This is a genomic window from Pseudomonas sp. P97.38 (genome assembly GCF_001269745.1).
GTDB lineage: Bacteria > Pseudomonadota > Gammaproteobacteria > Pseudomonadales > Pseudomonadaceae > Aquipseudomonas > Aquipseudomonas chlororaphis_E.
In genome coordinates this window covers 168,970-268,547 of sequence record NZ_LHVJ01000025.1, presented here as the reverse complement: position 1 = coordinate 268,547, position 99,578 = coordinate 168,970, and the positions used below count along the sequence as shown (strand labels likewise).

The 99,578-nt window shown below is 61.8% G+C and carries 85 protein-coding genes; 40 read left to right on the top strand and 45 right to left on the bottom strand.

From position 1 onward, the window contains the following. The 5 genes from AD664_RS27250 to AD664_RS21395 all read right to left on the bottom strand — a co-directional run. On the bottom strand, positions 1–256 hold a 256-nt coding region (locus AD664_RS27250; protein ID WP_157061589.1), incomplete at its 3' end, for a transposase. Between the two features lie 232 nt (positions 257–488). Then, positions 489–986, bottom strand: a complete 498-nt coding sequence (locus tag AD664_RS21410; RefSeq protein WP_042731627.1) for a GNAT family N-acetyltransferase — start codon at positions 984–986, stop codon at positions 489–491. Continuing rightward, complete coding sequence (locus tag AD664_RS21405) at positions 983–1,621, bottom strand: LysE family translocator (RefSeq protein WP_042731626.1); 639 nt, start codon at positions 1,619–1,621, stop codon at positions 983–985. The genes AD664_RS21410 and AD664_RS21405 overlap by 4 nt, the downstream gene beginning before the upstream one ends. Before the next feature lie 17 nt (positions 1,622–1,638). Continuing rightward, positions 1,639–2,055, bottom strand: a complete 417-nt coding sequence (locus tag AD664_RS21400; protein ID WP_053149464.1) for an NUDIX domain-containing protein — start codon at positions 2,053–2,055, stop codon at positions 1,639–1,641. A gap of 185 nt (positions 2,056–2,240) precedes the next feature. Beyond that, complete coding sequence (locus AD664_RS21395) at positions 2,241–3,599, bottom strand: HD domain-containing phosphohydrolase (protein WP_053149461.1); 1,359 nt, start codon at positions 3,597–3,599, stop codon at positions 2,241–2,243. Positions 3,600–3,825: 226 nt separating this feature from the next. Between AD664_RS21395 and AD664_RS21390 the strand changes: the two genes are divergently transcribed. From AD664_RS21390 to AD664_RS21365, 6 genes are all read left to right on the top strand, one after another. Next, positions 3,826–6,117, top strand: coding sequence for an EAL domain-containing protein (locus AD664_RS21390; RefSeq protein WP_053149459.1), 2,292 nt, complete (start codon positions 3,826–3,828; stop codon positions 6,115–6,117). Then, positions 6,114–7,988, top strand: coding sequence for a GGDEF and EAL domain-containing protein (locus AD664_RS21385; protein ID WP_053149456.1), 1,875 nt, complete (start codon positions 6,114–6,116; stop codon positions 7,986–7,988). Before AD664_RS21390 ends, AD664_RS21385 begins: the two co-directional genes overlap by 4 nt. A gap of 42 nt (positions 7,989–8,030) precedes the next feature. Next, the gene (locus AD664_RS21380; protein ID WP_053149453.1) at positions 8,031–8,990 is read left to right on the top strand and encodes a cytochrome-c peroxidase; all 960 of its coding nucleotides are present in this window, start codon (positions 8,031–8,033) and stop codon (positions 8,988–8,990) included. Next, positions 8,987–10,789, top strand: a complete 1,803-nt coding sequence (locus tag AD664_RS21375; protein ID WP_053149450.1) for a DAHL domain-containing protein — start codon at positions 8,987–8,989, stop codon at positions 10,787–10,789. Before AD664_RS21380 ends, AD664_RS21375 begins: the two co-directional genes overlap by 4 nt. Next, positions 10,786–12,192, top strand: a complete 1,407-nt coding sequence (locus tag AD664_RS21370) for an ATP-binding protein (RefSeq protein ID WP_053149447.1) — start codon at positions 10,786–10,788, stop codon at positions 12,190–12,192. Before AD664_RS21375 ends, AD664_RS21370 begins: the two co-directional genes overlap by 4 nt. A 258-nt stretch (positions 12,193–12,450) precedes the next feature. After that, on the top strand, positions 12,451–14,070 hold the full coding sequence (locus AD664_RS21365; RefSeq protein ID WP_053149444.1) for an FMN-binding glutamate synthase family protein: 1,620 nt from the start codon (positions 12,451–12,453) through the stop codon (positions 14,068–14,070). On the opposite strand, the gene AD664_RS21360 is transcribed toward AD664_RS21365, so the two are convergent. The 3 genes from AD664_RS21360 to AD664_RS21350 form a co-directional block, all read right to left on the bottom strand. Continuing rightward, on the bottom strand, positions 14,067–15,581 hold the full coding sequence (locus tag AD664_RS21360) for a glucosyltransferase domain-containing protein (protein WP_053149441.1): 1,515 nt from the start codon (positions 15,579–15,581) through the stop codon (positions 14,067–14,069). The genes AD664_RS21365 and AD664_RS21360 overlap by 4 nt on opposite strands. Before the next feature lie 299 nt (positions 15,582–15,880). Next, positions 15,881–17,302, bottom strand: a complete 1,422-nt coding sequence (locus tag AD664_RS21355; protein WP_053149438.1) for an amino acid permease — start codon at positions 17,300–17,302, stop codon at positions 15,881–15,883. Between the two features lie 506 nt (positions 17,303–17,808). Continuing rightward, entirely contained in the window at positions 17,809–18,270 is a 462-nt protein-coding gene (locus tag AD664_RS21350; RefSeq protein ID WP_053149435.1) for a transposase, read from the bottom strand. A gap of 361 nt (positions 18,271–18,631) precedes the next feature. On the opposite strand from AD664_RS21350, the gene AD664_RS21345 reads away from it, so the two are divergent. Continuing rightward, positions 18,632–21,739, top strand: a complete 3,108-nt coding sequence (locus tag AD664_RS21345; RefSeq protein ID WP_053149432.1) for a transglycosylase domain-containing protein — start codon at positions 18,632–18,634, stop codon at positions 21,737–21,739. Positions 21,740–21,751: 12 nt separating this feature from the next. Here AD664_RS21345 and AD664_RS21340 read toward each other — a convergent pair whose 3' ends face one another. The 8 genes from AD664_RS21340 to AD664_RS21305 all read right to left on the bottom strand — a co-directional run bounded on the left by AD664_RS21340 (position 21,752) and on the right by AD664_RS21305 (position 30,185). Continuing rightward, positions 21,752–22,246, bottom strand: coding sequence for a CS1 type fimbrial major subunit (locus AD664_RS21340; RefSeq protein ID WP_053149429.1), 495 nt, complete (start codon positions 22,244–22,246; stop codon positions 21,752–21,754). Positions 22,247–22,282: 36 nt separating this feature from the next. Beyond that, complete coding sequence (locus AD664_RS21335; RefSeq protein ID WP_053149426.1) at positions 22,283–22,777, bottom strand: CS1 type fimbrial major subunit; 495 nt, start codon at positions 22,775–22,777, stop codon at positions 22,283–22,285. Positions 22,778–23,079: 302 nt separating this feature from the next. Continuing rightward, positions 23,080–23,562: a CS1 type fimbrial major subunit gene (locus tag AD664_RS21330; RefSeq protein WP_053149421.1), complete on the bottom strand. Its 483-nt coding sequence runs from the start codon at positions 23,560–23,562 to the stop codon at positions 23,080–23,082. Positions 23,563–23,604: 42 nt separating this feature from the next. Further along, on the bottom strand, positions 23,605–24,348 hold the full coding sequence (locus tag AD664_RS21325; RefSeq protein WP_053149479.1) for a pilus assembly protein: 744 nt from the start codon (positions 24,346–24,348) through the stop codon (positions 23,605–23,607). A 58-nt stretch (positions 24,349–24,406) separates the two neighbouring features. Beyond that, positions 24,407–25,651 (bottom strand): hypothetical protein, encoded by a 1,245-nt coding sequence (locus tag AD664_RS21320; protein ID WP_053149417.1) that lies wholly within the window; start codon positions 25,649–25,651, stop codon positions 24,407–24,409. A gap of 42 nt (positions 25,652–25,693) precedes the next feature. Further along, positions 25,694–26,950 carry a hypothetical protein gene (locus tag AD664_RS21315; protein ID WP_053149414.1) on the bottom strand — a complete coding sequence of 419 codons (1,257 nt, stop codon included), beginning with the start codon at positions 26,948–26,950 and terminating at the stop codon, positions 25,694–25,696. A gap of 93 nt (positions 26,951–27,043) precedes the next feature. After that, complete coding sequence (locus AD664_RS21310; RefSeq protein ID WP_053149412.1) at positions 27,044–29,578, bottom strand: CS1-pili formation C-terminal domain-containing protein; 2,535 nt, start codon at positions 29,576–29,578, stop codon at positions 27,044–27,046. 121 nt (positions 29,579–29,699) lie between these two features. Further along, complete coding sequence (locus AD664_RS21305) at positions 29,700–30,185, bottom strand: CS1 type fimbrial major subunit (protein ID WP_042731173.1); 486 nt, start codon at positions 30,183–30,185, stop codon at positions 29,700–29,702. A gap of 420 nt (positions 30,186–30,605) precedes the next feature. Between AD664_RS21305 and AD664_RS21300 the strand changes: the two genes are divergently transcribed. The 4 genes from AD664_RS21300 (at position 30,606) to purT (ending at position 33,962) form a co-directional block, all read left to right on the top strand. Then, the gene (locus tag AD664_RS21300) at positions 30,606–31,187 is read left to right on the top strand and encodes a PadR family transcriptional regulator (RefSeq protein ID WP_053149410.1); all 582 of its coding nucleotides are present in this window, start codon (positions 30,606–30,608) and stop codon (positions 31,185–31,187) included. Then, entirely contained in the window at positions 31,180–31,965 is a 786-nt protein-coding gene (locus tag AD664_RS21295) for a siderophore-interacting protein (RefSeq protein WP_053149408.1), read from the top strand. The genes AD664_RS21300 and AD664_RS21295 overlap by 8 nt, the downstream gene beginning before the upstream one ends. Positions 31,966–32,211: 246 nt before the next feature. Then, the gene (locus tag AD664_RS21290) at positions 32,212–32,679 is read left to right on the top strand and encodes a VUT family protein (protein WP_042730941.1); all 468 of its coding nucleotides are present in this window, start codon (positions 32,212–32,214) and stop codon (positions 32,677–32,679) included. A gap of 101 nt (positions 32,680–32,780) precedes the next feature. Beyond that, positions 32,781–33,962, top strand: coding sequence for a formate-dependent phosphoribosylglycinamide formyltransferase (gene purT, locus AD664_RS21285; RefSeq protein WP_053149405.1), 1,182 nt, complete (start codon positions 32,781–32,783; stop codon positions 33,960–33,962). A gap of 253 nt (positions 33,963–34,215) precedes the next feature. Here the strand turns inward: purT and AD664_RS21280 are convergent, their stop codons facing one another. Further along, on the bottom strand, positions 34,216–36,630 hold the full coding sequence (locus tag AD664_RS21280; RefSeq protein WP_053149403.1) for a glucose/quinate/shikimate family membrane-bound PQQ-dependent dehydrogenase: 2,415 nt from the start codon (positions 36,628–36,630) through the stop codon (positions 34,216–34,218). Positions 36,631–37,127: 497 nt separating this feature from the next. Here AD664_RS21280 and AD664_RS21270 point away from each other — a divergent pair, with 497 nt between their 5' ends. Further along, positions 37,128–37,358, top strand: coding sequence for a VF530 family DNA-binding protein (locus AD664_RS21270; RefSeq protein WP_042730938.1), 231 nt, complete (start codon positions 37,128–37,130; stop codon positions 37,356–37,358). A gap of 3 nt (positions 37,359–37,361) precedes the next feature. Then, positions 37,362–38,021, top strand: a complete 660-nt coding sequence (locus AD664_RS21265) for a Pr6Pr family membrane protein (protein WP_053149397.1) — start codon at positions 37,362–37,364, stop codon at positions 38,019–38,021. A 174-nt stretch (positions 38,022–38,195) separates the two neighbouring features. Here the strand turns inward: AD664_RS21265 and AD664_RS21260 are convergent, their stop codons facing one another. Genes AD664_RS21260 through AD664_RS21250 form a run of 3 tightly spaced genes read right to left on the bottom strand, consistent with a single transcriptional unit; the run spans position 38,196 to position 39,542 of the window. Further along, a complete protein-coding gene (locus tag AD664_RS21260; RefSeq protein WP_053149394.1) occupies positions 38,196–38,405 on the bottom strand; it encodes a DUF1289 domain-containing protein in 210 nt (69 codons plus the stop codon). Continuing rightward, a complete protein-coding gene (locus AD664_RS21255; RefSeq protein ID WP_053149391.1) occupies positions 38,402–38,926 on the bottom strand; it encodes a gamma carbonic anhydrase family protein in 525 nt (174 codons plus the stop codon). The genes AD664_RS21260 and AD664_RS21255 overlap by 4 nt, the downstream gene beginning before the upstream one ends. A 16-nt stretch (positions 38,927–38,942) precedes the next feature. Further along, positions 38,943–39,542, bottom strand: coding sequence for a CoA pyrophosphatase (locus tag AD664_RS21250; protein WP_047737096.1), 600 nt, complete (start codon positions 39,540–39,542; stop codon positions 38,943–38,945). A 146-nt stretch (positions 39,543–39,688) separates the two neighbouring features. On the opposite strand from AD664_RS21250, the gene AD664_RS21245 reads away from it, so the two are divergent. The 3 genes from AD664_RS21245 (at position 39,689) to AD664_RS21235 (ending at position 42,366) form a co-directional block, all read left to right on the top strand. After that, on the top strand, positions 39,689–40,240 hold the full coding sequence (locus AD664_RS21245) for an NUDIX hydrolase (RefSeq protein WP_042730933.1): 552 nt from the start codon (positions 39,689–39,691) through the stop codon (positions 40,238–40,240). 23 nt (positions 40,241–40,263) lie between these two features. After that, a complete protein-coding gene (locus AD664_RS21240) occupies positions 40,264–40,770 on the top strand; it encodes a murein L,D-transpeptidase family protein (RefSeq protein ID WP_042730932.1) in 507 nt (168 codons plus the stop codon). Between the two features lie 513 nt (positions 40,771–41,283). Further along, complete coding sequence (locus AD664_RS21235) at positions 41,284–42,366, top strand: hypothetical protein (RefSeq protein ID WP_157061587.1); 1,083 nt, start codon at positions 41,284–41,286, stop codon at positions 42,364–42,366. A 115-nt stretch (positions 42,367–42,481) separates the two neighbouring features. Here the strand turns inward: AD664_RS21235 and AD664_RS28260 are convergent, their stop codons facing one another. The 3 genes from AD664_RS28260 to purL all read right to left on the bottom strand — a co-directional run bounded on the left by AD664_RS28260 (position 42,482) and on the right by purL (position 47,147). Beyond that, complete coding sequence (locus tag AD664_RS28260) at positions 42,482–42,565, bottom strand: hypothetical protein (protein WP_371260979.1); 84 nt, start codon at positions 42,563–42,565, stop codon at positions 42,482–42,484. 369 nt (positions 42,566–42,934) lie between these two features. Beyond that, a complete protein-coding gene (locus tag AD664_RS21230; protein ID WP_053149384.1) occupies positions 42,935–43,246 on the bottom strand; it encodes a YqfO family protein in 312 nt (103 codons plus the stop codon). 4 nt (positions 43,247–43,250) lie between these two features. Then, positions 43,251–47,147: a phosphoribosylformylglycinamidine synthase gene (purL, locus tag AD664_RS21225; protein ID WP_047737109.1), complete on the bottom strand. Its 3,897-nt coding sequence runs from the start codon at positions 47,145–47,147 to the stop codon at positions 43,251–43,253. 288 nt (positions 47,148–47,435) lie between these two features. Between purL and mltF the strand changes: the two genes are divergently transcribed. Further along, entirely contained in the window at positions 47,436–48,896 is a 1,461-nt protein-coding gene (mltF, locus tag AD664_RS21220; RefSeq protein WP_080922146.1) for a membrane-bound lytic murein transglycosylase MltF, read from the top strand. 177 nt (positions 48,897–49,073) lie between these two features. On the opposite strand, the gene pdxJ is transcribed toward mltF, so the two are convergent. The 8 genes from pdxJ to lptF form a co-directional block, all read right to left on the bottom strand. After that, positions 49,074–49,859: a pyridoxine 5'-phosphate synthase gene (gene pdxJ, locus AD664_RS21215; RefSeq protein WP_371260975.1), complete on the bottom strand. Its 786-nt coding sequence runs from the start codon at positions 49,857–49,859 to the stop codon at positions 49,074–49,076. Between the two features lie 9 nt (positions 49,860–49,868). Next, positions 49,869–50,558: a DNA repair protein RecO gene (gene recO / locus AD664_RS21210; RefSeq protein WP_053149381.1), complete on the bottom strand. Its 690-nt coding sequence runs from the start codon at positions 50,556–50,558 to the stop codon at positions 49,869–49,871. 202 nt (positions 50,559–50,760) lie between these two features. Then, positions 50,761–51,663, bottom strand: a complete 903-nt coding sequence (gene era, locus AD664_RS21205; RefSeq protein WP_047737114.1) for a GTPase Era — start codon at positions 51,661–51,663, stop codon at positions 50,761–50,763. Then, a complete protein-coding gene (gene rnc, locus AD664_RS21200) occupies positions 51,656–52,345 on the bottom strand; it encodes a ribonuclease III (protein WP_042732747.1) in 690 nt (229 codons plus the stop codon). Before rnc ends, era begins: the two co-directional genes overlap by 8 nt. Before the next feature lie 184 nt (positions 52,346–52,529). After that, a complete protein-coding gene (lepB, locus tag AD664_RS21195) occupies positions 52,530–53,384 on the bottom strand; it encodes a signal peptidase I (protein ID WP_042732746.1) in 855 nt (284 codons plus the stop codon). Between the two features lie 9 nt (positions 53,385–53,393). Further along, positions 53,394–55,190 (bottom strand): translation elongation factor 4, encoded by a 1,797-nt coding sequence (lepA, locus tag AD664_RS21190; protein WP_053149378.1) that lies wholly within the window; start codon positions 55,188–55,190, stop codon positions 53,394–53,396. 158 nt (positions 55,191–55,348) lie between these two features. Then, the gene (gene lptG, locus AD664_RS21185; protein WP_042731878.1) at positions 55,349–56,410 is read right to left on the bottom strand and encodes an LPS export ABC transporter permease LptG; all 1,062 of its coding nucleotides are present in this window, start codon (positions 56,408–56,410) and stop codon (positions 55,349–55,351) included. Then, positions 56,403–57,524, bottom strand: coding sequence for an LPS export ABC transporter permease LptF (lptF, locus tag AD664_RS21180; RefSeq protein WP_053149375.1), 1,122 nt, complete (start codon positions 57,522–57,524; stop codon positions 56,403–56,405). The genes lptG and lptF overlap by 8 nt, the downstream gene beginning before the upstream one ends. A gap of 366 nt (positions 57,525–57,890) precedes the next feature. Here lptF and AD664_RS21175 point away from each other — a divergent pair, with 366 nt between their 5' ends. The 5 genes from AD664_RS21175 (at position 57,891) to rlmF (ending at position 64,517) form a co-directional block, all read left to right on the top strand. Further along, entirely contained in the window at positions 57,891–59,381 is a 1,491-nt protein-coding gene (locus tag AD664_RS21175; RefSeq protein ID WP_053149372.1) for a leucyl aminopeptidase, read from the top strand. A gap of 60 nt (positions 59,382–59,441) precedes the next feature. Then, positions 59,442–59,870, top strand: a complete 429-nt coding sequence (locus tag AD664_RS21170) for a DNA polymerase III subunit chi (protein WP_042731875.1) — start codon at positions 59,442–59,444, stop codon at positions 59,868–59,870. A gap of 7 nt (positions 59,871–59,877) precedes the next feature. Continuing rightward, positions 59,878–60,255, top strand: a complete 378-nt coding sequence (locus tag AD664_RS21165; protein ID WP_042731874.1) for a hypothetical protein — start codon at positions 59,878–59,880, stop codon at positions 60,253–60,255. A 128-nt stretch (positions 60,256–60,383) separates the two neighbouring features. Beyond that, positions 60,384–63,236 (top strand): valine--tRNA ligase, encoded by a 2,853-nt coding sequence (locus tag AD664_RS21160; protein ID WP_042731873.1) that lies wholly within the window; start codon positions 60,384–60,386, stop codon positions 63,234–63,236. Between the two features lie 255 nt (positions 63,237–63,491). Further along, positions 63,492–64,517, top strand: coding sequence for a 23S rRNA (adenine(1618)-N(6))-methyltransferase RlmF (gene rlmF, locus AD664_RS21155; RefSeq protein WP_053149476.1), 1,026 nt, complete (start codon positions 63,492–63,494; stop codon positions 64,515–64,517). A gap of 272 nt (positions 64,518–64,789) precedes the next feature. Here the strand turns inward: rlmF and AD664_RS21150 are convergent, their stop codons facing one another. After that, complete coding sequence (locus AD664_RS21150) at positions 64,790–65,071, bottom strand: HU family DNA-binding protein (RefSeq protein WP_053149369.1); 282 nt, start codon at positions 65,069–65,071, stop codon at positions 64,790–64,792. Between the two features lie 396 nt (positions 65,072–65,467). On the opposite strand from AD664_RS21150, the gene yejK reads away from it, so the two are divergent. Together yejK and AD664_RS21140 are read left to right on the top strand one after the other, a co-directional pair. After that, entirely contained in the window at positions 65,468–66,472 is a 1,005-nt protein-coding gene (gene yejK, locus AD664_RS21145; RefSeq protein WP_042730182.1) for a nucleoid-associated protein YejK, read from the top strand. Between the two features lie 175 nt (positions 66,473–66,647). Next, positions 66,648–66,926 carry a hypothetical protein gene (locus tag AD664_RS21140; protein WP_042730181.1) on the top strand — a complete coding sequence of 93 codons (279 nt, stop codon included), beginning with the start codon at positions 66,648–66,650 and terminating at the stop codon, positions 66,924–66,926. Positions 66,927–66,955: 29 nt separating this feature from the next. Here AD664_RS21140 and AD664_RS21135 read toward each other — a convergent pair whose 3' ends face one another. The 4 genes from AD664_RS21135 to AD664_RS21120 all read right to left on the bottom strand — a co-directional run bounded on the left by AD664_RS21135 (position 66,956) and on the right by AD664_RS21120 (position 70,184). Next, positions 66,956–67,891, bottom strand: coding sequence for a glutathione S-transferase family protein (locus AD664_RS21135; RefSeq protein ID WP_042730180.1), 936 nt, complete (start codon positions 67,889–67,891; stop codon positions 66,956–66,958). Between the two features lie 57 nt (positions 67,892–67,948). Next, on the bottom strand, positions 67,949–68,281 hold the full coding sequence (locus tag AD664_RS21130) for a GIY-YIG nuclease family protein (RefSeq protein ID WP_042730179.1): 333 nt from the start codon (positions 68,279–68,281) through the stop codon (positions 67,949–67,951). Between the two features lie 40 nt (positions 68,282–68,321). Further along, positions 68,322–68,792, bottom strand: coding sequence for a nuclear transport factor 2 family protein (locus tag AD664_RS21125; protein WP_042730178.1), 471 nt, complete (start codon positions 68,790–68,792; stop codon positions 68,322–68,324). Positions 68,793–68,879: 87 nt separating this feature from the next. Beyond that, positions 68,880–70,184, bottom strand: a complete 1,305-nt coding sequence (locus tag AD664_RS21120) for a CynX/NimT family MFS transporter (RefSeq protein ID WP_256207119.1) — start codon at positions 70,182–70,184, stop codon at positions 68,880–68,882. Positions 70,185–70,507: 323 nt separating this feature from the next. Here AD664_RS21120 and AD664_RS21115 point away from each other — a divergent pair, with 323 nt between their 5' ends. Continuing rightward, the gene (locus tag AD664_RS21115) at positions 70,508–70,819 is read left to right on the top strand and encodes a type II toxin-antitoxin system MqsR family toxin (RefSeq protein ID WP_053149364.1); all 312 of its coding nucleotides are present in this window, start codon (positions 70,508–70,510) and stop codon (positions 70,817–70,819) included. Continuing rightward, the gene (locus AD664_RS21110) at positions 70,816–71,298 is read left to right on the top strand and encodes a type II TA system antitoxin MqsA family protein (RefSeq protein WP_053149361.1); all 483 of its coding nucleotides are present in this window, start codon (positions 70,816–70,818) and stop codon (positions 71,296–71,298) included. The genes AD664_RS21115 and AD664_RS21110 overlap by 4 nt, the downstream gene beginning before the upstream one ends. Positions 71,299–71,362: 64 nt before the next feature. Here AD664_RS21110 and AD664_RS21105 read toward each other — a convergent pair whose 3' ends face one another. The 4 genes from AD664_RS21105 to AD664_RS21090 all read right to left on the bottom strand — a co-directional run bounded on the left by AD664_RS21105 (position 71,363) and on the right by AD664_RS21090 (position 75,524). Beyond that, positions 71,363–72,127: an amino acid ABC transporter ATP-binding protein gene (locus tag AD664_RS21105; RefSeq protein WP_042730176.1), complete on the bottom strand. Its 765-nt coding sequence runs from the start codon at positions 72,125–72,127 to the stop codon at positions 71,363–71,365. Between the two features lie 10 nt (positions 72,128–72,137). Continuing rightward, positions 72,138–73,235, bottom strand: coding sequence for an amino acid ABC transporter permease (locus AD664_RS21100; protein WP_053149358.1), 1,098 nt, complete (start codon positions 73,233–73,235; stop codon positions 72,138–72,140). Positions 73,236–73,245: 10 nt separating this feature from the next. After that, a complete protein-coding gene (locus AD664_RS21095) occupies positions 73,246–74,427 on the bottom strand; it encodes an amino acid ABC transporter permease (protein WP_042730174.1) in 1,182 nt (393 codons plus the stop codon). Positions 74,428–74,492: 65 nt separating this feature from the next. Continuing rightward, positions 74,493–75,524: an amino acid ABC transporter substrate-binding protein gene (locus AD664_RS21090; RefSeq protein ID WP_053149355.1), complete on the bottom strand. Its 1,032-nt coding sequence runs from the start codon at positions 75,522–75,524 to the stop codon at positions 74,493–74,495. Positions 75,525–75,996: 472 nt separating this feature from the next. On the opposite strand from AD664_RS21090, the gene AD664_RS21085 reads away from it, so the two are divergent. Further along, entirely contained in the window at positions 75,997–76,653 is a 657-nt protein-coding gene (locus AD664_RS21085) for an alpha/beta hydrolase (RefSeq protein ID WP_053149352.1), read from the top strand. Between the two features lie 98 nt (positions 76,654–76,751). After that, complete coding sequence (rhlB, locus tag AD664_RS21080) at positions 76,752–78,224, top strand: ATP-dependent RNA helicase RhlB (RefSeq protein ID WP_053149349.1); 1,473 nt, start codon at positions 76,752–76,754, stop codon at positions 78,222–78,224. A 138-nt stretch (positions 78,225–78,362) separates the two neighbouring features. Here the strand turns inward: rhlB and moaE are convergent, their stop codons facing one another. From moaE to AD664_RS21055, 5 genes are all read right to left on the bottom strand, one after another. Next, positions 78,363–78,815 carry a molybdopterin synthase catalytic subunit MoaE gene (moaE, locus tag AD664_RS21075; protein ID WP_053149346.1) on the bottom strand — a complete coding sequence of 151 codons (453 nt, stop codon included), beginning with the start codon at positions 78,813–78,815 and terminating at the stop codon, positions 78,363–78,365. 3 nt (positions 78,816–78,818) lie between these two features. Further along, positions 78,819–79,061, bottom strand: coding sequence for a molybdopterin converting factor subunit 1 (gene moaD, locus AD664_RS21070; RefSeq protein ID WP_042730169.1), 243 nt, complete (start codon positions 79,059–79,061; stop codon positions 78,819–78,821). Next, the gene (moaC, locus tag AD664_RS21065) at positions 79,058–79,531 is read right to left on the bottom strand and encodes a cyclic pyranopterin monophosphate synthase MoaC (protein ID WP_042730168.1); all 474 of its coding nucleotides are present in this window, start codon (positions 79,529–79,531) and stop codon (positions 79,058–79,060) included. Before moaC ends, moaD begins: the two co-directional genes overlap by 4 nt. A 259-nt stretch (positions 79,532–79,790) precedes the next feature. Beyond that, entirely contained in the window at positions 79,791–81,185 is a 1,395-nt protein-coding gene (locus AD664_RS21060; RefSeq protein ID WP_042730167.1) for a PhoH family protein, read from the bottom strand. Between the two features lie 339 nt (positions 81,186–81,524). Beyond that, entirely contained in the window at positions 81,525–82,649 is a 1,125-nt protein-coding gene (locus AD664_RS21055; protein WP_053149343.1) for a polysaccharide deacetylase family protein, read from the bottom strand. Positions 82,650–82,894: 245 nt separating this feature from the next. Here AD664_RS21055 and yaaA point away from each other — a divergent pair, with 245 nt between their 5' ends. The 12 genes from yaaA to AD664_RS20995 all read left to right on the top strand — a co-directional run bounded on the left by yaaA (position 82,895) and on the right by AD664_RS20995 (position 99,457). Continuing rightward, on the top strand, positions 82,895–83,674 hold the full coding sequence (yaaA, locus tag AD664_RS21050; RefSeq protein ID WP_053149340.1) for a peroxide stress protein YaaA: 780 nt from the start codon (positions 82,895–82,897) through the stop codon (positions 83,672–83,674). Positions 83,675–84,485: 811 nt separating this feature from the next. Continuing rightward, on the top strand, positions 84,486–85,802 hold the full coding sequence (locus AD664_RS21045) for a nucleotide sugar dehydrogenase (protein ID WP_042729895.1): 1,317 nt from the start codon (positions 84,486–84,488) through the stop codon (positions 85,800–85,802). 100 nt (positions 85,803–85,902) lie between these two features. After that, positions 85,903–87,384 carry a mannuronan synthase gene (gene alg8 / locus AD664_RS21040; RefSeq protein ID WP_371260974.1) on the top strand — a complete coding sequence of 494 codons (1,482 nt, stop codon included), beginning with the start codon at positions 85,903–85,905 and terminating at the stop codon, positions 87,382–87,384. Positions 87,385–87,419: 35 nt separating this feature from the next. After that, complete coding sequence (locus AD664_RS21035) at positions 87,420–88,589, top strand: alginate biosynthesis protein Alg44 (RefSeq protein ID WP_053149337.1); 1,170 nt, start codon at positions 87,420–87,422, stop codon at positions 88,587–88,589. Positions 88,590–88,598: 9 nt separating this feature from the next. Then, the gene (gene algK, locus AD664_RS21030) at positions 88,599–90,110 is read left to right on the top strand and encodes an alginate biosynthesis TPR repeat lipoprotein AlgK (protein ID WP_157061586.1); all 1,512 of its coding nucleotides are present in this window, start codon (positions 88,599–88,601) and stop codon (positions 90,108–90,110) included. 5 nt (positions 90,111–90,115) lie between these two features. Further along, positions 90,116–91,600 (top strand): alginate export family protein, encoded by a 1,485-nt coding sequence (locus AD664_RS21025; protein WP_042729907.1) that lies wholly within the window; start codon positions 90,116–90,118, stop codon positions 91,598–91,600. 26 nt (positions 91,601–91,626) lie between these two features. After that, the gene (algG, locus tag AD664_RS21020) at positions 91,627–93,216 is read left to right on the top strand and encodes a mannuronan 5-epimerase AlgG (RefSeq protein WP_042729908.1); all 1,590 of its coding nucleotides are present in this window, start codon (positions 91,627–91,629) and stop codon (positions 93,214–93,216) included. Positions 93,217–93,227: 11 nt separating this feature from the next. Next, the gene (locus AD664_RS21015; protein WP_042729899.1) at positions 93,228–94,676 is read left to right on the top strand and encodes an alginate O-acetyltransferase; all 1,449 of its coding nucleotides are present in this window, start codon (positions 93,228–93,230) and stop codon (positions 94,674–94,676) included. Between the two features lie 11 nt (positions 94,677–94,687). Next, entirely contained in the window at positions 94,688–95,821 is a 1,134-nt protein-coding gene (locus tag AD664_RS21010) for a mannuronate-specific alginate lyase (protein WP_053149334.1), read from the top strand. A gap of 203 nt (positions 95,822–96,024) precedes the next feature. Beyond that, the gene (locus AD664_RS21005; RefSeq protein ID WP_042729901.1) at positions 96,025–97,590 is read left to right on the top strand and encodes an MBOAT family protein; all 1,566 of its coding nucleotides are present in this window, start codon (positions 96,025–96,027) and stop codon (positions 97,588–97,590) included. A gap of 11 nt (positions 97,591–97,601) precedes the next feature. Beyond that, entirely contained in the window at positions 97,602–98,777 is a 1,176-nt protein-coding gene (locus AD664_RS21000; protein WP_053149332.1) for an alginate O-acetyltransferase, read from the top strand. Between the two features lie 14 nt (positions 98,778–98,791). Further along, the gene (locus AD664_RS20995) at positions 98,792–99,457 is read left to right on the top strand and encodes an alginate O-acetyltransferase AlgF (protein ID WP_042729903.1); all 666 of its coding nucleotides are present in this window, start codon (positions 98,792–98,794) and stop codon (positions 99,455–99,457) included. Positions 99,458–99,578 lie beyond the last annotated feature (121 nt).

Genomic DNA, 99,578 nt, shown 5'->3' with positions numbered 1-99,578 from the left:
CTACGGCGAAGGCTCTAGCCCGGCGAGGGTTGATCCTGAGCACATTGAAACCTGCCTCCTGCAGTGCTGCCATAACCTTTCGTTCATAGCCGCCCGTGGCTTCCAGTAACACCCGGCCAATCGTGTATTGGCTTAGCTGTTCGACCAGCTGTGCAAAACCCTCAGACGTATTGGGGACCTCATAGCCTTGGTTCTGTGGTCGAACCCAAACGACGAGATTTGATTTGGATATATCGATACCGACCCAGGAAATCATGGCAAAACCCTCTTACACTCAGAAATGAGAGTGCTCTGGCTTTGCCCACGCTTGTGATTCGAGTGCCGCTCGTACAACTGTTCGGGCTTATGGGCCAGAGTAGAAAGGTAGATGGCAGCTTTGCTCCCACTCGTGCTTCAAGCACCGCGGACTCACAGCTTGCCATCTACCCCTCTCACCCCAGAGTTTATTCCCTTACTCAGACACAAGCGGGCTTGCCCGCGAAGGGGCCCTACAGTTCAAGCCACATATGGATCTTGTCGAAGTATTCGTCATCTACCCGGATGGCCATCGGCTCCAGCCCATACAGCACAAAGCCGCAACGCTGGTAGAGCTTGACCGCCGGGTCGTTGCCGGCGGTGACGGTCAACTGCACCAGACGCAGGAAAGGGTGGCGGCGAGCTTCGTCGAGGGCCGCTTGCAGCAACTGCTGGCCCAGCCCCTGGCGGCCATGGGCGGCGCTGACGTACAGGCCGAACAGGGTCGCCTTGTGCCGGGCCTTGGCCCGAGGCTCCAGGGCCAGGCCGACCATCCCCACCAGTTGCCCCGCCTCGAACGCCCCCAGCACCACGTCCAGCCGGCTGGTCAGCCGCGACTCCCACCAATTGATCGGCAGCGCCGCCCGCTCACTGACGCTGGAAGTAAAGGCCTGCGGATGCTGCGCATAGGCCTGGAGCATCAGCTCGCGATACGCGCTGGCATCGCCGGCCCGCAGCCGCCGGATGTTCATGCCCCGCGCCGTTGCTCAAGCATCAGGCGCAGCGCCAACGTAGCGAGCACAAAGCCCATGAAATAACGCTGTACCGCCAGCCAGGTCGGGTTGTGGGCGAACCAGGACGCAATCCCGGCGGCAAACAGCGCAATCAGCAGGTTGACGCTGAAACTGATGCTGATCTGGGTGAGCCCGAGGATGAGGCTCTGGGTGAACAGCGAGCCGTGCTCCGGGCTGATGAACTGCGGGAACACCGACAGGTAGAACACCGCGATCTTGGGGTTCAGGGCACTGGTGAGAAAGCCCATGGTGATCAACTTGCGCGTAGAGTCCGCCGGCAACTGCTGCGCCTCGAACGGTGAGCGAGCACCGGGCTTCACGGCCTGCCAGGCCAGCCACAGCAGGTACAGCGCACCGGCCCACTTCAGGATTTCATAGGCCAGAGGCACCGCCAGGAACACCGCCGTCAGCCCCGCTGCCGCCGCGAACATGTGCACGAAAAAGCCCGCCACCACTCCCAGCAGGGAAGTGACGCCGGCCTTGCGGCCCTGGCAGATCGAACGGGAAATCAGGTAGATCATGTTCGGACCGGGCGTGAGCACCATCAGCAACGCGGCGGCGGCGAAAATCAGCAGGTCTGGCAGTGCAATCATGGGCGTTGTTCCTGGAATCAGCAGGCCACGGAAGGCGACGCTCGATAAAACGGCAGGATGACCTCGCCTGTCAACGGCGCCAGCAGCAGGTCGTGCTCGCCGGCCGGATCGATCCAGCGCACTTCCTCGATCTCGGCAGCCGGTGAAACAGCGGCGTCGATTTTCAGCAGGAACACCTGCGCCTGGACGGTAAAGCCTGGCTCGTTGGCGGCCGGCGCACTGAAGGCGCCCAGGTAGTGGGCCTGGGCAGGATCGATCGCCAGGCCCAGCTCTTCCTCCAGCTCCCGGGCCAAGGCCTGGACCGGTTGCTCATGGGGCTCGATCTTGCCCCCCGGCTGCATGAAGGCCAGGGTGCCGCGCTTGCGCACCAGCAGGGTCCGACCATCCGGCCCGATCAACAGGGCGGCGGCGATGCGGATGAGCGAATCGGTCATGGGAATTGGCCTCGGGCAAAAAATGCCCGGGAGATTACAGATCGCAGCGGTTGGAGCAAAGCCTCAAGATCAACACCGTCTCTTGTGGGAGCGGGCTTGCTCGCGAAGGCGGTGTGTCAGGGAATACATCCTTAACTGACACACCGCCTTCGCGAGCAAGCCCGCTCCCACAGGTTGAGCTGTGTTCACCCCAGGATCGGCCTGGGCGCCGAAGATTCTTCGGGAATCTTGACGAACACGCTGTAGCGGGCGCACTCCATCGCTTCGAAGGCAATGAGTTTTTCCACCAACGGACCGCTCAGGACCTTGCCGGCGTTGAGCAACAACATGCCGTTGTCGGCATTGAGGTTGCGCGCCAGGACCATCCCGGCCGCCAGCTCCCGGGTGTTCAAGACCTTCACCGTCGGGTCCGACAGGGTCACGTCGTCCAGGTATTCGCCGCAGGCCTTGATGAAATCCTCGACCATGTCCGGGTCGTACAGCTTGCCAGCGTATTTGCGGATGTAGACCAGGGCTTCGTCGCTGTTCATCTGCCGTTCGAGGATCAACCCGCGCTGCAATTCGATGAAGTCCACCGCCAGCTTCAACAGCCGCGAACCGAACGGGATCGCCTCGCCCCTGAGGTGTTCGGGGAAGCCGCTGCCGTCCCAGCGTTCCTGGTGATGGCGAATGATCCGGGCCGCGTCCTTCATCGGGTCCAGGGTCATCAGCAGTGATTCGCTTTGCTTCGGATAGGCGCGGTACAGGTCCAGCTCGGTGTGGTGCAGCAGGTCGGCCGGGGTGACCATCATGTTGTCGGTCCAGCTCAGCTTGCCGATGTTGTACAGCGCCGCCGCCATGGTCAGGTCGCGATCGGTGGACTCGTCGAGGAAATGCAGGCGGCTGTAGACCCGGATCAACTCGATGATCTGCCGGTTGGTCTGCTTGGCCTTGGGCAGGCGCAGGTTGGCGATCAGCGAGAACACTTCCGTGCTGGTGACATAGCTGCGCTTGAGTTCATCGTAGGCCAGGTCGAGCATGTCGGCGGTCTGCTGCAACTCGGAGGTGCGCGAGGCCACGCGTTTTTCCAGGGTGGCGTTGAGCGACTTGAGTTGCTGGTTCTGCTCGCGGGTCAGCGCTTCGAGGCGCTGGCGTTCGCTTTCGGAATGCTGGTGGGCCAGGGCCTGGCGCAGGGCCTGCACCACTTCCTCGTCGTTCCACGGTTTGCTGAGGTAGCGGTACAAGCCGCCCTCGTTGATGGCCTTGGTCATCATGTCGACGTCGGCGTAGCCGGTGAGCAGGATGCGCAAGGTCGATGGGTACAACTGGCGGATCTGTGCCAACAGCGTGGCGCCGTCCATGTTGGGCATGCGCGCATCGGTCATCACCAGGTCGACCGGCCGCTCCTTGAGGATTTCCAGGGCCTTGGCGCCACTGTCGGCCAGCAGGATTTCGTAGGGTTGGCTGCGCAGCAGCCGACGCAGGCTGTTGAGGATCGACTCTTCGTCATCGACCAACAGCACCGTCGGTTTTTTGACCGGAACGTCCGGCGATTGATCTTCCATTGCTACCCCCTCCTATTGATGACGACCGTTTACCGTCCCCCACAAGACAGGCTAGTAGATTGCCGGCATTTAGGCACGATTTGCCATCATCGGCCGAGCGCATCCCGATGAGCCGACTATGCTGTACCCCATGGAGGGCCATGTACGGGCCAGAACTCTCATGCCAGCGAAAGGGATATCAGATGTTCCCAGGGTTCTATTGTCAGCATCGGCACGGTGCACGGCCATGAGCCTGCCATCGGAAAGAGCCAACCGGCGGATCCTGATCGTCGACGACACGCCGACGATCCATGAGGATTTTCGCAAGATCCTCAGCCCCCACGCGCCGTCCGAAGACCACCTGAGCAGTGCCGAAGAAGCCCTGTTCGGGGCGCCGGTGGCCGTCGCCGCCCAGAGCTTCATCCTCGACTCGGCCTTCCAGGGCATGGAAGCCCTGAACAAGGTCGAGGCGGCGCTGGAGCAAGGGCAGCCCTACGCCATGGCCTTCATCGACATGCGCATGCCACCCGGCTGGGACGGCCTGGAAACCATCGAGCGGCTGTGGCGCGCCGACCCCAAGTTGCAAGTGGCGTTGTGCACCGCCTATTCGGACTATTCCTGGGAAGACCTCGCCGACCGCCTGGAACTGGGTGACCGCCTGCTTATCCTGAAGAAACCCTTCGACGCCATCGAGATCCGCCAGATGGCCAGCACGCTGACGGTCAAATGGCAGATGACCGAGGACGCCGCGCTGAAGATGGACATGCTCGAACGGGCGGTCGAAGCGCGCACCCGGGAACTGGCCGACGCCAACATCATCGTGCAGAACAGCCCGACCATCCTCTATCGCCTGCGGGGGGAGCCGCCGTTCCCGCTGATGTACATCTCCCACAACATCACCAAGTTCGGGCATGCCGCGGCGCATCTGGTGGGTGCGCCGGACTGGGCGCAGATGCTCATCCACCCCGATGACCAGTCCAAGATCGACGCCGCCATGGTCCGCGTCCTGGACCGGGACAATGCCGGAGCCTCCATCGAGTTTCGCCTGCGCACCGGCGACGACACCTACCGCTGGGTGGAGAACCGCTACATTCCGGTGCGCAACGAGCAAGGCCTGTTGCTGGAGGTCGAAGGCATCATCCTCGACATCACCGAACGCAAGCTGGCCGAAGAGAAGATCGCCCTGCTGGCCCGCACCGACGGCCTGACCGGGCTGGCCAACCGTGCCACCATGATCGAACGGCTGCACCAGGCCTTCGCCGCCGCGCGCCGGGGGGCACCGGCGTTCGCGATGTTCTACCTGGACCTGGACCACTTCAAGCGGATCAACGACACCCTGGGCCACCCCATCGGCGACCTGCTCTTGCAGGAAGTCGCCGCACGCCTCAAGGCCTGCACCCGGGAGAACGACGTGGTCGCGCGCCTGGGCGGCGACGAGTTCGCCATCCTGCAACTGGACGTTCACGAGGCCACCCATTGCGCCGCGCTGGCGGCGAAGATCCGCGACGCCCTGGTGGTGCCCTACGCCCTGGACGGCAACGACGTGCGGATCTCGGTGAGCATCGGCATCGCCCTGTACACGCCGCAGAGCCTGAGTGCCGACAGCCTGATGGCGCAGTCCGACATGGCCCTGTACCGCTCCAAGGAAAAGGGCCGCAACCAGTACCATTTCCACAACGAAGAGATCAACCAGGAAGTCACCGACCGGGTCGCCCTGGCCAATGACCTGCGCCAGGCCATTGAGCACAACGAACTGCACCTGCATTACCTGCCGGAAGTCGACCTGGGCACCGGCAAAATCCTCGGCATGGGCGTGCAGGTGCGCTGGAACCACCCCGAGCGCGGCTGGCTGGAGCCGGCGGTGTTCATGCCGGCCGCCGAGAAGACCGGGCTCATCATCGGCCTGGGCCACTGGGCGTTGGACCAGGCCTGCCGGCAGATGCGCCAGTGGCGCGACCAGAACATGGCGCCGCCGGTGATCGCCCTCGACCTGTCCCTGACCCAGCTCAAGACCGGCCCGGAACTGATCTACGATGTGCTGCGCACCACCGCCCGCTGGGAACTGGCCCCGTGGGACCTGCGCTTCGACGTCACCGAAGCCACCCTGGCCCAGACCAAGTGGACCCACAACGACGTGCTGCCGCGCCTGTGCGAACTGGGCGTGCAGATCGCAATCGATGAGTTCGGCACCGAATATTCCTCGTTCGATTACCTCAAGACCTATCGCGTCAACCACCTCAAGCTCGCCCAACGGTTTCTCGACAGTGCCAACGCCGACCCCGGCAACGCCACGACCCTGCGGGCCATCCTCAACTTCGCCCGGGACGTGGGCATCGGGATCATCGCCGAAGGCGTCGAGACCCAGGAGCAGCGCACCACGCTGATGTCCAGCGGTGGGACGATGCAAGCCCAGGGGCACTACTTCAGCACGGTCGTGGACAGACACCAGGCCGCCGAGCTGCTCAAGGCCGGCAGCATCGTTCCGGCGGTCGACCACTGGACACGCCCCCCGAGCCAGCTATCGGAGAGCACCCCATGAACCCCTTGTCCGTACCCGCGAACAGGCGAATCCTGGTGGTGGACGACACCCCGGCCATCCACCAGGACTTTCGCAAGATCCTCAGCGCCGGCGGCGGCAGTGATGAGTCGCTGGACGATACCGAGAGCCTGTTGTTCGGCACGCCCCAGGTCAGCCGGCCGCAGTTTCAGATCGACTCCGCATACCAGGGCGAAGAAGCGCTGGAACTGGTCAAACGCGCCCAGGCCGAAGGCCAGCCCTACGCCCTGGTGTTCGCCGACATGCGCATGCCGCCGGGCTGGGACGGCCTGCAGACCATCGAAAAACTGTGGGAAGCCGACCCCCGGCTGCAAATTGCCCTGTGCACGGCGTTCTCCGACTACACCTGGGAAACCATGTCGGAACGGATCGAGTTCGACGATCAGTTGCTGATTCTCAAGAAACCCTTCGACACCCTGGAAATCCGCCAGATGGCCAGCGCCATGACCTGGAAATGGCAACTGGCCCAGGATGCCGCGCGCAAGATGCGCAGCCTGGAGCGCACGATTGAGGAGCGGGTCCAGGAACTGCTCAAGGTCTCCCACCTGCTGCAATACGACGTGCTCACCGAACTGCCCAACAGCATGTTGCTCGGCGACCGCCTGACCCAGGCCATGGCCCAGTGCCGCCGGCATGACCGGCAACTGGCGGTGATGTTCCTCGGCCTGGACCGTTTCAAGCGGGTCAATAACGCGCTGGGGCACCCGGTCGGCGACGAGATGCTCAAGCGCGTGGCCCGGGCGCTGGCCACCGTGGTGCGCGAGTCCGACTCGGTGTTTCGCTACGGTTCCGATGAATTCGTAGTGGTGCTGGGGGATATCGCCGACCCGCAGCAGACCAAGGGCGTGGCGGAAAAACTGCTGGCCGCGGTCAGCACGCCCCAACCGATCGACGGCCATGACCTGACCGTCACCGCCAGCCTGGGGGTGAGCGTGTACCCCACCGACGGTTTCGACGCCGTGGCGCTGATCAAGAAAGCCGAGACGGCGATGCGCAACGTCAAGGAAGCCGGCCCTAACGACTACCGTTTCTTCACCGAAGACATGAACCGCCGGGCCCGCCAGCAACAGACCATCGAGTCTGGCCTGCGGCTGGCCCTGCAACGCAAGGAATTCGTGCTGCACTACCAGCCCAAGCTCGACCTGACGAGCGGCAAAGTGGTCGGCGTCGAGGCACTGGTGCGCTGGAATCGCCCGGAGCACGGCCTGGTCTACCCGTCGGACTTCATCCCGGTGGCCGAGGACAGCGGGCTGATCGTGCCGCTGAGCCAATGGGTGCTCCAGGAAGCCTGCCAGCAGGCCCGCACCTGGCAAGACCAGGGCATGCGACCGCTGTACCTGTCGGTCAACGTCTCGGCCATCGACTTTCGCCAGCGCGGCTTCGTCGAAGGCATTGCCCGCACCCTCAAGGAAACCGGCCTGGACCCGACACAGTTGGAACTGGAGATCACCGAAAGCGTGCTGATGCAGAACATCGACACCACCGTCGCCACTCTCAAGGCCATCAAGCAACTGGGCGTGCGGCTGGCCATCGACGATTTCGGCACCGGGTACTCGAGCCTGAGCTACCTGCAGAAATTCCCGGTGGATGTCCTGAAGATCGACCAGTCGTTCGTCGGTGACCTGAGCATCGACAGCAATGACGCCAAGCTGGTGAGCACCATCATCAGCCTGGGCAAGGGCCTGAACCTGCACATCATTGCCGAAGGCGTGGAAACCCTGGAGCAACTGGATTTTCTCAGGACCCACCAGTGCGAGGAAGCCCAGGGCTATTACTTCAGCAAGGCCGTGCAACCGCATGCCTTCGTCCAATGGATGGCCGAGTGGGAGCAGCGCCCGAACCCGTTTTCCTGAAAAACAGCCTGCTCCATCAACCCACGTTCAAGGAAGTCTGCGATGGCGTCACCAGGACTCTTGTTGGCTCTCGGCCTGTTCATGGGACTCAGTGTGGCCGCCCACGCCGACCCCCTGGACGAACCGCTCAAGCCGCTGCCTCCCGTCCCCGCGCTGGACCCCAAGCGTGTCCAACTGGGCCAGCGGCTGTTCAACGACCCACGGCTGTCGGTGAACAACACCCTGTCCTGTGCCAGTTGCCATCGCCTGGACAAGGGCGGTGCCGACGACAAGGCGTTGTCCCTGGGCTTCGACGGCAAGCCGGTGGAGGTCAACACGCCCACGGTGTTCAACGCCAGCCTGAATTTCCATCAGTTCTGGGACGGCCGCGCCGACACCCTGGAAGAGCAGGTGCACATCGTGGTCACCAGCCCCACGGAAATGGGCAGCAACTGGGACACCGTGGTCAAGCGCATCGCCGACGACCCGGGTTATGTCAGGGACTTCAGCGCGGCCTACCCCGACGGCGTGACCAAGCCCAATATCCAGGGCGCCCTGGCCGATTTCGAACGCACCCTGCTGACCCCCAACTCACGCTTCGACCAATACCTGCTGGGCAACACCGACATCCTCACGCCGCGGGAAAAATTCGGCTATGAGCGGTTCAAGGAATACGGCTGCATCGCCTGCCACCAGGGCGTGAACATCGGCGGCAACATGTTCCAGAAGTTCGGTGTCATGGGGGACTACATCGCGGACCGGGGCAATGCCACCCGGGCCGATGAAGGGCGCTTCAACGTCACCGGCGATGAAGGTGATCGCCAGGTGTTCAAGGTACCCAGCCTGCGCAATGTCGCCGTCACCGCACCGTATTTCCACAAGGGCTCCGCGGCGACGCTGGAGCAGGCCGTGGAAGTGATGTTCAAGTACCAGTTGGGCCGTGAACCGGCCGGCAAGGATACCGAGTTGATCGTCGAGTTCCTCAAGACCCTGACCGGCGAATGGGAGGGCAAACCCCTATGAAGGCCCTCCGTCGACTTGGCCTGGCGCTCATCGGCGTGTTGCTCGTTTCGGTGCTGCTGTTCATGTACATCCAGTCGGGTGCGCAGCAGGCCGCTTCGTACATCGAGTCCCGGGACCTGGTCCGGCAGTTGAAGCAACAGGACGCGATCTGGGACAACGAAGTGCTCAAGACCCGGATCGCCCTGACCCACAACTACGACCCCCTGGTCTCGCCGCTGCATGAAATCACCCGGCTCTGGCAGCGCCTGGACGCCATCGAGTCGGCCTCGGGCCGCCACGCGCCCACGCTTTGGGAAACCCAGCGCGACGCGTACCTGGAGGCGGTCAAGGAAAAGACCCGACTGGTGGAAAAATTCAAGTCGCACCACGCGATACTGCGCAACTCCCTGGCCTTCCTGCCAACGGCCGAAGACGATATCCAGGGCCAGTTCGCCCGGCTCACCGACGAGCAACGGTTGCAGCTGCAAAACGTCGCCATCGACACCTACGACCTGTTGCTCAGCAGCATGGAATTCGCCCAGCTCACCACCCCGGACACGGCCGCCGAGGTACTGCTTGGGCTGAACCGGCTGGACGTCAACAAGGAGCGTCTGCCCGAAGGGTTCCAGAGCGCCGTGACCACCATGAGCCGGCACATCGCGATGGTCCTGCGCGAACAACCCCAGGTGAACGAGTTGCTGCAGGGCATCGAGGCAGTCCCGGTGGCGGACCGGCTGGACACCATCACCAGCCTGCTCGACAAGGATCAGGAAACCGCCGCCGCCCTCCACCAGCGCAACCACATCTACCTGATGGTGTTCGCGATGTTCCTGGTGCTGATCCTGATCTGGCTGGCGATCCGTCTGGTGCGCAGCTTCGCCGAGATCAAGCGGGTCAACAGCGCCCTGAAAACCGCCAACGACGAACTGGAGCAACGGGTGGAAGAACGCACCCGCCAGCTCAAGGACACCCAGAGCGAGCTGATGGACACCGCCCGCCAGGCCGGCATGGCGGAAATCGCCACCAACGTGCTGCACAACGTCGGCAACGTTCTCAACAGCGTGAACATTTCCGCCGACCTGGTCAGCCGCAAATTGCGCAGCAGCAAGGCGCTGGGGCTGGGCAAGGCCATGCAACTGGTCAACGAACACCCCCACGACCTCGGGCGTTTCCTCACCGAGGACGAAAAAGGCAAGCTGCTGCCCGGCTACCTCAATCAACTGGTGGACGCCATCGCCGCGGAACAGCACAGCCTGATCGACGAGCTGGGGCAGTTGAGCAAGAGCGTGGACCACATCAAGGACATCGTCTCGACCCAGCAATCCTACGCCGGGGCCAACAGCCTGCTGGAGCCCCTGGTGGTCAGCGAGCTGCTCGAAGACGCCCTGCGCATGAACTCCGGCGCCCTGACCCGCCACCATGTCACGGTGATCAAGGAATACGGCGACGTCCCGCGGATCATGGGCGACAAGCACCGCTTGCTGCTGATCCTGATCAACCTCATCAGCAACGCCAAGTACGCCATGGCGGGGGTGTCCAATCATGCGCGGAACATGACGCTGAAGGTGGCCGTGGTGGATGGCGAGACCCTGCAGATCAGCGTCAAGGATGAAGGCGAAGGCATCCCGGAGGAAAACATGACACGCATCTTCGCCCACGGCTTCACCACGCGTAAGGACGGCCACGGGTTTGGCCTGCACAGTTGCGCCCTGGCGGCCATCGAAATGAACGGGCGCCTGACCGCCCACAGCGAAGGCCCCGGCAAAGGGGCCACGTTCCAGTTGCAGGTGCCGTTGAAACTCGCGGAGGGTGAGCCATGAACACCCTGAGCAACCGCCGCATCCTGTTGATCGACGACACACCGGCCATCCATGAGGATTTCCGCAAGATCCTCACTCCCGAGAACGAGACCAACACCGACCTGCAGGACATGGAGAACGCGCTGTTCGGCGAGGCACCGAAACCGGTCGCCACTGTGTTCGAACTCGACTCGGCCTATGGCGGCCAGGAAGGCCTCAACAAACTGCTCGACGCCCAGGCCAGGGAACGCCCCTATGCCCTGGCCTTCGTCGACATGCGCATGCCCGAAGGCTGGGACGGCGCCAAGACCATCGAAGAACTGTGGAAGCGCGAACCGCTGCTGCAGGTGGTGGTCTGCACCGCCTACTCGGATTACTCCTGGGACGAACTGCTGGAACGCCTCAATGGCCACGACCGCCTGCTGATCCTGAAGAAGCCCTTCGACAACATCGAAGTCCAGCAGATGGCCAACACCCTGACCACCAAATGGGCCATGACCGCCCGCGCCCAGTTGAAAATGAGCAAGCTCGAAGACCTGGTGGAACAACGAACCCAGGCGTTCAAGCAGGCCAGCGAGCTGCTGCAGATGGAAATCGACGAACGCAAGATGCTCGAAACCCAGCTGGTGCAATCGGAAAAACTCGCCTCCCTGGGCCAACTGGCCGCCGGGGTGGCCCACGAAATCAACAACCCCATCGGCTTCATTTCGTCCAACCTGGGGGCCCTGGACGGCTATTTCAGCAAGCTCCAGCAAATGCTCGCGGCCTACGGCAGCGCCGAGCAAGCCATCGCGTCACCGGAGCAACGGGAGCACCTGAGGACGCTGCGCGAGCAGGTGGAGCTGGATTTCCTGGTGGAGGACATCCCGCTGCTGATCAAGGAGTCCAAGGACGGCATCGGTCGGGTCGGGCAGATCGTCAAGGACCTCAAGGACTTCTCCCGCGTCGACTCCAACCAGGAATGGCAGATGGCCAATTTGCAACAGGGCATGGATTCGACGCTGAACATCGTCGCCAACGAAATCAAGTACAAGGCCGACGTGGTCAAGCAATACACGCCGCTGCCGGAAGTCGAATGCCTGCCGTCGCAGATCAACCAGGTGATCATGAACCTGATCGTCAACGCCGCCCAGGCCATCGGCCCCGAGCGCGGCACCATCACCCTGCGCAACGGCGTCGACGGCGATACCGTCTGGATCGAAGTCGCCGACAACGGCTCGGGGATTCCACCGCAAACCCTGCAGAAAATCTTCGACCCATTCTTCACCACCAAGCCCATCGGCCAAGGTACGGGGCTGGGGCTGTCGCTGTCCTACGGCATCGTGAAAAAACACAACGGCGAGATCACGGTGCGCAGCGAAGTGGGAGTCGGCACGACCTTCAGGGTGGAGTTGCCGGTGCGGCAGATGAAGGTGGTGGGGTGAGCGGTTATGCCTGGGGGCCAAGGCGCGCCAGGATGAAGCTTCTGCCCGCAGGGTTGCCCAGGGTTTCACTGCCAGCGCAGAATGCCCCGATGCCATGAAGCCCTAATCACTGTGGCGAGGGAGCTTGCTCCCGCTGGATTGCGGAGCAATCCTCAACACGGCCGCTGCGCGCCCGAGCGGGAGCAAGCTCCCTCGCCACGGGTTTATAGGTATCCAGAATACCCAGTGCCCTACCCAATGCTTGCCCAAGGAACCCGTATGAGCCTGTCTCTGCTGAGCCGTTACGCCTTCTTTGCCGGCTGTGTGATTTTCACCCTCGCCAGCCTGCCGTTCCTGCAACACGACTGGCTCTGGCCGATCACGCTGGTGACAGGCCTGTTGAGCCTGCTCGGGCTGTTCGACCTGCTGCAAAGCCGTCACGCGGTGCGGCGCAACTACCCGATCCTGGGCAACATCCGCTACCTGGTCGAAGGCATCCGCCCGGAGATCCGCCAGTACCTGCTCGAATCCGACAGCGACGCCCTGCCCTTTTCCCGGGCCCAGCGCTCGCTGGTGTATTCCCGGGCCAAGAACGAGACCTCCGACAAACCGTTCGGCACCTTGATCGACGTCTACCAGACCGGCTTCGAATTCATCGGCCATTCCATGCGCCCGGCGCCGTTGAGCGACCCCAGCGGTTTTCGCGTGACGGTCGGCGGCCCGCAGTGCACCCAGCCCTATTCAGCCTCGGTGTTCAACATCTCGGCCATGAGCTTCGGCTCGCTAAGCGCCAATGCCATCCGCGCGCTGAACCAGGGCGCCAAGCTGGGCAATTTTGCCCACGACACCGGCGAGGGCAGCATCAGCCCTTACCATCGCGAACACGGTGGCGACCTGACCTGGGAAGTGGGCAGCGGCTACTTCGGCTGTCGCACCAGCGACGGGCGCTTCGACCCGGAACGCTTCGCCGTCCAGGCACAAGACCCACAGGTGCGAATGATTGAAATCAAGATGAGCCAGGGCGCCAAGCCCGGCCATGGCGGGATCCTGCCCAAGCACAAGGTCACCCGGGAAATCGCCGAGACCCGCGGCATCCTCATGGGCGAGGATTGCATTTCACCGTCGCGCCACAGCGCGTTCTCCACGCCGCTGGAACTGATGCAATTCGTCCAACAACTGCGTGAACTGTCCGGCGGCAAGCCGGTGGGCTTCAAGTTCTGCCTGGGCCACCCATGGGAGTTCATGGGCATTGCCAAGGCTATGCTGGAAACCGGGATCCTGCCCGACTTCATCGTCGTGGACGGCAAGGAAGGCGGCACGGGCGCAGCACCGGTGGAGTTCACCGACCACATCGGCGTGCCGCTGCGCGAAGGCCTGCTGTTCGTGCACAACACCCTGGTGGGCCTGAACCTGCGGGACAAGATCAAGCTCGGCGCCAGCGGCAAGATCGTCAGCGCCTTCGACATCGCCAGTGTCCTGGCCATCGGTGCCGACTGGGCCAACGCCGCACGCGGCTTCATGTTCGCCATCGGCTGCATCCAGTCGCAAAGCTGCCACACCAACAAATGCCCCACCGGCGTCGCCACCCAGGACACCCTGCGCCAACGCGCCCTGGTGGTCCCGGACAAGGCCCAGCGGGTCTACAACTTCCACCGCAACACCCTCAAGGCCCTGGCCGAAATGCTCGCCGCCGCCGGCCTGGAACACCCGTCGCAATTGCAGCCCAAGCACTTGGTGCGACGCATGTCGGCCACCGAGGTGAAACTGTTCTCGCAGTTGCATGTGTTCTTGAAACCCGGGGAACTGCTGACGGGAGAGGTCAATGGAGCCTTTTATTCGCGGATGTGGCAGATGGCGCGGGCGGACAGTTTTGAGCCGATGGACACTGCTGCCGCTTAAGGCTGCTCGATGTAAACGTCAGCATCATCCATATTTTTCATGGCGATAAAACCACCGACCTCCGAAACATAAATGGAGTAAAACTTTCTATCCAATACTGGCCTGAAAGTTTTATCTCCAGCCGCAATAATCTTGAACATCTCTCGCTTCCCATCCAGAACATTATTAACGCCCAACCGGGTTAAAAAATGCGGGCGCAACATCGTGCTTGAATCGCTCAAAATATATTTCAACACGGGCATATAAGTCATCGCACCATGCCCCCGAGGCAACCAGACGCCTCCATGAGCCGCCCCTAAAAAGTAAAAAACACTGACACTTCTCAATTCAGGTGCGCTCACCACATCATAAGAGATGAACGTTGCCAAGGCCGTTTCAAGCTCCTTCTTTGCAACAATGATTTGCCCATAGGAATAACACAACGAGAACATGCATAAAACCGGAACAACCAAAAACATTCGTAATGCAGGCCAGAATCGCACTGAAACTTCATAATTCAGCAAGAAGATAAACAATAGAACCACGGAAAAAGCCAGATAATTTCTGGCTTCAAGATTCGGCTCCGCAGCAAACAACATAGCCCCAGGTACGCCCACCACCATCACGCAAACTGCGCAAATACACAAAATGAGAGCGGCAACTTTCCCCCACGGATCGCCATCCGACACTCGTAGATCCTTCATAATCAAAGCAAAACCGACGCAAGCAAACACAATCAATGGGACAACGAAGTATACATTCCCAGCATTCACCAACTCCAAAATTTTCCGCAAGGAAAAGGCCAGCTTCTCAATTATGCGCTCCAACCAAAACTGATTGAAATTTGAAAAATTCATACGTTGGTTAACGGCCATCTGAAAGATTGTCGCATAATATAAAAATCCACCAACTGCGAGTTGGAAACCGCGTTGAAGTGCACCCGCCACCACCTCCTGCATAGGCCTTTTATTCCTTAGCCCCCAAAAAAACTCAACACAGCACAAACCTATAAAAATCGTTATCGAAAGTTGATAGACGCCTAGAATAAAAACTATTAATACGATCGTACAAAACCCTCGAAACAGAACGCCTCCCTTTTCAAGGGTCACGGCATAAATGGCAGCCACTACGGTGAGCATCATTCCCGGCCCATCATACTGATAAGTAATGTTCCCCAAGAAAAAAGGATTACATAACATAGGCATTACAACCAGACACGAAGCCAGATTTGGAGCAGGAAAATACCAGAAGGTTAACCTACTCATTGCCAACGACATCAGGAAGGTGGCGATCAACAAAGGAAGCGGAAATATATTAATGGTTGCATTGTTAAAAGCCAAAAATTTAACCACCCATTCCAGCAGCACTCGACCATGCGTACGCCAACCATCATCGCCCAGCAGCAATGATCTCCAGGCGTCATCCACATAAGCATAATCGGCATGGACAAAAGGAAAAACATAAATGAGAGAGGCGCCGATAAAAAAAACCAGCACCTCCCTTTTGCTTAATATCCTCTCAGCCCAGACCATTGCCACCTCGACTCTTATTTGTGAATCACGGCACTGAACCGAATAAGCGAAAGGTCGAGTTCCTTCGTCGGGAACTTACCCTGTCGATTCATATACTCATCACCGCCCCAGATAAGTGCTTAGTCTAGAGACCTATGGGCGAGTCATCCACTGTAAGAACTTACAGGTCCCCATCCTTTATTTGGTCGTTGTACAGACGAATGGGGAGTTACCCACTCACCGGAATTTTCATAAGACACCCCAAATTAAAAAAGCCCCGTTCATCCGAACAGGGCTTTTTTAATGAATTGGCGCAAAACTTACGAAACTGCGTCTATCGAACCTCGGGTTCGCCCGGTCGGCTGCAACTTGAAGGTATAGAACAACACCGTCAGCAACACCAGAAACGCCGGCCCCACGTACAACGCCACTCGCGTATCCGGGAAATACGCCATCAGGCCGACCACCAACACCAGGAACGCCAGGGCCAGGTACGAGCTGACCGGGTACAGCCACATGCGGTACTTCAGGGCCGCACGCTCGGAAGCGCTCAAGCTTTTGCGGAATTTGAGCTGGGCCAGCAGGATCATCACCCAGGTCCAGATCGCGCCGAAGGTGGCGATGGAGGTCACCCAGACGAAGACTTTTTCCGGCACCAGATAGTTGAGCAACACACCCAGCAACAGTGCGGCGATGGACAGCAGCAATGCACGGCGCGGGACGCCATTGGTGGACGTCTTGGCGAAGCCGGCCGGGGCCTGGCCGTTCTGCGCCAGGCTGTAGAGCATCCGTCCGGTGCTGAAGATGCCGCCGTTGCAGGACGACAGTGCGGCGGTGATCACCACGAAGTTGATGATCCCGGCGGCGGTCTTGATGCCCAGGCGCTCGAAGGTCATCACGAATGGGCTGCCCTGGGTGCCGATCTCGTTCCAGGGGTAGATCGACAGGATCACGAACAAGGCGCCGACGTAGAACAGCAGGATCCGCCAGAACACCGAGCCGATGGCGTTGGGGATGGTTTTCTGCGGGTTCCTCGCCTCACCGGCGGTCAGGCCGATCATCTCCACACCCAGGTACGCGAACATCACCATCTGCAGGGACATCAGCACGCCCGTCACGCCGTTGGGCATGAAGCCGCCGTGGGCCCAGAGGTTGGAAATACCCAGCGCCACGCCGTCGTTGCCGAACCCGAACGCGATGATGCCAACGCCGCCGATGACCATGGCGATGATGGTCACGATCTTGATCAGGGCGAACCAGAACTCGAACTCACCGAAGGCCTTGACCGCGATCAGGTTGATCGAACCCATGCTGACCAGCGCCGCCAGGGCCCAGATCCAGCGAGGCACATCGGGGAACCAGATGCCCATGTACACCGCGACGGCGGTGATCTCCGCCACGCAGGTCACCAGCCACAGGAACCAGTAGTTCCAACCGGTCAGGAAGCCGGCCAGCGGGCCGAGGTAATCCTGGGCATAACGGCTGAACGAACCGGCCACCGGGTTATGCACGGCCATCTCGCCGAGGGCGCGCATGATCACCAGGATCGCCAGGCCGCCAATGATGTACGACAGCATGATCGCCGGGCCGGCCATTTCAATGGCCTTGGCCGAACCGAGGAACAACCCGACACCGATGCACGCGCCAAGCGCCATCAGGCGGATATGCCGCTCGCCGAGCTCACGTTTGAGCGGACCACCCTGAGCGGTCTCGCCATGGGGCAGATGATTGCCGACTGGCATAGGGATACAACCTCGTCTTGTTATTGGATTAACCACCGAGTCTCCAAGGCGCATGCCGATAAGCCTGCCACCTTGCCGAAACCGGGCCTGTCTTGTGGACAGGCCGTCCTGTGGAACAGCCTCAGGATCAGCGGGCCATGCAGTATAAAAAGCCTGGGATAGAGAGTTTCACTGTAAAACCTGGAAAATACAGGGATAAGCCTCAATAGAACCCCGGTTTTTGGGGATGGATTAACTGAGATTACTGTAAATTCCACATCGACAGCCAGTATTGCGCAGGAGGGTGCCGCGTCATGCCTAGGCCACAGGGCGAAGGCTTTAAAATAAGGCTTACAAACACACCCCCTGTGGCGAGGGAGCTTGCTCCCGCTCGGCTGCGAAGCAGACGCAACGTCTGTCGGTCCGGACATTACCCAACAGGCAAACAAAGCGAGGGCGGCTTCGCCACCCAGCGGGAGCAAGCTCCCTCGCCACAAGAGCGGGTCAGCCCCCAGAACCAACACTGATCAGAGCCAGGCCGCGTCCCACAGCGGGTAATCGCCGATACGCTCCACCAACCTGGCACGAAGAGGATTGCCGATGATATAGCGAGCAAACGGCAGCAGGTCCTGGCTATCACGGAGCGCCCGGTCGTGAAAGCCGCTTTGCCAGAACGCACCGCTTCTATTCATCGCTCGGTTGACGGCAAGGGTGCTACGGGATTTAACCGCTTGCATCACTTGAGCGAGCGGGACTTCCTCCAACTGCACCAACCAATGCAGATGATCGGGCATCACGACCCAGGCGAGCGAGGTAACCTGGCCTCGCTCATGAGCGTGACGCATTTCTGCAACCACTAAGCGACCCAGTTCCCAGTTTCGGAAAACAGGCGCACGGTCGTGAACGACCGTCGTGATGAGGTAACCGCGTCCACGCTCCGAGAAGCGGCCATGACGTAGTCGATGAGAGTTTGGACGTAGAGGACGCACTCCTTCGCTTCCCGTGATTTAGGGACTGATCACGGTAGCTTTACCCACGACAATCCGGCGCGCTGATTACAGAGCGAAATGTCCGAAAACAATGTAGTACCTGTGGCGAGGGAGCTTGCTCCCGCTCGGCTGCGCAGCAGACGCAACGTTTGTCGGTCCGGACATTCCCCAACTGGCAAACAAAGCGAGGGCGGCTTCGCCACCCAGCGGGAGCAAGCTCCCTCGCCACAAAAGCCCGTCGCTCAAAACACACGATTGGCCCTTGGGCGATGCATACCCGGCAATTTCCCCTCCCCCCACGCCAACCACCGTCTAAGCTTCAAGCAAGTCCGATCAATCTGCTTAATTGGATCAGTCGACTATGGGCGCTTTATGGCATACCGATTCGAACAAACCTATGGTCCCGACTGAACGTATGGAAGACGCGCCCTCACCCCAAAAAAAGCCCCGTGTACGGCATGGCTGGCGGGCGTTCTGGTTGTTGTTGCTGATCATCGTGGTGGTGGTCGGGTTGGCGGTGGCCAAGGAAATGCGCACCTCGCGGTTTCAGGCCCGGGAAATCAGCAAGTACGCCGACTCCCTTTCCTATTCGGTTCAACCTGGCCCCAGCGATGCCATCGTCTATCCCGGCGCGGGTCCGTTCGACCGGCGCCTGGGCTACAGCTCGCTGGGCGAGTTCCTGCCGCGGTTGCTCAAGCGCGACTACGTGATCCAGGCCCAGGCGCGCTTTTCACCGGCCCTGATGGACTACGTCGACAAAGGCCTGTTCGTGCCCTACACGGAGAAGATCCAGGCCGGGCTGACCATCACCGATTGCCGCGCCGCGCCGGTGTACCAGTTCAAGTACCCGCAGCAGTTGTACGGCAGTTTCGACGCGATTCCGCCGGTGGTGGTGCAAAGCCTGCTGTTCATCGAGAACCGCTTCCTGCTCGACCCGCAGCAGCCCTTGGCCAACCCGGCGGTGGACTGGCCGCGCTTCGCCATGGCGGCGTGGTCGCAGGTGGCCAAGCTGCTGAGCTTGCCGGGGCAGTCCGCCGGGGGCAGCACGCTGGCGACGCAGTTGGAAAAATACCGCCACTCCCCTGAAGGACTCACCGTGTCGGGCGCGGAGAAAATCCGCCAGATGATCTCCGCCAGCGTGCGCGCCTACCAGGGCGGCCCGCAAACCCTCGAAGCGCGGCAGCGGGTGATCCGTGACTACCTCAACAGCGTGCCGCTCTCGGCCGTCCCGGGGCACGGTGAAGTGCATGGCATGGCCGAAGGTTTGCGGGTCTGGTACGGCGCCGATTTCAACCGGGCCAACGAACGCCTGTTCAGCACCGCCACCGACCCACAGACGCTGGCCGAAAAAGGCCTGGCGCTGCGGGAAATGCTGTCGTTGATGATCGCCCAGCGCCGCCCTTCCCATTACCTGACCAAGGGTCACGACGAACTGGCGCGCCTGACCGACAGCCACATCCGCCTGCTGGCCCAGAACGGCGTGATCGACGCAGACCTGTCCGCTGCCGCCCTGGCGAGCAAGGTCAGCTACCGCGACTGGGTGCAACAACCGACGATCCAGCCCAACGAGACCAACAAAGGCATCAGCGCCGCCCGCAGTCGCCTCGCCACGCTGCTCGACCGCCCACTCTATGACCTCGACCGCCTGGACCTGTCCGCCACCAGCACCTTGCAAAGCGACTTGCAGGCCCAAGCCACCCAGTACCTCAAGCGCCTGGCCGACCCGGCGTTCGCGGCCGAGATCGGCCTCATGGGCGAGCGCCTGCTGACCCCCACCAGCACCGCCCAGGTGCGCTACAGCTTCACCCTGCTGGAACTGACCCCGGACGGCTCGCGGGTGCGGGTGCAGACCGACAGCACCGACCAGCCCTTCGACATCAATGAAGGCAGCAAGCTGGAGCTGGGCTCCACCGCCAAACTGCGGGTGCTCACCACCTACCTGCAGATCATCGCCGAGCTGCACGATCGCTACGCCCAAAAGACCCCGGCGGAGCTGAGAAAAACCGACATCGCCGAGCAGGACCGCCTGTCCCGCTGGGCCGTCGACTACCTGAGCCAGAACAGCGACCGCAGCCTGCCGAAAATGCTCGAAGCGGCCCTGGACCGTACCTATTCGGCCAGCCCCGGCGAGGCGTTCTTCACCGGCGGCGGGCTGCACACCTTCCACAACTTTCGCAACGAGGACAACGGCCGCAACCCCACCCTGCGCGACGCCCTGCGCGAATCGATCAACCTGCCGTTCATCCGCCTGATGCGCGACCTGGTGCGCTATGCCACCTACGCCAGCCCCAGCAACAGCGCCGAGTTGCTCAAGGACGACAGCGACCCGCGCCGCCAGGAATACCTGGCCCAGTTCGCCGACCGCGAAGGCACCTCGTTCCTGCTCAGGTTCTGGAAGAAATACCAGAAGAAAGACACCGGTGAACGCCTGGAAACCTTCCTCGACAGCATGCACCCCACGGCAATCCGCCTGGCCGCCGTGCACCGCTATTTCTTTCCCGGTGACAGCCAGGAGAGTTTCAACCTGTTCGTGCGTTCACACCTCAAGTCGGTCAAGAGCAGCGAGAAACTCACCGACGAACGCCTGGAGCGGCTCTACCAGAGCTATGGCCCCGGCGCCTACGACCTGCCGGACCAGGGCTTCATCGCCAAGGTCCACCCTCTGGATCTGTGGTTGATGGGTTACCTGTTGAACAACCCTGACGCCAAGTTCAGCCAGATCGTCAAGGCCAGCGAATTCGAGCGCCAGGAGGTCTACAGCTGGTTGTTCAAGAGCCGGCACAAGAGCGCCCGCGACAGTCGCATTCGCACCATGCTCGAGATCGAAGCCTTCCTGGATATCCACCAGCGCTGGCAGAAAGTCGGCTATCCGTTCGACCACCTGGTGCCGTCACTGGCGACCGCCATCGGCAGCTCCGGCGACCGCCCGGCGGCCTTGGCCGAACTGGTGGGCACCATCCTCAACGACGGCATCCGCCAACCAGCGCTGCGGGTCGACAGCCTGGATTTCGCGGTGGGCACGCCGTATGAAACCCGACTGGTCAGCGACCCGGACAACGGCAAGCGGGTGATGCCAGTGGACGTGGCCCGGGCCCTGCGCGGGGCATTGTCCCAGGTGGTGGATGCCGGCACTGCGAAACGGGTGGCCGGCAGTTTCAAGCTGGACGACGGCACGCCACTGGCCATGGGCGGCAAGACCGGCACCGGCGACAACCGCATCGAAGCCATCGGCGCCGGTGGGCGCATCCTCAGCTCCAAGTCGATCAATCGCACGGCCACCTTCGTCTTCTACATCGGCGACAGCCATTTCGGCACCCTCACCGCCTATGTCCCGGGGGCATCGGCGCAGAACTTCAGGTTCACCTCGGCCTTGCCGGTACAGGTACTCAAGGGCATGGCACCGTTCCTCTCGCCTTACTTGCAGCCGGGCAGTCATACCCAGTGCAAGCCGTTGGTGGCGCGCCAGTGACGGGCGCGCGGATTACGGGTTCACCCGCGGCACGGCGTCGAAGATCACCGTGAAATCGGCATTGAACACACCTGTCTGTCCGGGCAGAGGCAAGGCCGAAGCCCTGATGACCATGTCGGCCTGGGTACCTGGCGTCGACGTGGGGTCGTCCACCACCTCCTGGGGCGAGGCGGTCAAGGTGACGTTGTTGAAGCGCACCAGCAGCGGAATGGCGCTGCTGCCGTTGGTCAACGCAGGCTGGCCAGCCGGCAGGTACGCATGCACCGACCCGTCGGTGTTCTTCACATCAAAGGTCTGGCGTATCGTACTGAACTGACTCGTCACCGGGTCGTAATGCATGACCTCATCCTTGCCGAACTCCGGATCCCGGGGCTGCACATGGAACTGTTGGGTGGGAATGTTTGCCGTGATGTGAATCGGCGAACGGGCATCATCGGCCGCGTGCAGCGGCGAAACGCTCGAGGCAACAAGGGCCAGAGCCATTGCAAAGACCTTTTTATTGAACATGGCAAATACCTTTTAGCCGTAGAGAAACTGGGTGGGTCAGGCGGAGATCCGCGGCACGGCGTCGTAGATCACCGTAAAGTCGCCGGTGTAGAAGCCCGGCCTGCGCTGGACCGGCATCGCATCGGCAGAGATGGTCATTTCGACCTGGGTGCCGGGCGTGGAGGACGCATCGTCCACCACTTCCCGCGGCAAGCCGTCCAGACGGACTTCGTTGAACCGGACCCTCAACGGGATCCTGGTATTGCCGTTGGACAGGAACGCCGCGCCGCCCTCGATGTAGGCGTGGATCGAACCCTCGGTGTTCTTCACATCGAAGATCTGGCGCAAGATGCCCAGGTCGTCGTTCAAGGGGTTGTAATGCATGACCTCGTGCTTGCCGAACTCCGGGTCCCGTGGCTGGACATGGAATTGCTGGGTGGGAATGTTCGTCTTGATATGAATGGCTGAACGCGCATCATCGGCCCCGAGTGCCAGCGACGGACTCATGGTCGCGGCGCCCAGGGCCATGACGGATATACATTTCTTCAACATGCTTGCTACCTTTTTTCATCGTTGTTTTTAAAGAAGCATCCATGCCATCACTGCCAACCGTGGCAACGGAGCGGTGTCGAGTGCCCTTTTTCGTGATGCCCTCGCATTCGTGGCGAGGGAGCTTGCTCCCGCTGGGGGGCGCAGCCGCCCCCGCTCTTCTCCTGAAACACCGCGTTCTTCGGATACGTTGCGTCTGCTGCGCAGCCGAGCGGGAGCAAGCTCCCTCGCCACAGGCGATCGGTGCTGCTTCAAATGATCTGCATCACAGGGTTTTGTGTTGTTTCGATGATCTTTATCCAGTGCTATGGCGCCGTGGCGTCGAACACCATGTGCACCGTGCCGTAGTAGTCGCCAGGCTTGTAGTCGTCATCGGGCTTGATGGCGGCGATTTCCAGGGGAACCTGACGGCCCGGGCGAGCTTCGGTGGCCGAGACCACCAGGGCGGAATCCAGGGTCAGTTCGACGCCGTTGAAGCGCACCCGTAAGTCGATGCGGTCGCGGCCATTGGACAGGTAGGCCTCTTCCCCGAGGCGCGCGCCAATGGAGCCGTTGCTGTTCTTCACCTCATAAATGGCCCGCAACGGGCTCAGGTCCGAGGTGATGGTGCTGAACGGCAGCCGTTGTTCTCGCTGGACCAACTGCGGGTCGAGGGGCAACACATAGAAGTCGGCCGTCGGGATGGTCACGTAGAGTTCGAACGTCTCCCGCTCGACAGCCCCCCAGGTCGAAGACCAGGGCATGACCAGGGCGGTCAATGCGAGGGGGCGTAGCCGTGTCTTGATCATTTTGATTTACCTCTTGCGTCAACGACGGTTCGGCGACAGCCGTCAGCCCTTGATCTCGACGTTCTGGGTCTTGCTGCCTTCGATCAGGGTGAAGCGGTACTCACGTCCCGCCTCCTTGTCGAACGCGAACGTGCGGCCCTTCATGACGTGATGCTTGGTGGTCGGTCGGCATTCGTTTTCTTTCTTCGCTTCGCAGTCCTTGAACTCGTCGATCACCACCACGCTGTTGCCGTTGTTGCGCAACTGGTAGCGGGTGGCGCTGTGATCGATCACGGTGTCGAAACGGGTGTCCTTGGGCCGCACGAAAAACACCGTGCCGTACCCAGCCAACACCTTGACCCCAGCGGCCACGCGCTCTTTCTTATAGGCTTCGCGTTCCTCGGCGCTGACGGCGAATTCGTCTTCCGCTTCCGGCACCACCGGCACGAAACGCACGCGGAAGTAACGCTCCTTGTCGCGGTTGCCCATGAACAGCAACCGCGTGCCCTGCACACCGTTGGCCGGCACGATCAGGCGCGCCGGGCTGGCCATCAGACCGTCCCTGGCCTGGGCACTGGTCTGGTTCTGCAGCGGCACCTCGCTGTAGGTGCCGTCCTCGTTGTAGATGATCTCCAGGATGTTCACCTTGACGAAGGCCGTCGACGTCCCGCCGTTGAACACCCGTTTCATGTAGGTGGTCTTGTTGCCGTCCAGGTAGTCGTAGACCACCCCGACGCCGATCTGCGGACTGGCCTGGGCCACGCCGCAAAACAGGGAAAACCCCACCCATGCCCATAGTTGTTTCATCACTTGCTTGACCTCATGCATTAAACGCAACTCACAAAAAATTTAGCCGGCAGGCCATTCAGACTTCCGAATCCCAGATGACCGTGACACTGCCGGAGTAAGCCTTGGCGCCGGTGTCCAGCATCTGCTCGACGCTGCCCTGGGCCACTTCGAAATGCAGCATCCCGGACCGACGATCGACGTAAACACTTGGCTGGAACAGCTCGGTCCCGCTGCCATCACGCAACAGCGGACGTCGGTCGACCGGTTGGCCGCCCGCGTCTGCCAAGCCTTCGGGCAGGCTCACGCGCACATCCACCGGCACCGCATGACCGGTAGCGGCTTCACTGATCGCGCAGGTGTTGCCGCTGACGTATTGGCATTCGAGCCCCATCTTGAAACGCGAAGAAGTCGAGATATGAAAGCGCTGGTCGCGAAACAGCCGCGTCGGTTTGCGCCCGCTGTTCAGCCATGCCTGCCAACCTTCCTGGGGCACCAGCTCCACCCGATTGCCGCCGGGAGGCACCTCCACCTTGAGATTGTGCTCGACGTCGAGCTTGAAATTGAGGGTGATCACCGATTCGTTGGGGATCATCAGGTCACCGAAGTCGAAGTCCTGCCCCGGGCCGATGCTGTAGACCAGGGAGCCGGTGTATTGGCCGGAAGACATCTTCAAAGGATTGGGCGTACGCAGTTCATAGCCGAAGTTCATGGAGGTGTATTCCATGCCCGGAATCAGGTAACGGGCTCTTTTGGCACAGTTGCCTTCGACCGGGGTTTTCCAGAAGAAAAAGTAGGCGCGGTCGTTCAAACCCGACTCACTGCTGGACCGACAAGGTGCAGGGGCGTACTTCCAGGTCGAACCCCACAACATCGCATGAGCGGTTCCCATGTCCACGCCGCCTCCGACCAGATCGATCACGCTGACAGGCAGGAAGTACATCGAGCCGATGCCGGCGATGCGCACCTGGACGATCTCAGTCTCGCCCGTGCCGGTGTGGGTGACTTGTGCCAGACGCCAGTTGGCGGGCACATGGAATATCGCCCCTTGCCGCAGGTCCGCATGATTGGCTTGGATGGGGGCGTTGGAATACGAGTTGATGTTCCATTGCAGGCTGGACATGTTCTCCCTTTCACAATCGGCCGGGTAAAACGCGCAGTAACCCGAGACCGGTGTGGTGTTGCGAAAGGTGTTCTCGTTGGGTTTCGAGGGGTCGGGCCTGAAGACGGCGGTGATCTCCTTGCTCACGCCATGGGCCGCCGATGTGCCGGCCAACGCCAAAACCCAAACCATGCCACGCACTGCTATTGGTAGACCTTTCATCAATCACCGTCCTTTCGCCTCAGGCTGGACAATCCATGCCCCTTAAACTTCCGAATCCCAGATCACCGTGACGTTGCCGGTGTAGGCTTTCGCGCCGCTGTCGAGCATGTCCTCGACACTGCTGCGAGCCACTTCGAAATGCAGCATTCCCGGCCTGCGGTCGACATACAGTCCCGGCTGGAAGAGCTCGGTACCACTGCCATCGCGCAGCAATCGGCGACGGTTGACCGGTTGCCCCCCGGCATCCGTCAAGCCATCGGGCAGGGTCACGCTGACGTCCACCGGCACGGCGTGGCCGGTGTCGGTTTCGGACATCGCGCAGGTGTTGCCGCTGATGTACTGGCATTCGATTGCCATCTTGAAACGCGAAGAAGCGGAAATATGGAAGCGTTGGTCGCGGAACAGCCGCGTAGGCTTGCGCCCGCTGTTGAGCCAGGACTGCCAGCCTTCCTGGGGCACCAGTTCCACGCGATTGCCGCCGGGAGGAACTTCGACCTTGAGGGTGTGTTCGACAGTCAGCTTGAAATCGAAGGTCAATATCGGATCGGAGGGGATCATGATATCGCCCATGTCCAGATCCTGACCCGGCCCGATGCCGTAGGTCAAAGAGCCCGTGTACAGGCCACTCGACATTTTCAAGGGATTCGGGGTGCGCAATTCGTAAGCAAAATCCAAATAGTCGTAGACCAGGCTAGGGATCAAAAAACTGCTCTTTTTGGAGCAAGCCGCTTCGACTGGAGTCTTCCAAAAAAACATATAAGTCGTCGCGTTTAGGCCCCCATGCCCGGTATACCTGCAAGGAGTCGGTGGGTTCACCCAGCTATGCCCATAGCCCCCCCATAACCGGTTATGTGCCAGCGTGAGGTCTATGCTTGGATTACCTATCAGTTCGAGCACGCTCATCGGAAGTCGATATCTCGAGCCAATTCCTGAAAAGCGCACTTCGACAGTTTCGGTTTCACCTGTAACAGCATGAGTCACTTGTGCAGGACGCCAATTGGCGGGCACCTTGAACGTTGCCCCCTGTCGGTAGTCGGTGTGGTTGGCCTGGATAGGACCGACCGAACTGAAGCGGATAGGCAACTGGATGCTGAACATCTTCGAGGATGCGCAATCGGCCGGATAGGCTGTGCAGTAACCACTGACCGGAGTGGTATTGGTAAATTGATTCAGGTTGGGCTTCGAAGCATCCGGCCTGAATATCGCAGTGATATCCCGGCTTACGGCATTGGCAGCAGGCACGCAGGCAAGCAACAACATCGAGACGATGCTGCTCACAGCCACCGGTAAACATTTCATCTATACAACCTCATCCATCAAAGCGAATCCCTGCAAGTTGGGGGAAGAATCCTCGCGCGGGGAGCGCCCTGCTCTCCCGCGCCACATGAGGATTCAGGAGCGCTGCCGGTCGTTGTGGGCCGCCGCCAGCGAGCTATCGGCCAGGCTGTCCGGCGTGCAGCGCAGGTCGCCGATCATCAGCACATCGCCTTCGTTGCTGGCGTTTTCCGGGTCGAGGCGGAAGCGGCAGAACAGCTCGTTGCCGTAGCGCACTTCCAGGGTCGGCGAGGCGGCATTCATCTCCATTGAGAAGAACCCGTCCGCCTCGCTCACACCGCGGCTGGCGTGATTGATCACGTGATGGCCCTTGAGCGGCTCGCCCTGTTCGTCCAGCAGGCGCCCGAGCACGGTCACGGTTTTCATCACACTGATCTTGCGGTAATCCACGCCGCCCTTGTTCAGGTGATAGCGGGTGCGTGCCGGCTCGATGCTCGCCGCCGGTGGGTGCACGCCCTCGAAGTCGAAGGTCACCATGCTGTTGCGGTAGGCGGTGATCGGTACGAAGTTGCGGCCCGGGTGCAACGTGGTGGAGCCACCGGTCAGGTCGTCGGCGCGCAGGATGATGTCGTCCAGGTCGGTTTCCACGTCGACGATCATCCCCGCGCCACGGCCCTGGGGCAGGCCGGTGAAGACGGCTTTCTGGCCGCCGATGGCCACCGTGCTGCTCAGGTTCAGGCCACCGGTGAGGTTGTCGTTATAGGAAGAGCGCTGCAGGAAGCCGTCGCCGTAGAGCGATTCGGTGCTGAAGCTGGCGATGCCGGACAGGCCCACGCCATAGGTGTCGGCCAGGGCCGTGGCGGAGACGTTTTGCAGCACATGATCCTCAAGGTCCCGGCGATAGGTCAGCGATGCATTGTTGTCCCGGTCGCCCTCGCGGGAAGTGCGGGTGCCGATGCTGCCCGACCAGTATTCGCCCGGCCCGCCCAGGGCGACGCTGACGCTCAGGTCCACGCCGCGATTGCGCCGGTCATTGGTACTCGACGTGCCAGGGCGGTCGAACACCGACAGCCGCCAGTTGGCGTCGCTGCCACGCAGCTTGCCGCGCTGGGTCCAACCCAGGTCCAGGCCCGTGCCTTGGACGTTGCCTTCGCTGTAGGCCAGCCGCCCGTTGATCGAGGACTTGCTGCTCAAGCGGTGATTGACCGACAGCGAGGAATTGCTGGTCTGGCCGACGTACACGTTGCGCTGGCGAATGCGGGTGCCATCCGGCAGGGTTTCGTAGGTGTTGCGGGTGTCCAGCCAACTGCGGTTGTGGCTGGCGACGACGCTACCCAAGCCATAGCTGTACAGGGCCTGCACGTCCATGCCGTTGCCGTACTGCTCGGTGTGGTAAACGTTGGCGTACAGGCTGGTGTGGGAGGCCAGTGTCCAATCTATCGACGTGCCGACCTGCAGCTTGTCCTGCACCTGGCGCGTGGAACCCCCGACGATCACCCGTGGGTGCAGCAGGTAGTTGACGCCAACCCCCGCGGTCGTGAACCCCGAGGGCTGGTCTTCCCAGTTGCTCCAGAGCCGGGTCTCGCGGCCGGCGAACAGGTTGTAGCGCCAGCGCTCTTCGGTGCTGCTCCAATTATTCGGCTTGTAGACCAGCTCCTGGCTGGTGGCGGTGGTTTGCCCGTCCTCGATCAGCCGCACTTCCACTTCGTAGATCCCGCCGGGCAACGGACGAGTGTCCAGGCTTTGCAAGCCGGCGCTGACGGCCTGGCTGTTGATCAGCAGGCCGTTGCGATAGATCTCCACCGACGCCTGGCGGCTGGCGGTGACGTAAATGGGGTAGACGCTGGGCTTGGGGTTGTCGATCACCAGGCTGTCGGAGCTACCGTACATCACGCCCAGGGCGGTGTCCGGGTTGGCGCCGAACGAACGGATCTGCCGGTTCAAGCCATCAGAGCTGGGGGTGAAATACCCCAGGCGGAAAAAATGCCCTTCCAGTTCACGTTGGGTGAACAGTTCATAGACGGCGTGGTAGAGCTTGTCGTCCGGCCCACCCAGGCGCGAGAGCTGGAGGTCCAGGGACTGGCTCCAGTTGCCGACGCTGGAACTGGCGTTGAGGCCATAGCGGCCGCCGGTGTCCTGTTGCTGGCCACCGTTGAGATTGAGCTGGTTGTTGAAGATCAGCCCGAGGCTGCCGTCCTGGGGCTGGTCGTGATAACGCTGGGTGTGGGTACCGCGTTCGACATCGCGCGTGAGGATCGATACCAGCGAGTTCTCAAGACTGTAGTGCACGGCCAGCAAGCCGCCGGTGCAGTTTTGTTCACAAGCGCCCAGCCGTTGCCCTTGCTTGAGCGTCTGCTCCCACTGGTCCCGCTCCACGGCCTTGACCGTGCTGTCGTGAGTGTCGGTGAATTCCAGCAGGGTAATGCGATCGTCCCGCGTCAAGACCACCATGGCTTCACCGAGGTACTGCTGATTGAGCTCAATACGAACCGCCAGGGGCACGTCGAAGAAGTGGGCTTCAAATTCCGCCGGAAGGCCCTTGGCCTGGGACAGCAGGCTAGTCGGTGTGGTACCGGGGGCAGTCGGCGCGGCCAATGCGCTGGCGCACAACAGCAGCGCGAACGCACCCGCGATGGGTGTCATCGGAAACATCAACGGACTCTCATAATCAGCGAGCTTTCTGGGCGTTTCGGGGTGGGTCGACCGGTCGGGGAGAACCGGTCGACCTGCTGCTGCCCTGGGACGAGGTGGGGATCACCGGGCAGCGGGGGCCTTACGGGCGCGGCACGGCGTCGAAAATGACGGTCATGTCGGCGGTGTACAGGCCGTTCTGGGTCGCCAGCGGCTTGGCTGCGGTGATGGTCATCTCAGCCTGGGTGCCCGGGGTGGAGGTGGCGTCGTCGACCACTTCCTGGGACAGGGCGGTCAGGGTGATGCCATTGAAGGTGGTGGTCAGGGCGATGGCATCGCTGCCGTTGTACAGCGAAGCCGGGCCGCCTTCGATGTAGGCATTGACCGAACCTTCGGTGTTCTTCACGTCATAGGTCTGGCGCAGCGACGTCAGCGTACCGCTGACCGTGTTGTAGTTCATGGTTTCGTCCTTACCCCAGTTCCCGTCGCGCGGTTGTACATGGAACTGCTGGGTCGGGATGTTCGCGGTGATGTGGATGGCCGAACGTGCATCATCCAGAGCGAAAGCCAGCGAAGAACTCAGGGCCGCAGCAGTCAGGGAAGCGGCGGTTACGATTTTCATGAGCATGGGTTAACACCTGTTCATAGCAATAAAGAGAGAAGGGTTGAAGTGGCAGGCCAAATACACCTTGGCATGCCCCCTCAACGCCGCTGCATGATCGTCGCTCTTTAATTAAAAATAAGCAGGAAAGTTCGCACAGTCATGTAGTAAATCGCGCATGCGAAAGAGCGAAAAAGACGCAACTTTCGATAAAGCGTAACTTTTAATGTAAGAGGCTTCCCACATTCCCAAGAGCCACAGGGGAAAAGGCTCGCAGACACTTTCGATTCATCCCGCAACCATGGGGGATTCAGGTAAGGTCTTATTTCACTTAGTGTAGGACGCAACTAAGATATATCGCCGAGACAAGATATATCTATAGGCGAAGATATATCTGAAATCAAAGATATATCTCGGTTCTATTGATGCCGAACAGAGAGCAGAAAGATGACAGCCCCTTACTTCCCCTCCCCTCGCGACCAGGGTCATCACGATGGCTTCGAACGGCGCTCGCCCGGCCGCGAACGCGGCGGGCGCGGCCCACGGATGTTCGCGGCCGGCGAGTTGAAATTGCTGTTGCTGGCGTTGATCGCCGAAAAGCCTTGCCACGGCTATGAGTTGATTCGCCAGATCGAGTCCATGTTCGACGGCGCCTACACCCCCAGCCCCGGCGTGATCTACCCGACGCTGACACAGCTGGAAATGGGTAAGATGGTCCTGCGCGACGCCGAGGGCGGAAAAAAATGTTACAGCGCCACCGACGCCGGACGTCTATTCCTTCGAGACCAGGCCGAGGCGCTGGACGGTGTGCGGGTACGCATCGAGGCCAGCAAGCGTGTCCTGCGCGAGCAAGGGCGGCCGGCGGAAATCCACGAAGCGGTGGTCAACTTGCGTCGCGCGCTGCAGATGCACCAGGCGCGCTGGAATCCAGAAGAAATCCTGCGCATCCGCGACCTGCTCAACGAGACTGCCAAAGCCATCATCGACGGCCCCGACCGTCCACCTGTTTCGGAGTCAAGCCATGACTGAAGTCGATCCAACCACCATTCACCGCGTCAACCACGAGATCAAGCGTCGTCGCCTGCAAGTGCTGCGGGTGGTGGACCTGACCCCGCGCATGCGCCGCATCACCGTCGGCGGGCCGGAACTGGCAGGCTTCGTCAGCCTGGGCACGGACGATCACGTGAAGCTGTTTTTCCCGCAGGACGCCGCGCAGCACGCCGCCCTGGAGCACTTCGACCCCAGCGCCGGCAAAGGGCAGGCGGCAATGGCGCCCATGCGCGACTACACCCCGCGCCGCTACGACCTGGACACCCTGGAGCTGGACCTCGACTTCGTCCTGCACGGCGACGGTCCGGCAGCCACCTGGGCGGCCCAGGCCAAGCCGGGGCAATACCTCGACATCGGCGGGCCGCGGGGCTCGATGATCGTGCCGGACATGTTCGACAGTTACCTGTTGGTTGGCGATGAAACCGCCCTGCCCGCCATCGCCCGCCGCCTCGAAGGCCTGGCGCCGAACCGCCGGGCCCTGGTGGTGGTGGAAGTGGAGAATGGCGCCGAGCAGCAAGTGCTGCAAAGCCCGGCGCAGGTCCATGTGATCTGGGTGCTGCGCGAAGGCCGCCAGGACAATCTGGTGACCACGGTCAGGCAACTGGAAGTCCCCGCCGGCAAGCTGTACGCCTGGGTCGCCACCGAAAGCAAAGTGTCGCGGCGCATTCGCAAGGTATTGCTGGAAGAGAAAGGCCTGGACCCGGATTACGTCAAGGCCGTGGGCTACTGGAAGGCGGACGATGGCGACGAGGAGTGAATGCACTTGTGCCCCGTGGCGAGGGAGCTTGCTCCCGCTGGGGCGCGCAGCGGCCCCTGGTAATCGTTGTCAGGAAGCCTGGATGGGGCTGCTGCGCAGCCCAGCGGGAGCAAGCTCCCTCGCCACAGATAAATCCCTTCTCCACAGATAAATCTTCTCACCACAGATAAATCCCCCTCCACCGATAAATCGCTTCGCCACCGGTTTATCATTCGCCTTCGAATATCGGCTGAACCGGGTCCCCCCATGCTTTTCCTGCTCGCCTACATCAGCAGCGTCGTGCTGATCAACTACGCCTTTTCCGCCGCGCCGCACCTGGACATCATCTGGTCGGCCTGGGGTGGGCTGGTGTTTATCCTGCGGGACATGGTGCAGACCCGCTTCGGTCACGGCGCCATCGTCGCGATGCTGGCGGCGCTGGTGTTGTCCTATGTCACCTCGGACCCAACCATCGCCCTGGCCAGCGCCACGGCCTTCGCAGTATCCGAGTGCATCGACTGGCTGGTGTTCACCATCACCCGGCGCCCGCTGCATGATCGGCTGTGGATCAGCTCGGCCTTGAGCATTCCCCTGGACACCTTCATCTTCTTCGGCCTGATCGATGCCCTGACGCCGGGCGTGGTCGGGACCGCCCTGGCCTCCAAGTTCGCCGGGGTCACGGCGGTCTGGCTGATCATGGCCTGGCGTTTACGCAAACAGGCCGTCGCCAGCTGAAGCCAAAACCTGCGGTTCATGTAAAATGCCGCGCTTTCTCCCACGGGAAGCTCGCCCGGCGCGCGACCCTCGACGATCCGCTCCTGCTTGAGGACTTTCAGATGACCCGTATCGGTACTCCATTGTCGCCGACCGCGACCCGCGTTTTGTTGTGTGGCAGCGGTGAGCTGGGCAAGGAAGTGGTAATCGAACTGCAGCGCCTGGGCGTCGAAGTGATTGCCGTGGACCGCTATGCCAATGCGCCGGCCATGCAAGTGGCCCATCGCAGCCATGTGATCAACATGCTCGACGGCGCAGCCCTGCGCGCAGTGATCGAGGCCGAGAAGCCGCACTACATCGTGCCGGAAATCGAAGCCATCGCCACCGCCACCCTGGTGGAACTGGAAGCCGAGGGCTTCACGGTGATCCCCACTGCCCGCGCCGCGCAACTGACCATGAACCGCGAAGGCATCCGCCGCCTGGCCGCCGAGGAGCTGGGCCTGCCGACCTCGCCGTACTTCTTCGCCGACACCGTCGAAGACTACCGCAAGGCCGTGCAAAGCCTGGGGTTCCCTTGTGTGGTCAAGCCGGTGATGAGCTCGTCGGGCAAGGGCCAGAGCCTGCTGCGCAGCGATGATGACGTGCAGAAAGCCTGGGACTACGCCCAGGAAGGCGGCCGGGCCGGCAAGGGCCGGGTGATCATCGAAGGCTTCATCGACTTCGACTACGAAATCACCCTGCTCACCGTGCGTCATGCCGGCGGCACCACCTTCTGTGCCCCGGTCGGCCACCGCCAGGAGAAAGGCGACTATCAGGAATCCTGGCAGCCCCAGGCCATGAGCCCGGCAGCCCTGGCCGAATCCGAGCGCGTCGCCAAGGCCGTCACCGAGGCCCTGGGTGGGCGCGGGATGTTTGGCGTCGAGTTGTTCATCAAGGGCGACCAGGTGTGGTTCAGCGAAGTGTCGCCACGGCCACACGACACCGGCCTGGTGACGCTGATTTCCCAGGACCTGTCGCAGTTCGCCCTGCATGCCCGCGCCATCCTCGGCCTGCCGATCCCGCTGATCCGCCAGTTCGGCCCGTCGGCCTCGGCGGTGATCCTGGTGGAAGGCCAGTCGACCCAGACCGCGTTCGCCAACCTCGGCGCCGCCCTGAGCGAGCCTGACACCGCCCTGCGCCTGTTCGGCAAACCGGAGGTCAACGGCCAACGCCGCCTAGGCGTGGCCCTGGCCCGCGACGAATCCATCGACGCCGCCCGCGCCAAGGCGACCCGGGCTTCGCAGGCGGTGAAGATCGAGTTGTAAGCTGGCTGAATGCAAACCTGTGGCGAGGGAGCTTGCTCCCGCTGGGGCGCGCAGCGGCCCTGAAACCCGGCGACGCGGTGGGTCAGGTTGATTGAGTGAGCTTTGAGAGGGGGCTGCTGCGCAGCCCAGCGGGAGCAAGCTCCCTCGCCACAAAAGCTCAACCGCCCAAAGGCCTGCGCTCACCAAAACCCGATGCTGCAAAAAAAGGCGACACCCGTAAAGGTGTCGCCTTTTTCATGTCCGCCGGTCGGGCTTAATCCGGCAGTTTGTAGGCAATCACATAGTCACCCTGCTTGGTGCCCAGGGAGCCGTGGCCACCCGCGACGACCAGCACGTATTGCTTGCCGTCCTTGCCGGTGTAGGTCATCGGCGTGGTCTGGGCGCCGGCTGGCAGGCGACCTTCCCACAGTTGCTTGCCGTTCTTCACGTCATAGGCACGCAGGTACTGGTCGAGGGTGCCGCTCAGGAACGCCAGGCCGCTGGCGGTGGTGAAGGTGCCGCCCAGGCTCGGTACGCCCATGCTCAGCGGGATCGGCACGGGCGAGCTGTCACGCACGGTGCCGTTCTTGTGCTTCCACAGGGTCTTGTGGTTGGTCAGGTCCACCGCCGCCACATAACCCCATGCCGGCGCCTGGCAAGGCAGGCCCATGGGCGAGAGCAGCGCTTCGAGGATCACCCCATACGGCGCGCCCTTGTTCGGCTGCACGCCCTCGGTTTCGCTCTTGCGACCCGGGCCGCCGGCCACTTCCGCCGCCGGGACCAGCTTCGACTTGAACGCCATGTAGCTCGGGTTGACGAAGGCGATCTGACGCACCGGGTCCACCGAGATACCGCCCCAATCGAACACCCCGAAGTTGCCCGGGTACACGATCGAGCCTTGCAGCGACGGCGGGGTGAACATGCCGTCATAGCGCAGCGACTTGAAGTCGATCCGGCAGAGCATCTGGTCGAACGGAGTCACGCCCCACATGTCGCGCTCCTTGAGGACCGGCGGCACGAAGTTCAGGTCGGACATCGGTTGGGTCGGTGAGGTATGGTCGCCTTCCACCGCGCCTTGCGGCACCGGGATCTCCTTGATCGGGATGATCGGCTGGCCGGTGCTGCGGTCCAGCACGTAGATGCTGCCCTGCTTGGTCGAGGCCAGCACGGCCGGCTTCACGCCCTCGGCGGTCTTCATGTCCATTAGGGTCGGCTGGCCGCCCACGTCCATGTCCCACAGGTCGTGGTGAGTGAACTGGAAGTACCAGCGCACCTTGCCGGTGGCGATGTCCAGGGCGGTCAGGCCGGCGGCGTATTTTTCCGATTCCGGGGTGCGCATGCCACCGAACTGGTCGGGGGTCTGGTTGCCCATCGGCAGGTACAGCATGCCGAGTTTTTCATCGACGCTGAACATGGACCACATGTTCGGCGAGTTGCGGGTATAGGTCTGGCCTTCGGCAATCGGCGTGGTGTCGTCCGGGTTGCCGCTGTCCCAGTTCCACACCAGCTTGCCGGTGTGCACGTCATAGGCACGGATCACGCCGCTCGGCTCGTCGGTGGACACGTTGTCAGTAACGTGGCCGCCGATCACTACCAGGTTCTGGGTGACCGCCGATGGCGAAGTGGAATAGTAACCGCCGGCCGTGAAGCCGCCGATGTTGGCGCTCAGGTCGACCTGGCCCTTGTCGCCGAAGTCTTCGCACATCTTGCCGGTGTCGGCATCGAGGGCGATCAGGCGGGTGTCGGCGGTCGGCAGGAAGATCCGGCGCGGGCACACGGCGCTGACTGGCGCAGCGCTGGCAGCGCCAGTGGGGCTCTGTTCGGCGGAGGCGTACGCGGCGTCATCGTGATAGCTCACGCCACGGCAGGTCATGTGCGCCCAACCCTTGAAGTTTTCCGCTTTTTGCGTGGAAAGCTTCGGATCGAAACGCCAGATTTCCTTGCCGGTTTCCGGCTCCAGGGCAATCACCTGGCTGTGGGGCGTGCACACGTAGAGCATGCCGTTGGCCTTGAGCGGAGTGTTTTCAGCGGTGGTCTCGCCCGGGTCGTTCGGCCCTGGCAGGTCGCCGGTGCGATAGGTCCAGGCCGGTACCAGCTTGCTGACGTTCTGCGGGGTGATCTGCGCCAGCGGCGAGTAACGGTCGCCATGGGCGCTGCGGCCATAGGAGTTCCAGTCGCCGTCCGGCATCGCCGGGGCGGTGTTGGTCATGCCTTCTACGGTGTCGCGGTCCAGTTGGCCCTTGATTTCACCCGGGTTGGTGAACTGGCTGGCGAGCGCGGCGATACCGGCGATGATCACGGCCGCACTCAATGCGCGGGTGCCCATGGGCGACGCGTCGGCGGTCAACAACGGACGGCGCACCCATGGCAGCAACATGACGATGCCCAAGGCAAACAACAGGGCCAGACGCGGCACCAGTTGCCACCAGTCCAGGCCCACTTCCCACAGCGCCCACACGGTGCTGGCAAACAGCACCAGCGCGTACAGGCCCAGGGCCGCGCGCCGGGCCATGATCAGCAGCACGCCGGTCAGCGCCAGGCCGATACCCGCCAGCAGGTAATACCATGAGCCGCCAAGCGTGCTCAGCTTGACTCCGCCGGCCAGCAGGGCCAGGCCCATCAATAGAAGCAGAATGCCGAGCAGGCTCGGTAGCAGACGGCTTCGACTCAAAGCACCCTCAGTGCTCATAGTGTGATTCTCCGTGAGGTTTTAAGGAGTCCCGCGCAAAGTGTCACTGTAGATGACGATCCTTTGGGGGCATGGTTCAGTTAAAAGTGTCCGGATGTTACGAGCCCCTGTGGGAGCGGGCTTGCTCGCGAAAGCGGTGAATCAGTCGATTAATGAGGCTGAATATGAAATCGCTTTCGCGAGCAAGCCCGCTCCCACAGAAAAGCAGATCGCCGCGGATGCAGAGATAGCGCTGTCTTTTAAGATTGAAGGCAGAACATCGAGAACAGCGAAAAGGCTCTAGCGCGCCAAAAGAAGCGTTTCAGCAAGCGGCGCAAGGATAATGTTCTGTTACAGATAGAGAAAGTGCTTTTGTTGACATGGATCATCGCGAAATCGGTAACAGTGTACCTCGACAGCTACCGCACGGACGCCCGATGGCGCACGCTAGGCTTCCACCCCACGGGCACCTCGGCTAAGGTGCGCGGCTTTCACCCTTTTCGCGTAAAGGCCTCCCCATGACCGAACCCAACAACAACCCGCTGCACGGCGTGACGCTGGAGCAGATCCTCAACGTCCTGGTGCAGCACTACGAATGGTCCGGGCTGGCCGAGCGCATCGACATCCGCTGCTTCAAGAGCGACCCGAGCATCAAGTCGAGCCTGACCTTCCTGCGCAAGACCCCTTGGGCGCGGGAGAAAGTCGAACGTCTCTACATCAAATTGATGCGCACCAAGCGGCCGGTCTGAGCCATGGGCTCGGATGGGCGCATCGCGCTGCGGCAGCACTTCGTGTCGGTGACGGCGCTGCTGGCCTGGGTGGGGCTGAGCATCCAGTTGTACCTGATCCTGCTGGGGCGCTGGGAACTGGGCGCGAGCCTGTTGGGTGGGCTGGTCAATTGCTTCAGCTTCTTCACCGTGCTGACCAACACCCTGGTGGCCGTGGTGCTGACCTGGGAACAGACCCCACGGCCATCGGCCGTGCGCCGCTGGTTCCTGCGGCCCGCCGTGCGCAGCGGCATCGCCGCCAGCATTGCCCTGGTGAGCCTGGCCTACAACCTGCTGCTGCGGCACCTGTGGCAACCCGAAGGCTGGCAGTTCGTGGTCGACGAGCTGCTGCACGACGTGGTGCCGCTGCTCTACCTGATCTATTGGTGGCAATGGGTGCCCAAGGGCTCGTTGCGCCTGGGCCACATCGGGCTGTGGATCCTCTACCCGCTGGTGTATTTCGCCTACATCTTGTTGCGGGGCAATCTGCTGGCGGCCTATCCCTACCCCTTCATTGATGTGGCCAACCTGGGTTATCCACAGGTGTTCATCAATGCCGGAGGGATATTGGCGGGGTTTGTGGTGATTGCGCTGGGGGTGGTGGGGTTGGATCGGTGGTTGGGGCGTTGCGCTGAACCCAAGTGAACACGCTTTTGTGGCGAGGGAGCTTGCTCCCGCTGGGCCGGGCTGGCGTTCCAGTGCGAAGCAGCCCTAAAATGGACCACCCCGGTGTGTCAGGCAGATTGAGCCGACTGTGTTGGGGCCGCTTCGCAGCCCAGCGGGAGCAAGCTCCCTCGCCACAGGGGGCTGTATTCACATTCAGGATCGTGCGGGCAACATCCACACCAACCCACTGGCCTTCGCCCGCTCGTGACACAACGCCAGGACGCTGCGCCGCTCTTCGTTATCCATCCGGCTCCAGCGGGTGATTTCCGCCACGCTGCGCTGGCAACCGGTGCAGATGTCGTCATCGTCCAGCGCGCAGATGCTCACGCAGGGCGAAGGGACCGGGCGCTCGGACGCGTTCATTGGTCCTGCTCGGACAGGTCGCGAGCGTAGCGCTGGGCGTTGTGCACATAGTGGGCGGCGCTGGCCTCGAGCATTTTCTTCTGGGCCTCGGTCAACTCGCGCACCACCTTGCCGGGCGAGCCCATCACCAGCGAGCCGTCGGGGATCTCCTTGCCCTCGCCGATCAGCGAGTTGGCGCCGATGATGCAATTGCGGCCAATCCTGGCGCCATTGAGGATCACCGCATTGATGCCGATCAGGCTGTAGTCGCCCACCGTGCAACCGTGAAGCATGGCGTTATGGCCGATGGTCACGCCGGTGCCGATGGTCAGCGGGAACCCCATGTCGGTGTGCATCACCGTGCCGTCCTGCACGTTGCTGTTCCGGCCAATCAGGATCAGTTCGTTGTCGCCGCGCAGCACGGCGTTGAACCAGACGTTGACGCCCTCTTCGAGGCGGACCTTGCCCACCAGCGTGGCGTTGGGTGCGACCCAACTGTCGGGATGGGTTTCGACACGGGCATCGCCCAAACGGTATTTCATGGCAATCCTCGGGGCGTCAGGTGTTGATGAAGCTCTTGGGCGGCGTATGCAGGTCGATGCCCGCGTCGTACAGCAGGTTGACCAGCTCGACGATCATGATCGCCGTCAGACCCCAGATCTTGTATTCGCCATAACGGTAACTGGGCGTGTACCAACTGCGGCCCTGGTAGTCGATACGGTGGGTATGTTCGCGGGGATCCTTGCGGAAAAACTCCAACGGCACGCTGAACACCGCGGCGATCTCGGCATCGTTGGCCTGGTACTCGACAAAATCCGGAATCACCCCGACATACGGCGTGACCTTGATCCCATGCAGCGAGATCAGCGGGCTGAGCGGGCCGATCACCTCCACCAGGCCGGGGGGCAGGCCGATTTCCTCCTCGGCTTCGCGCAGGGCGGTGAAGATCAGGTCCGGGTCTTCCGGGTCGCGGCGTCCGCCAGGGAACGCCACTTCGCCGCCGTGGGTCGAGAGCCCACTGGCGCGCAAGGTCAATACCAGCTCCGGCTCGTCACCGCGAGTGATCGGCACCAGCACCGCGGCTTCAGGGAAGCGACGGTCGGCCTGCAGGTCACGCGGGGTATGGTTGCTTACTCGATGCAGTAGCTCGTCCAGCATGAGACTTCTCGATTTATTCGCTACCTTGCATCATGCACCAATCGTTCAAGCGGCCCAACCCCCGACACCGCGTCGTGTCGCGAAACGACAACTTGCCGACCCCGCCCGCGCACGCCAAGATAGGCGCAGCATTCAGGAACCCCAGCATGAAATTCTGCAGCCAGTGCGGTAACCCGGTGACCCAACGCATACCCGAAGGCGACTCGCGCCTGCGGTTTGTCTGCGACACCTGCCACACCATCCATTACCAGAACCCCAACATCGTGGCCGGTTGCGTACCGACCTGGGGCAGTAAAGTCCTGCTGTGCCGGCGCGCCATCGAGCCGCGGCGCGGCTACTGGACGCTGCCGGCGGGTTTCATGGAAAACGGCGAGACCGTCGAACAGGCCGCCGTGCGCGAAACCGCCGAAGAAGCCTGCGCCCGGGTGCGCAACCTGAGCATCTATACGCTGATAGACGTACCGCATATCAGCCAGGTGCATGTATTCTTCCGCGCTGAACTGGTGGACGAGGATTTCGCCGCCGGTCCCGAGAGCCTGGAAGTGCAACTGTTCGAAGAAGCCGACATTCCCTGGGATGAACTGGCGTTTCGCACCGTGGGGCGCACCCTGGAATATTTCTACGCGGACCGTCGCGCCGAGGCCTACCCGGTGCGCAGCGAATCGATCCCGCCGCTGGCTCAACCTGCCAATACCTGAAACCCCATAGGAATACCCTGTCAATGCGCTGGTTGCTTGTGCTGTTCTGCTTGTCGTTCACCGCCCTGTCCCAGGCGTCTGCGCTGGGAACCTACGACGGCAAGCTCATCGAAAAAGTGCTGGTGCTCAAGTCCGCCCATCAATTGCAATTGATCAACGACGGCAAACCGCTCAAGACCTACCGCATTTCATTGGGTAAGGGCGCCAAGAAAGGCCCCAAGCTGATCGAGGGCGACAAGCGCACCCCCGAGGGTTTCTACTGGATCGACTGGCGCAAGACCAGCGATCGCTTTTACCTGTCGATGCACATTTCCTACCCCAACATCAGCGACGCCGCCCGCGCCCGGCGCGAAGGGGTGGAACCGGGGAGCATGATCATGATCCACGGCACGCCGGACACCGAGGAAAACCCTGAAGAACTGTTCCACACCCTGGACTGGACCGACGGCTGCATCGCCATGCGCAACGTCGACATGCGCGAAGTCTGGAACCTGGTGCCCGACGGTACGATGATCGAGATTCGGCCGTAGCACCGCGATGCGAAGGGGCCGGTGGGCGCAGCCATACGCGGAGTGAGCATCCCAGCCTCTAGGAACCCGGCCATGCCGAAGCATGCCCGAATGCATTTGCTCCGTGGGAGCGGGCTCGCCCGCGAAAGCACCCTACCAGCCGACACCCCTTTCCCGGCCATCCCTCAACTCAACAGGCGCAATGCAATCGGGTGCCCCACCGCGCCTGAAACCCTCGATTAAAAGTCATCGCACAACGCTTATCTACTGTCAGAAATAACAGGTAACGGATATTTCCGACCAGTGACGCACACCACCCTGCCCCTGCCATTCCTCGACTATCAGCTTGTTACAAGATCAAGCCATCGAACCCTAATCCTTCATCTATTCTCAGTCTCACGCAGTGAACCGAGGCGCACCCCAGCGGGGTCTTCGCACTGTGCAATCAGCAGTTAAACTGTCAATTCGAAGAATAGGTCGTAATGAAGTATGTGATTCGATTGGCATCCTCGTATCAGGTGAGGTGTCCAAATCATGAGTAGAAGTAACGGTTTCATCCGGGCGACGGCGGTCGCCGTGGTGTTGGCTGGCGCCTGGCAAGCGGGTTCTTATGCGTGGGCGGCAACCCAGGGCTCGGCGCAGAAAGAAGAGCCCTGGTATCAGGCCTGGCTTCAGGTCACGGCAGACCCGAGCGTGGACATCCGTGCGACCACCCCTTCCCTGCGCTGGCGAACCGACATGGACACGCTCTATCGGGGCGACACCACCAGCCAGGGTCTGGAGGCGTTCCAGCAAGGGCTGCTGCCTAAATCCGTCGCCTTCCCCGTAGACACATGGATGTACGACTGGTTTGGTCATGGGGCCGGCGCCCCACGGTCGGTCTACAGCAGTACGACTCGCAGCCAGGAAATCGCACAGAAGTTCGCCAAGGAATGGGTGTTCGAGTTCAAGGCGCCCCACGGTATCGACCAAGTGCAATCGGGTGGCCCCATTCCGGCAGAGGAAGAAATCAGCTACCCAGGGGGGGTCAAAGGGATCTTTATCAAGCAGGCCTGCAAGAAAAACGACCCACGCGACTGCGTTGCGAACCCGAACTACCGCGAGCCCACCGGCCAGGAGACGATGCAGGAGGTTGCCGCGACCCCCATCGATTGGAACAAGCTCGTACCTGTCGAAGGGCTGGCCTGGGTCACGAACAAGCAATCGCTGTGGGCAGTAAGCTCCGTGAAAATCAACCCGGTGCAGGGTGCGGATGCACTGACCCAAGGCTTGCGAAGCTGGAACTCCTTGCCACCGGACCTGCGTTTGGCGAACCACCCGGAATCCACTTTTGCGCGATCTCTCGTCATGGCGTTCCGCGATTATAGCGACGCCAAGATCTGGGCCGTCACGGAAGCCGAAAACGGTGGCTGGGTGTATGAAGTCAGGCCCAACAGCGTTGCAGTGGATCTGTCCGGGCGCTATACCGGCAACCGTGAAGGCGCCTTCGCATTTATCGGCGGCATCAAGGGCGGGTTGTTGATGAATGCGCGGCGATTCGACAAAGGCGTGGGTGAACCGGTCGAGTGCATCGGCATTGAAAAAGAAGTTTGCCGACTCGAGAACGTCCACCAATAGTTTCAAGCCGACGCCACGGGTCCACTTGAGGCCTTGTACGCCCCCCCCGCCCTGCTGTGGCGAGGGGGTCTGCGACCGCTGGGCCAGTCCGACAACGGGGCCGGTGCTTATGGCATCAAACCCGGAGCTCTGCCCGGTCCAGGCATTTGTTCGCCAGCAACGTGCCCAGCTCGATCATCTGCGCCACGCCCAGTGCCACATGGAATTATGGATGTTTCATACATTTTTTGGGGGACATATCCGTTGCTGCGGTAATGGCTGCTGGCGGTTTCGCCCTTACGGCGACTTACTTTCTTTCAAACGCCCCGGAATGCCGGCCCAGAAGAAAGTAAGCAAAGAACGCTGGCCCCACCACTCGGCACCTCGCCTGGGCGAGGTGCCCAGTGGTGGGGCCAAGCCTTTTTTGCTTACTTTTTTTGGCGTCTGAAAAAAAGTAAGCCGCCGTAAGGGCGAAACCGCAAGCAGCCATGACCGCAGCAACGGATATACACCCAAATCTCACCCCCAATAAAAAACCCGCCGATCCACTCAGCGGGTTTTTCATTTAAGCGATTCAAGCGCAGGAAGATCAAAAATCCTCCAACCGCCACACCTCATACGCCGGCGTCTCGTAGGGATGGCTCTGTTTCAAAGCCTCCACTACCCCACGAATCAGCTCATCAGCGACAACCAGCTCCACCTTCCACTCCTCGACCTGCTCAACCTGCCCCGCTTCGCCAATGAACGGCTGGCTGCCGTCCAGGGGGCGGAACTGGCCCAGGCCCAGCACTTGCCAGGCGCAGTGGTCATAGTCGCCGATTCGCCCGCCACCGGCAGCGAATACGGCGCTTTTGACCTCGTCCACATGGCTGGCCGGGACGAAGAAGCAGAGCTTGTACACGCCTTTAGTTCACCCAGACGCGAGCGTTGCGGAACATGCGCATCCATGGCGCGTCTTCGTTCCAGTCGTCCGAACGCCACGAGTTCTGCACCGCGCGGAAAACACGCTCAGGGTGCGGCATCATGATCGTGACGCGGCCGTCGCGGCTGGTCAGGCCGGTGATCCCGCGCGGCGAACCGTTCGGGTTGGCCGGGTAGGTTTCGGTGACCTTGCCGTGGTTGTCGACAAAACGCAGCGACACGCAACCGGACAGGTCGGCTTCGAGCAACGCCTCTTCGCTTTCGAATTCCGCATGGCCTTCGCCATGGGCGATGGCGATCGGCATGCGCGAGCCGGCCATGCCCTGCAGGAAGATCGAATTCGACTCCTGCACCTGGACCATCGCCACGCGGGCTTCGAACTGCTCGGAACGGTTGCGCACGAAGTGCGGCCAGAACTCGCTGCCGGGGATCAGCTCGTGCAGGTTGGACATCATCTGGCAACCGTTGCACACACCGAGGGTGAAGCTGTCGTTGCGCTCGAAGAAGCCCTGGAACGCGTCACGGGCGCGGCTGTTGAACAGCGCCGACTTGGCCCAGCCTTCGCCGGCCCCCAGCACGTCACCGTAGGAGAAACCGCCACAGGCAACCAGGCCCTTGAAGTCGTTCAGGTCGACACGACCGGCGAGGATATCGCTCATGTGTACGTCGATCGCGTTGAAACCGGCGCGGTCGAACGCCGCCGCCATTTCCACCTGGCCGTTGACGCCCTGCTCGCGCAGGACCGCCACCTGTGGGCGAATGCCTTTCTTGATGTAAGGCGCGGCCACGTCCTGGTTGACGTCGTAGCTGAGCTTGGCGCTCAGGCCCGGGTTGTCTTCTTCCAGCAGCGCGTCGAACTCCTGCTCGGCGCACTCGGCGTTGTCGCGCAGGCGCTGGATCTGGTAGCTGGTTTCAGCCCACTGACGCTGCAACAGGCGGCGCTGGCCTTCAAAGACGGTGTCGCCGTTGAAGGTGATGTCGATGTGCGCGTTGTTGATCGGCTGGCCGATCACCGAGACGCACTCGGCCAGGCCGGCGGCGCTGAACTGGGCGAGGATGTCCGGGGTGGCGTCCTGGCGCACCTGGATCACTGCACCGAGCTCTTCGTTGAACAGGATGGCCGGGATTTCGCTGGCGGACTCGGCCACGCTGTCGAGGGTCAGGTTCAGGCCGCAATGACCGGCGAAGGCCATTTCCATCACGGTGGTCAGCAAGCCGCCGTCGGAACGGTCGTGGTAGGCCAGTAGGTGACCGTCGGCGTTGAGGCCCTGGATCACGGCGAAGAACGCCTTCAGGTCTTCGGCATCGTCAACGTCCGGTGCCTGCTTGCCGAGCTTGCCATGCACCTGGGCCAGGATCGAGGCGCCCATGCGGTTCTGGCCACGGCCCAGGTCGATCAGGATCAGGTCGGTGGTGCCCTTGTCCATGCGCAGTTGCGGGGTCAGGGTCTGGCGGACATCGGTCACCGGGGCAAAACCGGTCACGATCAGCGACAGCGGCGAGGTCACGCTCTTGTCCACGCCTTCGTCTTTCCAGCGCGTGGCCATGGACATGGAGTCCTTGCCCACCGGAATGGTGATGCCCAACTCAGGGCACAGCTCCATGCCGACAGCCTTGACGGTGTCGTACAGGCGGGCGTCTTCACCCGGATGACCGGCGGCGGACATCCAGTTGGCCGACAGCTTGATGTCGGAGATTTTGCCGATGCGCGAGGCCGCGAGGTTGGTCAGGGCCTCGCCGATGGCCATGCGGCCCGACGCCGGGGCGTCCAGCAGCGCCAGCGGCGTGCGCTCACCCATGGCCATGGCTTCACCGGTGTAGACGTCGAAGCTGGTGGCGGTCACGGCGACGTCGGCCACCGGTACTTGCCACGGGCCAACCATCTGGTCACGGGCCACGAGGCCGGTGATGGTGCGGTCGCCGATGGTGATCAGGAAGCTCTTGCTTGCCACGGCCGGGTGATGCAGGACGCGCTCGATGGAGTCGGCGAGGTCGAGGGTGGACGGGTCGAAGTCATCGCCCAGCTCGGTTTCGCGAACGGCCGAACGGTGCATGCGCGGGGCCTTGCCCAACAGCACTTCCAGCGGCATATCCACCGGGCTGTTGCCGAAGTGGCTGTCGGTCACGGTCAGTTGCGGCTCGGCGGTGGCTTCGCCGACCACGGCGAACGGGCAGCGCTCGCGCTCGCAGATGGCCTTGAAGCGGTCGAAGTCGGCCGGGCCGACCGCCAGGACATAACGCTCCTGGGATTCGTTGCTCCAGATTTCGTGCGGGGCCATGCCCGGCTCGTCGTTTGGAATGTTGCGCAATTCGAAGCGGCCACCACGGCCGCCGTCGTTGACCAGCTCCGGGAAGGCGTTGGACAGACCGCCCGCGCCGACGTCGTGGATGAAGCTGATGGGGTTCTTGTCGCCCAACTGCCAGCAACGGTCGATGACTTCCTGGCAACGGCGTTCCATTTCCGGGTTTTCCCGTTGGACCGAGGCGAAGTCCAGGTCCGCCGAACTGGTGCCGGTGGCCATCGAGGACGCAGCGCCGCCGCCCAGGCCGATGAGCATGGCCGGGCCACCGAGGACGATCAGCTTGGAGCCGACCACGATCTCGCCTTTCTGCACGTGTTCGGCGCGGATGTTGCCCATGCCGCCGGCGAGCATGATCGGCTTGTGGTAGCCGCGCACTTCTTCACCGCGCGGGGTGGCGATGGATTGTTCGAAGGTGCGGAAATAACCGGTGAGCGCCGGACGGCCGAATTCGTTGTTGAACGCAGCGCCACCCAGGGGGCCTTCGATCATGATGTCGAGGGCGTTGACGATGCGCTCAGGCTTGCCGTAGGGCTTTTCCCACGGTTGTTCGAAGCCCGGGATCTGTAGGTTCGACACGGTGAAACCGGTCAGGCCAGCCTTGGGTTTGGCACCGCGACCCGTGGCGCCTTCGTCGCGGATCTCGCCACCGGAACCGGTGGACGCGCCCGGGAATGGGGCAATCGCGGTCGGGTGGTTGTGGGTCTCGACCTTCATCAGGATGTGCACCGGCTCCTGGACCGCGCCGTACTGGCGGGTCTCGGGGTCCGGGAAGAAGCGGCCGGCCACGCTGCCGACGATGACCGAGGCGTTGTCCTTATAAGCAGACAGCACGCCTTCGCTGTGCATCTGGTAGGTGTTCTTGATCATGCCGAACAGGCTTTTTTCCTGGCTCTGGCCGTCGATGTCCCAACTGGCGTTGAAGATCTTGTGGCGGCAGTGCTCGGAGTTGGCTTGGGCGAACATCATCAGTTCGATGTCGTGGGGGTTGCGCTGCAGACCCTGGAAGGCGTTGACCAGGTAATCGATCTCGTCTTCGGCCAGGGCCAGGCCCAGCTCGGCGTTGGCTTTTTCCAACGCGGCGCGCCCGCCGCCCAGCACATCGATGGCGGTCAGTGGCTTGGGCTCGGCGTGGCTGAACAGGCCGGCGGCCTCTTCCAGGTTGCCCAGTACGATCTGGGTCATGCGGTCATGCAGGTTCTCGGCGATCAGCCGGGCGTCGGCCTCGCTGAACTCACCGGTGACATAGAAGGCAATGCCGCGCTCCAAGCGCTGGACTTTCGCCAGGCCGCAGTTGCGGGCGATGTCACTGGCCTTGCTCGACCACGGCGAAATGGTGCCGAACCGTGGCAGTACCAGGAACAGGCGGCCGGTGGGCTCCTGGACGGGAACACTGGGACCGTACTTCAGAAGGCGCGCGAGCACCTGCTGTTCGTCGCCGGTCAAAGCGCCGGTGACTTCGGCGAAGTGAGCGAATTCAGCATACAAGCCGCTGACAGCCGGGACGCATCGGCCCAGTTGCTCAAGAAGTTTGCTGTGGCGAAAGGCAGAAAGGGCAGGAGCGCCGCGCAGGATCAACATCTTCGGGACAGCCTCGGGAAGGGGGTGTGCTTTGAGGCCGTGCATTCTAGCCTAAACCGCCGGCAACGGCACCCGAAACGGCACCCCGGATGCGCCCCGAATGTCGGTCTTTGCCCGAAAAACCGGATTGGACGCACGTTCCAATGTTCGTGCAGAGATTTTTTTCAGTGCCATAAAACCCGCCGCGCGCCGGCCGGCCTGAGTTGCGGACATGTTTTGCAATCGCTAGCAGACTGGCCATTTGCTGTCGAGATATGGCGGTAAGGGCCGTTTGCGTATACTGCGCAGATGTTTTCCCCAACGGCTTTGCGTCCGCGATATGCCAAGTGGCTGATCGCAACCGGACTCTTCCTGGTGCTCAGTGGTTGTGTTGAGAAACCCAACACACTGGAGCGCGTAAAGGAGGATGGCGTGCTGCGGGTGATCACCCGGAACAGCCCCGCCACCTACTTTGAGGATCGCAACGGTGAAACCGGCTTCGAATACGAGCTGGTGAAGCGCTTCGCCGACGATTTGGGGGTGGAGCTGAAGATCGAGACCGCCGACAACCTCGACGACCTGTTCAGCCAGATCGGCAAGCCCAACGGCCCGGTGCTGGCCGCCGCAGGCCTGGTCAGCAGCGAGCCGCGCAAGAAGCAGGTGCGGTTTTCCCACGCCTACCTGGAGGTCACGCCCCAGGTCATCTACCGCAACGGCCAGTCGCGCCCCACCGACGCGGCGGCCCTGGCGGGCAAGAAGATCATGGTGCTCAAGGGCAGCACCCACGCCGAGCAGCTGGCGCAATTGAAACAGCAATACCCCGGCATCGAATACGAAGAGTCCGACGCCGTGGAGGTGGTCGACCTGCTGCGCATGGTCGACGAGGGCCAGATCGACCTGACCCTGGTGGACTCCAACGAAGTGGCTATGAACCAGGTGTACTTCCCCAACGTGCGCGTGGCCTTCGACCTGGGCGACGCTCGCAGCCAGAGCTGGGCGGTGGCCCCCGGTGAAGACAACAGCCTGCTCAACGAGATCAACAGCTACCTCGACAAGGTGCAGAAGAACGGCACCCTGCAGCGCCTCAAGGATCGTTACTACGGGCACGTCGATGTTCTCGGCTACATGGGCGCCACCACTTTCGCCCAGCATCTGCAGCAGCGGCTGCCCAAGTACGAGCAACACTTCAAGACCTACGCCAAGCAGGAAAAGGTCGACTGGCGCCTGTTGGCGGCAATCGGCTACCAGGAATCGCTGTGGCAACCGGCGGTCACGTCCAAGACCGGCGTGCGCGGTCTGATGATGCTGACCCAGAACACGGCCCAGGCCATGGGCGTGTCCAACCGCCTGGACCCCAAGCAAAGCATCATGGGGGGCGCCAAGTACCTGGCCTACATGAAGGACCAACTGGACGAGAGCATCGAAGAACCGGACCGCACCTGGTTCGCCCTCGCCGCCTACAACGTCGGCAGCGGTCACCTGGACGACGCCCGCAAGCTGGCGGCCAAGGAAGGGCTGAACCCGAACAAGTGGCTGGACGTGAAGAAAATCCTGCCGCGCCTGTCGCAGAAGCAGTGGTACAGCAAGACCCGCTACGGCTACGCCCGAGGCGGCGAACCCGTGCATTTCGTGGCGAACATCCGGCGCTACTACGACATCCTGACCTGGGTCACGCAGCCGCAGCTCGAAGGCAACCAGGTGGCCGAGGGCAACCTGCACGTGCCGGGTGTCGACAAGAGCAAGCCGAACCAGGAAACCCCGCCGCTCTGAAAGCCCCACACAATCGCTGATGCTGTGATGAACCTGTGGCGAGGGAGCTTGCTCCCGCTCGGTTGCGTAGCAACCGCAAAAATTTGGGGCCGCTTCGCAGCCCAGCGGGAGCAAGCTCCCTCGCCACAATGGATCCGGCAAGCTTAAAGGAGTCGCCACACAGAGTGTGGCGATGGATCAAGCCTTAGCAGCCGCCAGGATCAGCGCTTTCATTTCCGAGACCGCCGACTTGAACCCGACGAACAGCGCATGGGCCACCAGCGCATGGCCGATGTTCAGTTCATTGATGCCCTTGATGGCCGCGACGGCCTCGACGTTGTGGTAGTGCAGGCCGTGGCCGGCGTTGACGATCAGGCCCTGGGCCAGGCCGAAGGTGACGCCATCGGCCACCCGCCGCAGCTCATCGGCCACGGCGGACGGGGTTTCGGCGTCGGCATAGCGACCAGTGTGCAGTTCGATGGCCGGGGCGCCGACACGTCGGGAGGCTTCGATCTGCCGCTCGTCGGCGTCGATAAACAACGATACCTCGGCACCGGTCTTCGCCAGCCGCTCTACCGCCGCCTTGATCCGCGCTTCCTGCCCCGCCACGTCCAGGCCGCCTTCGGTGGTTAGTTCCTGGCGCGTCTCAGGCACCAGGCAGATGTGCGCCGGGCGGATGCGCTCGGCGAACGCCATCATTTCCTCGGTCACGCCCATCTCGAAATTCATGCGGGTTTGCAGCACATCCTTGAGCAGCAGTACGTCGCGCTCCTGGATATGCCGGCGATCCTCACGCAGGTGCACGGTGATGCCGTCGGCGCCCGCCTCTTCGGCGTCCAGTGCGGCCTTGACCGGGTCAGGGTAGCGCGTGCCCCGGGCCTGGCGGAGGGTGGCGACATGGTCGATGTTCACGCCGAGAAGAATGCGTTGGCTGGTGCTCACGAAAAAGCGCTCCTGAATGGGCAAATGGACGGCCCACAGCATACGGGTTGATCAAGGCTTGCGAAACAACTCGCGACTGACCAGCGGTTTGCCACCCAGGTGAACCGCCAGGGCCTGGCGCATCAGACGCTTGGCCGCCGACAAGGCGCCTGGCGCGGTCCAATCGGCTTCGGCCATGGCCAACAGTTCGGCGCCGTTGAACAAGCCCGGTTGCAACAGGTAGACCTGCTCGAGGCCGGCATCCACTTGCAAGCGGTACAGGCCGTCGGCCGCGATGGGCGCGCCATGCAGGTCGGTGTCCAGGGCAAAACCATAGCCGAGGTCATCCAGCAGCCGCCATTCGAACGAGCGCAGCAACGGCTCCAGGGGACGGCCTTCGGCCAGGGCTTGCAGCGTGGCGGCGTAATGGTCGAAAACAGCCGGGTGAGGGTCTTCGGCAGGCAGCAGGCGGATCAGCAGCTCATTGAGGTACATGCCACTGAACAACGCTTCGCCGTTGAGCCAGGCGGCGATGCCGTTGCTTTCCATGCGCCCGACATTCTTCAGCTCGCCGCGCCCACGCAATTCGACCTCCAGCGGCACGAACGGCCGCGCCAGCGTCCCGGCCTTGCCCCGAGCCCCACGCAACACCGCCCGCAGCCGCCCTTGCGGCGTGAGGAAGTCCACCAGGGCGCTGCTTTCGCGGTAGGCGCGCGAATGCAGGACGTAGGCGGATTGGGCGATGGGTTGGGTGGGCGACATCAGGAGCCTGAGTATCAAAAGATATCAATGGTTGAGGGGAACCATGTGGCGAGGGAGCTTGCTCCCGCTGGGCTGCGAAGCAGCCCCAAAACCAGTGGCTTCGTTCAGCCAGACACACCGCATTGCCTGATTTCACGACTGCTTCGCAGCCGAGCGGGAGCAAGCTCCCTCGCCACAAGAGCCCGCCCGCATGAACTGGGGGTTACAGGTCGCCGTAACCCAACGAACGCAACGCCCGCTCGTCGTCCGACCAACCGCCCTTCACCTTGACCCACAGGTTGAGCATGATCTTGGAGTCGAACAGCAGCTCCATGTCCTTGCGCGCCTCGGTACCGATGCGCTTGATGCGCTCGCCCTTGTCGCCAATGATGATTTTCTTCTGGCCGTCACGTTCGACGAGGATCAAGGCGTGGATGTGCAGGGTCTTGCCTTGCTGCTTGAACTCTTCGATCTCGACGGTGATCTGGTACGGCAGCTCGGCGCCCATCTGGCGCATGATTTTCTCGCGCACCAGCTCGGCGGCCAGGAAACGGCTGCTGCGGTCGGTGATCTGGTCTTCCGGGAAGAAGTGATCGTTTTCCGGCAGGTGTTCGGCGATCACCCGCTCCAGCGCGTCGAGGTTATGGCCATGCTGGGCCGAGATCGGGATGATCTGGGCGTTGGGCAGCTGTTCCTGCAACCAGGTCAGGTGCGGCATCAGCTCGGCCTTGTCCTCGATGCGATCGGTCTTGTTCAGCGCCACGATCAAGGGACCGGTCACGTACTGGACGCGTTCGAGGACCATCTGGTCTTCTTCGGTCCACTTGGTGCGGTCGACCACGAAGATCACCACGTCGACGTCTTTCAACGCCGCCGACGCCGTTTTGTTCATGTAGCGGTTCAACGCCTTCTCGCCGCCCTTGTGCATGCCAGGGGTGTCGACGTAGATCGCCTGCACGGCGCCTTCGGTCTTGATGCCCAGCATGTTGTGGCGGGTGGTCTGGGGCTTGCGCGAGGTGATCGCCAGCTTCTGCCCGAGGATGTGGTTCAGCAATGTGGACTTGCCCACGTTCGGCCGGCCAACAATGGCGACATAGCCGCAACGGGTCAGGGTTGTATCAGTCATTGCCATTCTCCACGCCCAGGGCAATCAGTGCTGCGGCGGCCGCTACCTGTTCGGCAATACGACGACTCACACCCTGGCCTCGGCTTTTTTCATTCAGTAAGACAACTTCGCATTCGACGAAGAAGGTTCGGCAATGCGGCTCACCCTGGATATCCACGACTTCGTAGCGCGGCAGCTCGCAACTGCGCGACTGCAGAAACTCCTGCAGGCGCGTCTTCGGGTCCTTGTTGGTGTCCACCAGCGTCAGGCTGTCGATCTCGGAGGTCAGCCAGGCCAGCACGCGCTCGCGAGCCTTTTCCATGCCGGCGTCCAGGTAGATCGCGCCAATCAACGCTTCCAGGGCATCGGCGAGGATCGACTCGCGGCGAAAACCACCACTTTTCAACTCACCGGAACCCAGGCGCAGGTAGTCACCCAAGTCGAAACCACGGGCCAGCACGGCCAGGGTCTCACCTTTTACCAGGCGCGCGCGCAAACGCGACAACTGGCCTTCACGGGCCAGCGGGAAGCGCTCGAACAGCGCCTCGCCGGCGACGAAGTTGAGGATCGCATCACCGAGGAATTCCAGGCGCTCATTGTTGCGACCGGCAAAACTGCGGTGAGTGAGGGCCAGGAGCATCAACTCCGGATCCTTGAAGGTATAGCCGAGCTGGCGCTCGAGACGGCTTAGAGAAACGCTCACGGTTTACCCACGTAGAGTTCGTGGCTGGATTCCACTGCCAGGTCGGCAAAGCGCCGTTGGCTTGGGACAATTAACGCTGTGTTCAAAAATAACGTCCTGACTATCGTTGGCTTCAAGCTTTCGGGCAGCCTTATGCAGGCTCCAGAAATGCATTCGGCGCTGTGTTCAACAGCGCCGTGTGGGATTACTTGATCAGGCCAACCCGCGAGAAATTCGGCAGGTGGCTGAGTTTGGGTTCCGGCCAGCTCATCCAGACTGCAAAGGCCTTGCCGACGATATTGCGGTCGGGGACCATGCCCAGCAGGTCCTTGGGAATGTTCGGATCATCCCAGTACCGGCTGTCGTTGGAGTTGTCGCGGTTGTCACCCATCATGAAATAGTGCCCCGCCGGGACGGTCCACGAATGGTCCGGCGTCGCGCGGTAGCGGCTCATTTCCTTGCGGATCAGGTGCTCGACCGCGCCGAGTTTTTCCTTGTACAGCTCGGCGCTGCCCAAGGTGCCCGGCTCGGAGCCGAGCAACTGTTCGGCCACCGATTCGCCGTTGACGAACAGGCGCTTGTCGGCGGTGTAGCGGATCGTGTCGCCTGGCAGGCCGACCACCCGCTTGATGTAGTTGACGTTCGGGTCGCTCGGGAAGCGGAACACCATCACATCGCCGCGTTGCGGGTCACCCACCTCGATGACCTTCTTGTCGATCACCGGCAGGCGGATCCCGTAGGAAAACTTGTTTACCAGGATGAAGTCGCCCACGTCCAGGGTCGGCTTCATCGAGCCAGACGGGATCTGGAACGGTTCCACCAGGAACGAACGCAGCACCAGCACAATGAACAGCACCGGGAAGAACGACTTGCCGTATTCGACCAGCAGCGGTTCCTTGTTGAGTTTCTCGACCACCACACCGTCAGGCTGGCTGACGCTGCCCTGATAAGAGGCAATGGCCGCCCGGCGCCGGGGCGCCAGGAACAACAGATCAAGCAACGCCAACAAGCCGCAGACAAACACGGCGATAACCAGCAACAGCGGGAAATTTAGCGACATAGGACCTAACTATTCCAACCTGAGCACTGCAAGGAAGGCTTCCTGTGGAATTTCCACGTTACCGACCTGCTTCATGCGTTTTTTACCGGCCTTTTGCTTTTCCAACAGCTTGCGCTTACGGCTGACGTCGCCACCGTAGCACTTGGCCAATACGTTCTTTCTGAGCGCCTTGACGGTTGTACGCGCCACAATCTGCCCGCCAATGGCGGCCTGGATTGCCACGTCGAACATCTGCCGCGGAATCAGTTCCTTCATCTTCTCGGTCAATGCACGACCTTTGTAGTGCGCGTTGTCACGGTGCACGATCAATGCCAGGGCATCGACTTTCTCACCGTTGATCAGCACATCCAGCTTCACCAGATTAGCCGATTGGTAACGATCGAAATGATAGTCCAGCGAAGCATAGCCGCGACTGGTGGATTTCAGGCGATCGAAGAAGTCCAGCACCACTTCGTTCATCGGCAGGTCGTAGGTCACCTGGACCTGCGAACCGAGGAACAGCATGTCGTGCTGCACGCCACGCTTTTCAATGCACAGGGTAATGACGTTACCCAGGTGCTCCTGAGGCACAAGGATGTTGGCCCGCACGATCGGCTCACGCATGTCCTCGATCGCCGACAGGTCCGGAAGCTTGGACGGGTTGTCGACGTAGATGGTTTCACCGTTCTTGAGCAACAGCTCGAAAATCACCGTCGGGGCCGTGGTGATAAGGTCCAGGTCGTATTCGCGCTCCAGGCGCTCCTGGATGATCTCCATGTGCAGCATGCCCAGGAACCCGCAACGGAAGCCGAAGCCCAGGGCGTCGGAGCTTTCCGGGGTGTATTGCAGGGACGAGTCGTTCAGGGTCAGCTTCTGGAGGGCTTCGCGGAAATCCTCGAAGTCGTCGGAGCTGACCGGGAACAGACCGGCATAGACCTGGGGCTGGATACGCTTGAAGCCGGGCAGCACATCGACGTCGGGGGTGGAACTCAAGGTCAGGGTGTCGCCGACCGGCGCCCCGTGGATGTCCTTGATGCCGGCGATGATGAAGCCCACTTCACCGGCCTTGAGGTCGGTGGTAGCGGTGTGTTTCGGGTTGAATACGCCGACGCTGTCCACCAGGTGGATCTTGCCGGTGGACTTGACCAGGATCTTGTCGCCCTTCTTCACGCGGCCTTGGCGCACGCGAACCAGGGAGACCACGCCCAGGTAGTTGTCGAACCAGGAGTCGATGATCAGCGCTTGCAGCGGATCTTCGATGTTGCCGGTCGGCGCGGGAATGGTGGCTACCAGGCGCTCGAGCACTTCGTCCACGCCCAGGCCGGTCTTGGCACTGCACGTCACGGCGTCGGTGGCATCGATGCCGATGACTTTCTCGATTTCTTCCTTCACACGGTCCGGATCGGCTTGGGGCAAGTCGATCTTGTTCAGCACCGGCATGACTTCCAGGCCCTGCTCGATGGCCGTGTAGCAGTTGGCGACCGACTGTGCCTCGACGCCCTGGCCGGCATCGACCACCAGCAGCGCACCTTCACAGGCCGCCAGCGACCGGCTGACTTCATAGGTGAAGTCAACGTGGCCGGGGGTATCGATGAAGTTCAGTTGATAGGTGATGCCGTCGCGAGCCTTGTAATGAAGGGTAACGCTGTGGGCCTTGATGGTGATCCCGCGCTCACGCTCGAGGTCCATGGAATCGAGCACCTGGGCTTCCATTTCACGCTCGGCCAGGCCGCCGCAGATCTGGATGAAGCGATCGGCCAGCGTCGACTTGCCATGGTCAATGTGGGCGATGATGGAGAAATTGCGGATATGACTCAAATCACTCACGGGTCAACACTCAAAAAGGCTGCAGGCATAGCCCGCCGAAAAATAGCCGGCGATTGTACCTGATAGACCGCGCGAGCGTCACGTTCGCCTGTCGATGGCAACATGTGGCGAGGGAGCAAGCTCCCTCGCCACAGAAGCCCGCTCGCCTTGAGTTTGAATCAACCCGCCCGGCGCAGCAGCCAGAGCCCGGCCAGGGCACACACGCCGGCCGGCACCAGCACCGCGAACAGCGGCGAGAAGCCGAACACCAGGCTCGACGGCCCGAGCAGGTCCTGGGCGATGCGGAAGGTGAAGCCCACCAGCACACCGGTAAACACCCGCTGACCAAGGGTCACCGAGCGCAACGGGCCGAAGATGAAGGAAATCGCCATCAACACCAGCGCGGCGGTCACCAGCGGCTGCAACACCTTGACCCAAAAAGCCAGCCAGTAGCGGCCGTTGTTCAGGCCCTGGTCGGCCAGGTAGTGGATATAGCCCCACAAGCCGGTGATCGACAGGGATTCAGGCGCCATCACCACGGTACTGAGCAATTGCGGGCTGATGGACACGTCCCAGCGCTCTTGCGCCGCGGCAACCACTTCGGTGCGCTTGTCGTGGAACAGGGTGGTGGTGACGTCGCTCAGTTGCCAGTGGTCCTCGGCAAAGTTGGCCTTCTTGGCAAAGCTCGACGAAAGCATGTGCCGCTGGTCGTCGAACCGGTAGCGGGTCACGCCATAGAGGATGCCGTTGGGCTGCACCGAGTTGATATGGATGAACTCGTCGCCCTGGCGGTGCCACAGGCCGTGCTTGGCGCTTTGCGCATCGCCGCCGCCCTGGGCCAGGGAGCGATTGGCCTGGGCCGTGTTCTCGGTGGCAGGGGCAATGTACTCGCCGATCAGCACCCCCACCAGCATCAGCACCAGCATCGGCTTCATCACCGCCCAGACGATCCGACCGATGGATACGCCGGCGGCGCGCATGATGGTCAGCTCGCTGTTGCTGGCCAGGCTGCCCAGGCCGATCAGGCAACCGATCAGCGCGGCCATCGGCAGCATGTCGTAGAGCCGGCGCGGCGCGGTCAGCAGCACGTAGCTGGCCACGTCTACCAGGGTGTAGGTATCGCTGACGTCGCTCATCTCGTCGATGAACGCAAACAGGGTCGCCAGGCCAAGGATGATCCCCAGTACCGCGAGGATCGCCATGAACACGCTGCTGCCGATGTAGCGGTCGAGTTTAACCACGGGCCACCTCCAGCGCGCTGCGACGACTGGCCAGCTTCAGGCGCAAAGGCTCCCAATAGAGCAGCGCCAGGCCAATGGCCAGGAATATCCCATGCACCCACCACAGACCCAGCGTCGGCGGGATCTTGCCTTTCTCCAGGGCACTGCGGGCGGAAATCAGGATGGTCAGGTAAGCCATATACAGGAGAATCGCCGGCAGCAGCTTGAGGAAACGACCCTGGCGTGGGTTGACCCGCGCCAACGGGACCGCCATGAGGGTCACGATAAACACCAGCAGCGGCAGCGACAGGCGCCATTGCAGCTCGGTACGGGCGCGAATGTCATCGCTGCCCAGCAGGCTGGCGGTGGGCATTGCATCGCGGTCGGTGACTTCTTCGCTGACTTCGGGCTTGGGCAGCAACACGCCATAGGTGTCGTACTTCACGGCCCGGTAGTCGGCCTGCCCCGGTTTGCCGTCGTAGCGGTAGCCGTTTTCCAGGATCAGGTAGCGATTGCCCTCGGGGCTGATCTGCTGCTTGCCCTTCTCGGCCACCAGCACGGAAATGCCGCGGTCCTTGCTACCGTCGGCAGACAGGTTCTTTTGCGTGATGAAGACGCCGGCCAGGTTGATCCGGTCGTCCGACAGCTGTTCGGTGTAGGTGACCCGCGTCCCGTCGCGCAGCGCCTGGAAGCGCCCCGGCACCAGGGTGTCGAATTCGGTCATCGCGTCCTGCTGGTTGATCAGCAACTGGAACTGGTTGGCGCCCTGGGGCGACAGGCTCAGGCTCAGCCACGCCACCAACAGCGCGACCACCGTGGCCGGGAAAAGCGTCATGCGAAACAGGCGTTGCTGGCTCATGCCGGTGGCCGACAGCACGGTCATCTCGCTGTCCAGGTACAGGCGGCCGTAGGCCAGCAGGATACCGAGGAACAAGCCCAGCGGCAGGATCAGTTGCAGGAAGCCCGGCAGGCGGAACCCCATGATCAGGAACAGGGAGCCCGGGTCCAGGGCACCGGAAGCCGCCTGGGCAAGGTATTTGATGAAGCGCCCGCTCATGATGATGACCAGCAGCACGGCGCTGACCGCGCTCAGGGTCAGCAGGACTTCACGGGATAGATAACGAAAGACGATCACACCAGACACTCCAGGATTGTCAGGCTAGGGTTTGCACGAAAAGTGCCTGCGCGACTTTTCAGACAAAAACCTAAGGTGGCCAAACAAGCGAACAGATCGAGCCGGCCCACCACAGCGCGCCGCCGAAAAAAGAGCCGCATTATCCTGTGATTGGAGGCGCCTGTCACTTCGCACGCTTTAAGCCGCTGCTTAAAGCCGTGAAGTTAGCGTCGCCGAGGGTTGTCAGGCTCGGGCGCCGGGGTTCAAACTGCGGCCTTTGTCGCCGGCGCGACCGTGACTGCTTCACTCAGGACGGGTGGCGAGCGAGCTTGCTCCCTCGCCACAGTCAGCGCCTGGCATCTTGACCAATCACTCAGGGATCCGGACATGGAACTGGTTGTAAAAAGCGTCAGCCCAGAAACGTTGAAAACCGCCACGCTGGTGGTTGCCGTCGGCGAAAACCGCAAGCTCGGCGTCGTCGCCACCCAGCTCGACGCCCTGAGTGGCGGCGCCCTCTCGGCGGTGCTCAAGCGCGGCGACCTGGCCGGCAAGGTCGGCCAGAGCCTGTTGCTGCACAGCCTGCCCAACCTCAAGGCCGAGCGCGTGCTGCTGGTGGGCGTGGGCAAGGACACCGAGCTGGGCGACCGTCCCTTCCGCAAGATCATTGCCGCAGCGCTGGGCACCCTCAAGGGCCTGGGCGGCGGCGAAGCCACCCTGGCGCTGGACGAACTGGTGGTCAAGGGCCGCGACAGCTACGGCAAGAACCGCCTGCTGGCCGAGACCCTGGTGGACGGCGACTATCAGTTCGAGCGCTTCAAGAGCCAGAAGGCCGAACCTCGCGCCCTGAAAAAAATCACCCTGCTGACCATCAAGGCTGCCCAGGCCGAGGTCCAGCGCGCCGTGACCCACGCCACCGCGATCGCCAACGGCATGGCCTTCACCCGCGATCTGGGCAACCTGCCGCCGAACATCTGCCACCCGACGTTCCTCGGCGAACAGGCCAAGGCCCTGGGCAAGGAATACAAGGCCCTGAAGGTCGAAGTCTTCGACGAGAAGAAGATCAAGGACCTGGGCATGGGTTCGTTCTACGCCGTCGGCCAGGGCAGCGCCCAGCCGCCGCGCCTGATCGTCATGCAATACAACGGCGGCAAGAAATCCGAGAAGCCTTACGCGCTGGTCGGCAAGGGCATCACTTTCGACACCGGCGGCATCAGCCTCAAGCCGGGCGCCGGCATGGATGAGATGAAGTACGACATGGGCGGCGCCGCCAGTGTGTTCGGCACCCTGCGCGCCGTGCTCGAACTGCAACTGCCGATCAACCTGGTGTGCATCCTGGCCTGCGCCGAGAACATGCCGAGCGGCACCGCTTCGCGCCCAGGCGACATCGTCACGACAATGAGCGGCCAGACCGTCGAGATCCTCAACACCGACGCCGAAGGCCGCCTGGTGCTGTGTGACGCCCTCACCTACTCCGAGCGCTTCAAGCCGCAGGCGGTGATCGACATCGCGACCCTGACCGGCGCCTGCGTCGTCGCCCTCGGCGCCCATACTTCCGGGCTTCTGGGCAACAACGACGAGCTGATCGGCCAACTGCTCAATGCCGGCCAACTGGCCGACGACCGCGCCTGGCAACTGCCGCTGTTCGATGAGTACCAGGAACAACTGGACAGCCCGTTCGCCGACATCGCCAACATCGGTGGCCCGAAAGCCGGGACCATCACCGCAGCGTGTTTCCTCTCGCGCTTCACCAAGAACCTGAACTGGGCGCACCTGGACATCGCCGGCACGGCCTGGACCAGCGGCGGCAAGGACAAGGGCGCCACCGGTCGTCCAGTGCCCCTGCTGACCCAGTACCTGCTGGACCGCGCCAAGGCCTGACACCAATGACCGTCGCCGGCGTTGCCCACGGGTGACGCCGGCGGCGGCTCAGGAACCGCAATGACCAAAGTCGATTTCTACATCCTGCCCAGTGCCGATCCGTCGGCACGGCTGGATTTCGCCTGCAAGCTCACGGAAAAGGCCTGGCGCATGGGGCATCGCATCTACCTGCATTGCAGCGATGCCGCCCAGCGCGACGACCTCGATGCGCGCCTGTGGGCCTTCAAAGGCGAAAGCTTCGTGCCCCACGGCCCGGCCGAGAGCGAGCCCGAAGGGCTGATCGTCCTGGGGTTGGGGACCGATTGCGGCCAGCACCAGGACCTGCTGGTCAACCTCGACCTGAAAGTACCGGCCTTCGCCTCGCGCTTCGCCCGGGTGGCGGAAGTGGTGGTGGAAGACCCGGCCATCCGACAAGCCGCGCGGGAGAGTTTCCGTTTCTACCGCGAACAGGGCTATCCTCTGCAAGACCACCGTTTACAGCGACTCTGAGCCTACGATGGACACGCCAAAACCACCGCAAAAGCCCGCGCACCTGCTGGATGACCTCGAGTCGATCCGCCAATTGCTCGGCGACGACAACCTGCAGCCGCCATTGTTGACCGACACGGTCGTGCATGAACCTGCGCACGAAGAACAGATCCCGCTGCTGTTCGACCCGATCAACGGCCAACCCGAACCCCAGCCCGCTGCCAAGGCCGAGCCCAAGGGGCCTGATGCCTTGCTGCACCTGGACAGCGAACTGCGCGCCGCCGCGCAACTGATCCTGCAAGACGTCATCGACGACTTCGCCCCGCACATCGAGACCGAGCTCAAACGTCGCCTGGATGCCAGGATGGAGCGGCTGCTCGCCGCAGCTACAAGCGCCAAGCTTTAAGCCGCAAGTAAAAGCAAAAGCAAAAGCCAGCTTCTCCTCTTGCAGCTTGCAGCTTATAGCTTGCCTCTGCCCGCAGGGCTATACTTGCCGGCTTTTCCTGAATAAATGCCAATAGGGTCCCGCCGCGCATGGATAAGACCTACCAGCCGCACGCCATTGAAACTTCCTGGTACAACACCTGGGAGTCCGAGAATTATTTCGCTCCGCAAGGCGCGGGCGATTCCTACACCATCATGATCCCGCCGCCGAACGTCACCGGCAGCCTGCACATGGGCCACGGTTTCAACAACGCGATCATGGACGCCCTGATCCGTTTCCGTCGCATGCAGGGGCGCAACACCCTGTGGCAGCCGGGCACCGACCACGCCGGTATCGCCACGCAGATGCTGGTGGAGCGCCGCCTCGAAGCCCAGGGCCAGAATCGCCATGACCTGGGCCGCGAAAAATTCCTCGAGAAGGTCTGGGAATGGAAGGATGAGTCCGGTGGCAACATCAGCCGCCAGATCCGCCGCCTCGGCTCGTCCGTGGACTGGAGCCGCGAGCGCTTCACCATGGACGACGGCCTCTCGGAAGCGGTGAAGGAAGCCTTCGTGCGCTTGCACGAGGACGGGCTGATCTATCGCGGCAAGCGCCTGGTCAACTGGGACACCAAGCTGCACACCGCCATTTCCGACCTCGAAGTGGAGAACCATGACGAGAAAGGTTTCCTGTGGAACCTGAAGTACCCATTGGCCGACGGCGCGAAGACCGCCGAAGGCAAGGATTACCTGATCGTCGCCACCACCCGTCCGGAAACCATGCTGGGCGACTCGGCCGTGGCGGTGAACCCGAACGACGAGCGCTACAAGGCCCTGATCGGCCAGTTCGTGGAACTGCCTCTGGTCGGCCGTCGCATCCCGATCATCGGTGACGATTACTGCGACCCCGAGTTCGGCACCGGCTGCGTGAAGATCACCCCGGCCCACGACTTCAACGACTACGAAGTCGGCAAGCGCCACAACCTGCCGCTGCTCAATATCTTCGACAAGAACGCCAACGTCCTGCCGGCTGCCCAGGTGTTCAACCTCGACGGCACGTTGAACGAAAGCATCAACGGCCAGATCCCGGCCGAATACGCCGGCCTCGACCGCTTCGAAGCGCGCAAGCAGATCGTCGCGGCCTTCGAAGCCGCCGGCCTGCTGGTCAGCGTCGACGATCACGCCCTGAAGGTGCCCAAAGGCGACCGCTCCGGCACCGTCATCGAGCCGTGGCTGACCGACCAGTGGTACGTGTCCACCAAGCCTTTGGCCGAGCCGGCGATTGCCGCGGTCGAAGACGGTCGTATCCAGTTCGTGCCCAAGCAATACGAAAACATGTACTTCTCGTGGATGCGTGACATCCAGGATTGGTGCATCAGCCGCCAGCTGTGGTGGGGCCACCGTATTCCGGCCTGGTATGACGAGTCGGGCAAGGTCTATGTCGGCCGCGACGAAGCCGAGGTGCGCGCCAAGCACAACCTCGGGCCGGACGTGGCCCTGCAACAGGACAACGACGTCCTCGACACCTGGTTCAGCTCGGGCCTGTGGACGTTCTCGACCCTGGGCTGGCCGCAGCAGACCGAGTTCCTGAAGAAATTCCACTCCACCGACGTGCTGGTCACCGGCTTCGACATCATTTTCTTCTGGGTTGCCCGGATGATCATGCTGACCATGCACCTGGTGAAGAACGAGGACGGCACGCCGCAGGTGCCGTTCAAGACGGTCTACGTCCACGGCCTGGTGCGCGATGGCCAGGGCCAGAAGATGTCCAAGTCCAAGGGCAACGTCCTGGACCCATTGGACATCATCGACGGCATCGACCTGGAAGCGCTGGTGGAGAAACGCACCACCGGCCTGATGCAGCCGACTCCAAAACTGCTGAAGAAAATCGAGAAGCAGACCCGCGAAGAATTCCCGGACGGCATCGCCAGCTTCGGCACCGACGCGATGCGCTTCACCTTCTGCTCCCTGGCGTCCACCGGCCGCGACATCAAGTTCGACATGGGCCGCGTCGAAGGCTATCGCAACTTCTGCAACAAGATCTGGAACGCCGCGCGCTACGTGCTGGATAAGGGCGAAGACTGCGGCCAGAACGGCGAAGCCTATGAGCTGACCCTGGCCGATCGCTGGATCATTTCGCAGCTGCAACGCACCGAAGCCGAAGTGACCCGCCAGTTGGAACAGTTCCGCTTCGACCTGGCCGCGCAGGCCCTGTACGAGTTCATCTGGAACCAGTACTGCGACTGGTACCTGGAACTGTCCAAGCCAGTGCTGTGGGACGAGAACGCACCGATCGAGCGCCAGCGCGGCACCCGTCGCACCCTGGTGCGCGTGCTGGAAGTGGCGTTGCGCCTGGCGCATCCGTTCATGCCGTTCATCACCGAGGAAATCTGGCAGCGCGTCGCACCGCTGGCCGGCGCCGAAGGCAAGACGATCATGCTGCAACCTTGGCCGGTGGCCAATGAAACCCGCATCGATCCAGCGGCCGAAGATGACATCGAGTGGCTCAAGACCTTCATGCTGGGCCTGCGCAACATCCGCGCCGAAATGAACATCGGTCCGGGCAAGCCGCTGACTTTGTTCCTGAACAACGCCAACGCCGAAGACCTGCGCCGCCTCAATGAGAACGAAGCGCTGCTCAAGAAACTGGCGAAGCTCGAATCGGTGACCGTTCTGGCCGCCGGCGAAGAAGCGCCCCTGTCGGCCACCGCCCTGGTCGGCGAGATGGAAGTGCTGGTGCCAATGGCCGGCCTGATCGACAAGGCTGCCGAACTGGCGCGCCTGGACAAGGAAATCGGCCGTCTCAAGGGCGAAGTGCAGCGCGTCGGCGGCAAGCTGTCCAACGCCGGCTTCGTCGACAAGGCCCCGGCCGACGTCATCGAGAAGGAGCGGGCCAAACTGGCCGAGGCCGAACAGGCCTTGGGCAAGCTGGCCGAACAGCACGCGCGGATTGCCAGCCTGTAACGGCGGTTCGCTATGAAAAGGGAGGTCCTATCGGACCTCTTTTTTTATGCCCGGCACTTTCTATCAGACGATGAAGATTCATTGTGGGAGCGGGCTTGCCCGCGAAAGCGCTGGATTAGACCGCCCATTGGCTAACTGACACACCGCCTTCGCGAGCAAGCCCGCTCCCACATTTAATCGGCGCAAGCCTCAAGACCAGGCTGGATGTGGGACAATGCCCGCCACTTTTTGAGCCATCCCCGAATCGACTCGCCCATGACCGCCCCTCGCACGCCCAAACCCGCCCGCCAGAAACCCAAGCCCGCCACCGAGGCCAAGACCGTGGCACCACGGGAGAAGGCCAGCCTGCACCCGCGCAACCGCCACCAGGGCCGTTATGACTTTGCGGCGCTGATCAAGTCCACGCCGGAGTTGGCCAGGTTCGTGATCATCAACCCCTACGGCAAAGAGAGCATCGACTTCGCCAGCCCCGAAGCCGTGCGGGTGTTCAACCGGGCGCTGCTCAAGTCCTTCTATGGCATCGCCCATTGGGATATCCCGGCCGACTACCTGTGCCCGCCGGTGCCCGGGCGGGCGGACTATGTGCATTTCCTGGCCGACCTGCTGGCCAGCCACAACGACGGCGAAATCCCCCGTGGGGCAGCGGTGAAGGTGCTGGACATCGGCACCGGCGCCAACTGCATCTATCCGCTGGTCGGCTACAGCGATTATCGCTGGCATTTCCTCGGCTCGGAGATCGACCCCACGGCCATCGCCTCGGCCAAGGCCATCGTGCAATCCAACGGTTTGAACAAGGTCATCGGGTTGCGCCAGCAAGCCAACCGCAAGCAGATCCTGCTGGGCCTGCTGGAGGCCAGCGAGCGGTTCGACCTGACGATGTGTAATCCACCGTTCCACGCCTCCCTGGAGGAAGCCACCCGCGGCAGCCAGCGCAAATGGCGAGCACTGGGCAAGGCCGACCCCAAGCGCAAGTTGCCCGTGCTGAACTTTGGCGGCCAGGCGGCGGAGTTGTGGTGCGAAGGTGGGGAAGCGCGTTTCGTCACGCAACTGATCAGCGAAAGCGCCCAAGTGGCCGGGCAGGTGCTGTGGTTCAGCACCCTGGTGTCGAAGGCGTCGAACCTGCCGGCGATCCAGGCCGCGCTGAAAAAGGCCGGCGCGCGGCACAGCCAGGTGGTGGAAATGTCCCAAGGGCAGAAACAGAGCCGCTTCGTGGCCTGGACGTTCCAGGACGAGGCGCAACAACAGGCCTGGCGCCAGGCGCACTGGGTCCGCAAGGATTGAATCGGCTGGGCGCTCACTCCTGTGGCGAGGGAGCTTGCTCCCGCTGGGCGGCACAGCAACCCCAAGACCTGGCACATCGGTGAATCAGGCAGACCAGATTCAGCGTGCCTTGGGGTCGCTGCGCAACGCAGCGGGAACAAGCTCCCTCGCCACAAAAGCCTCGCTATGACGCTTTGGCAAAGGGATTTATCCCCTCGCCGCAGACCACTTTTGCGAGGCAATAAAAAACCGTGCCCGGATCGCTCCTTGGCACGGTTCTACTTGCAGCGGTCTTACTTGTTGACCGCGTCGGTCAGGCCTTTGGCCACAACCAGCTTGATCACTTTCTTGGCAGCGATTTCGATGGCAGCGCCAGTCGAAGGGTTGCGGCCGGTACGGGCAGGACGCTCGGTGACTTTCAGCTTGCCAACGCCTGGCAGAGTGATTTCGCCGCCGTTTTCCAGCTGATCGGCAACGATTTGGCCCAGTTGGTCCAGCAGTGCACGCACGGTGGTTTTCGGCGCGTCTACGGCTTCAGCCAGATCAGCGATCAGTTGGTCTTTAGTAAGAGCCATGTAGTGTTCCTTCCCTATCAAATTCATATGGATTGCAGAGTGCAGTGTCAGCCATCGAGCCCGATCCATCTTGATCAGGCACCCTCGGCAATCACCGCGACGGATCGGGGTAATAGATGCCAAAAACCGGGTTTGGTTCGACCTGACAAATGCTGAATGCACGCTTAACGCAGTGACTTCGCGTAAGACCGGGCAAAACTAGCACAATGCCTTTGAAATATCCGCCTCTAGCTACCCATTTGGTCAGCTTTCTTGCGCTAAAACGGTAAAAAAATGCATATGGGCTGTCGGACGGCTCTGAAAGAGCCTTTGCCGGGTTCCAAAACCAGTGATTGCGGTACACTGAGCCCTTTTTCGGGGAGCGCGCCCTCCTCTCTTTCATCAGCCGAGAAATCCATGCCGATCCGTCATTGCATCGTCCACCTGATCGACAAGAAACCCGATGGCACCCCTGCCGTGCTCCATGCCCGCGACTCCGAGCTGAACGAGTCCACGGCCATCGAGAACATGCTCGCCGACCTCAACGAGAGCTACAACGCCAAGCAAGGCAAGGCCTGGGGCTTTTTCCACGCCGAGTCCGGGGCGCACCCCTTCAGCGGCTGGCTGAAGGAGTACCTGGACGGCGGCAAGGATTTCACCGCCTTCAGTCGCGTGGCGGTGGAGCACCTGCAAAAGCTGATGGAAGAATCCAACCTCTCGGTGGGCGGCCATGTGTTGTTCGCCCATTACCAGCAGGGCATGACCGATTACCTGGCGATCGCGTTGCTGCACCACAGCGAAGGCGTGGCCGTGACCGAGGAGCTGGACGTGACGCCCTCCCGCCACCTGGACCTCGGCCAACTGCACCTGGCGGCGCGGATCAACGTGTCGGAATGGCAGAACAACAAGCAGTCCAAGCAGTACATTTCCTTCATCAAGGGCAAGAACGGCAAGAAAGTCTCGGAGTACTTCCGCGACTTCATCGGCTGCCAGGAAGGCGTCGACGGCCCCGGTGAGACCCGCACCTTGCTCAAGGCCTTCAGTGATTTCGTCGAAAGCGAAGACCTGCCCGAAGACGATGCCCGGGAAAAGACCAAAACCCTGGTGGACTACGCCAGCAGCCAGGCCAAGCTCGGCGAACCGATGGGCCTGGAGGAACTGTCCGAGCTGATCGACGAAGAACGCCCCAAGGCCTTCTACGATCACATCCGCAACAAGGACTACGGCCTGTCACCGGAGATCCCGGCGGACAAGCGCACCCTCAACCAGTTCCGCCGATTCACCGGCCGCGCCGAAGGGCTGTCCATCAGCTTCGAAGCGCACTTGCTGGGCTCCAAGATCGAATACGACGAAGAAGCCGGCACATTGATCATCAAGGGGTTGCCGACGTCCCTGACGGACCAGCTGAAACGGCGAAATTGATGAGTCGGGCGGCCTGATATCCCATCAAGCCCGCTCCTGACCACCGGTCAGGACTGTCAAGGTCTACAGTATCGCCCTCCCTGGCAAATCCATTTTCATAGACGACAGCGCCTCGGCAGAAACACCGCCGAGGCCGTCCTCTGCCAGATTGCTTCAACAGATGGAGCCTATGGAAATGAACCCACTACGCCGCAGCCCTGTTCAACGTCGGCTGATCCAAATCGTCGGCCCGAGCCTGTTGTTCCTGCTCATCGGGACCTATGCCAGTTCCGCTTCAGCCGCGTCCTATTTGTGCAAGTACCATTCGATGCCGGGATTCGTCTTCGTAAAAAACCTCTTCGTGAGCGCATCCAGCACCCAGGACGCACTGACACTGGCCAGGGCGACCTTCAAACAAGAAAGCTTCTATGCCGACTACAACTGGATCACGTGCGAAATTCCTGTCAGCCCATGATCCAGCGCTGAACTGCCTGGGGCGCCGGGCTACTGAGCTGACAGCTTGAACCCCAGCCGCGGAAAGTGCACATGCACCACCCCGGCGCGCTCGTCCTCCCGACGCAGGATCAGCGTTTCCCGCCCGGCGAACACCAGCTCCCCCGCCACCGGATCGACACCGTAGTCGGTCGCGGCAATCGCCACCCGTTGCCCCAGGGCAAATCCGTTCGGCTCCTCGAACGACTCCTCCGGCAAGGCTGCCGGCGTTGCATTCCGGGCGACGTCGAGGGCCTGTTCGGCACTCATTTCGCTCGCTGCCCCATGGCCGAAGCCCAGCACCCGTGCCAGCCACGCCGACACCGCCGGATATGCATCCACCAACGGCGAGGTCACCGGGGTGCCCTTGAGGAACCACAGCGGATGGGCCATGGCGAAGTCGGCGATCGAGGGCTCCCCCAACAGGAAGTCGCCTTCCTCGCGCTGCAACTGCTGCTCGAGGCGCGCCATGATCGTTGGCCACTGATGCTTGGCCTGCTCGGCCGCCAGACGCGTGGCACTGCCGCCACTGAACAGTCCGGCACGATCGGCGATGAACGCCTTGATCGCCTCGGGCGACAACTTGGCGAAGCGCATGGCAATCGACTCGGGCTGGAACACCAGGCTCACCGCATGCTGGAACACCACCGAGTCGGCCCACGCGGCGAAAGATGCCGCGATCATTTCGCGGCCCTCGGGGAACAACGCCGGCGAAGCCTTTTCCTGCTCCAGCCGGCGAGCGATCAGGGACGTGTCGCAATAGACATCGGCGCCGACCTGCAACACAGGCGTCTTGCGGTAGCCCCCTGTCAATGCCGTGAGGTCAGGCTTGGGCATCATCGGCGGGATGTGCACCGAGCGCCAGGACAAGCCCTTGAACCCCAGCAACAGCCGGGCTTTCTCCGCGAAAGGAGACGTCGGGTAATGATGAAGGATCAGCTCTGACATAGAATTGGCCACTGCAGGAATGAGGGCTTGCAGCTTAGCGCGCCACGCAGAAGCAGCCTACTGGCCTGATGAAGGTGTATCAGCGCGGTTGATGCTGGCGACCAGGCATTCCTTGGCGCTTTTCCTGAGCTTCTTGATCAGCCGCTCCTGGCGCAGGGCCTCGCCCTTGTCGCGGCAGGCTTCGGTGTACACCAGCGCCACGGCCGGGCTGGACAGGAAGAAGCGCGCGCCCTTACCGCTTTGATGCTTGGCGAAACGCCGTACCGGGTCATCGCTGATGCCGCAGTACAACGCACCATTGGCCGCCCGCACCAGGTAGACGAACCAGGGCTTGCCCGGTTCGGTGGGGCCTTGTGCAGGCAACTCGGAAAGTTCGTTGGCGGTCGTCAAGGGATGTTCAACAGGTGCGCAAAAACAAACCGCGATCTTATCAGCGACTGGCCTGGAAGGCTCGCAACCCTTTGAGGGCCTGGGCCCGGACCGCATTGCGCACCAGTGGCGTCCAGCCCAGCAACAGGCCCTTGGCGCCCAGCGCCTGGCGGGACCAACGCCACAGGTCGAAACTGTCGTGATGCTCGCAGATCTTGCCATCGCGGAAAACGAAACGCGCCTGGATGTCGTTGATCACGATGTTGCCGGTCTGGCTGAACAGGTAGGTGGCCACCCAGTGGGCGCCGCCGGTGCGGTCATCGCTGCGCACGCTGTCGAAGGTCAGGGAAAAGTCCTTGGCCCGCGTGGTGAGCATGCGCCACATGTCGCCCGCGTCACGACCACGCAGCTCACCGAACGCCGGGTCACTGAACACCACGTCGTCGGTGTAGCAGGCGCTCATGGCTTCGGCGTCCAGTCGCTGGAAGGCCTGATAAAAACGGGTGATCAGGGCGTTGTGGGCATCACTCATGGACAGACTCCGGCATTCGTTTGAATAGAGGTGCACGATAATCTGCCTCGGCGACGAAGACTATCGTCATTCGCCATGAAAATGACATCAACGAAGCCCGGTGACCCGTTCGCTGCTGACGCCGACGTACCGCGCCCGGCCTGCGCCGATACCGGCGATCATCGCGCCCAGGCCCACCAGGCCGAAGATCCAGCCCAGGGCGTTCCAGCCGCCGGTCAGGTCATGGACCACGCCCACCGCGAACGGCCCCAGCGATGCCAGCGTGTAGCCGAAGCCCTGGGCCATGCTGGAAAGGTTCGCCGCCACGTGGGCGTCCCGCGAACGCAGGACGATCAGCGTCAGTGCCAGGCTGAACGTCGCGCCCTGCCCCAGGCCCAGCAGGATCGCCCAGCCCCACAAGCCTTCAATGGGCGCATAAAGGCAGCCGAACAGCCCGCCGAGGGTCATAGCCATGACGATCACGATGGCCAGCCGCTGGTCCTGGCCGCGCGTGGCCAGCCACGGAGCGGCCAGGGAGCTGACCAACTGGACGATGACCGAGCCGGACAGCACCAGGCCGGCCTGGGTCGGGCTCAGACCGCGCCCGATGAGGATCGACGGCAACCAGCCGAACACGATGTAGGCCAGGGACGATTGCAGGCCCATGTACAACGTCACCTGCCAGGCCAGCGGATCGCGCAACAGACCGCGGACCCGATACGCCACCTGGTGGGCGCCGTGCTTCTGACCCACTTGCGGCAGCCAGAAGACCGCGGCCAGCAGGGCCGGGACCGCCCAGAAGCCAAGGCCCAGGGCCCAGCGATGGTCCAGGTGTTCACTCAAGGGCACGGTGGCCCCGGCGGCCATCGCCGCTCCCAGGCACAGCGCCATGGTGTAGACGCCGGTCATGGTGCCGGCCTGCCTGGCGAAGTCACGCTTGACGATACCCGGCAGCAGCACGCCGATCACACCGATGCTGGCACCCGCCAAGAGGCTGCCGACGAACAATCCGACCTGACCGAACGAACTGCGCAAGACAATCCCCCCGGCCAGCGCCAGCAGGATCCCCAATACCACGCGCTCCGCCCCGAACCGCCGCGCCAGCACCGGCGCCAGCGGCGCGAACAGGCCCAGGCACAACACCGGCAGCGTCGTCAGCAGACCGGCCTGGGCCGCCGACAGCCCAAGGCTTGCGGACACCTCGCTGAGCAGCGGCGCCATGCTCGACAGCGCCGGACGCAGGTTCAGCGCCACCAGGATCAAGCCGAGCAGCAAAAGCCAAGGGCGGCGCACCAACGGATGGCTCCGTTGGGTCTGCTCGTCGTCGGCTTCGGCGTCGATCAGCATTTCTTCGAGGTCGCCAGCGCGTTTCGGCGCGGCCTGGGCAATAGGGTCAAGCGAATCGCGGGGCATGGAAAGCTCTGGATCAGGGTTCATTGATCAACCATCGACAGCGGGCTTGCCCCGTTGCGGATCAAGTCGGACAAGGATTGATGAGGAATGGTGCTGGGGCGCCGGTGGCGATTGCACACCCATCACGCTGGAAAAATAACGGTACAGCTCGCTGAGTGCCGGCCAGGCAGCGGTGAAAACACAAACCGAATTTTCTGACATGTTAGTCAGCTTCGTGTAGGGCGGCAACCGCCTAAGGTCATGGGGAGGGAAATGGAGCGAAATTTTCGATTGGTCAAAATTACCCTTTGAGGGTAATTTACTTCACAGGGTTCAGGGCTCTTATGGACAAGAACACACCTCATTACGATCTGGCGGTGATCCAGGCAGATGTCCGGCGGCTCAAAGGAAACGCATTCACCAGCACCGCCAAAAATACCGCACGGGCGCTCGGCTTGACGCTCGCCGACATGCAAGCGGTGATGGCCGGGCTCCAGCGCAGCCAGTTCTACAAGTCGATGACGACCTATGACAATCATCGGATCTGGCACGACGTCTATCACTTTCACTCACATGATTTGCAGCTTTACATCAAGGTGACGTATCGCCCGAGCGGCGGCCCACCGGTGGTTTCCTTCAAGGAGAAGAACGCATGAAAACCCAGCAGTGTTTCAGCTGTGGTGCCCCTCAGGGCATGTCGCATTTCGAAGGCCGTGGTGAAACCCTGGCCGTCAAGGGACTGGAACGTCGGGTCGACGATCTGTCTGGCTGGGAGTGCCAGATGTGCGGGGAAGTCGAGTACGACGCCGACTGTTCGCAACGTCATGACCGCGTGGGCGATGAGCTGGTCAATGCCGCCAGGAAGATGATCGGCGAAGAGTTGAAACGCGTTCGACGCAAATTGCATCTGTCGCAAAAGGAGGCGGTGGCGCTGTTGTCCGGCGGCGGTCACAACGCGTTTTCCCGTTATGAGCGCGGCGAGGTACTGCCACCCAAGGCATTGATGCTGCTGATGCGCCTGCTCGACCGTTACCCTCATCTGCTCGTCGATGCGAAGACGCTGGCGGAAGACGCCGACTTGAGGCAATTCAAGACAACGGTGCACAAGGAGCACGAAACCCTCACGGTGCCTTGAGCATCCGCTGCACAAACAATAAACCCGGAACAGCGTCCGGGTTTATCTCACTGCCCAAGGTCGATCAATGCAGGATCTGGCTCAGGAACAGCTTGGTGCGGTCGTTCTGAGGGTTGTCGAAAAAGTCGTTCGGCGCGGCCTGCTCGACGATCTCACCCTTGTCCATGAAGATCACGCGGTTGGCCACGGTGCGGGCGAAGCCCATTTCGTGGGTCACGCACAACATGGTCATGCCGTCTTCGGCCAAGCCGATCATGGTGTCGAGTACTTCCTTCACCATTTCCGGGTCGAGGGCCGAGGTAGGCTCGTCGAACAGCATGATCTTGGGCTTCATGCACAGGGCACGAGCGATGGCCACACGCTGTTGCTGACCGCCGGAGAGCTGGCCCGGGTACTTGTGCGCCTGCTCTGGAATGCGTACGCGCTCCAGGTAATGCATGGCGATTTCCTCGGCCTTGCGCTTGGGCATCTTGCGTACCCACATCGGCGCCAGGGTGCAGTTCTGCAGGATGGTCAGGTGCGGGAACAGATTGAAGTGCTGGAACACCATGCCGACTTCACGGCGGATCGCTTCGATCTGCTTGAGGTCGTTGGTCAGTTCTACGCCATCGACCACGATGCGGCCCTGCTGGTGCTCTTCCAGGCGGTTGAGGCAGCGGATGGTGGTGGACTTGCCGGAGCCCGACGGGCCGCACAGCACGATACGCTCGCCCTGCTTGACGTTCAGGTTGATGTCTTTCAGTACGTGGAACTGGCCGTACCACTTGTTGACGCCCTGCATCTGAATAATGCCTTCAGGGCTCACAGGCTTTTTGATTGCTTCACTCATGAGTCAACTCCTAACGCTTGTGGCCTGTGTCGAGCTTGCGTTCCAGATGCATGGAATAGCGCGACATACCAAAACAGAAAATCCAGAACACCAGGGCGGCGAACACGTAGCCTTCAGTGGCCATGCCCAGCCATTTCGGGTCGGCGGCGGCTTGTTTCACACTGTTGAGCAGGTCGAACAGGCCGATGATGATCACCAGGCTCGTGTCCTTGAACAATGCGATGAAGGTGTTGACGATGCCCGGGATCACCAGCTTGAGGGCTTGCGGCAGGATCACCAGGCCCATGCTGCGCCAGTAACCGAGGCCCATCGCCGCGGCCGCTTCGTACTGCCCCTTGGGAATGGCCTGCAGGCCGCCGCGCACCACTTCGGCCACGTAGGCCGACTGGAACAGGATCACCCCGATGAGCGCCCGCAGCAGCTTGTCGAAGTTCATGCCCTCGGGCAGGAACAGCGGCAGCATCACCGACGACATGAACAGCACCGTGATCAACGGCACACCACGCCAGAACTCGATGAAGGTGACGCAGACCACGCGGATCGCCGGCAGGTTCGAACGCCGGCCCAGGGCCAGGACGATACCCAGCGGCAGTGCGCCGGCGATGCCGACCGTAGCGATCACCAGGGTCAGCATCAGGCCGCCCCATTGGCTGGTCGCCACGGCGTCCAGGCCGAACACGCCACCGTGCAGCAGGCACCAGGCAACGATCGGGTACACCACCAGGAAGCTCAGGCCATAGATCGCCTTGCGCGGGAAGCGCGAGATGAACAACGGCGCCGCGCCGATCACTGCCAGCCACACCGTCAGGTCTACGCGCCAGCGCAGTTCCGTCGGGTAGTAGCCATACATGAACTGGCCGAAACGCTGCTGGATGAACACCCAGCAGGCGCCTTCCTTGGTGCAGTCGGCGCGGGTAGTACCCACCCAGTTCGCATCCAGGATGGCCCAGTGCAGCAGCGGTGGGATAATCAGGTAGATCAGGTAGAACGCGAACAGGGTCAGCAGCGTATTGATCCAGCTGGAGAACATGTTGGCGCGCACCCATGCCACCACACCGATGCTGTTGCTCGGTGGCGGCATGTCAGGCTTGAAAGTATGGGATGTCATGCGCGTTTCCTCACCGCTCGATCAGCGCAATGCGCTTGTTGTACCAGTTCATCAGCAGGGAAATGCTGATACTGATCGCCAGGTACACACTCATGGTGATCGCAATCACCTCGATGGCCTGGCCGGTCTGGTTCAACACCGTGCCGGCGAACAGCGACACCATTTCCGGGTAACCGATACCGGCCGCCAGGGAGGAGTTCTTCGCCAGGTTCAGGTATTGGCTGGTCAACGGCGGAATGATCACGCGCAGGGCTTGCGGGATGATCACCTTGCGCAGGGTCGGACCGTTGCGCAGGCCCAGCGAGCGCGCCGCTTCGGTCTGGCCGTGGCTGACCGACTTGATGCCCGAGCGCACGATCTCGGCGATGAACGCCGCGGTGTACACCGTCAAGGCCAGGGTCAAGGCCAGCAGTTCCGGGATCAGCACCCAGCCGCCGACGAAGTTGAAGCCCTTGAGCTGCGGCATTTCCCAATGCACCGGCGCACCGAACAACAGCGCGCTCAAGGCCGGGATTACCAGGAACAGCGCCAGGCCGGCCCAGAACTTGTGGAACGGCTCGCCGGTCGCGTCGAAACGCTTGTTGGCCCAGCGGGCCATCAGCACGATGGCGACGATCGCCAGCACCACGCTGACCACGAACGGCCAGAACCCGTCCGCCACCAACGCGGCCGGCATGTTCAAGCCCCGGCTGCTGACAAAGAACGTGTCGCCGAAGTTATGGGCCGCCCGCGGCCCCGGCATGCTCAGGAATACCGCGAAGTACCAGAACAGGATTTGCAGCAGCGGCGGAATGTTGCGGAAAACCTCCACGTAGACGGTCGCCAGCTTGGAGATGATCCAGTTCTGCGACAAGCGTGCGACACCGATGATGAAGCCGAGGATGGTCGCCAGGATCACGCCGATGAAGGTCACCAGCAGCGTGTTGAGCAAACCGATCACGAAGACGCGGGCATAGCTGTCCGCTTCGGTGTAGTCGATCAGGTGTTGGGCAATGCCGAAGCCGGCACTGCGTTCCAGGAAGCCGAAACCGGAGGTGATGCCCCGGTGTGCCAAGTTGGTCTGCGTGTTATCGAACAGGTACCAGCCCAGCGCGATGACCGCCACGACCGTGACGATCTGAAATACCCACGCACGCACTTTTGGATCGCTGAGGCTGAGCCTCTGCTTTGGTGCGCCGATTGAATTTTGCATGAAGTGCCCCGCAAAGAATGGAACAGAACATCACCCGGTGGTTGGCCCACCGGGTGATAGAACCATCAGCGCACTGGTGGTGCGTATTGAATGCCGCCAGCGTTCCACAGCGCGTTCAGGCCGCGGTCGATTTCAAGCGGAGTGCTCTTGCCCAGGTTACGCTCGAACATTTCACCGTAGTTGCCAACTTGCTTGACGATCTGGACGACCCAGTCCTTCGGCAGTTTCAGGTCCTTGCCGTACTCACCGTCAGCGCCCAGCAAACGAGCCACGTCCGGGTTCTTGGTGGACTTGGCTTCGGCCTCGACGTTCTTCGAGGTCACGCCGGCTTCTTCAGCGTTGAGCAGTGCATAGCCTGTCCAACGCACGATGGCCAGCCACTCGTCGTCGCCGTTACGCACGACCGGGCCCAGGGGTTCCTTGGAAATGGTTTCCGGCAGAACGACGTAGTCCTTCGGCGAGGCCAGCTTGCTGCGCTGGGCGAACAGCTGGGATTTGTCGGAGGTCAGCACGTCGCAACGACCGGATTCCAGCGACTTGGCGCTTTCGTCGGAGGTGTCGAAGGTGATCGGGGTGTACTTCAGGCCGTTGGCGCGGAAGTAGTCGGACACGTTCAGCTCGGTGGTGGTACCGGCCTGGATGCAGATGGTTGCACCGTCCAGTTCCTTGGCGCTCTTCACACCCAGCTTGTTGTTGGCCAGGAAGCCGATGCCATCGTAGTAGGTGATGAAGCCTGGGAATTTCAGGCCCATGCCCGCGTCACGGGAACTGGTCATGGTGGAGTTGCGCGAGAGCACGTCGATTTCGCCCGATTGCAGCGCGGTGAAGCGCTCCTTGGCGTTCAACTGGCTGAACTTGACCTTGCTTGCATCGCCGAATACGGCAGCGGCCACGGCACGGCAGAAGTCGGCGTCGATACCGACGATCTTGCCGGTCGAATCAGGCACCGAGAAACCTGGCAGGCCATCACTCACACCGCATTGCACGAAACCCTTCTTCTGTACCGCGTCCAGGGTCGCACCCGCCTGCGCGAAACCGCTGACACCGAGCACAGCTGCTGCAGTCACGACAGCCAGGGTGGATTTCAGTAACTTCATTCAAACCTCCAGTTTTGCTCTTGTTGTGTCGGAGCTTGAGTCCTGTCGCACCCTTTTGAGGCATTGCCGACCCTTGTTGGCTTTTTTTAGGGTCAACCGACGTCTGGACCTTCGCTATGAGTCTATTAATGAGAACGTCCACCAGCAGTGGTCATGCCACTTCTCACCAATCGGCCGAACGGGCTGTAGCCCTTCACGTTCGCGAAGCCCGTAGCGGCTATTGGCGAACATCCATCACCGGATTTCTGATATCCCATGCGTCGCGTCAAGCTGATAGTGTTACCGCGCAGCGTAAGAATCATCACTCAGGCATCCTCATAGCAAAGCCCGTACCAGACCGCTGCGCTTGGCCCTTGTAAAACACGTCAAGACAAAAAGTTGTAAGTTTGCGACATCTAATTAACTGAGACACCGGACGCGCACCGTAACAATGCACTGATAGGGCGCGCCCGCACAGATTTGGAGCACCACCATGACCGACCCCTTGATTCTCGAGCCCAGCGGCACCGCAGACGCATGCGTTATCTGGCTCCACGGCCTGGGCGCCGATCGCTTTGACTTCCTGCCAGTGGCCGAAATGCTGCAGCAAAGCCTGCTCACCACGCGTTTCGTTCTACCCCAGGCGCCGACCCAGCCAGTAACGATCAACGGTGGCTACGCGATGCCCAGTTGGTACGACATCCGCGCGCTGAGCCCGGCGCGGGCCATCGACGAACAGCAACTGGAAGTCTCGGCGCAACGGGTCATCGACCTCGTCGAAACCCAGCGAGCCGGCGGGATAGACGCCTCGCGGATTTTCCTGGCGGGGTTCTCCCAGGGCGGCGCAGTGGTCTACCACACGGCGTTCGTGAAATGGCAGGGCCCGTTGGGCGGCGTGATCGCCCTCTCCACGTATGCCCCGACGTTCGGCGACGAACTGCAATTGTCGGCCAGCCAGCAACGCATTCCCGTGCTGGCGCTGCATGGGCAGTACGACGAAGTGGTGCTCAACCCGATGGGGCGCACCGCCAAGGAGTATTTGAAGCAGCATGGTGTCACCGTGACATGGCAGGAATACCCAATGGGCCACGAAGTGTTACCCGAAGAGATTCGTGACATTGGCCATTGGCTGGCCGAGCGCTTGCGCTAAGAGGCAAATCGTCACGCCAGGCCGTTGACGAACCCACTACGCCGCGCCCGTTTCTTGCATTACACTGGCCGGCGTACATTCCTTAACCAATCGATGAGATGACCGTGCTCAAAGCACTCAAGAAGATGTTCGGTAAAAGCGAGGCCGAACAGCTCGCGCCTGCCACCAGCGCGCCTGTCCCCGCCCCGAGCCGTCCCGATGCGCAGCAGCCGCGCCGGACCGCCCCTGTGGCGCAGGAGAAAAAACAGCCGGCGGCGCCATCCGCCGCCAAACCCGTCGCCCCGGCGCCGGAGAAACCACGCAACGAATCCCCCCGGCCACGCCGCGAACGAGCGCCAAAACCGCCGGCCGTCGCCTGGAAGCTGGAAGATTTCGTCGTCGCCCCCCAGGAAGGCAAGACCCGCTTCCACGACTTCAAGCTGGCCCCTGAACTGATGCATGCCATCCAGGACCTGGGTTTCCCATACTGCACGCCCATCCAGGCGCAGGTGCTGGGCTACACCCTCGCCGGCAAGGACGCCATCGGTCGCGCCCAGACCGGCACCGGCAAGACCGCCGCGTTCCTGATCTCGATCATCACCCAACTGCTCCAGACCCCGCCGCCCAAGGAACGCTACATGGGTGAACCGCGGGCGCTGATCATCGCCCCGACCCGCGAGCTGGTGGTACAGATCGCCAAGGACGCCGCCGACCTGACCAAGTACACCGGCCTGAACGTCATGACGTTCGTCGGTGGCATGGACTTCGACAAGCAGCTCAAGCACCTCGAAGCCCGCCATTGCGACATTTTGGTGGCCACCCCGGGCCGCCTGCTGGACTTCAACCAGCGCGGCGACGTGCACCTGGACATGGTCGAAGTGATGGTCCTGGACGAAGCCGACCGCATGCTCGACATGGGCTTCATCCCCCAGGTCCGCCAGATCATTCGCCAGACCCCGCCGAAAAGCGAGCGCCAGACCCTGCTGTTCTCCGCCACCTTCACCGATGACGTGATGAACCTGGCCAAGCAGTGGACCACCGACCCGGCCATCGTCGAGATCGAAGCCGAGAACGTGGCCAGCGAAAACGTCGAGCAACACATCTACGCGGTGGCCGGTGCCGACAAGTACAAGCTGCTCTACAACCTGGTCAACGACAACGGCTGGGAACGGGTGATGGTCTTCGCCAACCGCAAGGACGAAGTGCGCCGCATCGAGGAACGCCTGGTGCGCGATGGCGTCAACGCCGCGCAGCTGTCAGGTGACGTGCCGCAACACAAGCGCATCAAGACGCTGGAAGGCTTTCGCGAAGGCAAGATCCGCGTCCTGGTGGCCACCGATGTCGCAGGTCGCGGCATCCACATCGACGGCATCAGCCACGTGATCAACTTCACCCTGCCGGAAGTACCGGACGACTACGTGCACCGGATCGGCCGCACCGGCCGCGCGGGCGCCGAAGGTGTGTCCATCAGTTTCGCCGGGGAAGACGACTCCTACCAGTTGCCGTCCATCGAGGCGCTGCTGGGCCGCAAGATCAGTTGCGAAATGCCGCCGACGCATCTGCTGCGTCCGGTCGAGCGCAAGCGCTCCTGAGCCTGGCGCAACAAAAAAACGCAGCCCACCGAGGCTGCGTTTTTTTTGGCTTCAGGTCTTCGCCATTGGACAGGGGGCAAGGCTGAGGACGCCTGCTCGCAAAAGCGCTTGGAAGTCACTGCAAGGAAACGGACCTGCTCACGACTTCCAGCGATCCGCCGCCGCATGATCGCTGTCCCGGCCCTCGACCCAGCGCGGGCCGTCGGCGGTGTTTTCCTTTTTCCAGAATGGCGCGCGGGTCTTGAGGTAGTCCATGACAAAGGCGCAGGCGTCGAACGCCGCCTGCCGATGGGCGCTGGCGGCCGCGACGAACACGATCGGTTCGCCCGGCTCCAGCGCGCCGATGCGGTGCAGCACCTCCAGCTTGAGCAGCGGCCAGCGTTGCTCGGCCTCGGTGGCGATCTTGCCCAAGGCCTTCTCGGTCATGCCCGGGTAATGCTCCAGGAACATCCCGGACACATCGAGGCCGTCGTTGAAATCGCGCACGTAGCCGACAAAACTGACCACCGCCCCCACGCCGACGTTGGCCGCGTGCATCCCATTGACCTCGGCCCCCGGGTCGAACGGCTCGGCCTGTACCCGAATCGCCATGGTTCAGCCTCCGGTCACGGTGGGGAAAAAGGCCACTTCGTCACCGTCCGCCAGGGGTTCGTCGAGCTGGCACAGGTCTTCGTTGCGCGCGCACATCAGGTTCTGTTCGCGCAGCACGTCGGCACCGTCACGGCGGGCGAGCAACGCGCGCACATCCTCGACCGTGGCGAACTCACCGTCGACGGTAACCGCTTCCACGCCCAGCGCTTCCCGATAACGGGCAAAGAATTTCACGTTGATTTTCATGAGGCGTCCGCCTGGAAATGACCGCTCTTGCCGCCGAGTTTCTCCAGCACGCGCACGCCTTCGATGGTCATGCCGCGGTCAACGGCCTTACACATGTCATAAATGGTCAGTGCCGCCACGCTGGCGGCGGTGAGGGCTTCCATCTCCACCCCGGTCTGGCCCGACAACTTGCACCGGGCGACGATGCGCACCCGCTCGTGCCCTTCGGCGCTGAGCTCGACCTTGACGCTGGTCAGCATCAGGGGATGGCAGAGCGGGATCAGGTCGCTGGTCTTTTTCGCCGCCTGGATACCGGCGATGCGCGCCACGGCAAACACGTCGCCCTTGGGGTGACCGCCACTGACGATCATCTGCAGGGTCTCGGGCAGCATGCGCACAAAGGCTTCGGCGGTGGCCTCACGGAACGTCACGGCTTTGTCGGTGACGTCGACCATGTTGGCGCGACCTTGGGAATCGAGATGAGTCAGCACAGGGTTACTCCTGATCGGGAGTGTCGATTGTAAACCCGTGGGTCAGATTCAGGCACGCCTGATTGTCGCACCTGGGGTGCGCTGTAATGCCCCAGACACCGCACATCCCCTTTTTGGGAGCGGGCTTGCTCGCGAATGCTGTGGGTCAATTGCTCAATAGGCGTCTGACACAGCGCTTTCGCGAGCAAGCCCGCTCCCACAGGTTTGTTGTACAGCCGTAAAAAACCGGGCGGCCTGGAGGCCGTCCGGTCTGGTTGGGTTACAGGTGGGATTCGGCGTATTCGGCCAGGATCGAGCGCGGTACGCCCTGCAGGGTGATGTGGACGCCGTTGGGGAAGTCCTTGAAGCGTTCGGTCAGGTACGTCAGCCCGGAGCTGGTCGCGGACAGGTAAGGGGTGTCGATCTGTGCCAGGTTACCCAGGCACACCACTTTGGAACCGGCACCGGCACGGGTGATGATGGTTTTCATCTGGTGCGGGGTGAGGTTCTGGCATTCGTCGATCAGGATCAGGCTTTGCTGGAAGCTGCGGCCCCGAATGTAGTTGAGGGATTTGAACTGCAACGGCACTTTGCTGAGGATGTAGTCGACGCTGCCATGGGTGCTTTCGTCATCCATGTGCAAGGCTTCGAGGTTGTCGGTGATGGCCCCCAGCCAAGGCTCCATTTTTTCCGCCTCGGTGCCGGGCAAGAAGCCGATTTCCTGGTCCAGGCCCTGCACGCTGCGGGTGGCGATGATGCGCCGGTAACGCTTGCTGACCATGGTCTGCTCGATGGCGGCGGCCAGGGCCAGGATGGTCTTGCCCGAACCGGCGGCGCCGGACAGGTTGACCAGGTGAATGTCCGGGTCGAGCAAGGCGAACAGCGCCAGGCTCTGGTAAATGTCGCGAGGCTTGAGGCCCCAGGCCTCCTGGTGCAACAGGGGCTCCTGGTGCAGGTCGAGGATTAGCAGCTTGTCGTCCTGGATTTCCTTGATCCAGCCGACAAATCCTTGTTCGTCGATGATGAATTCGTTGATGTGCACCGCCGGCAGGTTGTCGATCAGTTGCACCTGGTGCCAGGTGCGACCGTGATCCTGGCGGGTCTCGACCTTGCTCACCCGGTCCCAGAAGGAGCCGGTCATGGTGTGGTAGCCATTGGGTAACAGCGAGACGTCGTCGACCAGTTGGTCGGTGCTGTAGTCCTCCGCCGCGATCCCACAGGCGCGGGCCTTGAGGCGCATGTTGATGTCTTTGGTGACCAACACCACGGCCTGGTCCTTGTTGCGCGCGTGCAGGTCGATCAACTGGTTGATGATGATGTTGTCGTTCAGGTGTTCAGGCAGCACCAGGTTCGGTTCGGTGCGCTTGCTCATCAGGATCGAGAGCAGGCCCTTGGGACCGCTCTTGCCACGCTGGATCGGCACGCCGAGCTCGACGTCCTCGGGGGAGGCATCGCCCAGGGTCTTGTCGATCAGGCGGATCGCCTGGCGGCATTCGGCGGCCACGCTGTGATGCCCGCTCTTGAGCTTGTCCAGTTCCTCCAGCACGGTCATCGGGATGGCGACGTGGTGTTCTTCGAAGTTCAGGAGCGCGTTTGGATCGTGAATCAATACGTTGGTATCGAGTACATACAGGATTGGCTGGTTGGAGGAAGGGCTACGTCCGTGGTCATCCATACTCGGTCACCTTTGTGGGGGCCATTCGACGCAATACCGTGACAGTGCTGCGCCTCGAGGTAGCCACCGAATTCACCCGCGAGGGTTCAGGTGAACTGCACACAATCTGGGTCTTGGAAGACGCCACCTGTGTTGCAGGTTTCGGCGGTCTGACTTCTTGATACTCCAAAAACCATGACAGGAAAAAGCACTTTGACGCTTTTTTGAAGTTTATTTTTCAGAGTGACGAATAACCCTTGGCGTACCGCCCCCGCACCGTTAAAGTCGGAAGTCCGGTTGCCCTGAATGTGCGCCGAAATTTGCGCGCCGCCCAATGTTTACGGGCCTTTTGCAGGTTTTTCAGCGAAACGCTTCCTGGCAGTCTTCCCAACCGATCCCGCTTTGCGCCGTCTGCGTCACCAGCCACGGCAGCGCCGTCTTCACCCCCTCCTGCTTGGCATTGAAGTTGATCACCCCGTGGCGCCATAACAGCATCAGCGTCAGCGCACGCTGGGCGCTTTGCTCGGGCTTGAGCCGCAAGGTGCTGTCCTGGGGATCGATGTCCCACAGCGCCACTTGCAGGCCCTGTTGCCGGAAGAACCCTTCGGCGTCGCCACGGCGCTGGCCCTGGGGCGGACGGAACAGCGGCACGTAGTTCTCCGGCAACTTGCCCTTGACCAGGTCGACGCTGCGCCGCACCGAATCCTGCCAGTCCTGCCAATAACTATGGGAACGGAACTCCCAGCCCTGAACCCCCACGCACTGCCCGGAATACAAGCTCTGGAGGCCGTTGACGGCATGCTCCGCCAGCCGTGCCTCGATATCCTTGCCCAACACGAAGAAGGTGCCGTTCATGTTCGACTTGCGCAGGTAATCCGTCAGCCATGGGGTATTGTCCGGCGTTACGTTGGCGCCACTGTCGAAGGTCAGCAGGAAGAGCCGGTCATGCATGGCCTCGCCGTTGCGCTCGTAATCACCGAACCGCGCGATTTCGCTGCTGGTTTGCGGGAAAAGCGCGGCTTTTCGCAACAGCTCGTCGCGGTACTGGGTGTGGAAGACCTGGCTCGGCCCGGCCCATTTGTAATAGAACGAACTCTCATCGAGGTGGAACCTGCGCGCCTCTTCGCGCAGCGTCGCCATGTTCTCGACCAGATAACAGAAAGAGGCGTCCTGGTCGCAGCTGCGTTGGGCAAAGTTGTAGTTGTCCAGCAGCCGCTGCCACAACCGGGCGCGAAGCGCGTCCACCGCGGCCATGTTGACCGTGCGCAGCCCCAGGTATTGCTTGAGGGCGATTTCATCCATGGCGTCGACGTCCAGCAACACCCGCGCGAACATCAGGATCTCGGCCCGCGAGGCCACGTCGAACAAGGTCGGACTGGTGAGCTGTTCCGGCCAGGTACTGCGATCGAGGGTCGCAATGTCGTTGGGCGCGGCGATGACGCTGCAACTCAACAGCCAGGCCGATAACACAAGGGCGATACGCAAAAGGTATGTCTCCATAACGAAACCCGCGCCGCATCATAGCTGATCCTGGGGCGACGACTTGTCGGCTCCAACCACTTATCTGGACATACCCGCTTTTGTGGCGAGGGAGCAAGCTCCCTCGCCACAAGAACATGCGGGTTCCAGACCACAACTCGCATCACACCACCCATCCCCTATTGCCCCTATAGCTGGAGTCCACCCGGACAACCCCCTAGAATCGCCGCACCTTTGAAGGAGACGACTAGATGCTGATGGTGATTTCCCCCGCCAAGACCCTCGACTATGAAACGCCGCCGGCCACCGAGCGTTTTACCCAGCCGCAGTACCTGGACCACTCCCAGGAGCTGATCGAGCAACTGCGCGAGCTCTCGCCGGCACAGATCAGCGAACTGATGCACGTCTCCGACAAGATCGGTGGCCTCAACGCCGCACGGTTCGGCAGCTGGACGCCGGCCTTCACCCCGGCCAACGCCAAGCAGGCATTGCTGGCCTTCAAGGGCGACGTTTACACCGGCCTCGACGCCCAGAGTTTCGGCGAGGCCGACTTCGACTACGCCCAGCAGCACCTGCGCATGCTCTCCGGCCTGTATGGCCTGCTGCGCCCGCTGGACCTGATGCAGCCCTACCGGCTGGAGATGGGCACGAAGCTGGCCAACGCCCGGGGCAAAGACCTCTATGCATTCTGGGGCACGCGTATCAGCGAGTGGCTGAACGAAGCCCTGGCCGAACAAGGTGACGATGTCCTGTTGAACCTGGCGTCCAACGAGTACTTCTCGGCGGTCAAGCGCAGCGCCCTGAAAGCGCGCGTCATCGACACCGAGTTCAAGGATTTGAAGAATGGCCAGTACAAGATCATCAGTTTCTACGCCAAGAAAGCCCGCGGCCTGATGAGTCGCTTCGTGATCCAGGAACGCATCAACGACCCTGCCGCCCTCAAGCAATTCGATGTACAGGGCTATCGCTTCAACGCCCAACAATCGAGCCCTGACAAACTGGTTTTCCTGCGCGACCATGCTCCGGAATAAAGCATAACTTTATAAGGCTCCCTGATCGGGGGCCTCGATCAACCCCGTACTTGTCATCTTGCTTCCCCTCCCACTTCGTCAGCTTCATGACGCCAACAAATCGTCCCCTCTGCAGGCTAACTTTTGTTTCACTCGACACTCGTCAGTTTTTTGCGTAGTGGCACACATTTTTTTCTACCGTAGTGGCACAAAACTATCCACCCCCGCTAACTCCCCATTTATAAAGGGCGAAACGGCGCGTGATATCAAAATGAAAGCAGTGCCATCTTGGATAATATTTCGAAAAATTTCGAAAATCGCGATGAGCGGATCGGAACTATGTGAAATCGCACGGCTCATACCACCGGTAACGATTATCGCCGAGCGTGTAGGAGATAACTTACAGAAGACGTCGGACGGAGTAACCAAGTTGTCACGGCAACTTAGCGAAACGGTCGCCTAATTGGATCCACCCTTAAAGGATGGGAGATAACGCAACATTACTATCCCCAAAAAGGCCAAGGCTGCGCCCCTACATTGTGCTCACCCGAGCACGGAAGTTTTTGATTTTGTGGGCTTTTCGCCAGAGATCAGAAGTGAAACACCTTTGCACGAGCGTTCCCGACGACGAGGACTGGCTGCATAACAGGGCAGGTCATAACAACAAGGCCGCTTTGCGCACAACTTGAGTGCAATTATTTAGACACTCGGAACTTAGTATGCCTGCACAACGGCATTGTGGCGCCTGCACTCCACACTTCCGAGTGCACGATGACCGCTGAACACTATTAACTCCGGCCATTTATTGGCGTGAAAAACAGAGGTAAATGCGATGCGCATTAGCATATTTGGTTTGGGTTACGTCGGTGCAGTATGTGCCGGTTGCCTGTCTGCACGGGGCCATGACGTAGTTGGCGTAGATGTCGCCAAAGACAAGATCGACATGATCAACGCGGGCAAATCGCCGATTGTTGAACCTGGTCTTGGCGAACTGTTGGCCCAAGGTATTGAAACAGGTCGACTGCGCGGTACTACCAACTTCGCCGAAGCGATTCGCGATACTGACCTGTCGATGATTTGCGTCGGTACTCCGAGCAAAAAGAACGGCGACCTGGAACTGAACTACATCGAGGCCGTGTGCCGCGAGATCGGTTTCGTGCTGCGTGACAAGACCACCCGCCACACCGTCGTGGTCCGCAGCACCGTACTGCCGGGCACGGTCGCAAACGTTGTCATCCCGATCCTGGAAGACTGCTCCGGCAAGAAAGCCGGCGTCGACTTCGGCGTCGCGGTCAACCCTGAATTCCTGCGCGAAAGCACCGCGATCAAGGACTACGACCTGCCACCGATGACCGTGATCGGTGAGTTCGACAAAGCCTCTGGCGACGTCCTGCAATCGCTCTACGAAGAACTCGATGCGCCGATCATCCGCAAGGACATCGCCGTCGCCGAGATGATCAAGTACACCTGCAACGTCTGGCACGCCACCAAGGTGACCTTCGCCAACGAGATCGGCAACATCGCCAAGGCAGTCGGCGTCGATGGCCGTGAAGTGATGGACGTGGTCTGCCAGGACAAGACCCTGAACCTGTCCCAGTACTACATGCGCCCAGGCTTCGCCTTCGGTGGCTCTTGCCTGCCCAAGGACGTTCGCGCCCTGACCTACCGCGCCAGCTCCCTGGACGTGGAAGCGCCATTGCTCAACTCGCTGATGCGCAGTAACGAGTCCCAGGTGCAAAACGCCTTCGACATCGTTTCCAGCCACGAGAAACGCAAAGTCGCCCTGCTGGGCCTGAGCTTCAAGGCCGGCACCGACGACCTGCGCGAAAGCCCGCTGGTCGAGCTGGCGGAAATGCTGATCGGCAAGGGCTACGACCTGCGCATCTACGACAGCAACGTCGAATACGCCCGCGTCCACGGCGCGAACAAGGACTACATCGAGTCGAAGATCCCTCACGTCTCGTCCTTGCTCAACTCCGACTTCGACTCGGTCATCGACAGCTCCGACATCATCATCCTGGGCAACCGTGACGAGAAGTTCCGCGCGCTGACCGAGAACGTACCGGAAGGCAAGCAGGTCATCGACCTGGTCGGCTTCATGTCCAAGGCCACCACGCCGAGTGGCCGGACCGAAGGCATCTGCTGGTAAGTCTGTTTGCCGGCCGGGGCACATCCCGGCCGGCCTTTCGCCTGCCTTAACCCATCGGGCCGCCCACGAGGCCCGCCCGAGATAGAGACGGATGCAGATTATGCACAGGCTAAAGCACGGCCTGCTTCAGGCCGCCGGTTGGCTGTTTTACTTGAGTTTATTGATGGGTATCGCCTTGGCGTTGCCCACGTCCACGTTCGACTCCGAATCCAAGGACTTCATCTTCCTGATCGGCGCCGTGGGCATCTGGCGTTACTCCATGGGCGCAACGCATTTCGTGCGCGGCATGATCTTCCTGTACATCGTCTACCCGCATCTGCGCCGCAAGGTTCGCAAACTGGGCAAGGCCGCCGATCCATCCCACGTGTACCTGATGGTCACCAGCTTCCGGATCGATGCGCTGACCACCGCCCAGGTGTATGGCTCGGTGATTCGCGAAGCCATCGACTGCGGGCTGCCTACCACCGTGGTCTGCTCCATCGTGGAAATGTCCGACGAGCTGCTGGTCAAGAGCCTCTGGGCCCGCATGAACCCGCCAGAGCGGGTCAAGCTGGACTTCGTGCGCATCCCCGGCACCGGTAAGCGCGACGGCCTGGCCTACGGCTTCCGCGCCATCTCCCGCCACCTGCCGGACGACCGCGCGGTGGTCGCCGTGATCGATGGCGACACCGTGCTCGCCGAAGGCGTCGTGCGCAAGACCGTCCCTTGGTTCCAGCTGTTCGGCAACGTCGGCGGCCTGACCACCAACGAGTTCTGCGAAGTGCGCGGCGGCTACATCATGGCCGAGTGGCACAAGCTGCGTTTCGCCCAGCGTCACATCAACATGTGCTCCATGGCCCTGTCCAAGCGCGTGCTGACCATGACCGGTCGTATGTCGGTGTTCCGCGCCACGGTAGTGACCAACCCCGACTTCATCGCCGACGTCGAGAGCGACTCGCTGCAACACTGGCGCCTGGGCCGCTTCAAGTTCCTGACCGGCGACGACAAGTCGAGCTGGTTCAGCCTGATGCGCCTGGGCTACGACACCTTCTACGTGCCTGATGCGGCGATCAACACCGTTGAACACCCGCCGGAAAAAAGCTTCATCAAGGCCAGTCGCAAGCTGATGTTCCGCTGGTACGGCAACAACCTGCGGCAGAACTCCCGGGCCCTGGGCTTGGGCATGCGCCGCCTGGGCCTGTTCACCTCGGTGGTGCTGTTCGACCAGCGCGTGTCGATGTGGACCTCGCTGCTGGGCCTGACCGTGGCGCTGATCGCCAGCTTCAAGTACGGCACCGCGTTCATCCTGGTGTACCTGCTGTGGATCGGCATCACCCGCCTGATCCTGACGCTGCTGTTGTCGTGCTCCGGTCACCGGATCGGCCCTGCCTACCCGGCGATTCTCTATTACAACCAGATCGTCGGCGCGTTGGTGAAGATCTATGTGTTCTTCCGCCTTGACCAGCAGTCCTGGACCCGCCAGCCCACCTCACTGACCCGTGATCTCGCCAGCTTTCAACGTTGGTTCAACACTTGGTCGTCTCGGACCATGACCTTCTCCGCCGGCAGCATTTTTGTCGCTGTGCTGCTGACGATGGTCTGACCGGACTTGAATGAATTAACTAGGAAATCGCCCCTATGAACACCGCCGTGAACGTCAACGTAGTGCATGAATCCGAAGCCCAGCGCCAGCACGCCCGAGTGAAAATCCCGGCCAAGCTGCGTTTCTTCGGCCCCGACCGCACGCCAATGGAAGTCAAGGTCCTGGACCTGTCCGCTGGCGGCCTTTGCTTCAACGCCGGCCAGATGCCGCTCAAGGTGGGTGAAACCTACAAGGCCCGCCTGCAGTTCGTGATCGACAACCTTGGCCTGGCCATGGACGTGGAATTGCAGATCCGCTCCTTCGACCGCCAGACCGGCCGTACCGGTTGCCAGTTCCAGAACCTGGAGCCACGGGACATCGCCACGCTGCGTCACATCATCACCTCGCACCTGGCCGGCGACATCGTCGGCGTCGGCGACGTGCTGGCGACCTTGCAGCGCGACAACTTCACCAAGGCACGCAAGCAGAAAGACGAAAGCGGCGGCATGAGCGCTTTCGGTCGCCTGCGCGCAGTGACCTTCAGCCTCGGGATCTTCGTCGTCGGCCTGGCCGCGTTCGGCTTCATCTTCAAGTCGGTGTACGGCATGTACTTCGTCAGCCACGCCCAGGCGGGCCTGGTGAACGTACCCGGAATGGCCATCACCATGCCGCGCGACGGCACCGTGCAGAGCCTGGTCAAGGCTGACGGCGTGGCCGCCAAGGGCGCCCCGCTGGCGACCTTCAGCACCAGCATGCTCGACGTGCTCAAGGGTCACCTGGACGACAACCAGCTGCAACCGGCCAAGGTCGAGGAACTGTTCGGCAAGCAAATGACCGGCACCCTGACTTCGCCATGCGACTGCATCGTGGCCCAGCAACTGGTCGCCAACGGTCAGTACGCCAGCAAGGGCGACGTGATCTTCCAACTGGTGCCACGCGGCACCGAAGCCAACGTCGAGGCACGCTTCTCGTATCGCCAGTTCGGCGACGTGCGCCCAGGCACTTCGGTCAACTTCCAGGTGGCCGGCGAAGACACCACCCGCACCGGCAAGATCGTCAGCAGCACCAGCCTGAAAAGTGAAGACCTCTCCTCCGACATCCGCGTGCTGATCAAGCCTGACGAGCCGCTGGACAGCTCGCTGGCCGGCCGTCCTGTGGAAGTCCACAGCGACCGTGGCCCGAGCCTGAACTGGCTGATCGACAAAGCCATGGCTGTCGGTATCTAAGTCGAGGATATGCCCGTGACCACTCCACAAAACAACAACGCACTGCATTCCCTGTGGGAGCGAGCTTGCTCGCGATGGGAACAGCGCAGTGTGTCTGATGTATCGAGCGGCCTGCATCGCGAGCAAGCTCGCTCCCACATTCGATCGGGGTACTGCGCACTGGCCTTGGCAATCAGCCTGGCCGGCTGCGCCGGCCTGCCCGATCAACGCCTGGCCAACGAAGCGCTCAAGCGCGGCGACACGGCGCTGGCGCAGCAGAACTACCAGCAACTGGCAGACCTGGGCTACAGCGAAGCCCAGGTCGGCCTGGCCGATATTCAGGTGGACAGCCGTGATCCGGAGCAGATGAGAAAAGCCGAGGCGACCTACCGCGCCGCCGCCGACATCTCGCCACGGGCCCAGGCGCGCCTGGGTCGCCTGCTGGTGGCCAAACCCGGCTCCACCGAAGCCGAAAAGCACGAAGCCGAAGGCCTGTTGAAAAAAGCCTTCGCCAACGGTGAAGGCAACACCCTGATCCCGCTGGCGATGCTGTACCTGCAATACCCTCACAGCTTCCCGAACGTCAACGCCCAGCAGCAGATCAGCCAATGGCGCAGCGCCGGCTACCCGGAAGCGGGCCTGGCGCAGATCCTGCTCTACCGCACCCAGGGCACCTACGACCAGCACCTGGACGAAGTCGAGAAAGTCTGCAAGGCCGCGCTGGCCACCACCGACATCTGCTACGTCGAACTGGCCACGGTCTATCAGAAACGCGGCCAGCCGGAACAGCAGGCCGAGTTGATCAAGCAGATGCAGGCCGGTCACGCCCGCGGCGTCGTATCCGCCCAGCGCGTGGACAGTGTTGCCCGGGTCCTGGCCGATGCCAGCCTGGGCAAAACCGACGAAAAAACCGCCCAGTCGCTGCTCGAAGGCATCGCCCCCGGCTACCCCGCTGCCTGGGTCAGCCTGGCGCAGCTGCTCTACGATTTCCCTGAACTGGGCGACGTCGACAAGATGATGCAGTACCTGGAAAACGGCCGCGCCGCCGACCAGCCGCGTGCCGAGCTGTTGCTGGGCAAACTGTACTACGAAGGCAAGTGGGTCCCGGCCGATGCCAAGGCCGCCGAGGCACATTTCCAGAAAGCCGTGGGCCGCGAAGTGGCCGCCGATTACTACCTCGGCCAGATCTATCGCCGTGGCTACCTGGGCCAGGTGTACTCGCAAAAAGCCCTGGACCATCTGCTCAAGGCCGCCCGCAACGGCCAGAACAGTGCCGATTTCGCCATTGCCCAGTTGTTCTCCCAGGGCAAGGGCACCAAGCCCAACCCGGTCAACGCCTACGTATTCAGCCAGTTGGCCAAGGTACAGAACACCCCGCAAGCCATCGAACTTGCCCAGACCCTCGAAGCCCAATTACCGCCGCAGCAACTTGCACAAGCCCAGCGCCTGCTAAAACAGGAGCAGGCCATTCGGGGCGCCATGAGCCCCGATACGCTGGAACTGCAAGCCCTAAAAGAAGATGACGGCGAGGAACAACTATGAAGCCTTTGAAGCTCAATCCTTTTGTGCAGGCCGGTATTGGCCTGACATGCGCCCTGCTCTGGTCCTGCCCGACGCTGGCCGCCCTGACTGAAACCAAGAACTTCGGCCTGGAAGTGAAGATCACCGGCCAGTCCGAAGACGACCGCGACCTCGGTACCCAGAGCGGTGGCGACGTCAACGGTATCGGCCTGGACCTGCGCCCTTGGGTCTACGGTGAAAGCGGTAACTGGAGCGCCTACGCCATGGCTCAGGCCGTGACCTCCACCGACATCATCGAGACGGACACCCTGCAACAATCCGACGGCGCCACCGAACAGACCGACAGCGGCGACCGCGAAGCCAAGAAAAGCTACCTGGCAATGCGTGAATTCTGGATTGGCTACAGCGGCCTGACCCCGTACCCGGGCGAGCAATTGAAGTTCGGTCGCCAGCGCCTGCGTAACGACGACGGCCAATGGCGCGACACCAACATCGAGGCCCTGAACTGGACCTTCGACACCACGTTGCTGCGGGCCAACCTCGGCGTTGCCGAACGCTTCAGCGAGTACCGCACCGACCTCAAGGAACTGTCGCCCAAGGACAAGGATCGCCTGCACGTCTATGGCGACGTCGGCTACCAGTGGATGCCAGGCCAGTGGGCCGGGATCCGTGCCCACCACACCCATGACAACGGCAGCCTCGACTACCCGACCCCGGGCGAGCCTACCGACACCCTGGACAAGACCCAGAACGGCGACTTGACCTGGTTGGGCCTGGAAGCCAACAGCGACGCCTACAACTGGCGCAACACCAACACCGTCAACTACTGGGCCAGCATCACCGGCATGACCGGCGACCGCGACACCGTCAATGCGCTCAATGCCGACGGCACGCGCCCGGCGCAAGCCAAGCGCAGCGATGACGTCGACGGCTGGGCCACCGACCTGGGTATCCGCCTGCGCCTCGACCCGCAATGGCAAGTCGGTGCGGCCTATGCCCGCGCCAGCGAGGACTACGAACAGAACGGCCTGCAGAGCAACCGCTCGAACTTCACCGGCACGCGCTCGCGGGTCCACCGTTTCGGCGAAGCGTTCCGCGGCGAAATGGCCAACACCCAGAGCGCCAGCCTGTTCGGTTCCTGGCAGTTGCGCGACGAATACGACGCCAGCCTGGTGTACCACAAGTTCTGGCGCGTAGACGGCAACAAGCCGGTGGGCAGCAACGGCATCAATGCCGTGCAGAACAACACCGACGACGTCACCGGCGCCATCCTGTCCACCTCGACCCTGCCGTTGCGTGACGGCGACAAGGACCTGGGCCAGGAAGTCGACCTCGTCGTCACCAAGTACTTCAAGCAAGGCCTGTTGCCTGCTGCGTTGAGCCAGTCCATCGATGAGCCATCGGCGCTGGTGCGCTTCCGTGGCGGTGTGTTCAAGCCAGGCGATGCCTACGGCAAAGAGGTCGATTCGTACATGCATCGCGCCTTTGTCGACGTGATCTGGCGCTTCTGATGCAAATGGCCATGGGAGTGCCCGAAATGAACCGCTACCTCAGGAACAGCCAGGCGATGAAAGGTTCGATCAGCCTGTTGGTCGCAGCGATGCTGCTGGCCGGCTCGCCGGCGTTCGCCAACGTTGAACCGGCGGTCAAGCCAGGCAACGTGGTCAAGGAACTGCAACGCGCCAAGACCTACACCGTCAACAGCGCGCCGACCGCGCCGCTGGAACTGGCCAAGCCGACCTTGCCCGACCTCAAGGGCTTCACCGCCGAAGCGGCCGCGGCCAAGATCGTGCGGACCAAGACCGGCAAGGTCAGCGTGCGCCGGATGATGCAGGAAAACGCCTTGAAGGACTTCATCGGCGGCGACAACAAGATGGCCGAGTGGGTGGTGCGCCAGCACGGCATCCCCCAGGCCATCTTCCTCGACGACGGCTACATGAACCTCAAGGACGTTGCCAAGAAGGTGCCCAAGTACATCATCGAGACCTCGCCCGGTGTCTACCTGGCGAAGATCCCGATCGTGGTCGGCCAGAAGGGCATCCTGGAAATCGACAAACAGACCCAGGAACTGCGCCTGTCCCAGGAGGGCGGCTCGTTCCTGGTCAACGATGGCCAGATGTTCATCCGCGACACCAAGGTCACCGGCTGGCGTGAAAAGGACAACGGCCCCGCCACGTTCCGCTCGCCCAAGGAATTCCGTCCGTTCCTGCTGTCCTGGGGCGGCACCGAGACCTACATCGTCAACACCAAGATGGCCAGCTTCGGTTACTCCAACAGTAAATCGTACGGGGTGAGTATTTCCCAGTACACGCCGAACATGGCCAAGGTCCTCAAGCGTCCGGAACCGACCGGCTGGATCATCGGTTCCGAGTTCTCGGACATGTGGTACGGCTTCTACTGCTACGAGACCCGCGACTTCGTGGTCAAGAGCAACACCTACAAAGACAACATCGTCTACGGCATCGACCCCCACGACCGTTCCCATCGGCTGATCATCGCCGACAACACGGTCTACGGGACGAAGAAGAAGCACGGGATCATCATTTCCCGTGAGGTCAACGACAGCTTCATCTTCAACAACCGCAGCTACGACAACAAGCTCTCGGGCCTGGTGATCGACCGTAACAGCGTCAACAACATCATTGCCTACAACGAGATCTACAAGAACCACACCGACGGCATCACCCTCTACGAGAGTGCCGACAACCTGTTGTGGGACAACAAGGTGATCAGCAACCAGCGTCACGGCATCCGGATTCGTAACAGCGTGAACATCCGCCTCTACGAAAACGTGTCCATGGCCAACGGCCTGACCGGGATCTACGGCCACATCAAGGACCTGTCCGACACCGACCGCGACATCAAGCTCGACCCGTTCGACGCCGAGGTCTCGCTGATCGTGGTGGGTGGTGAACTGGCTGCCAACGGCAGCGGCCCACTGTCCATCGACTCGCCCTTGAGCGTGGAGCTGTACCGCGTGTCCATGCTCGCGCCGACCAAATCCAGCGGCATCAGCTTCACGGGAATCCTGGGTGAACGCCAGGATGAAATTCTCGACCTGCTGGTGCGCCAGCAGAAAGCCGTGCTGATCGACCCTGTCGAAAGCCAGACCGAATTGCGGGACTGAGGATGACCTTTATGAACCCACAGATGATCAAGCTTCTGGGCCTGTCCGCCCTGACTGCCGGCATTCTCGCCGCCACCTCGGGCGCGCGCGCCGATGAAATCCAGGCACCGACCTTCACGGCCGAGCCTTGCTGCAACCTGTGCCCTGCGGCCCACGATGCGAAGAACTACACCACGCGCTACCAGCAGAACTTCACCACGCTGGTCCAGGCCCAGGGCGACTGGCTGTTCCGGACCCAGGAAGACCTGCGTACCGAGTTCAACACCACCCCGGCCGGCTACAAGCGCCTGCAACAACTGCATGACGCGTTCAAGGCCAAGGGTGTCGAACTGGTGCTGGTCTACCAGCCGACCCGTGGCCTGGTGAACCGCAACAAGCTCAACCCCCAGGAGAAGGCCAGTTTCGATTTCGACAAGGCCCTGACCAACTACAAGACCATGCTGGGCCGCTTCGCCCAGATGGGTTACGTGGTGCCGGACCTGTCGCCGCTGACCAACGAAAACCTGCCTGAAACCCTCCCGGCCCACGACTTCTACTTCCGTGGCGACCAACACTGGACGCCTTACGGTGCCCAACGCACGGCCAAGATCGTTGCCGAGAAGGTCAAGCAGCTCCCGGCCTTCGCCGACATTCCCAAGCGTGAATTCGAGACCAAGAAGTCCGGCCGCATGGGCAAGACCGGCACCCTGCACAACATGGCCGGCCAACTGTGCGGCACCAGCTATGCCATCCAGTACATGGACCAGTTCACCACCGAGCCGAAGGGCGAGGCCGGTGACGGCGACCTGTTCGGCGATTCCGGCAACCCGCAGATCACCCTCGTGGGCACCAGCCACAGCGGCAAGAACTACAACTTCGCCGGTTTCCTGGAAGAAGCCATCGGCGCCGACATCCTCAACGTGGCCTTCCCCGGCGGCGGTTTCGAGGGTGCCATGATCCAGTACCTGGGCAGCGAAGAGTTCCAGAAGAACCCGCCGAAGATCCTCATCTGGGAGTTCTCGCCGCTGTATCGCCTGGACCAGGAAACCATCTACCGCCAGATGATGGCGTTGCTGGACAACAACGGCTGTGAAGGCAAGCCGGCGCTGATGAGCAGCAAGACCGCCCTCAAGCCGGGCAAGAACGAATTGATGGTCAATAGCAAGAATATGGACCTGCGTAACAGCAGTCACCAGATCGACATCCGCTTCGCCGATACCTCGGTGAAAACCTTGCAAGCCACCCTCTGGTACATGAATGGGCGCCACGAGGATATCAAGATCGAAAAACCGGATACCTCCGAAACCGACGGGCGTTTCGCCTTCCAACTGCGCACCGACGAAGACTGGGCTTCCCAAAACCTGCTGGCCCTGGAAGTCCAGGGGCCTGAAGCCGGTGCAGCCCCTCTGCAGGTGGAAGCGAAAGTCTGCAAACGCAACGCATCTGTGCAAGCCGAACAAACGGCTCAGATCGGACAATGAGGTCTCGTCTCATGACCAGAACCACGCATACCCGAACGTTGAAAACACTGCTGGCACCGTCCCTACTGACCCTGGCGATGTTCGCCGGGGCCACGCAGGCGGCGGCCCCGCTGCGCCCGCCACAGGGCTACTTCGCACCGATCGAGAAGGTCAAGGTGGGCGAAGCCTCCCAAGGCTGCGATGCCACCCCGACGCCCTACACCGGTTCCCTGCAATTTCGCAGCAAGTACGAGGGCTCCGACAAGGCCCGCGCGACCCTGAACGTGCAATCGGAAAAAGCCTTTCGCGACAGCACCGCCGACATCACCAAGATCGAGCGCGGCGTCAGCAAGCAGGTGATGCAATTCATGCGTGACGGTCGCCCGGAACAATTGGAATGCACCCTGAACTGGCTGACCACCTGGGCCAAGGCCGATGCGCTGATGTCCAAGGACTTCAACCACACCGGCAAGTCCATGCGCAAATGGGCCCTGGGCAGCATGGCCTCGGCCTATGTGCGCTTGAAGTTCTCCGAGTCGCGGCCACTGGCCAACCATCAGGAACAAGCGCAACTGATCGAAAGCTGGTTCAGCAAGATGGCCGACCAGGTGGTCAGCGACTGGGACAACCTGCCTTTGGACAAGACCAACAACCACTCGTACTGGGCCGCCTGGTCGGTGATGGCCACCTCCGTGGCAACCAACCGCCGCGACCTGTTCGACTGGGCCGTCAAGGAATACAAGGTCGGGGTCAACCAGGTCGACGCCGACGGTTACCTGCCCAACGAACTCAAGCGCAAGCAACGGGCCTTGTCGTATCACAACTATGCCCTGCCGCCGCTGGCGATGATCGCCAGTTTCGCCCAGGTCAACGGTGTCGACCTGCGCCAGGAAAACAACGGTGCCCTCAAGCGATTGGGTGACCGGGTGCTGGCCGGGGTGAAGGACCCGGAGATCTTCGAAGAGAAGAACGGCGAAGAGCAGGACATGAAGGATTTGAAGGTCGATTCGAAATTCGCCTGGCTCGAACCGTTCTGCAGCCTCTACAGCTGCCCCGAGGATGTGCTGGAACGCAAGCATGAAATGCAACCGTTCAAGACATTCCGCCTCGGCGGGGACTTGACCAAGGTGTATGACCCGGCCAACGAAAAAGGCAAAGGCTCGTAAGCATGGATCCCTGTGGGAGCGGGCTTGCTCGCGAATGCGGTCTGACATCCACCAATGATGTCGACTGATCTACCGCTTTCGCGAGCAAGCCCGCTCCCACAGGGAATGTGGTGTGTTTTGAAGTGATGAAACCCCCCGGTTTTCATGGGGGGGTTTGGGGGGGCTCTGGCCCTTGACTGTTGATTCAACATGGAGAGATCGGGATGGTATTTTCATCCAATGTGTTCCTGTTCCTGTTCTTGCCGATCTTTCTCGGCCTGTATTACTTGAGCGGGCAACGCTATCGCAACCTGCTGCTGCTGATTGCCAGCTATGTGTTCTATGCCTGGTGGCGGGTGGACTTCCTGGCCTTGTTCGCCGCCGTCACCCTGTGGAACTACTGGATCGGCCTGAAGGTCGGCGCCGCCGGCGTGCGGACCAAACCGGCCCAGCGCTGGCTGTTGCTCGGCGTGGCAGTGGACTTGTGCATCCTGGGCTACTTCAAATACGCCAACTTCGGCGTGGACAGCCTCAACGCGATCATGACCAGCTTCGGTCTGGAGCCGTTCATCCTGACCCACGTGCTGTTGCCGATCGGGATCTCGTTCTACATCTTCGAGTCCATCAGCTACATCATCGACGTCTATCGCGGTGACACCCCGGCCACCCGCAACCTGATCGACTTCGCGGCGTTCGTGGCGATTTTCCCGCACCTGATCGCCGGCCCCGTGTTGCGCTTTCGCGACCTGGCCGACCAGTTCAACAACCGCACCCACACCCTGGACAAGTTCTCCGAAGGCTGCACGCGCTTCATGCAGGGCTTCATCAAGAAAGTGTTCATCGCCGACACCCTGGCGGTGGTGGCCGACCATTGCTTCGCCCTGCAGAACCCGACCACCGGCGACGCCTGGCTCGGTGCGCTGGCCTACACCGCGCAGTTGTACTTCGACTTCTCCGGCTACAGCGACATGGCCATCGGCCTGGGCCTGATGATGGGTTTCCGCTTCATGGAAAACTTCAAGCAGCCCTACATCAGCCAATCGATCACCGAGTTCTGGCGCCGCTGGCACATCAGCCTCTCCACCTGGCTGCGCGACTACCTCTACATCACCCTGGGCGGTAACCGCAAAGGCACGTTGATGACCTACCGCAACCTGTTCCTGACCATGCTGCTCGGTGGCCTGTGGCACGGTGCGAACATCACCTACGTGATCTGGGGCGCCTGGCACGGCATCTGGCTGGCCATCGAGAAGGCGGTGGGCATCAACACCACCCCACGCACCATCAACCCAATCCGCTGGGCATTGACCTTCCTGCTGGTGGTCATGGGCTGGGTGATTTTCCGTGCCGAGAACCTGCACGTGGCCGGTCGCATGTACGGCGCCATGTTCAGCTTCGGTGACTGGTCGCTGTCGGAACTGACCCGCGCCAACCTCACCGGCCTGCAGATCGCCACGCTGGTGGTGGCCTACGTCACCCTCGCCTTCTTCGGCCTGCGCGACTTCTACACCAACCGTCCGCCGGTCAAGGCCAAGCCTGAGGTGAACACCGAGGCCAACGGTCCGGCCACCGCCCAACCGGGCCTGATCAAGGCCGTGCCAGGCGACAACCCGTCGGCTATCCACGAACCCGGCTACACCGTTGGTGTCGAAGCCCAGGTGCAACCGGCCTACTGGACCGTGGACTGGTCGCGCTACGTGATGCGCGCCCTGGTACTGCTGCTGTTCATCGCCTCGATTCTCAAACTCTCGGCGCAAAGCTTCTCGCCGTTCCTTTACTTCCAGTTCTGAGGGATCTGAACATGACCCGCTCATTACGCATCTTCTACGTCACGCTGTTCATGGTGATCCTGACGGCCCTGGGTCTCTGGTCAATGCGCAGCTTCTTCGGCTTCAACACCAACCCGGACGCGACCGTGCTCAACGGTCGCTGGGCCAAGGCCGTGGAAACGCACTACGACGACGAGTTCCCGATCAAGCGCCTGGGCACCAACATCTGGGCCGCGCTGGACTACAAGCTGTTCAACGAAGGCCGCAAGGGCGTGGTCCTGGGCCGCGACCAGTGGCTGTACAGCGACGAAGAGTTCAACCCGATCGTCAACGAAGAGCTGAACCTGCAAGGCAACTACTCGCTGGTCGAAGGCGTGCGCCAGAAGCTCAAGGAACAAGGCGTGACCCTGGTCATGGCGATCGTGCCGGCCAAGGCGCGGCTGTACCCCGAGCACCTGGGTGAAGTGAAGCCTTCGAGCATTCACACCAACCTCTACCAGGATTTCCACAGCCGCGTGGCGGCTGACAAGATCCTCGCCCCCGACCTGCTCGGCCCCCTGCAACAGGCCAAGCAAAGCGGCCAGCAAGTGTTCCTGCGCACCGACACCCACTGGACCCCTGAAGGTGCCCAGGTCGCGGCCGAGCACATCGCCAAGGCGATTGCCGAACGCACGCCGCTGGAAGGCCAGCCACAGCGTTTCGTCACCGAGCCTGCGGAAAAAATCACCCACAAGGGCGACCTGCGCCAGTTCCTGCCACTCGATCCATTGTTCGAGAACCTGATGCCAGCCCAGGAGCCGCTGGTCAAACGCAACACCCGCGAAGCCGACGACCAGCCGGCCGAAGGCGACGCGCTGTTCGCCGATGCCCAGGTGCCCGTGGCCCTGATCGGCACCAGCTACAGCGCCAACCCCAACTGGAACTTCGTCGGTGCCCTCAAGCAAGCCCTGCACAGCGATGTCGTGAACTACGCCGAAGACGGCCACGGCCCGATTCTGCCGATGCTCAGCTACCTCAAGAGCGACGCCTTCAAGAACAGCCCGCCACAGGTGCTGATCTGGGAGTTTCCTGAACGTTACCTGCCTGTGAACAACGAAATCGGCGACGCCGACCCGCAGTGGGTCGCAGAGCTCAAGCAAGCCGGCGCGCGTCAACAGAACGTAGCCGCCAACACCCCATCCGAGACGCCCGACCGGGCGCAAAACTGAAAGAGAGGTCCACCATGACTTTCAACACTACTCCTCGCCGTCTCGCCGCTCGCTCCTTCAAGGCTGTCGCCCTCGTAGCCAGCATGAGCGCCCTCTCGCTCTCCGCCTTTGCCGGTGACTCGGCCCTGTACGGCCCAGTCGCGCCAAAAGGCTCGAGCTTCGTGCGCATCTACAACGCCAGCAACGCCGAAGTCAGCGCCACCGTCGGCAGCACCAACCTCAACGACGTGGCCCCACTGGCCAGCAGCGACTTCAGCTTCATGCCTGGCGGCGACTACAGCGCCAAGGTCGGCAGCCAGACCGTCCCGGTCAAACTGGCTCCCGATCACTATTACACCCTGGTCAACAACGCCAGCGGCCAGCCTCAGCTGATCGAAGAACCACCGTTCAAGAACAAGCAGAAATCCCTGGTGCGCGTGCAGAACCTCAGCGACAAGGCTCTGACCCTCAAGACCGCCGACGGCAAGACCGAAGTGGTCCCGAACGTAGCAGCCAAGGGCCGTGGCGAGCGTGAAATCAACCCGGTGAAAGTAAGCCTGGCGCTGTTCGAAGGCGACAAGAAAGTCGGCGACCTCAAGCCTGTGGCCCTGGAGCGTGGCGAAGCCGCCGTGCTCTACGTCACCGGTTCCGGCAGCAGCCTGTCGCCGGTATGGGTGAAACGCCCAGTGTCGACCCGCTGATGAATTCGCTCGACTGACGCCTTAGCCCCTGTGGGAGCGGGCTTGCTCGCGAAAGCGGTCTGACATTCAACATCAATGTCGACTGATCTGTCGCCTTCGCGAGCAAGCCCGCTCCCACCCT

Bases quoted from the DNA above. Each gene is read 5' to 3' on its own strand.
- moaE (WP_053149346.1), bottom strand. From the start codon at position 78,815: ATGGCGATTCGGGTACAGGCCGAGCCGTTCGACCCGGGGGCCGAGGTC.
- yejK (WP_042730182.1), top strand. From the start codon at position 65,468: ATGCCGATCCGTCATTGCATCGTCCACCTGATCGACAAGAAACCCGAT.
- AD664_RS21235 (WP_157061587.1), top strand. From the start codon at position 41,284: ATGAGTAGAAGTAACGGTTTCATCCGGGCGACGGCGGTCGCCGTGGTG.
- rlmF (WP_053149476.1), top strand. From the start codon at position 63,492: ATGACCGCCCCTCGCACGCCCAAACCCGCCCGCCAGAAACCCAAGCCC.
- alg8 (WP_371260974.1), top strand. From the start codon at position 85,903: ATGCACAGGCTAAAGCACGGCCTGCTTCAGGCCGCCGGTTGGCTGTTT.
- AD664_RS21010 (WP_053149334.1), top strand. From the start codon at position 94,688: ATGACCAGAACCACGCATACCCGAACGTTGAAAACACTGCTGGCACCG.
- recO (WP_053149381.1), bottom strand. From the start codon at position 50,558: ATGTCGCCCACCCAACCCATCGCCCAATCCGCCTACGTCCTGCATTCG.
- AD664_RS21095 (WP_042730174.1), bottom strand. From the start codon at position 74,427: ATGCAAAATTCAATCGGCGCACCAAAGCAGAGGCTCAGCCTCAGCGAT.
- AD664_RS21355 (WP_053149438.1), bottom strand. From the start codon at position 17,302: ATGCCAGTCGGCAATCATCTGCCCCATGGCGAGACCGCTCAGGGTGGT.
- AD664_RS21360 (WP_053149441.1), bottom strand. From the start codon at position 15,581: ATGGTCTGGGCTGAGAGGATATTAAGCAAAAGGGAGGTGCTGGTTTTT.
- rhlB (WP_053149349.1), top strand. From the start codon at position 76,752: ATGACCGTGCTCAAAGCACTCAAGAAGATGTTCGGTAAAAGCGAGGCC.
- AD664_RS21305 (WP_042731173.1), bottom strand. From the start codon at position 30,185: ATGCTCATGAAAATCGTAACCGCCGCTTCCCTGACTGCTGCGGCCCTG.
- AD664_RS21115 (WP_053149364.1), top strand. From the start codon at position 70,508: ATGGACAAGAACACACCTCATTACGATCTGGCGGTGATCCAGGCAGAT.
- AD664_RS21295 (WP_053149408.1), top strand. From the start codon at position 31,180: ATGACTGAAGTCGATCCAACCACCATTCACCGCGTCAACCACGAGATC.
- AD664_RS21165 (WP_042731874.1), top strand. From the start codon at position 59,878: ATGGACACGCCAAAACCACCGCAAAAGCCCGCGCACCTGCTGGATGAC.
- AD664_RS21325 (WP_053149479.1), bottom strand. From the start codon at position 24,348: ATGAAACAACTATGGGCATGGGTGGGGTTTTCCCTGTTTTGCGGCGTG.
- AD664_RS21400 (WP_053149464.1), bottom strand. From the start codon at position 2,055: ATGACCGATTCGCTCATCCGCATCGCCGCCGCCCTGTTGATCGGGCCG.
- AD664_RS21140 (WP_042730181.1), top strand. From the start codon at position 66,648: ATGAACCCACTACGCCGCAGCCCTGTTCAACGTCGGCTGATCCAAATC.
- AD664_RS21175 (WP_053149372.1), top strand. From the start codon at position 57,891: ATGGAACTGGTTGTAAAAAGCGTCAGCCCAGAAACGTTGAAAACCGCC.
- AD664_RS21410 (WP_042731627.1), bottom strand. From the start codon at position 986: ATGAACATCCGGCGGCTGCGGGCCGGCGATGCCAGCGCGTATCGCGAG.
- AD664_RS21170 (WP_042731875.1), top strand. From the start codon at position 59,442: ATGACCAAAGTCGATTTCTACATCCTGCCCAGTGCCGATCCGTCGGCA.
- AD664_RS21390 (WP_053149459.1), top strand. From the start codon at position 3,826: ATGAGCCTGCCATCGGAAAGAGCCAACCGGCGGATCCTGATCGTCGAC.
- AD664_RS21035 (WP_053149337.1), top strand. From the start codon at position 87,420: ATGAACACCGCCGTGAACGTCAACGTAGTGCATGAATCCGAAGCCCAG.
- lepB (WP_042732746.1), bottom strand. From the start codon at position 53,384: ATGTCGCTAAATTTCCCGCTGTTGCTGGTTATCGCCGTGTTTGTCTGC.
- AD664_RS21365 (WP_053149444.1), top strand. From the start codon at position 12,451: ATGAGCCTGTCTCTGCTGAGCCGTTACGCCTTCTTTGCCGGCTGTGTG.
- pdxJ (WP_371260975.1), bottom strand. From the start codon at position 49,859: ATGCTGTGGGCCGTCCATTTGCCCATTCAGGAGCGCTTTTTCGTGAGC.
- AD664_RS21250 (WP_047737096.1), bottom strand. From the start codon at position 39,542: ATGCTGGACGAGCTACTGCATCGAGTAAGCAACCATACCCCGCGTGAC.
- moaD (WP_042730169.1), bottom strand. From the start codon at position 79,061: ATGAAAATCAACGTGAAATTCTTTGCCCGTTATCGGGAAGCGCTGGGC.
- AD664_RS21375 (WP_053149450.1), top strand. From the start codon at position 8,987: ATGAAGGCCCTCCGTCGACTTGGCCTGGCGCTCATCGGCGTGTTGCTC.
- AD664_RS21330 (WP_053149421.1), bottom strand. From the start codon at position 23,562: ATGATCAAGACACGGCTACGCCCCCTCGCATTGACCGCCCTGGTCATG.
- AD664_RS21340 (WP_053149429.1), bottom strand. From the start codon at position 22,246: ATGTTCAATAAAAAGGTCTTTGCAATGGCTCTGGCCCTTGTTGCCTCG.
- AD664_RS21000 (WP_053149332.1), top strand. From the start codon at position 97,602: ATGACCCGCTCATTACGCATCTTCTACGTCACGCTGTTCATGGTGATC.
- AD664_RS21290 (WP_042730941.1), top strand. From the start codon at position 32,212: ATGCTTTTCCTGCTCGCCTACATCAGCAGCGTCGTGCTGATCAACTAC.
- AD664_RS21265 (WP_053149397.1), top strand. From the start codon at position 37,362: ATGGGCTCGGATGGGCGCATCGCGCTGCGGCAGCACTTCGTGTCGGTG.
- AD664_RS21100 (WP_053149358.1), bottom strand. From the start codon at position 73,235: ATGACATCCCATACTTTCAAGCCTGACATGCCGCCACCGAGCAACAGC.
- AD664_RS20995 (WP_042729903.1), top strand. From the start codon at position 98,792: ATGACTTTCAACACTACTCCTCGCCGTCTCGCCGCTCGCTCCTTCAAG.
- AD664_RS21110 (WP_053149361.1), top strand. From the start codon at position 70,816: ATGAAAACCCAGCAGTGTTTCAGCTGTGGTGCCCCTCAGGGCATGTCG.
- algG (WP_042729908.1), top strand. From the start codon at position 91,627: ATGAACCGCTACCTCAGGAACAGCCAGGCGATGAAAGGTTCGATCAGC.
- mltF (WP_080922146.1), top strand. From the start codon at position 47,436: ATGTTTTCCCCAACGGCTTTGCGTCCGCGATATGCCAAGTGGCTGATC.
- AD664_RS21240 (WP_042730932.1), top strand. From the start codon at position 40,264: ATGCGCTGGTTGCTTGTGCTGTTCTGCTTGTCGTTCACCGCCCTGTCC.
- AD664_RS21380 (WP_053149453.1), top strand. From the start codon at position 8,031: ATGGCGTCACCAGGACTCTTGTTGGCTCTCGGCCTGTTCATGGGACTC.
- AD664_RS21245 (WP_042730933.1), top strand. From the start codon at position 39,689: ATGAAATTCTGCAGCCAGTGCGGTAACCCGGTGACCCAACGCATACCC.
- AD664_RS21395 (WP_053149461.1), bottom strand. From the start codon at position 3,599: ATGGAAGATCAATCGCCGGACGTTCCGGTCAAAAAACCGACGGTGCTG.
- AD664_RS21005 (WP_042729901.1), top strand. From the start codon at position 96,025: ATGGTATTTTCATCCAATGTGTTCCTGTTCCTGTTCTTGCCGATCTTT.
- era (WP_047737114.1), bottom strand. From the start codon at position 51,663: ATGACTGATACAACCCTGACCCGTTGCGGCTATGTCGCCATTGTTGGC.
- AD664_RS21045 (WP_042729895.1), top strand. From the start codon at position 84,486: ATGCGCATTAGCATATTTGGTTTGGGTTACGTCGGTGCAGTATGTGCC.
- AD664_RS21120 (WP_256207119.1), bottom strand. From the start codon at position 70,184: ATGCCCCGCGATTCGCTTGACCCTATTGCCCAGGCCGCGCCGAAACGC.
- yaaA (WP_053149340.1), top strand. From the start codon at position 82,895: ATGCTGATGGTGATTTCCCCCGCCAAGACCCTCGACTATGAAACGCCG.
- AD664_RS21405 (WP_042731626.1), bottom strand. From the start codon at position 1,621: ATGATTGCACTGCCAGACCTGCTGATTTTCGCCGCCGCCGCGTTGCTG.
- AD664_RS21280 (WP_053149403.1), bottom strand. From the start codon at position 36,630: ATGAGCACTGAGGGTGCTTTGAGTCGAAGCCGTCTGCTACCGAGCCTG.
- AD664_RS21260 (WP_053149394.1), bottom strand. From the start codon at position 38,405: ATGAACGCGTCCGAGCGCCCGGTCCCTTCGCCCTGCGTGAGCATCTGC.
- AD664_RS21060 (WP_042730167.1), bottom strand. From the start codon at position 81,185: ATGGATGACCACGGACGTAGCCCTTCCTCCAACCAGCCAATCCTGTAT.
- AD664_RS21125 (WP_042730178.1), bottom strand. From the start codon at position 68,792: ATGAGTGATGCCCACAACGCCCTGATCACCCGTTTTTATCAGGCCTTC.
- AD664_RS21135 (WP_042730180.1), bottom strand. From the start codon at position 67,891: ATGTCAGAGCTGATCCTTCATCATTACCCGACGTCTCCTTTCGCGGAG.
- AD664_RS21270 (WP_042730938.1), top strand. From the start codon at position 37,128: ATGACCGAACCCAACAACAACCCGCTGCACGGCGTGACGCTGGAGCAG.
- AD664_RS21370 (WP_053149447.1), top strand. From the start codon at position 10,786: ATGAACACCCTGAGCAACCGCCGCATCCTGTTGATCGACGACACACCG.
- AD664_RS21345 (WP_053149432.1), top strand. From the start codon at position 18,632: ATGGGCGCTTTATGGCATACCGATTCGAACAAACCTATGGTCCCGACT.
- AD664_RS21385 (WP_053149456.1), top strand. From the start codon at position 6,114: ATGAACCCCTTGTCCGTACCCGCGAACAGGCGAATCCTGGTGGTGGAC.
- AD664_RS21015 (WP_042729899.1), top strand. From the start codon at position 93,228: ATGAACCCACAGATGATCAAGCTTCTGGGCCTGTCCGCCCTGACTGCC.
- AD664_RS21085 (WP_053149352.1), top strand. From the start codon at position 75,997: ATGACCGACCCCTTGATTCTCGAGCCCAGCGGCACCGCAGACGCATGC.
- AD664_RS21320 (WP_053149417.1), bottom strand. From the start codon at position 25,651: ATGAAAGGTCTACCAATAGCAGTGCGTGGCATGGTTTGGGTTTTGGCG.
- AD664_RS21255 (WP_053149391.1), bottom strand. From the start codon at position 38,926: ATGAAATACCGTTTGGGCGATGCCCGTGTCGAAACCCATCCCGACAGT.
- purL (WP_047737109.1), bottom strand. From the start codon at position 47,147: ATGTTGATCCTGCGCGGCGCTCCTGCCCTTTCTGCCTTTCGCCACAGC.
- AD664_RS21335 (WP_053149426.1), bottom strand. From the start codon at position 22,777: ATGTTGAAGAAATGTATATCCGTCATGGCCCTGGGCGCCGCGACCATG.
- purT (WP_053149405.1), top strand. From the start codon at position 32,781: ATGACCCGTATCGGTACTCCATTGTCGCCGACCGCGACCCGCGTTTTG.
- AD664_RS21310 (WP_053149412.1), bottom strand. From the start codon at position 29,578: ATGTTTCCGATGACACCCATCGCGGGTGCGTTCGCGCTGCTGTTGTGC.
- AD664_RS21160 (WP_042731873.1), top strand. From the start codon at position 60,384: ATGGATAAGACCTACCAGCCGCACGCCATTGAAACTTCCTGGTACAAC.
- AD664_RS21315 (WP_053149414.1), bottom strand. From the start codon at position 26,950: ATGAAATGTTTACCGGTGGCTGTGAGCAGCATCGTCTCGATGTTGTTG.
- AD664_RS21105 (WP_042730176.1), bottom strand. From the start codon at position 72,127: ATGAGTGAAGCAATCAAAAAGCCTGTGAGCCCTGAAGGCATTATTCAG.
- algK (WP_157061586.1), top strand. From the start codon at position 88,599: ATGCCCGTGACCACTCCACAAAACAACAACGCACTGCATTCCCTGTGG.
- AD664_RS21090 (WP_053149355.1), bottom strand. From the start codon at position 75,524: ATGAAGTTACTGAAATCCACCCTGGCTGTCGTGACTGCAGCAGCTGTG.
- AD664_RS21300 (WP_053149410.1), top strand. From the start codon at position 30,606: ATGACAGCCCCTTACTTCCCCTCCCCTCGCGACCAGGGTCATCACGAT.
- AD664_RS21150 (WP_053149369.1), bottom strand. From the start codon at position 65,071: ATGGCTCTTACTAAAGACCAACTGATCGCTGATCTGGCTGAAGCCGTA.